Source organism: Pseudomonas sp. JDS28PS106 (assembly GCF_036706555.1).
Lineage (GTDB): Bacteria > Pseudomonadota > Gammaproteobacteria > Pseudomonadales > Pseudomonadaceae > Aquipseudomonas.
This window is the reverse complement of the sequence record NZ_JBAJGT010000016.1, coordinates 1-104,667: the sequence shown is the minus strand read 5'-3', so window position 1 is coordinate 104,667 and position 104,667 is coordinate 1. Positions and strand designations below refer to the sequence as shown.

Below are 104,667 nucleotides of genomic sequence, written 5' to 3'. Positions count from 1 at the left end.
ACATCGTGCGGTTTTATAACGAAGGTCGCCTGCACTCGACACTGGGCTATGTCTCACCAAACCAGTACGAACGCCAGCCGGCCTGAAATCACCTGCTGATGTGTCCGGAAAAAGTTGACCAGCACAGCCAGCTTGCTGGCGATGCAGGCGATGCGGTGTGTCAGGGGGGGGGAATGCGCTGCTGTCGATCTCCAGCAAAACGGATCGCCAGCAAGCTGGCTCCTACAGTCAGCGTTAGGTCAAGGTGCAGGTTGCGGCTGGTTGGACTGCGGTGACTGAGGCGGCTTGGTTTTGTCCACGGCCGGTACGTGCAGATTGCTGTCGGCGACCTGATCGCCTTCCAGTTGTGGCTGGGTCAGCCAGGTCAGGATGTCGTAGTAGCGGCGGATGTTCGCCACGAAATGCACGGGCTCACCGCCGCGGGCATAGCCGTAACGGGTCTTGCTGTACCACTTCTTCTGCGACAGACGCGGCAGCATCTTCTTCACGTCCAGCCATTTGTTGGGGTCCAGCCCTTCGTTGGCGGCAAGCTTGCGGGCGTCCTCCAGATGACCGCCGCCCACGTTGTAGGACGCCAGTGCGAGCCATGTACGATCAGGCTCCTTTATGTCCGGGTCCAGTTGATCCTTCACGTAAGCAAAGTACTTGGCTCCGCCCTGGATGCTCTGTTTAGCGTCGAGCCGATTGGATACACCCATGGCCTGTGCCGTGTTCTGGGTCAGCATCATCAGGCCTCGCACGCCAGTCTTGGAGGTCACCGCGGGCTGCCACATCGATTCCTGATAGCCGATGGCTGCCAGCAGCCGCCAATCCACTTGTTCTTTCTTGGCTGATACCTGGAAGTGCTTTTCGTACTTGGGCAGGCGTTCCTGAAGATGCTGGGCAAAGGTGTAGGCGCCCACGTAACCCAGTACATCGACGTGGCCGTAATAACGATCCTTGAGCCGCTGCAGGGTGCCGTTCTTTTCGACCTTGTCGAGGTAGGCGTTGATTTCGTTGAGCAGACTGTTGTCTTCGCCCGGCCCTACCGCCCAGCGCTGCTGGCGCGCGTCACCCAGGTCGAAGGCAACCCGTACGTTGGGGAAATACACCTGGTTCATCGCCAGCTCGTTGGAGTCGACCAGGGTCAGGTCGATCTGGCCTTCGTCCACCATGCGCAGCAGGTCGACCACCTCGACGGCGTCGGATTCTTCGTATTCCAGGGCCGGATTCTTCGCTTTCAATTCGGCAAGCTGCTCGGCGTGGCTGCTGCCCTTGAGTACCACGATGCGCTTGCCCACCAGATCGCCCGGGTCGGTCGGCCGGTTCTGCCCGTTGCGGTAGACGACCTGCGGCGTGACGGCAAGATAAGGATGGGAAAACCGTGCCTGTGACTTGCGTTTCGGGGTGTCGATCAGGCCTGCCGCGCCCAGCACCGGGCCATTGGGCGTATTCATCTGGTCGAACAGGTCGTCCAGGTTGTCGGCAGTCTCGATCTGCAGTTTTACGCCCATGTCTTCGGCGAAACGCTTGACCAGTTCGTATTCGAAGCCTGTTTCGCCGTTGCGATCCTGGAAGTAGGTCGCCGGGCTGTTGCGGGTGACCACGCGCAGAATGCCATCCTCCTTGACTCGCTCCAGTGTGTTGGGTTTGTCCACACAGGCGCCGAGCATCAGGAAGAGTCCGGTTGCGATGAGCCATCTGGCGCAACGAGGGCGGAAATCTGATCGGAAGAACATCGGTGCAGTATACGCAAAGCGCAACGACCGCCATATCTCGACAGTTGAGCTTGCGTCTGATAGGCGGCCGGTTTTTCTACGTTCAGAATGCCATCAGGGGACTACGCGACATTCGGCCCTGTTCATTGCTGCCTTCAAGAGTGCTCAAAGGCCCGGTTTAGGCTAGAATGCGTGGCCTCAAAGCACACCCCCTTCCGAGGCTGTCCCGAAGATGTTGATCCTGCGCGGTGCTCCTGCTCTCTCTGCCTTCCGCCACAGCAAGCTACTTGAACAACTGAAACAAAAGGTTTCGGCTGTCAGTGGTCTGTATGCTGAATTCACCCACTTCGCTGACGTCACTGGCGATTTGTCCAGCGAAGAGCAGCAGGTTCTCGACCGTTTGCTGAAATACGGCCCGAGCGTTCCGGTTCAGGAACCGCGCGGGCGCCTGTTTCTGGTCATTCCTCGCTTCGGCACGATTTCGCCCTGGTCGAGCAAGGCCAGCGACATTGCCCATAACTGCGGTCTGACCAAGATCCAGCGCATCGAGCGCGGCATCGCGTTCTATGTGGAAGGCGAGTTCAGCGAAACCGAGGCTCAGGCGATCGCCGACGGTCTGCATGATCGCATGACCCAGCTGGTGCTGACCGACACCGAACAGGCCAACAGCCTGTTCAGCCACGCCCAGCCCAAGCCGCTGACCGCGGTCGATATTCTGGGGGGCGGCCGCGCCGCGCTGGAGAAGGCCAACGTCGAGCTGGGTCTGGCCCTGGCCGAAGACGAGATCGATTACCTGGTCAATGCCTTCAATGGGCTGGGTCGCAACCCGCACGACATCGAACTGATGATGTTCGCCCAGGCCAACTCCGAGCACTGCCGCCACAAGATCTTCAACGCGAGTTGGGACATCGATGGCGAAAGCCAGGACAAGAGCCTGTTCGGCATGATCAAGAACACCTACGCGATGCACAGCGAAGGTGTCCTGTCCGCTTACAAGGACAACGCCTCGGTGATCGTCGGCAACGTGGCCGGCCGCTTCTTCCCCGATCCTGAGACCCGCCAGTACGGCGCGGTGCAGGAGCCGGTGCACATCCTGATGAAGGTCGAGACCCACAACCACCCGACCGCCATCGCTCCCTTCCCGGGCGCGTCCACAGGTTCGGGTGGCGAAATCCGTGACGAAGGCGCTACCGGTCGCGGCGCCAAGCCGAAGGCGGGTCTGACGGGCTTCACCGTTTCCAACCTGAACATCCCAGGTTTCGTACAGCCTTGGGAGAAGCCGTACGGCAAGCCCGAGCGCATCGTGACGCCGCTGGACATCATGATCGAAGGCCCGCTGGGCGGCGCGGCGTTCAACAACGAGTTCGGCCGTCCGGCGCTGACCGGTTATTTCCGGACCTTCGAGCAGTCCATCGCGACCCCGCATGGCGACGAAGTGCGTGGCTACCACAAGCCGATCATGCTTGCCGGCGGCATGGGCAACATCCGCGAAGAGCACGTCCAGAAGGGCGAAATCACCGTGGGCGCCAAGCTGATCGTGCTGGGTGGCCCGGCGATGCTCATCGGCCTGGGCGGCGGCGCCGCTTCGTCGATGGCCACCGGCACCAGCTCGGCGGACCTGGACTTTGCCTCCGTTCAGCGTGAAAACCCTGAAATGGAGCGTCGTTGCCAGGAAGTCATCGACCGTTGCTGGCAGCTGGGCGACAAGAACCCGATCGCCTTCATTCACGACGTTGGCGCGGGCGGTCTGTCCAACGCCTTCCCGGAACTGGTCAACGACGGCGGCCGTGGCGGCCGGTTCGAATTGCGCAACGTGCCCAACGACGAGCCGGGCATGGCGCCGCTGGAAATCTGGAGCAACGAGTCTCAGGAACGTTACGTGCTGGCCGTCAGCGCCGAAGACTTCGAGCGCTTCGAGGCGATCTGCGAGCGTGAGCGCTGCCCGTTCGCGGTAGTCGGCGAAGCGACCGAAGAGCCACAACTGACCGTCACCGACAGTCACTTCGGCAACAGCCCGGTGGACATGCCGCTGGAAGTGCTGCTGGGCAAGGCGCCGCGCATGCACCGTTCGGTCGAGCGCGAGGCCGAGCTGGGCGATGATTTCGACCCAAGTACGCTGGACCTCGAAGAGAGCGTTCAGCGCGTGCTGCGTCACCCGGCCGTCGCCAGCAAGAGCTTTCTGATCACCATCGGCGACCGCAGCATCACCGGTCTGGTCGCTCGCGATCAGATGGTTGGTCCGTGGCAGGTCCCGGTCGCCGACTGCGCCGTCACCGCCACCAGCTTCGACGTCCACACCGGCGAAGCCATGGCGATGGGCGAGCGTACTCCGCTCGCGCTGCTGGACGCTCCGGCGTCAGGCCGCATGGCGATCGGTGAGGTCCTGACCAACATCGCCGCCTCGCGCATCGAGAAGCTGTCCGACATCAAGCTGTCGGCCAACTGGATGTCCGCGGCCGGTCACCCCGGCGAAGACGCGCGTCTGTACGATACCGTCAAGGCGGTCGGCATGGAGCTGTGCCCGGAACTGGGCCTGACCATTCCGGTGGGCAAGGACTCCATGTCCATGAAAACCCGCTGGAGCGACGAGGGCGCCGAAAAGAGCGTGACCTCGCCGCTGTCGCTGATCGTGACCGGTTTCGCGCCGGTAACTGACATTCGCCAGACCCTGACCCCGCAGCTGCGCATGGACAAGGGCATTACCGACCTGATCCTGATCGACCTGGGTCGTGGCCAGAACCGCATGGGCGCCTCGATCCTGGCCCAGGTTCACGGCAAGCTGGGCAACAGCGCTCCGGACGTCGACGATGCCGAAGATCTGAAGGCGTTCTTCGCCGTGATCCAGGGTCTGAACGCCGACGGTCACATCCTGGCTTACCATGACCGGTCCGACGGTGGCTTGCTGGTCAGCGCCCTGGAGATGGCCTTCGCCGGTCATTGCGGCCTGAACCTGCACCTCGACGGCCTCGCCGAGAACGCCGCCGAACTGAGCGCGATCCTGTTCAACGAAGAACTGGGCGCGGTCATTCAGGTCCGTCAGGACGCCACCGCGCTGGTACTGGCTCAGTTCAGCGCCGCCGGTCTGGAAGACTGCGTGGCGGTCATCGGCCAGCCGGTCAACAACGACGACGTCTCTATCAGCTTCCAGGGCGAGCCTGTCTTCAGCGGCAAGCGCCGTCTGCTGCATCGCCAGTGGGCCGAAACCAGCTACCAGATCCAGCGCCTGCGCGATAACGCCGAGTGCGCGGATCAGGAATTCGACGCCTTGCTGGAGGAAGACAACCCGGGTCTCTGCGCCAAACTGGGATTCGACGTCAACGACGATATCGCCGCGCCTTACATCAAGAAAGGTGTCCGCCCGCAAGTCGCGGTCCTGCGCGAGCAGGGCGTGAACGGTCAGGTGGAAATGGCGGCAGCCTTCGATCGCGCCGGTTTCAATGCGATCGACGTGCACATGAGCGATATTCTTGCTGGACGTGTCGACCTGAACGAGTTCAAGGGCATGGTCGCCTGTGGTGGCTTCTCCTACGGTGACGTGCTGGGTGCCGGCGAAGGCTGGGCCAAGTCGGCGCTGTTCAACAGCCGCGCCCGCGATGCGTTCCAGGGTTTCTTCGAACGTACCGACAGCTTCACCCTGGGTGTATGCAACGGTTGCCAGATGCTGTCCAACCTGCACGAACTGATCCCCGGCAGCGAGTTCTGGCCGCACTTCGTGCGCAACCGCTCCGAGCAGTTCGAGGCGCGGGTGGCAATGGTCCAGATTCAGGAGTCGGCCTCGATCTTCCTGCAGGGCATGGCCGGTTCGCGCATGCCGATCGCCATTGCTCACGGTGAAGGCCATGCCGAGTTCAAGAACAGCGATGCACTGCTGGAAGCCGATATTTCGGGCACCGTGGCGCTGCGTTTCGTCGACAACCACGGCAAGGTCACCGAAACCTACCCGGCCAATCCGAACGGTTCGCCGCGCGGGATCGGCGGCATGACCACGCTGGACGGTCGCGTCACCATCATGATGCCGCACCCTGAGCGCGTGTTCCGCGCCGTTCAGAACTCATGGCGTCCGGATGAGTGGAGCGAAGACGGTGCCTGGATGCGCATGTTCCGCAACGCGCGCGTGTGGGTTAACTAAGGCTCGTGTACAAGCTTGCCTTCTTCGTGCCGACCAGCCACGTCGATGAGGTCAAGGACGCCGTATTCGCCGCGGGTGCCGGGCGAATCGGCGACTACGACCACTGCGCGTGGCAGGTGCTTGGCCAGGGCCAGTTCCGCCCGCTGGACGGCAGCCATCCGTTCATCGGGCAGAGCGGTCAAGTCGAGCAGGTGCAGGAATGGAAGGTCGAGCTGGTGGTGGCCGATAACCTGATTCGTCAGGTCGTCGCCGCGCTCAAGCAAAGCCACCCGTATGAAACGCCTGCTTATGAGGTATGGCGCCTGGAAGATTTCTAGGCAGATAGCTTTACTGTAGGAGCCAGCTTGCTGGCGATGCAGGCAACGCGGTTTACCTGACGCGACGCATCGCCAGCAAGCTGGCTCCTACAGCAGAGGCCGTGGCGTGTTACGGTCTGATCTCGATCATCGTCCCGTCTTTCACCAGATCCCAGACTTCCCGCATGTCGTTGTTCTTCAGCGCGATGCAGCCGTTGGTCCAGTCCAGCGTGTGGAAGTACCACTCCGGGTATTCCTCGTCCACCGGCGTGCCGTGGAGCATGATCATGCTGCCCGGCTTCACGCCTTCACGACGCGCGCGTGCGGCATCGGAGACGTTGGGGTAGGAAATGTGCATCGACAGGTTGTAGTTGTTGCTCGGCTTGCGCCAGTCCAGCCAGTAAAAACCTTCCGGGGTGCGCTGATCGCCTTCCTGCAGCTTGGTGCCGTTCGGGTTCCGGCCCAGAGAAATGCGGTAAGTCTTGAGCGCTTCTCCCTCACTGATCAACTGCAGCTGCCGCGCCGACTTGAGCACCAGCACCTTGTCGATCTTGCGCTCGGACAGGCGCTGGGTGTTGATCACCTTGTCATTGATGATCTTCTGCTCGCTGCCCTTGGGCACGATGGTCTGGGTGAACGCAGCCTGGGAAGCCGGGGCGACGGTGAAACACAGAAAAACCAACAGCCAGCGCATTGACGAAATCCCTGATGGCTCATGCCGAGCCGATCTCTTGTTATGACGATGTAGTAGGGTCGAGCATGGGGCGTGACGGGGGCAGGGCACTGGTATGGACCGGAAAGACCTGCCGTTGCCGATCGGCGAAGTAGCATTCTAGGGTACGTCTGACCGTCATGAAAGCCAGCTCTGACCACGGAATGTCGGCCTCGTCGAACAGCGCCACCTCCAGGCTCTCGATGCCAGCGCCAAACTGCGATCCGCTCAACTCGCCACGATAGAACACGTGGACCTGATTAATGTGCGGAACGTCGATCAGCGAATACAGGTGCAGCGTCTCCAGTGCGGCGCAGGCTTCTTCGACCGTTTCTCGACGCGCGGCCTGTTCCACCGTTTCGCCGTTCTCCATGAAGCCGGCCGGCAGCGTCCAGAAACCAAGGCGCGGCTCGATGGCTCTGCGGCACAGCAGAACCTTGTCGCCCACCGTCACCAGGCAGCCCGCCACGATATTGGGATTCTGGTAATGGATCGTGTGACAGTGCTCGCAGACGTAGCGCGGGCGGCTGTCGCCGTCGGGCACACGCAGGATGACCGGGTTACCGCAGTGGCTGCAGAAATTCATAGTGTCGTTCGAATAAGTGAAGGCAGGCGCTATCTTGGCCCGTCGCGGGATGGATCGGCAAGCTTCCGGATCGTCTGACTGTCCGGCAAGGGCTTGGGCAGTTCGCTGCTTTGGTGCATCATGCCAGACAGCCAACCTATCGAGATTTCCCATGCTGGATGAGCTACTTCGCCGTGTAGGCAGTCACACGCCGGATACCCTCGAAACGGACCGGCCATTTCCCGAGGCCGCCGTGCTGGTGCCGATCACTCGCAGTGACGAACCCGAGCTGATTCTGACCCTGCGTGCCAGCGGACTGTCGACCCACGGCGGAGAGGTCGCGTTTCCCGGTGGGCGGCGCGACCCCGAGGACCCGGATCTGGTGTTCACGGCCCTGCGCGAGGCTGAAGAGGAAATCGGCCTGCCGCCCGGCCTTGTGGAAGTCATCGGCCCGCTCAGCCCGCTGATTTCCAAGCACGGCATCAAGGTCACGCCTTATGTGGGCGTGATACCGGACTTCGTCGAGTACCGGCCCAACGATGGCGAGATAGCCGCAGTGTTCAGCGTGCCGCTGGAGTTCTTTCGCCAGGATGCCCGTGAACATACCCATCGCATCGACTATGCCGGTCGCAGCTGGTACGTTCCCAGCTATCGTTATGGCGAGTACAAGATCTGGGGGCTGACCGCAATCGTCATCGTCGAGCTGATCAACGTGCTGTACGACAGCAATATCAGCCTGCACCATCCCCCGGAGCGCTCCACCCTCTGAGAGGGTGTTTACCCAATGGCTGCACTCGGCAATACGGCGTTGAAATCACTTCCAAAATGCTCATTTACTCTAGGTAAACTGCGCTTTTTCGAGCGATTTCGCCTTGTCTTGCCTTCGTTCGCCTATTGTGTAAACACCCTCTGAAGTGTCATCCATAACGAGCCGCGCGCATCAGCGCCGCCGAACGCCTGAGGAAATCATATGAAATATCGCCTGGGGGACACCCGCGTCGAGACCGATCCTGCCAGTTGGGTCGCGCCCAATGCCACGCTGATCGGCAAGGTCAGGCTGGAGGCCGGCGCGAGCGTCTGGTTCAACGCTGTGCTGCGCGGCGACAACGAGCTGATTCACATCGGCGAAAACAGCAACGTACAGGACGGCACGGTCATTCATACCGACATGGGCTCGCCGCTTGAAGTGGGCAAGGGCGTGACCATCGGCCATAACGCGATGCTGCACGGCTGTACCGTGGGCGATTACAGTCTGATCGGCATCAATGCAGTAATCCTCAACGGCGCGCGAATCGGCAAATATTGCATCATTGGCGCGAATTCGCTGATCGGCGAGGGCAAGGTCATTCCTGATGGCTCGCTGGTGATGGGTTCGCCGGGCAAGGTGGTGCGGGAGCTGACCGACATCCAGAAGAAAATGCTCGAAGCCAGCGCCGCCCATTACGTCCAGAATGCCCGCCGTTATGCCCGTGATCTGGTGGAGCAGGAAGAGTGAGCGAGGTGATCGCGGTCAGCGAAAAGCCGGTACGTTCTCCATGCGTCAGCATCTGCGCCCTGGATGAGGACGACATCTGCACCGGCTGTCAGCGCAGCGGCCGTGAAATCAGTCAGTGGGGCCGGATGGACAACGACCAGCGCCGGGCGGTGCTGGTGTTGTGTCACGAGCGCGCAAAGGCGAGCGGGCAGATTCTGTAATCAGCGACAATCCGTCCAGCGGGCGATGGAATGTTCGGCCGGACCATCTGCTGCTACCATTGGCGCCCGTTTTCCAGAGGGTGTTTACAAAATGGCTGCACTCGGCAATACAGCGTTGAAGCCGGTCTCAAAATGCTCATTTACTCATGTAAACTCCGCTTTTTTGACCGATTTCGCCTTGTCTTGCCTTCGTTCGCCTATTTTGTAAACACCCTCTCAGGCCTGTTTCCATGCTTTTCCTGATCGCCTACATCGGCAGCGTCGTGCTGATCAACTTCGCCTTTTCCGCCGCGCCGCACCTGGACATCATCTGGTCGGCCTGGGGCGGTCTGGTGTTCGTGCTGCGCGACATGGTGCAGACCCGCTTCGGCCATGGCGCGCTGTTGGCCATGGTCGCCGCGCTGGTGTTGTCCTACCTGACCAGCGATCCAACCATTGCGCTGGCCAGCGCTACCGCCTTCGCGGTGTCCGAATGCATCGACTGGCTGGTGTTCACTGTCACCAGACGCCCGCTCAGAGACCGGCTCTGGATCAGCTCGGCGCTGAGCATTCCGGTCGACACCTTCATCTTCTTCGGCATGATCGATGCCTTGACGCCGCCCGTGCTGTTGACCGCGCTAGGCTCCAAGTTCGCGGGCGTGACGGCGGTCTGGCTGATCATGAGCTGGCGCGAGCGCAAACGCGCGTTTGCCGGCTGAGGCCCCGCGCGGCGGGCCTTCGTGCTAAATTGCGCGCCTTTCTTCACGGCGGTCGCTCGCATCCGGCGGGCCGGCCAGATATCTGCTTCACGAGGACCTGAGATGACTCAAATCGGAACTCCACTGTCGCCCACCGCGACGCGCGTACTGTTCTGCGGCAGCGGCGAACTGGGCAAGGAAGTCGTGATCGAGCTGCAACGTCTGGGCGTCGAAGTGATCGCCGTTGACCGTTACGCCAACGCGCCGGCCATGCAGGTGGCGCATCGCAGCCATGTCATCAACATGCTGGACGGCGCGGCACTGCGCGCGGTCATCGAAGCCGAGAAGCCGCACTACATCGTTCCGGAAATCGAAGCCATCGCTACCTCGACCCTGGTCGAACTGGAAGCCGAAGGTTTCACCGTGGTGCCGACCGCACGTGCCGCGCAGTTGACCATGAACCGTGAAGGTATCCGTCGTCTGGCCGCCGAAGAGCTGGGCCTGCCCACTTCGCCGTATTTCTTCGCCGACACCTTCGAGGCCTACAGCAAGGCCGTCGACGAGCTGGGTTTCCCGTGCGTCGTCAAGCCGGTGATGAGCTCGTCGGGTAAGGGCCAGAGCCTGCTGAAAAGCGCCGCCGACGTGCAGAAGGCGTGGGACTACGCGCAGGAAGGCGGCCGGGCTGGCAAGGGCCGCGTGATCGTCGAAGGATTCATCGATTTCGATTATGAAATCACCCTGCTGACCGTGCGCCATGCAGGCGGCACCACCTTCTGCGCCCCGGTCGGCCATCGTCAGGAGAAGGGCGACTACCAGGAGTCCTGGCAGCCGCAGGCAATGAGTCCGGTCGCGCTGGCCGAGTCCGAACGTGTCGCCAAGGCCGTGACCGAAGCGCTGGGTGGCCGGGGCATGTTCGGCGTCGAGTTGTTCATCAAGGGCGATCAGGTGTGGTTCAGCGAAGTGTCGCCACGTCCGCACGACACCGGCCTGGTGACCCTGATTTCCCAGGACCTTTCGCAGTTCGCGCTGCACGCACGCGCCATTCTCGGCCTGCCTGTTCCGTTGATCCGTCAGTTCGGGCCATCGGCTTCGGCGGTGATTCTGGTGGAGGGGCAATCGACCCAGACGGCGTTCTCCAATCTGGGCGCCGCGCTCGAGGAGCCTGATACCGCCTTGCGCCTGTTCGGCAAGCCGGAAGTGAACGGCCAGCGTCGCATGGGCGTAGCCCTGGCACGCGACGAGTCCATCGAAGCCGCCCGCGCCAAGGCGACCCGCGCTTCGCAGGCGGTGAAGGTTACGCTGTAATCCAGCGGCCGTATCGCCGCTATCGCCAGCAAGCTGGCTCCTACAACACGGCACCTCGTAGGAGCCAGCTTGCTGGCGATATGGCCGTCCTTCTATCGAACCCGATTCAGGTCCTCATCCCGCGTTTCCTTCAGGCACACCACGGCCAGTACGCTGAGCAGCGCCGCCGCCGAGACATAGCCTCCCACCCAGCTCAAACCGCCCATCGCCACCAGCTTCTGGGCAAAGAACGGTGCTACCGACGCGCCGACGATGCCGCCCAGGTTGTAAGCAGCCGAAGCGCCCGTATACCGCACGTGAGTCGGAAACAGTTCCGGCAGCAGCGCGCCCATCGGAGCGAAGGTCACGCCCATCAGGAACAGTTCGATGCACAGGAATAGCGCCACGCCCCAGGTGCTGCCCTGGGTGAGCAGCGGTTCCATGAGGAATCCCGACAGAATCGCCAGCACACCGCCGGTCACCAGCACCGGTTTGCGTCCCCATCGGTCGCTGGCCCAGGCGGCCAGTGGCGTCGCGGCGGCCATGAACAGTACGGCGAAGCACAACAGACCCAGAAAGGTTTCACGGCTGTAGCCGAGCGTGGATACGCCGTAGCTAAGGGAAAAGACTGTCGAGATGTAGAACAGCGCGTAACACACCACCATCGATGCCGCGCCTAGGAGCATGGGGCGCCAATGCTGGGCGATGGTCTCGATGATCGGCATCCGCACGCGTTCCTGGCGGGCGACTGCCTTGGCGAACACCGGCGTTTCTTCGAGCTTGAGTCGCACGTACAGGCCGACCATCACCAGCGCGGCACTCAGCAGGAACGGGATACGCCAGCCCCAGGAACGAAACTGTTCGTCGTCCAGCGTCATCGCCAGGGTGAGAAACAGCCCGTTCGCCGCCAGGAAACCGATCGACGGACCCAGCTGAGGAAACATGCCGAACCAGGCGCGCTTGCCTTTGGGGGCGTTCTCGGTCGCCAGCAGCGCGGCGCCTCCCCATTCTCCACCCAGCCCGAGTCCCTGGCCGAAGCGCAGCACACATAACAGAATCGGTGCCCAGGCGCCGATACTGGCGTAACCCGGCAGTACGCCGATCAAGGTTGTACAAATGCCCATCAGCAGCAACGAGGCGACCAGCGTGGATTTGCGGCCGATGCGATCACCGAAATGGCCGAACAGCGCGGAACCCAGAGGGCGAGCCAGAAAGGCGATACCGAAGGTCAGAAACGACGACAGCATCTGTGCGGTGCCGGAGGTCTGGGGAAAGAAGACCGGCCCGATCACCAGCGCCGCGGCGGTGGCGTAGACGTAGAAGTCATAAAACTCGATGGCGGTGCCGATGAAGCTGGCCGTGGCAACCCGGCTGGCGGAGTTGGCGGGCGGAGCCTCGGTAGGCTCGTCGCGAAGCGCGGAGGTGGTGGTCATGCGGATGTTCCCTGTCTGCTGGCCCGAGAACGCATAGCGCGGGCTTCATTATTGTGGTTGTGGGAATACAGCACTGAGCAGAATAGCCCGGTAGGGCAGAAGGGAAGCGGCAGCTACCAAGGGTGAAGGCGCTGCCGGAAAGATGTTCAGGCTGACGGGCCATTTGCGCGGTGTGCGGGTAGCACGCGAAGTGGCCGGGCTGGATAAGCCTGACGATTATAGGAAGCTCGGCGCGGTCCGGACAAGGGCCGCGCCGTGCGGGTTACTGGAAAACCAGGTTGGGCGCGTTCTGCCACATCAGGACGCGCTTGACGCGGTTGTCGTCGGTTTCCAGAATTTCCAGTCGATAAGGCCCGATCTTGAGGCAGACCGGTGCCTGCGGAATGGTCTCCAGCGCTTCGGTAACCAGTCCGTTCAGCGTCTTGGGGCCGTCCGCGGGCAGTCGCCAGCCCAGGCATTTGTTCAAGTCCCGAATAGACGCGGCACCTTCGACTTCCAGGCGTCCGTCTTCCTGTCGGGTGATGTGCGGGTTATCCAGCGTCTGTTCACTTTCGAACTCCCCGACGATCTCTTCGAGGATGTCTTCCAGCGTCACGATGCCCAGCACCTCTCCATACTCGTCCACCACCACCCCGAGACGTCGCTGCTGCTTGTGGAAGTTGAGCAGCTGCAGTTGCAGCGGCGTGCTTTCCGGGACGAAATAAGGTTCGTAACAGACCGCCAGCAATTGCTCCCGGGTCAATTCGCCGCGAGACAGCAGGTGGCTGATGTCGCGCGTATTGAGGATGCCTTCAACCTGATTGATATCGTTATGGTAGACCGGCAGCCGAGTGTGTCGGGATACGATCAGTCGCTCGATGGTCTGTTCGATGGGGTCGTCCAGATTGATGCCGTCCACCTCGCTGCGCGGGATCAGAATGTCATTGACCGTAAAAGTGTCCAGCGCCTGTATGCCGGACAGCACATTGGCGCGCGGATGGTGCTCGTTCACGCCATCGGCATGCGGTTGCGCGGTTTCGCCGGGCTCGTCGTCCTGTCTGCGCGAATCACGTGAGCGGAAAGGGCGCAGCAACCCCTTGGCGATCGAGTCCAGCAGGCAAGCCAGTGGCGAAATCAGTTTCATCGGCAGGCGACACAAGGCGTTGCCCACCGCAACGGTGGCCTCGGGATAGCGCAGCGCAAGCCGACGCGGCAGGTACTCGACGAAGACCAGCAGCGCCGCCGCAGTGCCGAGCCAGGCCAGGGTAGGGCCGTTATAAAGCCAGCAATCGATGGCGATCAGCGTTGCGATCACCGTGATGAGAACCGTGATCAGCGTGGTTGCCAGCACCAGGCAGCGTGGATCGAAGCGCAGCTCCGGCAGGGCCGTTGCCTCTTGGGGGCGGCAGGCGGCACGCATTACTTTGAGCTGGCCGTGGGCGACTTCCACCGCCCGGAACAGGCCGGACCACAGTATCAACAGAATCAGCACACCGAGCAGCGTGCCGATGGGCAGGTTATCCATGAGTTGTGTAAACACCCTTCAGATGTGCAGGATGAATTCGCGCACCAGCTTGCTGCCGAAGTAGGCGAGCATCAGCAGGCAGAAGCCGCCCAGCGTCCAGCGAATGGCCTTGTGACCACGCCAGCCCAGGCGATTGCGGCCCCACAGCAGCACGCTGAACACCACCCATGCCAGACATGCCAGCAATGTCTTGTGGACCAGATGCTGGGCGAAGAGGTTCTCCACGAACAGCCAGCCGGAGAGCAGCGACAGCGACAGCAGGATCCAGCCGGCCCAAAGAAAACCGAACAGCAGGCTTTCCATGGTCTGCAGGGGTGGGAAGTTGCGGATCAGACCTGACGGGTGCTTGTGCTTGAGCTGGTGATCCTGCACCAGTACCAGCAACGCCTGGAAGACCGCGATGGTGAACATCCCGTAGGCCAGCAACGAGAGCAGGATGTGGCTCAGGATGCCGGGCTCTTCCATGATCGGTTGCACGGTGCCGCTGGGTACGAACTGCGCGAGCAGCGCGGTGATCATGCCGAGCGGGAAGAGCAGCACCAGCAGGTTTTCGACCGGGATGCGAGCAGTGGCGATCAGTGTCACCACGATCACCGACACGGCAATGAGGCTGGCCGAGTTGAAGAAATCCAGGCCCAGCCCGGCGGGGCGCGCCAGTTGCGAGAACAGTCCCATCGCGTGGGCGATGACCGCCAGCGTGCCGAGCAGGCACAGCAGCCGCTTGTCGGGTCTGGCGGGCTTGCTCAGGCGAATGCCCTGATAGAGAGTCGCGGCGGCGTACAGGCCGGCGGCGGCGAGACTGGGAAGCAGGCTGGGTGGCAAAGGGAACATAGATCCTGAGGAGAGGGTCCGAAAGACGCTGAGTTTGGCATAGAACCGACATTTCACGAAAGACCGCGGATGCAGTCTGCGTGGTGTCCGTACCGCGGAGTCTTCGCTATAATCCGCGCCTGCTCAAGCCGCAGGCTCGTCGAGCGTCATTTCATTGCGGGCCGGGCCGCACCAACCGGGGCTCTATCAGAGCCTGAAAGGATCGCGCATGTTTGAAAACCTGACAGACCGCCTCTCGCAGACGCTGCGCCATGTGACCGGCAAGGCCAAGCTCAATGAGGACAACATCAAAGACACCCTGCGCGAAGTGCGCATGGCGTTGCTCGAAGCCGACGTCGCGTTGCCGGTGGTCAAGGACTTCGTCAACAGCGTCAAGGAACGCGCGGTCGGCACCGAGGTGTCGCGCAGCCTGACCCCGGGCCAGGCGTTCGTGAAGATCGTTCAGGCCGAGCTCGAAAGCCTGATGGGCGCCGCCAACGAAGATCTGGTGCTCAATGTCACGCCGCCGGCGGTCGTGCTCATGGCCGGTCTGCAGGGCGCGGGCAAGACCACCACCGCCGGCAAGCTGGCGCGCTTCCTCAAGGAACGCAAGAAGAAGACGGTGATGGTGGTATCGGTCGACGTCTACCGTCCGGCGGCGATCAAGCAGCTCGAAACCCTCGCCAACGATATCGGCGTGACCTTCTTTGCCTCCGACATCAACCAGAAGCCGGTCGACATCGCCCAGGCGGCTATAAAGGAAGCGAAACTCAAGTTCATCGATGTGGTGATCGTCGACACCGCCGGTCGTCTGCACGTGGACGCCGAGATGATGACCGAGATCCAGGCGCTGCACGCCACGGTCAAGCCGGCCGAGACCCTGTTCGTGGTCGACGCGATGACCGGCCAGGATGCTGCCAACACCGCCAAGGCATTCGGCGATGCGCTGCCGCTGACCGGTGTGATCCTCACCAAGGTGGACGGCGACGCCCGCGGCGGTGCGGCCCTGTCGGTACGCTCCATTACCGGCAAGCCGATCAAGTTCATCGGTATGGGCGAGAAGAGCGAAGCGCTCGAACCTTTCCACCCTGATCGTATCGCCTCGCGAATCCTGGGCATGGGCGACGTGCTCAGCCTGATCGAGCAGGCCGAGCAGACGCTGGACAAGGAAAAGGCCGACAAGCTCGCCAAGAAGCTCAAGAAAGGCAAGGGCTTCGACCTCGAAGATTTCCGTGACCAGCTGCAACAGATGAAGAACATGGGCGGCCTTGGCGGGCTCATGGACAAGCTGCCGAGCATCGGTGGTGTGAACCTGTCGCAGATGGGCAATGCCCAGGGTGCTGCCGAGAAGCAGTTCAAGCAGATGGAAGCCATCATCAACTCGATGACCCCGGCCGAGCGCCGTGACCCGGAAATGATCAGCGGTTCGCGCAAGCGCCGCATCGCGATCGGTTCGGGCACCCAGGTCCAGGACATCGGGCGTCTGATCAAACAGCACAAGCAGATGCAGAAGATGATGAAGAAATTCTCCACCAAGGGTGGAATGGCGAAAATGATGCGCGGCATGGGCGGAATGTTCCCGGGCGGCGGCATGCCGAAGATGTGATTGCGTTGCGCGCGGGTTCGCCCGCGCGTGATTCATGCGGAGGGTGACCTCCCTCGGCCCGCGCCGTGCGGGCTTCCTCGCGCTGTCCAGTGACAGCTTCCTTGCAAATCCGATGGCGACCCGGCAGAGGCTGGAAAAAGTCATTTGCAAAAGGCGGGATATTCCTTAGAATATGCGGCCTTTCGGGCACCCATGCCCGCTGTGCATCATAGATTTGCAGCACCGACTACAGGAACGATGTTCAATGCTAACTATTCGTCTTGCCCTGGGCGGCTCCAAGAAGCGCCCGTTTTACCACCTGACCGTTACCGACAGCCGCAACGCTCGTGACGGTTCCCACAAGGAGCAGGTTGGTTTCTTCAACCCTGTTGCCCGTGGTCAGGAAATCCGTCTGTCCGTGAACGAAGAGCGCGTCAACTACTGGTTGAGCGTTGGTGCACAGACTTCGGATCGCGTTGCCCAGCTGCTCAAAGAGCACAACAAGGCCAAGGCCGCGGCCTGAGTCTTATGAGCGCGACGCCAGCATCTGCCGACGATCTGATCGTCATTGGCAAGCTTTATTCGGTTCATGGCGTTCGCGGCGAAGTAAAGGTGTATTCCTTTACCGATCCGATTGGAAACCTGTTGGACTACAAAACCTGGACGCTTCGGCGCGAAGGCAGCGCGGACAAACAGGTGGAGCTGGTCAGCGGACGCTTGCAAGGCAAGTTCCTGGTCGTGAAGCTCAAGGGTCTCGATGATCGCGAAGAAGCCCGTCTTCTGTCCGGTTACGAAATCTGCGTGCCGAGCAACCTGTTCCCTGATCTGGACGACGGCGAGTACTACTGGTACCAGCTCGAAGGCCTCAAGGTCATTGACCAACTCGGGCAATTGCTCGGGAAGATCGATCACCTGCTCGAAACCGGTTCGAACGATGTAATGGTTGTAAAGCCCTGCGCGGGGAGCCTGGATGATCGCGAGCGCCTGTTGCCCTATACGGAGCAATGCGTGTTGGCCGTCGACCTGGAAGCCGGCGAAATGAAGGTGGATTGGGACGCGGACTTCTGAATGCCATGGCAAGCCTACGCATAGAAGTCATCAGTCTGTTCCCGGAGATGTTTTCCGCCATCAGTGAATACGGCATAACCAGCCGTGCGGTGAAACAGGGGCTCATGCAGCTTACCTGCTGGAATCCGCGGGATTACACCACTGATCGGCACCACACCGTGGATGATCGCCCGTTTGGCGGTGGCCCCGGCATGGTGATGAAGATCAAGCCCCTGGAAGATGCGCTGGTTCAGGCCAGGCAGGCAGCGGGGGAGGCGGCGAAGGTGATTTACCTGTCGCCACAAGGCCGCAGACTGGATCAGTCGGCGGTACGCGAACTGGCGCAAGAGGAAGCGATTATCCTCATCGCCGGTCGTTATGAAGGCATTGACGAGCGTTTTATTGATGCTCATGTCGATGAAGAGTGGTCGATTGGTGACTATGTCCTGTCCGGCGGCGAGCTGCCGGCGATGGTGCTGATCGACGCGGTTACGCGACTGCTGCCTGGAGCTTTAGGGCATGTGGACTCCGCGGAGGAAGATTCCTTCACGGACGGTCTGCTGGATTGCCCGCATTACACCCGACCCGAGGTGTATGCGGATCAGCGTGTTCCCGACGTGTTGCTGAGTGGCAATCACGCGCACATCCGGCGTTGGCGTTTGCAGCAGTCCCTAGGAAGGACCTACGAACGACGAGCCGATCTTCTGGAAAGCCGCTCGCTTTCTGGAGAAGAGAAGAAGCTGCTGGCGGAATACATCCGCGAGCGGGACGATAGTTAACGTATCGATGGTAGATCCAGACCGGATTACCTTAGGAGCACCAGCATGACCAACAAAATCATTCTTGCCCTCGAAGCAGAGCAGATGACCAAAGAGATCCCTACCTTTGCCCCGGGCGACACCGTTGTCGTTCAGGTGAAAGTAAAGGAAGGCGACCGCGCTCGTCTGCAGGCCTTTGAAGGCGTTGTAATCGCCAAGCGCAACCGTGGCGTCAACAGTGCTTTCACTGTTCGCAAGATCTCCAACGGCGTTGGCGTTGAGCGTACTTTCCAGACCTACAGCCCGCAAATCGACAGCCTGGCTGTGAAGCGTCGCGGCGACGTTCGCAAGGCCAAGCTGTACTACCTGCGCGACCTGTCCGGTAAAGCAGCTCGCATCAAGGAAAAACTGTCCTGATACAGTTTTTCGATGCAAAAAAAGCAGCCTGAGGGCTGCTTTTTTATTGTCTGCTGTTTGATGATTGCACCTTGTTTTTTCCTCCTGCCGAGTCCTCATGCCTGCCATCGACCATCCTCTGATCGACCGTTTTCTGGATGCCCTGTGGCTTGAAAAAGGTCTCTCCGACAATACCCGAGACGCCTATCGCAGCGATCTGGCGCTGTTCAACGGCTGGTTGCGCGAGCGTGATGTCGAGTTGGCCGACGCGAGCCGCGATGCGATCCTCGATCATCTGGCCTGGCGCGTCGATCAAGCCTACAAGCCTCGCTCGACCGCGAGGTTTCTCTCGGGCGCGCGTGGCTTCTACCGCTACCTGCTGCGCGAGAAGCTGATCGGTGTGGATCCGACCTTGCAGGTCGACATGCCACAGCTGGGTAAACCTCTGCCCAAGTCGCTGTCTGAGGCCGACGTCGAAGCCTTGCTGGCCGCGCCCGATCTGAGCGAGCCTATCGGCCAGCGCGACCGAGCCATGCTGGAGGTCCTGTACGCTTGCGGGTTGCGCGTGACCGAGCTGGTGAGTCTGACGCTTGAGCAGGTCAACCTGCGTCAAGGCGTATTGCGGGTGATGGGCAAAGGCAGCAAGGAGCGGCTGGTGCCCATGGGCGAAGAGGCGATTGTCTGGGTCGAGCGTTACCTGCGCGGCGCGCGGGACGAATTGCTGGGCGGACGTCCGAGTGATGTACTGTTTCCGAGCCTGCGGGGCGAGCAGATGACCCGACAGACGTTCTGGCACCGGATCAAGCATCAGGCCACTGTGGCCGGCATCGGCAAGGCGCTCTCGCCACACACCTTGCGGCACGCGTTCGCCACCCATTTGCTCAATCATGGCGCCGATTTGCGCGTGGTGCAGATGTTGCTGGGACACAGCGATCTGTCCACGACCCAGATCTACACCCACGTGGCGCGCGCCCGCTTGCAGGAACTGCATGCCAGGCATCATCCTCGCGGATAAATCCCCACGTATTTTACGGCCCGTCGTACGTCATGTCGGGTCGGTCTGGCAGGCCTTATGTGATAGGCTTTGCCGGTTTCGCAGATCAAGACCCGCATGGCTCGTCCCGACCCGTGCGGGGCTGTCCGCCGCTATAGGAGTTTTCATGCGTTTGCCCCAGATATTCGCCGCCGCTGTCGTCGCGCTGGCCGGCACCTTCAGCACTTTCGCCATGGCCGCTGCGGCACCTGAACAAGCCATCCGCAAGACCCTTGAATCACTCCAGCTCGAAGTGCCGGTGGAGAGCATTGCCGCCAGCCCCTTGAACGACCTGTACGAGGTCAAGCTCAAGGGCGGCCGTGTGCTGTACGCAAGCGCCGACGGCCAGTTCGTCATGCAGGGCTATCTGTTCCAGATTCAGAACGGCAAGCCGGTCAACCTGACCGAGAAGACCGAACGCCAGGCGATCTCCAAGACCATCAACGGCATTCCGGCAGGCGAGATGGTCGTCTATCCGGCGGTGGGCGAAACCAAGTCGCACATCACTGTATTCACCGACACGACCTGCCCTTATTGCCACAAGCTGCACGAGGAAGTCGGGCAACTGAACAAGCTGGGCATTGAAGTGCGTTACCTCGCGTTCCCGCGTCAGGGCCTGGGTTCGCCGGGCGACCAGCAATTGCAGGCAGTCTGGTGTTCCAAGGACCGCAAGGCGGCCATGGATCGCATGGTCGATGGCAAGGACATCAAGGCCGACAAATGTGAAAACCCGGTCGGCAAGCAGTTCGAAATGGGTCAGTCGATCGGCGTCAACGGCACCCCGGCGATCATCCTCGCCGACGGTCAGCTGATCCCCGGCTACCAGCCGGCGGCCCAGATCGCGAAACTGGCGCTCGGCGCCAAGTAACACGTCATATTGGAGCCGCACGCGAGTGCGGCTGATTTCACGGTCGGCCGAGGGGCTGGCCGTTTCAGGGGAGTTCATCAGTGAAACCGGTCAAAGTAGGCATTTGTGGGCTGGGTACTGTCGGTGGCGGTACCTTCAACGTGCTTCAGCGCAACGCCGAGGAGATTGCCCGTCGTGCCGGGCGTGGCATCGAAGTGGCGCAGATTGCCGTTCGTACGCCGAACCCCAATTGCCAGATTGCCGGTACCCCAACCACCGCGGATGTCTTCGCGGTCGCGACCAACCCGGACATCGACATCGTCGTCGAGCTGATCGGCGGCTACACCGTGGCCCGCGAACTGGTCCTCAAGGCCATCGACAACGGCAAGCACGTGGTCACCGCCAACAAGGCGCTGATCGCGGTGCACGGTAACGAGATCTTCGCCAGGGCCCGCGAGAAGGGCGTCATCGTGGCGTTCGAAGCTGCGGTAGCCGGCGGCATTCCGGTGATCAAGGCCATTCGCGAGGGTCTGTCGGCCAACCGTATCAACTGGCTGGCGGGCATCATCAACGGCACCGGCAACTTCATCCTGACCGAAATGCGCGAGAAAGGCCGGGCGTTCCCGGACGTGCTGGCCGAAGCCCAGGCCCTGGGCTATGCCGAAGCCGATCCTACGTTCGACGTCGAAGGTATCGACGCCGCGCATAAGCTGACCATCCTCGCTTCCATCGCATTCGGCATTCCGCTGCAATTCGACAAGGCCTATACCGAAGGCATCGCCCGGCTTACCACCGCCGACGTGAACTATGCCGAGGCGCTGGGCTATCGCATCAAGCATCTGGGCGTCGCCCGCAGCACGGCGCAGGGCATCGAGCTGCGCGTTCATCCGACGCTGATCCCCGCCGACCGCCTGATCGCCAACGTCAACGGCGTGATGAACGCCGTCATGGTCAATGGTGATGCTTCCGGTTCGACGCTGTTCTACGGCGCGGGCGCTGGCATGGAGCCGACCGCGTCGTCGGTGGTCGCCGATCTGGTGGACGTGGTTCGTGCGATGACCTCGGACCCGGAAAACCGCGTGCCGCACCTGGCTTTCCAGCCCGACTCGCTGTCAGCTCATCCGATCCTGCCGATCGAGGCGTGCGAAAGTGCCTACTACCTGCGTATCCAGGCCAAGGATCATCCGGGCGTGCTGGCTCAGGTCGCCAGCATCCTGTCCGAGCGCGGGATCAACATCGAGTCGATCATGCAGAAGGAAGTCGAGGAGCAGGACGGTCTGGTGCCGATGATTCTTCTGACCCACCGTGTGGTCGAGCAGCGTATCAACGACGCCATTACCGCGTTGGAAGCCCTGCAGGATGTCGTTGGCCCGGTGGTTCGCATCCGAGTGGAACATCTCAATTAATTGATTAGCTGCAAGCCACGAGCGACAAGCCGCAAGAAAGGAAACTCTACTCAACTTGCAGCTTGTAGCTTGTAGCTTGAAGCTCAAACCGAAGGTTTGAAGAACATGCGCTATATCAGTACTCGCGGCCAAGCGCCTGCATTGAATTTCGAAGACGTCCTGCTGACCGGCCTCGCCAGCGACGGCGGCCTCTACGTGCCTGAAAACCTGCCGCGCTTCACTCAGGAAGAGATCGCTTCCTGGGCCGGCTTGCCGTACCACGAACTGGCCTTCCGCGTGATGCGCCCCTTCGTGGCCGGCAGCATTCCGGATGCCGACTTCAAGAAGATCCTCGAAGAAACCTACGCCGTATTCGCCCACAGCTCGGTGGCGCCCCTGCGTCAACTGAACGGTAACGAATGGATCATGGAGCTGTTTCACGGCCCGACCCTGGCGTTCAAGGACTTCGCCCTGCAACTGCTCGGTCGTCTGCTGGACTACGTCCTCGCCAAGCGCGGAGAGCGGGTCGTGATCATCGGCGCCACCTCGGGCGACACCGGCTCGGCGGCCATCGAAGGTTGCCGTCACTGCGAAAACGTCGACATTTTCATCCTGCATCCGAACAATCGGGTGTCCGACGTGCAGCGCCGACAGATGACCACCATCTTCGGTGACAACATCCACAACATCGCGGTCGACGGCAACTTCGACGACTGCCAGGAAATGGTCAAGGCCAGCTTCGCCGACCAGGGCTTCCTGAAGGGTACGCCTCTGGTGGCGGTCAACTCGATCAACTGGGCGCGGATCATGGCCCAGATCGTCTATTACTTCCACGCGGCCCTGCAGTTGGGCGGCCCGGCGCGTTCGGTCGCTTTCTCGGTGCCGACCGGCAACTTCGGCGACATCTACGCCGGCTACCTGGCGCGCAACATGGGCCTGCCGATCAGTCAGCTGGTGGTCGCCACCAACCGCAACGACATCCTGCACCGCTTCATGAGCGGCAATCAGTACGTCAAGGAAACCCTGCACGCGACCCTGTCGCCGTCCATGGACATCATGGTGTCGTCGAACTTCGAGCGTCTGTTGTTCGACATGCATGGCCGCAACGGCGCGGCCATCGCCGAGCTGATGGCGAACTTCCGTCAGGGCGGCGGCTTCAGCGTCGAGGAAGACCGCTGGACCGAGACCCGCAAGCTGTTCGATTCGCTGGCTGTCAGCGACGAGCAGACCTGCGAAACCATCGCTGACGTCTTCGCCAAAACCGGCGAAGTGCTCGATCCGCACACCGCCATCGGCGTGCGGGCCGCCCGCGAATGCCGCCGCAGCCTGGACACGCCAATGGTGGTGCTGGGCACCGCGCATCCGGTCAAGTTTCCTGACGCGGTACTCAAGGCAGGCGTCGGCAAGGCGCTCGAACTGCCCGCGCATATGGCCGACCTGTTCCAGCGCGATGAGCGCTGCACCGTATTGCCGAACGATCTGAAAGCCATACAGGCGTTTGTCAGCCAGCACGGAAATCGCGGCAAACCACTCTGACGGAATCGTCGTGTAACAACTTAGGGCCCGCCATTTGGCGGGCCTTCTCGTTCTGGCGTGCCAAACTTCGGCGTAGCATTTCAGATGAGTGAGTCAGTGGTAGTGAAGCAGGAAAGCAGCCAAAACGGAGTCGGGAAGGCAGGTGCAGGAACGGTATGGTATGCATGGAGCGCTGCCTTTTTGCTGCTTTTGCTGATGATGGGGCAGGGCGCTCAAGGGGCGCAGAGCCTGCCCTTCAAATTGGGCCCTCCGTTCATATCGCTCCCGGACCTGCCCGTCGATGACAGCGACCGCGCCTGGCTCGATCAGCGCAAGGCGCTGCGCGTGGGTATTGCGATTGCTGACTACGAGCCTATCGACATCACCAGCGACCAGAACCGCTATCAGGGCATCAGCGCCGATTATCTGAGTCTGGTCGGCGACGCCCTGAACGTTCCAATCCAGGTCGTAGGCTTCACCAAGCGCGAGCAGGCCATCGAGGCCTTGCAGCGTGGCGCCATCGATATCCTGTCCAGCGCCAATGGCTTCGAGCGTGGTGTCGAGGGTCTGGCGTTTTCCACCGATTACATGCCAGATCGCGCGGTGGTGGTCGGGCGCGGCGACGATCAGGGTTCGTGGTCGGCGCTGACCGGCAAGAAAGTGGTGCTGCTGGACGGATATGCCGACACTGAGGTGGTCCACAGGGCTTATCCCGGGACCGACATCATCATTGCACCGAATCTCAACAGCGCGCTGGAGGCATTGAGTCAGGGCGAAGTGGACGCCTTCATCGGCAACGAGGTGATAGTCCGTGCGTATAACGCCCTGCGACCTTATCTCGGCCTGCAGATCAAGACCGAGAGCGCACTGCCGCCCACGGGTTTTTCCTTCGCTGTCCGAAGCGACGAAAGCCGTCTGCTGGAGCTGATCGATCAAGCGCTGGCCCGGCTCGATGCGTCGGTTCGCCGGGAGGTCATGGCGCGCTGGACGATCGGCCTGAACGCAGACATCGTCGGCCAGCGTCTCATGCTGACCAAGGCGGAACGGGCCTGGATCCGTCGTCATCCCAGCGTCACCATCGCTGCCACGCAGCAACCGCCCTATCTCTACAACGACATGAACGGCAACTGGGTGGGACTCAATGCCGATATCCTCGCCCGCATCTCGCGCATGACCGGCCTGCGCTTCAGCTTCAAGGAGGCGCCTTCCACTGAAGCAGTGATCAATCTGCTGCAGGCAGGGCACGCCGAGATGAACACCACGCTGGCGGAAAACGCCGAGCGGCGCCGCTTTCTCGATTTCACTTACTCGTTCGGGGGCAACAGCTGGGTGTTCGTGGTCCGGGCCGACAGGTCGTCCAAAGTTTCGCTGGCGAATCTGACCGACAAGGTGCTGGCGTTGCCGGCGAAACACGCGCTGGAAGAGTCCATCAGGCAGGAGTACCCGCGGATACGTCTGCAATTGGTCGCCACCTATGACGAAGCCCGGCGGCTGGTGGAGGACGGCAAGGCCGACGCCACCATCCAGAACGAAGCGGGCGCGTATCTCTATCCGCCGGGAGAACTCAAGGTTGGCCGCAGCGTAGACGGGAAGTGGTCGCCGGACCGCTTTTCGGTCGTCAAGTTGCAGCCTGAACTGCTGAGCATCCTGAACAAGGCGCTGGAAGAGTTTCCGGTCGCCGAGATGCGCTCCATTCGCATGAAATGGCTGGGTGCGGTACTTCCGCAACCTTCGGTGTGGAATCGCGTGCCTTCCTGGGTTATCTGGGTGGTGGCCCTCGCGGTGCTGGTCGGCCTGGTGTCGCTGGTTTGGAGCAGTCGGCTCAAGGCGCAGATCGGACAGCGCTTGCGAGCCGAACAGCAGCTCAACGACCAGCTTGCCTTCAAACAGGCGTTGTTCGACGGGATCCCGACACCTATCTATGTGCGAGACCTGCAAGGACGTCTGGTTTCGTGCAACCGCAGTTACGAAGACAGTTTCGGCGTCAGCTTCGAGCAAATGAATGGTCGTCGCCTGATCGATGTCGACCTGATCCCCCGCCCGGTCGCGGAGCAGATGCATGCCGATTATCTGAAACTGCTCGAAGACCGGCAGCCGTCGTTCGTCGACCGGACCCTGGAACTCAACGGCAAGCGAGTCGATGCCTGGCAATGGACCGTGCCTTTCTACGCCGCCGATGGGCAGATCCAGGGGCTTCTGGGAGGGTGGGTCGACATTACCGAGCGCAAGCGCCTGGAGATGCAGCTCGCCGAAGCGCTGCGCAGCGCAGATCAGGCCAGCGAGGCCAAGAGCGCGTTTCTGGCCAGTATGAGCCATGAGATCCGCACCCCCATGACGGCGATCATCGGCTTGCTGGAACTTGAATGCGCCGAAGCACAGCGTCGCGGTGCCGTCCCGTCACAGGGATTGCAAGTTGCTCATCGCTCGGCGCAGGAACTGGTCGCGCTGATTGGCGACAGTCTGGACCTGGCGAAGATCGAGGCGGGAGGCATGCGCCTGTCTCTGGCAGTCACCGATCTCGAAGAAATGCTCCAGGGCATGGTTGCCTTGTTCTCGGCTCAGGCGCAGGGCAAGGGGTTGGCGCTGGTGCTGGATTTCGACCCGCACGCCACGGGCCATTACTGGCTGGACCCGATGCGTTTGCGCCAGGTGCTCCACAACCTGCTGGGCAATGCGATGAAGTTTACCGAGCAGGGCTCGATCACCTTGAGCGTGAAGGTCATCGAGGTCTGCGCGGACGGATCACGACTGCGTTTCAGCGTTCGTGATACCGGGCCTGGCATAGCGCCGGAAAGACTGCTCGAAGTCTTCGAGCCTTTTACCCAGGCCAGTGACGAGATCGCCGCGCGCTATGGCGGCAGCGGGCTGGGGCTGAGTATCGCGCGCCAGCTCGTTGCGCTGATGCACGGCGAGCTTCGCTTGCACAGTCAGCCGGGGCAGGGCACCGAAGCGGTGTTCGAACTGACCCTTGGCCGACTGGTGAACAGCGTCAAACGCCAGGAACCGGGCTGGCATGCACCCGGCGATGAGCGAAGCCTGCGCGTGCTGGTCGTCGATGACCTGTCGGCCAACCGGCTGGTGCTGACCCGGCAACTGGAGCATCTGGGGCATGATGCCACGGCGGTCGACAGCGGCGAGGCCGCGTTGCAGATCTGGCGCGAGCGACCCTTCGACGCAGTGCTGACCGACTGCAATATGCCGGGTGTTTCCGGTTATTCGCTGACTCAGGCCATCCGCGACATCGAAACGCAGGAGCAACGCGAGCGCTGCTTCGTGGTCGGGTGCACCGCCAACGCCATGAGCGACGAGAAGGATCGCTGCCTGCAAGCCGATATGGACACCCTGCTGGTCAAGCCGTTGTCGCTTGAGCGACTGGCCCAGGCGCTGGCGCCCGCCGCACATGGGCAGGCCTTCGACATTCGCATGTTGCAACGCATGACCCAGGCCAGCGCCGAGCAGATGCAGCGGCTGCTGCGGGAACTGCGGAAAAACCTGTGCGAAGAGCGGGAGACCCTGAACCAGGCGGTTGCCAGTCGCGACTGGGAAACCTTGACTAACGCCTTGCATCGGCTCAAGGGCGCGGCCAGTCTGGTCGATGCAGCCAGCCTGGCCCAGGCTTGCGCGGCGCTGGATGTCTGTGCCAGAGAGCAGGACGAGGAAACGCTGATGCCGCGCTGGACTGCGCTGGATAACGCCATCACCCGCTTGCGGGCCGACGTCGAAGCGCATCTGGCGAACGTCCCGGCCGCCGACTTGCGCGAAGGTGGATGAGCGCTGCGTGTTCTGTCTGTCACATAACGCAGGCATGCTCGATGCTGGACGATGAAGTGAATCGAGCCTGTGGGAGAACTTTCTGCTGGCCGCCACGGTCAGTGATAAGCACCTTTGCATTCAAACTGTTGAGTGGTGATCTAGATGGAAAATATCAGCTTACTGCTAAGCGAAGCGCTGGCTCCCTATCAGGCCAGCCTTGGTCCGGAAGGTACTCGGGGCGAACGTCTGGTGACCCTGAAAGATGCAGCCGGTGCCATTGTGATCGAGCGCAGCTTTACTGCCGATCAATTGCGCGACAAGCGCCAGCTCACAGATGTGGTTGACGGTCTGCACCGGGATCTGATGGTTGCCGAAGGCCGTCTCGAACCCTGCGTCATCGCTGCCATGCGCCACGCGGCGCCAGCCCAGGCTTTCGTTGCCGCTCCCGCTTTTTCCTGAGAGCCGGAACCTTTCTGGTCACCGGACGCTCCTAGAATTACGACAGCACGATCATTGCGCTCCGATGATCCCGATCCTCGACCCCGGATCTCTCGCTGTCGCACGGACCCATCTGGTCCCGTTGACCCCGGACAGGCTCCCCACTGTCCGGGGTTTCTTTTGAGCGGCTCCCGCAGAGCGACTCTGGCGACGGCTCAGTGGCCCTCGAAGAATGCCTTGGCGTCGCGCAGGTAAGCCGTGCGCTGGGCCGGCTCCAGCCACTGCGCGTAGAACTCCATCAGGCTGGTTTCACGCAGCGTGCGCATTTCCCGATTGATGATTTCAATGGCCTTGCGCCCTTGCGGCGTGTCGGAGCAGCCGATGTGAGCGTACTGGTAAGGCGGGTTGCCCTTGATTGGCAGAAACGTCAGTTGCTCGAAGTCCAGTCCCTGCTGCAGCGCCTGATAGCGCGCCTCCGTCCGGAAACCGAGCAGGGCTTGCAAGCGCCCCAGGCGTTCCATCTGCAACAGACTGCCGACCGCTTCATCGGCATAGTGGCGACTCAACGCGGAAGCGGGGCTGTCGGCCAGAATCTGATCGGTCACCGTGCCATAGCTGCGGCGCGCCACGACGCCGACCTTGAGGCCGGAGGTGTTCAGCAGGGCGCGCAGGTCGACCTGGCCCTCATCCAGGTAGGGCGCGAAGCGGGGCAGCTCGGATTTGCGCACGATCAGGCCGCTGCTCACCAGCATGTAGACTGGAATGGAGAACGCGATATAGCTGGCGCGCTCGGCAGTCCAGAGCAGGGTCGGATCGCAGCTGGATGGATGCTCGATGAGCATCTGCATGCTGCGGGCGCGGTTGACGTGGATCAGCACATGATCGTAATCGGGCATGCGGGCCATCAGCAGCGGCATCAGCCGGTCGATCACCCCCTGACCCTGAAGCGGGCCGGCGACAATCGTCGAGGGCGGAAGGTCGCGCAGCAGCCAGGTGAGCGTTTCCCTTGCCTGGGCGGCGAAGGGTGCAAGCATGCACACCAGCAGGACCGGCAACCACCGGATCGGTCTGAAGCAGCTCGATTGCGGGATTCGGACGGGCATTCGCGGGCTTCAGTCCTTGAAAACATTGGATGATGGCTACAAATAGCCCTGTGTCCTGGTGCCGGTCAAGATCTTTACCCCTTCACAACGACCGGCGAGGTCGTTCGTTGCGCGCGCATCGGGTAGACTTGCCGCCTTTTCCGTATTCCAGAGCCCATCATGGCCCAGCCGTCGACGACCTACAAATTCGAACTGAACCTCACCGACCTGGATCGCGGGGTGTATGAAAGCGTCAAGCAGACCATCGCCCGTCATCCTTCGGAGACCGAAGAACGCATGACCGTGCGTCTGCTGGCCTATGCCCTCTGGTACAACGAACAGTTATCGTTCGGTCGGGGCCTTTCGGAAGTGGACGAACCGGCGCTGTGGGAAAAAAGCCTGGATGATCGCGTCCTCCACTGGATCGAGGTCGGCCAGCCCGATGCCGAGCGCCTGACCTGGTGTTCCCGTCGCACCGAGCGCACCAGCCTGCTGGCGTACGGCAGCCTTCGGGTCTGGGAAGGCAAGGTGGTCCCGGCGGTCAAAACCCTGAAGAACGTCAACATCGCTGCTGTGCCTCAGGAAGTGCTGGAGGTGCTGGCCAAGGACATGCCCCGGGTCATCAAATGGGATGTGATGATCAGCGAGGGCACGGTGTTCGTGACCGACGACCGCGGCCAGCATGAAGTCCAGCTGCAATGGCTCGCCGGCGAGCGAGGCTGATCCGCCCGTCTGCCGCACTGTTCAACGTGACGACAAGAGAATTTGCAAAACCGAATGCGCATCGAATCCCGCCTGCTGCCCGACACCCTGCCTTTCCTCGGCGACCTGCCGCCGCTGCTCACGCGCCTCTACGCGGCGCGTGGCGTTGCATGCGCGACCGAACTGGATAAAAGCCTGGCGCGATTGGTCCCGTATCAGCAGCTCAAGGGCATTGACGCCGCGGTGGATCTGCTGGTCAAGGCGCTCGAACAGCGCCAGCGGCTGCTGATCGTCGGCGACTTCGACGCCGACGGCGCGACGGCCAGCACGGTAGGCGTTCTCGGTCTGCGGCTGCTGGGCGCGGAGCATGTCGACTATCTGGTGCCGAATCGTTTCGAATACGGCTACGGCCTGACGCCGGAAATTGTCCAGGTGGCGCTGGAGCGTGGGCCACAACTGTTGATTACCGTCGACAACGGCATTTCCAGCGTCGAAGGTGTGGCTGCCGCCAAGGCCGCCGGCCTCGAGGTGCTGGTGACCGACCACCACTTGCCGGGCCACGAATTGCCTGCGGCAGACGCCATCGTCAATCCGAATCAGCCGGGTTGTACATTCCCCAGCAAATCACTGGCGGGCGTGGGCGTCATTTTCTACGTGTTGCTGGCGCTGCGTGCCCGGTTGCGCGCCGATGGCTGGTTCGAGCGCACCGGGCGCGCCGAGCCGAACCTCGGAGAACTGCTGGATCTGGTCGCGCTGGGCAGCGTGGCTGACGTGGTGCCGCTGGATGCCAATAACCGAATTCTGGTTCATCAGGGGCTGATGCGCATCCGCGCCGGACGCGCACGCCCAGGGCTGAAAGCCATTCTGGAGGTGGCGCGCCGCGAGCCGTCGCGCATTACCTCGACGGATCTGGGCTTCATCCTCGGACCCCGGCTCAATGCGGCGGGACGGCTGGACGACATGAGCCTGGGGATCGAATGCCTGTTGTGCGACGATCCTGTGCTGGCGCGGGAAATGGCCACGCAACTGGATGAGCTTAACCAGGACCGCAAATCCATCGAGCAGGGCATGCAGCGTGAAGCGCTGGCCCAGCTCAAGGACCTGCCGGTGGAGTCCATGCCGTTCGGTCTGTGCCTGTTCGACGCCGAGTGGCATCAGGGCGTGATCGGCATCCTGGCCTCGCGTCTGAAGGAACGCTACCACCGCCCGACCATTGCCTTCGCCAGTGCCGGCGAAGGAGTGCTCAAGGGTTCGGCGCGTTCGGTGCCCGGCTTTCATATTCGCGACGCGCTGGACGCCGTGGCGGCGCGTCATCCCGATCTGATCAGCAAATTCGGTGGTCACGCGATGGCCGCCGGGCTGTCGCTGCCGGAAGAAAACTTTCCTGCTTTCGCCCAGGCGTTCGATGAGGAAGTGCGGCGCCAGTTGTGTGAAGAAGACCTGACCGGTCGTCTGCTGTCGGACGGCTCGCTGGCGGTCGAGGAATTCCATCTGGAACTGGCCCGTGCGCTGCGCAACGCGGGGCCGTGGGGCCAGCATTTCCCCGAGCCGATGTTTCATGGTGTATTCGAGCTGGTGGAACAGCGCGTGGTCGGGGAGCGGCACCTCAAGATGGTGCTCAGGACCGAATGCGGTACGGTGAAGCTGGACGGCATCGCCTTCGGCGTGGACCGCGACATCTGGCCCAACCCGACCATCCGCTGGGTGGAGCTGGCCTACAAGCTGGACCTCAACGAGTTCCGGGGCAACGAAACCGTGCAATTGCTGGTGGCGCACATCGCCCCGCGATGAGCCGGAACCCCTCCGACCCTCGAGTTGTCGACTAGGCTCTGTCTACGAAGAATCAATCTGGACGCCTGATTTTCAATTCGAGAGGTCGCCATGAGCCTGCTGCTTGAACCCTACACCCTGCGCCAACTGACCCTGCCCAATCGCATCGCCGTTTCACCGATGTGCCAGTACTCCAGCGCCGACGGACTCGCCAATGACTGGCACCTGGTGCACCTCGGCAGCCGTGCGGTAGGCGGAGCGGGTCTGGTGATCACCGAGGCGACGGCGGTGACCGAAGACGGGCGGATCACGCCGCAAGACCTGGGCCTGTGGAACGACGAGCAGATCGAAGGCTTGCAGCGCATCACCCGCTTCATTACTGCCCAGGGTTCAGTGGCCGGAATCCAGCTGGCCCACGCCGGTCGCAAGGCCAGTACCTGGCGGCCATGGTTGGGCAAACACGGCAGCGTGCCGCACAGCGAAGGCGGCTGGACGCCGGTCGGTCCCTCGGCCATCGCTTTCGATCCCCAGCACACCGTGCCGACCCAGCTGAGCGAAGGTCAGATCCAGGGTATCGTCCAGGCGTTCGTGGATGCCGCGCGTCGCTCCCTGATCGCGGGCTTCAAGGTGGTTGAAGTGCATGCCGCCCACGGTTATCTGCTGCACCAGTTCCTGTCGCCACTGAGCAACCAGCGCACCGATCAATACGGCGGCTCCTTCGAGAACCGTATCCGCCTGACCTTGCAGGTCACCGAGGCGATCCGTGATATCTGGCCAGACGAACTGCCAGTGTTCGTACGCGTGTCGGCGACCGACTGGGTCGAAGACGGCTGGAACCCGGACGAGACCGTGGAGCTAGCCCGTCGCCTCAGGGCCTTGGGCGCGGACCTGGTCGATGTGTCCTCGGGCGGTACCGCGGCCAATGCGGAAATCCCGGTTGGCCCCGGTTACCAGACTCGTTTCGCCGAACGCGTTCGCAAGGAGTCAGGCATTGCGACCGGCACAGTCGGGATGATCACCGAACCGGCACAAGCCGAGCATATCCTGCGCACCGGCCAGGCCGACATCATCCTGCTGGCCCGCGAACTGTTGCGCGATCCTTACTGGGCACTGCACGCCGACGACGACCTGGGCGGTCGCAAGGCGACCTGGCCTGCGCAGTACCAGCGCGCCACACACCGCGACCAACCGATCCACGAGTCCGATCTTCGGGATTGATGCTGTAGGAGCCAGCTTGCTGGCGATAGGTTTATCGCCAGCAAGCTGGCTCCTACGGTTACGTGGCCGGGCCATCCAGCAGTCCGGTCACCCTGGCGTTCAGCGCCGCGATGGAAAAGGGTTTGGGCAATATGTGCATGCCCGGTTCCAGCACGCCGTCACCCAATGCTGCGTTCTCGGCGTAACCGGTCACGAACAATACTTTCAGATCTGCGCGCAGCAGCCGTGCGGCATCCGCCAGTTGCCGGCCATTCATGCCGCCGGGCAGGCCGACGTCGGAAATCAACAGATCGATGGTCGCGTCCGATTGCAGGATGACGAGGGCCGCGGCCCCATGCTCGGCTTCCAGTACCCGACAGCCCAGCTCTGACAACACCTCGGAAATCAGCGAGCGCACGGCCGGCTCATCGTCCACCACCAGAACCGTCTCGCCGCCGGCCGCCTTGGCGATCAAAGGCTCATCGGCAGCGTCGGCATCGCTGCACAGAACCCTCTCGTCCAGCATGGGCAGAAAGATCCGGACTTCGCTGCCGCGCCCGAGGCTCGAAATGATGCTCACACCGCCGCCTGACTGCCGGGCAAAACCATAAATCATCGACAGGCCCAGGCCCGTCCCCATGCCGATGGGCTTGGTGGTGAAAAATGGATCGAAGGCACGGCTGACCACGTCCGGCGACATTCCGGTGCCGGTATCGGCCACCGACAGGGCCACGTAGCGGCCGGGCGTCAGTTGCAGTTTCTGGGCAGCGCTTGCGTCCAGCCGCAGGTTGCTGGTTTCGATCCGCAGACGGCCGCCGTCCGGCATGGCGTCCCGGGCGTTGATGCACAGATTGAGCAGGGCATTTTCCAACTGGTGAGGATCGACCATGGTGGCCCACAGGCCGGGGGTGCCGTTGACACGCATGTCGATGGCCGGGCCGACCGTACCGCGAATCAGCTCTTCCATGCCTTGCACCAGCTCATCGACGTCGGTCGGCTTGGGCGCCAGCGTCTGACGACGCGAGAACGCCAGCAGACGATGGGTCAGCGAAGCGGCACGCCGCGAGCCTTCCAGTGCCGCACCGATGTAGCGGCCCAACTCGGTGAAACGACCCTGATTGACCCGGCTCTGCAGCAATTCGATATTGCCGGAGACGCCCATCAGCAGGTTGTTGAAGTCATGAGCAAGTCCGCCGGTGAGCTGGCCGACGGCTTCCATCTTCTGCGATTGGCGCAGAGCTTCCTCGGTAGCCCGCAGCGCTTCGGAGCGTTGCTTTTCATGGGTCATGTGCTTGCCCAGACCGAAAATCATTCCGTTGCCCGGCGCGGCGGTCCAGCCGATCCAGCGCCAGGTGCCGTCGGCGTGCAGGTAGCGGTTTTCGAACAGCGGCAGTACCTGCCCGGTCGCGTGCTCCAGCGCCCCCTGAGTGCTGGCGCGGTCGTCGGGATGCACCAGATCAAGGATCGAGGTCCCGATCAGCTCGCGGGGATCACGTCCCAGTACCGTACTCCAGGCCGGGTTGACCCGCAGAAAGATACCGTTGAAATCGATCATCGCCAGAAGATCCGGTGATATCTGCCAGAAGGTATCCAGTTCGACGGTGCGCTGGGCCAGCATGGCGGCCTGACGACGCTCAAGATTCATGAGGTCGTCGATCAGTCGCAGCCGCTTGTGCTCGCTGGCGTCCAGCGCCTGGCGATTGAGCACATGCTGGGTCGTTTCGTTGGTGCTGCAGAACATGCCGACGATGCAGTCCTGTTCGTCGTACAACGGGGAAAACGAAAACGACCACCAGGTCTGCTCAATTTCGCCATAGCGGGCCATGGTCAGGGGCAGGTCGACACACTGGAAGGGCTTGCCGGCCAGCGCGTCGTCGACCATGGGGGCCACTTGATCCCAGACGTCCGACCACAGTTCGGGAAGCCGGGCGCCGATGGCCCGCGACAGGCGGGGGCCTAATATCGGGGCGTAGGCATCGTTATAGAAAAAGAGCAGCTCCGGACCCCACACCAGATACATGGAGTCCGGCGAATTGAGGATCAGGTTGAGCGCGACTTTCAGGGATGACGGCCAGAGCTCTCGAGGCCCCAGCGATGTCCGGCTCCAGTCCCTGGCCCTGATGATCCTGGCCGCCTCGCTGTCGCCGGCCGGAAACCCGTTCTGCGGACTCACTTCAGATCAGCTCCCGTAGAAATACGCTGCGAACGTAAGACATTCATACGAATAGGTCGCAAAAGGATACGGTACATATAAGTGGTCGACAGGCATTGTCCGATGTTTAGTGCCGTTGGGGAATGGGTAGCGACGTACGATTGTCGGTCGCAGCCCGCAACATTCCGAATCACACCCTTTGTCGTACGCTGGAAAATATTCCTTACGCTGCCGGTCAATGAATCATCTGACAAACTTTGTGGAGGTTTCTTATGAATACGCGCGGCTTACTGGATCAACTGCTCAAGTCCGGACAGTCCATGCTGCAAGACAAGGTCAGCGCAAAGCCGGGCAAGCGGTCGTCCGGCAACGATTCGCTGGTCGGTGGGCTGAGCAGCCTGCTGGCCGGCGGCAAGACCTCGAGTGGCGGGCTGGGCGGTCTGCTGTCGGGAGCGGGCGGCGGCGCACTGGCGGCCGGCGCGATGAGTCTGCTCAGGGGCAAGGGCGCGCGCGGCATGGGCGGCAAGGCGTTGACCTATGGCGGGCTGGCGGCCCTGGGCGTACTGGCCTACAAAGCCTTCGAGAACTGGCAGGCGAGTCAGGGGCAGGCCGGTCGCACCGAACCCCAGACCATCGACCGGTTGCCGGAAACCGAAGCTGAAGTCCACAGCGAGGCGATTCTGCGGGCACTGGTCGCGGCGGCCAAGGCTGACGGTCATGTCGACGAGCGCGAGCGTGAATTAATCGAAGGCGAGTTTTCCAGGATGGGCACCGACCAGGATTTGCAGCAGTGGCTGCATGCCGAACTGAACAAGCCGCTGGACCCAGCGGAAGTGGCTCGCGCCGCGCGCACCCCGGAAATCGCCGCCGAAATGTACATCGCCAGTGTCATGCTGGTGGATCAAGAGCATTTCATGGAACGCGCCTATCTGGACGAACTGGCCCGCCAGCTCAAACTGGAACCGGGACTCAAGGCCGAACTGGAAAACCAGGTGCGCAACGCCTGAGGCATGTATCCCGTGTAGGAGCCAGCTTGCTGGCGATCTGCCGCGCAGCGGCAGCAAGAGCGGACGGTTGGCAGGTATCAAGAATCGCCAGCAAGCTGGCTCCTACGAGAGGGAACACTCCTGCCGGGCAGTGATGTTTCTGCGATCGCTGCCGATATCCCCTCTACACGCCATCGCGCGCCGACTCGCTTTTCCATGACGGGTGAGACGCAACGCTTTTGCTTGGGCGGCTGGGCTATACTCCCGCCGCCGGGACCGCTCGTCGGTCCGCTTCTTGAACACGGCTCTGGCCGTCGTTGAACTCTTGAGGGCTGACTGTGAAGAACTGGACCCTGCGCCAACGGATTCTGGCGAGCTTTGCCGTCATCATCGCAATCATGCTGCTGATGGTGGTCGTTTCCTACTCGCGCTTGTTGTCCATCGAATCCAGCGGAGAACAGGTCCGCCAGGACGCATTGCCCGGCGTCTACTACAGCACGCTGGTGCGCAGCGCCTGGGGCGAAAGTTACATTCGCACCTTGGAGCTGATCGGCGAAGGCAAAGCGCGTCCCCTTACCGCGCAGGAAAAGGAACAGTTCGCCGGTTTCGAAGAGAATCTGCAAACGCAGATCGACGGCTACAAACAGTCGATTTTCGACGAATCCGACCGGGCCAATTTCGCCGCCTTCGAGAAGCGCCGCGAGGCCTACTCCAGATTGCTGGCCGAGGTTCATGCCGCCTATGAACGGGGCGATTACCCGGTCGCGCGCGCCGAATTCTACGAGCAGGTCAACCCGGTCTGGTCCGAGGGGCGTCGCCAGCTCAACGACATCATCGTCGCCAACAAGCAACTGGCCGACAGTGCCAGCCAGAACATCGTCAACGCTGTGCTCGGCGCCAAGATCAGCATGGTGATTTCCCTGCTCTTGGCGGTGCTGGCCGCCGGGACGTGCGGCCTGCTGCTGATGCGTTCGATCATCGCGCCCATGGAGCTGATCGTGCGAATCCTGGGTGTGATGCGAACCGGCGACCTCAGCTCGCGCCTGAAGCTGGACCGCAATGACGAATTCAATGCGGTGGAGACTGGCTTCAACGACATGATGACCGATCTCAATGCGCTGGTGGCCCAGGCGCAGCGCTCCTCCGTGCAGGTCACCACCTCGGTGACGGAAATCGCTGCAACGTCGCGTCAGCAGCAGGCGACGGCGACCGAGACGGCCGCGACCACCACTGAAATCGGCGCGACATCCCGCGAGATCGCCGCGACCTCGCGGGATCTGGTACGCACCATGACCGAAGTCACCAACGCGGCTGACCAGGCCTCGATCCTCGCCGGCTCCGGCCAGCAAGGCCTGGCGCGCATGGAAGACACCATGCATCAGGTCATGGGCGCCGCCGATCTGGTCAACGCCAAGCTGGCGATCCTCAACGAGAAGGCCGGCAACATCAATCAGGTGGTGGTGACCATCGTCAAGGTCGCCGACCAGACCAACCTGCTGTCGCTCAACGCCGCCATCGAAGCAGAGAAGGCCGGCGAGTACGGTCGTGGGTTTGCGGTAGTGGCCACCGAAGTGCGCCGTCTGGCCGATCAGACCGCGGTCGCCACTTACGATATCGAGCAGATGGTGCGCGAGATTCAGTCGGCGGTATCGGCCGGGGTCATGGGCATGGACAAGTTCTCCGAAGAAGTACGGCGCGGAATGTTCGAGGTCACTCAGGTGGGCGAGCAGTTGTCGCAGATCATTCATCAGGTCCAGGCGCTGGCACCGCGGGTGTTGATGGTCAACGAAGGTATGCAGGCCCAGGCCACCGGTGCCGAACAGATCAATCAGGCGCTGGTGCAACTGGCCGACGCCAGCAGCCAGACAGTGGACTCGCTGCGTCAGGCCAGCTCCGCCATCGATGAGCTGAGCCAGGTCGCGGCCGGACTGCGCGGCGGCGTCTCGCGCTTCAAAGTCTGAGCCAGCGGATGATCGATCATCTGGCGAAAAGCGCCGGGCCCGTGCGGGTCCGCGACAAGCTGTTTCTGCTGTTTCGCATTGGCGAGGAGCGCTACGCGCTGGAGGCGACCGAGATCGTGGAAATCCTGCCGCGTCGCCGACTCAAGGCCATCGCGCAGGCGCCGGACTGGGTCGCGGGTATCTTTGCGCATCGTGGCGAAATCGTTCCGGTGATCGACATCAGTGCCTTGAACTCCGGTGTGCCTGCGCAACCGCGCACCAGCACGCGTATGGTGCTGGTCAACTATCGCCACGATGACCGGCATCCGGCGCAGTTGCTGGGCCTGATTCTGGAGCAAGTGACCGAAACCCTGCGTTGCCCGGCCAGCGATTTCAAGGAATACGGACTCGACAACCGGCTGGCTCCCTACCTTGGGCCGGTTCGCGAAGACGCCCTGGGCCTGTTGCAATGGATCGACGTGCAGGAGTTGCTCAGCGAGCCGGTTCGCGAGCTTCTGTATCCGGTCACGCCCATCGATCTTGAGCGACTGGAGGATGCGCGGTGAGCGACGACGCGCGCTTCTTCGGATTCCTCAAGGAACGCATCGGCCTGGATGTCGCATCGGTCGGCGAAGCCATCGTCGAACGAGCACTGCGCCAGCGGGCGGCCGCATCCGGCGCAGCGGACAGTGACGCCTACTGGCAGCTGCTGATCAGCTCGGCGCAGGAACAGCAGGCCCTGATCGAAGCGGTGATCGTGCCGGAAACCTGGTTTTTCCGTTACGCCGAATCCTTCGTCACCCTCGGCAGACTGGCGAATGCGCGCCTGGCCTCGCTCGCCGGCGCGCGGCCGCTGCGAATCCTCAGCCTGCCGTGCTCGACCGGCGAAGAGCCGTACTCGATTGCAATGGCCTTGTTCGACGCCGGACTCGCAGCCGGCCAGTTCAAGATCGACGCCATGGACATCAGCCCTTTGTCCATCGAACGCGCCAGACGCGGCCTGTATGGAAAAAACTCGTTCCGGGGAGCCGATATCGGCTATCGCGATCGCTATTTCACACAAGGTGAGCAGGGCTATCAGATTGCCGAGCGGGTTCGCGAGCGCGTGGATTTCCAGCCGAGCAACCTGCTCGATCCGAACCTGCTGGCTCGCGCCAGCTACGACTTCGTGTTCTGCCGAAATCTGGTCATCTATTTCGATCAGCCGACCCAGAAGCATGTGTTCGAAGTGCTCAAGCGCCTGACTTTGAACGACGGAGTGCTGTTCATCGGTCCCGCAGAAGGCAGTCTGCTGGCAGGCATCGGTATGCGCTCCATTGGCGTGTCTCAATCCTTCGCCTTCCGCCATGCGCCCGTGGAAAGCGCGCAGGTGGCGGCCGCGCCAAGTGCCGCCACGGCCCAGCGACGACTGAAAGCCCCCATCGAGGTGCCGCGCCCGGTGTCGCGCCCGGCGTCGCATCCTGTCCCGCGCCTTGGCACGCCGACCCCGCGTATCCCGAACAGGCCGGCGTCCAGCGACGGGGGCGAGGCGGCCGAGCTGCTGGCGAGTATCGCGCGGTTCGCCAATGAAGGTCGCAGCGCCGAAGCGCGCTCGGCGTGCGAGCGCTATCTGCACACACATGAGCCAGTCGCCCAGGTGTTCTACTGGCTGGGTCTGCTCGCCGAAGTGGACGGACAGGCCGCGCAGGCGCAAGGTTTCTACCGCAAAGCGCTGTACTTGCAGCCGCAGCATGTCGAGTCGCTCGCACAGCTGGCCGCGTTGCTGGCGGCACAGGGAGACGTGGCAGGCGCGCGGCGCTTGCAGGAACGGGCCGCGCGTGGCGCAGATCGGCAAGGAACCGAGCGATGAATGAGTCCTCCAGCCTCTACAGCCTGAACCGCGACGCCGACGACGTCATCGACGATTGCTGGAACCGCATCGGCGTCCACGGTGATCGTTCGTGCCCGCTGCTGCCGGAGCATATTCATTGCCGCAACTGCGCGGTGTACTCGGCCGCTGCTACGCGCTTGCTGGATCGCTATGCGCTGGTCCAGGACCTGCGCGACCAGATACAGGTCACCGAGCTTGCGCGCGATCTCAAGACCCGCTCGATCCTGGTGTTTCGCCTCGGCGAAGAATGGCTGGGCCTTGCGACCCGCTGCCTGTCGGAGGTCGCGCCACTACAAGCCATTCATTCGCTTCCGCACCAGCGTTCCCGCGCCTTGCTTGGCGTGGCCAATGTGCGCGGAGCGCTGGTCGCCTGTATTTCCCTGGTCGAACTGCTCGGGCTGGACAGCCAGCCGGTGGCGTCGACTTCGACACGGATCGTGGCGCGCATGCTGATCCTGGCGGCGGAGGGCGGGCCGGTGGTCGTTCCTGTGGACGAAGTCGAAGGCATTCACCGCATGGAAGAGCGGGTGCTGGACAATGCTTCGACGTCCGGCACCCACGCCAACGCCCGGTTCACCCGCGGCGTGCTGCAGTGGAAAGATCGCAGTCTGCGTCTGCTGGATGAGCAGGAACTGCTGTCGGCCGTTTACCGGAGCCTCACATGACACCGGATCAGATGCGCGACGCCTCGCTGTTCGAGCTGTTCAAGCTGGAAGCCGAAGCCCAGACCCAGGTCTTGAGCGCCGGCCTGCTGGCACTCGAACGCAGCCCGACTCTGGCCGACCAGCTCGAAGCCTGCATGCGCGCGGCCCACTCGCTCAAGGGCGCGGCGCGGATCGTGGGCGTGGATGCCGGCGTGAGCGTCGCCCATGTCATGGAAGACTGTCTGGTCAGCGCCCAGGACGGCCGCCTGTTGTTGCAGCCTGAGCATATCGACGCGCTGCTGTTCGGCACCGACCTGTTGATGCGCATCGCCACACCCGGTGACAACCCGGTCAGCCAGAGCGATGTCGAGGCTTACGTACAGCGGCTGGAAACCTTGCTCGCTTCGGGCGCCGGTGCCGCGCGTTCGGTGACGATGCCATTCGCCGAGCCGGCCTCACCTGCGGCTTTCGACGTTCCGTCAGCGACGGCGCCGCTCCCTGAGCAAGCGCCGGAGGTAACCCTGCCGCTGGCACAGCCTGACAAGAGCGAGCCGGCGCTGGCTCCCGCTGGCGAGGCCCCCCAGCCGCGGCTGCCCGAACGGCGCGCCGGCGACACCACCGAGCGCGTGCTGCGGGTGACAGCGGAAAGGCTCAATGGCCTGCTGGACCTGTCCAGCAAGGCGCTGGTCGAAACCCAGCGCATCAAGCCCTTGCTGGCGGGCATGCAGCGTCTCAAGCGCTTGCAGATCGGCAGTGATCGCGCTCTTGAGGCGCTCGGCGCCACCCTGGATGAAGCCGGCCTGGACGGCGACGCCCGCAAGGCACTGGATGACGCACGCAGTCTGTTGTCCCAGGCGCAGCAGATGCTGGTCCAGCAGGCCGCCGAACTGGACGAGTTCGGTTGGCAGTCCGGGCAACGCGCCCAGCTTCTTTACGATACCGCGCTGGCCTGCCGCATGCGGCCGTTCGCCGATGTACTGGGCGGGCAGGCACGCATGGTGCGTGACCTGGGTCGCGAGCTGGACAAGCAGGTGCGCTTGCAGATTGAGGGCGAGAAGACCCAGGTCGATCGTGACGTCCTGGAAAAGCTCGAAGCGCCGCTGACGCACCTGCTGCGCAATGCCGTGGATCACGGCATCGAACTGCCGCAGCAGAGGATCGAGCGGGGCAAGGCTCCGGAAGGGCTGATTCATCTGCACGCCTCGCATCAGGCCGGGCTGCTGGTGGTCGAGCTGAGCGACGACGGCAATGGCGTTGACCTGGAGCGCTTGCGACGCGGCATCATCGAACGAGGCCTTTCGCCCGCCGAAACCGCCGCGCAGTTGAGCGAGGAGGAGCTGTTGAGCTTCCTGTTCCTGCCCGGCTTCAGCCTGCGTGACAAGGTCACTCAAATATCCGGGCGAGGCGTGGGGCTCGATGCGGTGCAGCACATGGTCCGGCAGATGCACGGCAGCGTCACGCTCCAGCACCGGCCGGGCGCGGGCAGCCGTTTCCGGATCGAGCTGCCGCTGACGCTGTCGGTGGTGCGCAGTCTGGTCGTGGAGGTCGGCGGCGAAGCCTATGCGTTCCCGCTGGCTCATATCGATCACATGCTGGACCTGCAACCCGAGGACATCGTGCAACTGGAAGGGCGCCAGCACTTCTGGCATGACCAGCGTCATGTCGGGCTGGTCTCGGCCAGTCAGCTGTTGAACCGTCCACCCGGCCAGAACCCGGACGCGGCGCTCAAGGTCGTGGTCATCCGCGAGCGGGATGCGGTGTATGGCGTGGCGGTGGAGCGGTTCATTGGCGAGCGCACCCTGGTGGTCATGCCGCTGGATGCGCGGCTGGGCAAGATCCAGGACGTTTCGGCAGGGGCCTTGCTCGACGACGGCTCGGTGGTGCTGATCATCGACGTCGAGGACATGTTGCGCTCGGTGGAGAAGCTGCTGAACACCGGGCGCCTGGAGCGCATCGACCGGCGCGACCGGCAAGGCGCCGGTTCGATGGCGCGCAAGCGGGTGCTGGTGGTCGATGACTCATTGACGGTCCGCGAATTGGAGCGCAAGTTGCTGGTGAGTCGCGGCTACGAGGTTGCGGTGGCGGTCGACGGAATGGATGGCTGGAATGCGCTGCGAGCCGAAGACTTCGACCTGCTGATCACCGATATCGACATGCCGCGCATGGACGGCATCGAACTGGTGACCCTGCTACGCCGCGATACCCGCTTGCAGTCGCTGCCGGTCATGGTCGTCTCCTACAAAGATCGTGAGGAGGACCGGCGTCGGGGACTGGACGCCGGGGCGGACTATTACCTCGCCAAGGCGAGTTTCCATGACGACGCCTTGCTCGATGCGGTCGTTGAATTGATCGGAGACGCTCACGGATGAAAATAGCCATCGTCAACGACATGCCCATGGCGGTCGAAGCGCTGCGCCGGGCGCTGGCGTTCGAACCGGCGCATCAGATCGTGTGGGTGGCGCGCAACGGGGCCGAGGCGGTGGCCCAGTGCGCGCAGCAGACACCCGACCTGATCCTGATGGATCTGATCATGCCGATCATGGACGGGGTCGAAGCGACCCGCCAGATCATGGCCGCCACACCCTGCGCGATCGTGCTGGTAACGGTCGACCGCGAGCAGAACGTACACCGGGTTTTCGAAGCCATGGGCCATGGTGCGCTCGACGTCGTCGACACGCCTGCGATCGGCGCTGGCGATCCGCGGGAAGCCGCGGCGCCCTTGCTGCGCAAGATCCTCAATATCCACTGGCTGATCGGCCAGCGCACCGGCCCCGGCACCAGCATCTCGCCGACCACCCGCGCCGCGCCCAGGCGCAGCAAGCTGGTTGCCATCGGTTCCTCCGCCGGCGGGCCGGCGGCGCTGGAGATCCTGCTGCGCGACCTGCCCGTCAGTTTTGCGCCAGCGATCGTTCTGGTGCAGCATGTCGACCAGATTTTCGCCGCGGGCATGGCCGAATGGCTGGCAACGGTATCCGGTCTGCCGGTGCGCCTGGCGCGTGAAGGCGAGCAGCCGCAGCCCGGCACCGTCCTGCTGGCCGGTACCAATCATCACATCCGGTTGCTGAAAAACGGTACTCTCGCGTACACGGCCGAGCCGGTGGAGGAAATCTACCGGCCTTCCATCGATGTATTTTTCGAAAGCGTGGCGCGTTATTGGACCGGTGACGCGGTCGGCGTGCTGCTGACCGGCATGGGGCGCGACGGCGCGCGGGGGCTCAAGGCCATGCGCGGCCAAGGCTTTCTGACCATCGCCCAGGATGAGGCGAGTTCCGCCGTCTACGGCATGCCGAAGGCGGCCGCTGCTATTGATGCGGCTGTCGAGATCAAACCGCTGACCACTATTGCACCTCGTCTGATCGAGGTATTCGCTCAATGAATTTCCAGGTGAATTCACCTGCCGTCGGTGACCAGGAGACGCTTCATGCAAGATTTGCAGTTCGATGAACTCAAGGCCCCGGACACCGAGTCGGCCATGGTATTGCTGGTCGACGACCAGGCCATGATCGGTGAGGCAGTCCGTCGTGGACTGGCCAGCGAGTTGAACATCGACTTCCACTTCTGCGCCGACCCGCACCAGGCCATCGAACAGGCGGTGCGGATCAAACCGACGGTGATTCTTCAGGACCTGGTGATGCCGGGCCTGGACGGTCTGACCCTGGTGCGCGAATACCGCAACAACCCGCTAACCCGCGACATTCCGATCATCGTGCTTTCCACCAAGGAAGACCCGCTGATCAAGAGCGCGGCGTTCGCCGCCGGCGCCAACGATTATCTGGTCAAGCTGCCCGACACCATCGAGCTGGTGGCGCGCATCCGCTACCACTCGCGTTCGTACATGACCCTGCTACAACGCGACGAAGCCTATCGCGCGCTGCGGGTCAGCCAGCAGCAGCTGCTCGACACCAATCTGGTACTGCAACGCCTGATGAATTCCGATGGCCTGACCGGCTTGTCGAACCGCCGGCATTTCGACGAATACCTGGAGCTGGAATGGCGGCGAGCCAGTCGTGAGCAGACCCAGCTGTCGCTGATGATGATCGATGTCGACTACTTCAAGGCGTACAACGACGGTTTCGGTCACCTGGAGGGTGACGAAGCGCTGCGCCAGGTCGCCCAGGCGATACGCGCCAATTGCAGCCGTCCTTCCGACCTGCCGGCACGCTACGGCGGCGAGGAATTCGCCATGGTCCTGCCCAGCACTTCGCCGGGCGGTGTGCGTCTGCTGGCGGAGAAGCTGCGCCAGAGCATCATTGCCCTCAACATTGCCCATACCTCGCCGGAGCCGGGCTCGACGCTGACCGTCAGCATCGGCGTGGCAACCATGACGCCCCAGCCGGGTACTCCCTGCCGCCAGCTGATCCTCGCCGCCGACAAGGGCCTGTACCAGGCCAAGCACAATGGGCGCAATCAGGTGCAGATCGGCGGGTAAGGGCTGTCAAGAAGGATTTACAACGAGGCTGCCCAACGGGCTGCTTTCGTGCTCGTCCCTGGGGTATACTCGTCGGCTTTGAAATTTTCGCCTGCGAGTGCTGCCCACCATGGAAATCAACCCGATCCTAAACAGCATCAAGGACCTGTCCGAGCGCTCCGAAACCATTCGGGGGTATCTTTGACTACGATCACAAGAGTGATCGTCTGACCGAAGTGAACCGCGAGCTCGAAGATCCGGCTGTCTGGAACAATCCCGAGTACGCCCAGAACCTTGGCCGTGAACGCGCCTTGCTGGCGCAGATCGTCGATACCCTCGACGACATGAAGTCCGGCCTGGCCGACGCCAGGGATCTTCTGCTGATGTCCGCCGAGGAAGAAGACCAGGCCGCCGTCGATGACGTCGCCGCCGAAGTCGAGCGCCTGCGCGAGCTGCTGGAGAAGCTGGAATTCCGCCGCATGTTCAGCGGTGATATGGACCCCAATAACGCCTACCTGGACATCCAGGCCGGTTCCGGCGGTACCGAAGCGCAGGACTGGGCCAACATCCTGCTGCGCATGTACCTGCGCTGGGCCGACAAGCGCGGTTTCGACGCGACCATCATGGAGCTGTCGGCCGGCGAAGTTGCCGGGATCAAGGGCGCGACCGTGCACATCAAGGGCGAATACGCCTTTGGCTGGCTGCGTACCGAAATCGGCGTACACCGTCTGGTGCGCAAGAGCCCGTTCGACTCTGGCGCGCGCCGCCACACCTCGTTCTCGGCGGTGTTCGTGTCGCCTGAAATCGACGATAACATCGAGATTGATATCAACCCGTCCGATCTGCGCATCGACACCTACCGCTCTTCGGGTGCCGGTGGTCAGCACGTCAACACCACCGACTCGGCGGTGCGTATCACCCACGTTCCGACCAACACCGTGGTGAGCTGCCAGAACGAGCGCTCCCAGCACGCGAACAAGGACACCGCCATGAAAATGCTGCGGGCCAAGTTGTACGAGCAGGAGATGCAGAAGCGCAACGCCGCGTCCCAGGCGCTGGAAGATTCCAAGTCCGATATCGGCTGGGGGCACCAGATCCGCTCCTACGTGCTGGATGCCTCGCGCATCAAGGACCTGCGGACCAATATCGAGCGCAGCGATTGCGACAAGGTGCTCGACGGCGACATCGACGAATACCTGGTGGCAAGCCTCAAGCAAGGGCTGTAAGGCATGCGTTGCGGGATCGATCACGATCCCGCAACGGCGTCCGGGGCGGTGATTCCGCCTTGCCCGCGAACCCCGGCCATGACCGGGGGCAACGAACCTGTGATGGAATTTCTAAAGACATGAGCGACCAACAACTCGACCCGCAAGCCCTGCAACAGGAAGAAAACACCCTGATCGCCCTGCGCAAGGAAAAGCTTGCTGACGAGCGCGCCAAGGGGCAGGCCTTCCCGAACGACTTCCGCCGTGACAGCTACTGCAACGACCTGCAGAAGCAGTACGCCGACAAGACCAAGGAAGAACTGGCCGAAGCGGCGATTCCGGTCAAGGTTGCCGGTCGCATCATGCTCAACCGTGGCTCGTTCATGGTCATTCAGGACATGACCGGTCGCATCCAGGTCTACGTCAACCGCAAGACGCTGCCGGAAGAAACCCTGGCGGCCGTCAAGACCTGGGACCTGGGCGACATCATCGCCGCCGAGGGCACCCTGGCCCGCTCCGGCAAGGGTGACCTGTACGTCGAGATGACCAGCGTGCGCCTGCTGACCAAGTCGCTGCGTCCGCTGCCCGACAAGCACCACGGTCTGACCGACACCGAGCAGCGCTACCGCCAGCGTTATGTCGACCTGATCGTCAACGAGGACGTGCGCCACACTTTCCGCGTGCGTTCGCAGGTCATCGCGCACATCCGCAGCTTCCTGATGAAGCGCGATTTCCTGGAAGTCGAGACCCCGATGCTGCAGACCATTCCCGGCGGCGCGGCGGCCAAGCCTTTCGAAACGCACCACAACGCGCTGGACATGGAAATGTTCCTGCGCATCGCGCCGGAGCTGTACCTCAAGCGTCTGGTGGTGGGCGGCTTCGAGAAAGTCTTCGAGATCAACCGCAACTTCCGCAACGAGGGCGTCTCGACCCGTCACAACCCCGAGTTCACGATGCTTGAGTTCTACCAGGCCTACGCGGACTACGAAGACAACATGGACCTCACCGAAGAGCTGTTCCGCGAACTGGCTCAACTGGTGCTGGGTACCACCGACGTGCCGTACCAGGGCAAGGTCTTCCACTTCGGCGAGCCGTTTGTGCGCCTGTCGGTGTTCGACTCGATCCTCAAGTACAACCCGGACATCAGCGCTGCGGACCTGGAAGACCTCGACACTGCACGCGCCATCGCCAAGAAGGCCGGCGCCAAGGTGCTGGGCCACGAAGGTCTGGGCAAGCTGCAGGTGATGATTTTCGAAGAACTGGTCGAGCACAAGCTGGAGCAGCCGCACTTCATCACCCAGTACCCGTTCGAAGTGTCGCCGCTGGCCCGTCGCAACGACGAGAACCCCAACGTCACCGATCGTTTCGAGCTGTTCATCGGCGGCCGCGAAATCGCCAACGCCTACTCCGAGCTCAACGATGCCGAAGATCAGGCCGAGCGCTTCCAGGCCCAGGTGGCCGAGAAGGACGCCGGTGATGACGAAGCCATGCACTACGACGCCGACTTCGTTCGCGCCCTGGAATACGGCATGCCGCCGACGGCGGGCGAAGGCATCGGTATTGACCGTCTGGTAATGCTGCTGACCGACGCGCCTTCGATTCGCGACGTGATTCTGTTCCCGCACATGCGTCCGCAGGCGTAACAGGCTGTACGAAAGCCGCCCTTCGAGGGCGGCTTTTTTGTGCCACCGATCCGACGATTCAAGGGATTTTGAACGTGAAAATCGCGCAAGAAGGCGCCGCCGGTGTTGCTACGGCAGTTGCCAAAAGTGTCAGGTTTCAAGGCCGCAAGGCCATACGCGAGAGAAGCGAGCAGCGACGCCAGCAGATTCTCGACGCCGCCATGCGAATCGTGATCCGCGATGGGGTCCGGGCCGTGCGGCATCGAGCCGTCGCCGCCGAGGCCAGTGTGCCCTTGTCCGCGACCACTTACTACTTCAAGGACATCGATGACCTGCTCACCGATGCCTTCGCCCAATACGTCCAGCGCAGTGCCGTCTACATGGCCAGGCTCTGGCAGAACACCGAAGTCATTCTCCTCGATCTGATGCGGCGCAGCTCCGGCAGTCCGGCGGATCGCGTCCGGCTGGCCGACGACATTGCCCGCATGACGATGGAGTACATCCGCCATCAGCTACAGACCCGTCGCGATTATCTGGTCGCCGAGCACGCCTTTCATCAGGAAGCGCTGGTCAATCCGCGTCTGGCGCCGCTGGTCATGGCCCATCAGGAAATTCTCCTGCAGGGCAGTTGTCAGTTTTTCCAGGTCATCGGCTCGGACCAGTCCTGGCAGGATGCGCAGGTGTTGACGGGGCTCATCCGTCGGATGGAATATCAGGGCCTGCTTCACGGCCCCCATCATCAGGCCGACGACGAAAATCTGAATATCCTCACGCGCCAGTTGCGGCTGGTGCTGGGGGCGCCCCCGCGGGATCAGGGCGACAGCCTGCCAGCCAAGGAGTAACGGGTGGACGAGTACCAGCAGACAATTCGTGCTTTATCGGACCGGATCGTCGCGGCGCAGACGCCGATCCGGGTACTGGATGCCGTCAAATGGGACGAAAACGTCCGCAACGAGTTCCTGGCCGCCAAGGGCAAGGCCTTGCCGGTCGTGGACCGCGCCTATTACGAAAGCCGCCCGCTGGGGTTCGACTCCAGCAACCTCAAGCAGGAATTCCAGAACATCGAGCGTGATATCACCCGGCAGCTGGGTCAGTTCAACCCGGTCGGACAGATCATGCGTCGCATGTGCAAGGAGTACCGCATGGTGGTGCGGATGCTCGAAGCGCGTGGCACGGCGGATTTCGGGCTGATTTCCCAGGAGCTGTACGGCGCCGCATCCGACGCCTTCCACGCCGGTGATCCGACGCTGGCTGACCTGGGCCTCATGCTTTCGGACTATCTGAACAACATTGCCGGTCGCGGCGATCTCAAGGATGAGCCCAAGGAACTGACCGCCAAGGATGCGGTGGCCCTGCTGCAGAGTCGCTTGAACCGAGTGTTCGGCGAGGCCGAGGAAACCATTCGGGTGTTCGAGTCCGACGGTATCGTCGCCGACGCGGCAGCGGGTGCCGACTACATCAAGATCCGCAGCGACGCGATGTTCAACGAGCGGGACGTCCGCGCCCTGGAGGTCCACGAGGGGCTGGTTCACGTGGGCACCACGCTCAACGGCCAGAACCAGCCGATCTGCACCTTTCTGTCCAAAGGGCCGCCCTCGTCGACGGTCACTCAGGAAGGACTGGCGATTCTCATGGAAGTCATTGCCTTTGCGTCCTATCCCAGCCGGCTGCGCAAGCTGACCAACCGGACCCGGGCCATCCACATGGCCGAGGAGGGCGCCGATTTTCTCCAGGTGTTCGAGTTCTACCGCGAGCAAGGTTTCGGCATGCCGGAAAGCTATGGCAACGCCAGTCGCGTGTTCCGCGGCTCGGTGCCCAATGGGCTGCCTTTTACCAAGGACTTGTCCTACCTCAAAGGCTTCATCATGGTTTACAACTACATTCAGCTCGCCGTGCGCAAAGGCAAGCTGGAGCAGGTGCCACTGCTGTTCTGCGGCAAGACCACGCTGGAAGACATGCGCACACTGCGCCAGCTGGTGGACGAAGGACTGGTGGACCCGCCCAAATACCTGCCGGACCAATTCCGCGACATGAACGCGCTGTCGGCGTGGATGTGCTTCTCCAACTTCCTCAACCATCTGAGCCTGGACCGGATCGAGGCGGATTATTCGAATATCCTTTGAGCCGCGGTTGCACACCGCACCTCTGGTGGGAGGGGTAGGAGCGGCTTCAGCCGCGAAGCGTCGGTACAGCTGCTACGGCTGTGTCTGCCTTGGCACTGCATTCGCGGATAAATCCGCTCCTACTAGGGCTTGCACTCCGCGACAACTAGGAACATGAATTGAAGCTGATCAGTATCCTGACCCTGTTCCTCAGCCTCACAGGCTGCAGCTCCATGCTGTTCTATCCCGAACCCGGTCTGCCGTTCACGCCGGACAAGGCGAAGTTGCAATACCGCGGTGTGCAGCTTGCCGCAGCCGACGGCACCCGCCTGCATGGGTGGTGGCTGCCGGCCAAGGCAGGTGTTCCGGTCAAGGGCACAGTCCTGCATCTGCACGGCAACGGCGGCAATCTCTCCTGGCACCTCGGCGGTAGCTGGTGGCTGCCTGAGCAGGGGTATCAGGTGCTGATGCTCGATTATCGCGGCTATGGGCGGTCCGAGGGCAAACCGAGCCTGCCGGCGATCTATCAGGACATCCAGGCAGCGTTCGACTGGCTCGACAATGCCCCTGAAGTTCAGGGTAAACCGCTGGTGGTGCTGGGACAAAGCATCGGCGGCGCACTGGCGGTGCATTACCTGGCCGAGCATCCCGAGCGTAGAAAGGGCATCGAAGCATTGATTCTCGATGGCGCGCCTGCCAGCTATCGCGATGTTGCCCGCCATACGCTGGGCACTTCCTGGCTGACCTGGCCGTTGAAAACGCCGCTGTCATGGCTGATTCCGGACGGCGACAGCGCGGTGCAAGGACTGTCGCAGTTGCAGGGAACACCGATGCTGATCTTCCAGAGCATGGACGACACCCTGGTGCCGTTGGGCAACGGCATCCGTCTCTACCAGGCAGCGCCGCCGCCCCGTGTATTGCAACTGACCCGAGGCGGTCACGTGCAGACTTTTTCCGACCCGACCTGGCGGCAAGTCATGCTTCGCTATCTGGACGACCCGCAGCACTTCAACGGCCTGCGCCGGCTGGCTGAAGTGCCGAATTATCCGGCGCCGCCTCCTCAGGCCCCGAGCACGCCATGAACGGGCAACGCAACCTCATTCCAATGATCCTCACCGGCATCGGCACCATCATCGCCACGGTGGGCTGCCTCTGGTACTACGGCTACCTGCATTTCGCCAGACCGGAAGATGCGCTGCTGCTCAAGCAATTCACCATGCTCAAGACCATTCCAGGCGAAGACTATCGGGCAAGCCTGACGCCCGCCAGCGAAACGGCCCATTGCATCGACGGCGTACTGGTGCTGTTTGATACCCGGCAGAAGGGACTTTCAGGCGTGCTCGTGAACGAGCGCAGGCAAGTGGTCAGGTGCGCCGAATAGTCCTTCGGAAAACCATCTACCGCCACTAGGCCTGCGCTAAGGTCGCGTATGTAGGAGCCAGCTTGCTGGCGATGCGGGTACCGTGGGTACGTCTGATATATCGCAGGCCGTCTGTAAATGGCGCTTCGCCAGCAAGCTGGCTCCTACGGGAGCGTGCGCGGTCAGAATTGCGGCGCTGAACGCGGCCCATTAAAAAGCCCCGCCTGCAAAACAGGCGGGGCTTTCAGGTGTTGCGGTCAGCCGATCAACGCATCGAAGAACGCGGTGCTACAGGCTGGTTGTCGTTGGAGATGGTGACTTCCACGCGACGGTTCATGGCGCGGCCGGAGTTGCTGCTGTTGTCGGCAACCGGATATTCCTTGCCATAACCCTGAGCGACGATGCGGGTCGGATCTACGCCCATGCGCACCAGAGCGGCGCGAACGGAGTTGGCGCGGCGCTCGGACAGGGTCTGGTTATAGGCAGCGGAACCTGTGCTGTCGGTATAGCCTTCGACGATGGCTTTGCGGTCAGGGTTCTGCTGCAGGAAGGCAGCCAGCTTGCCGATATCGCCCTGGGCGGCTGGCTTGAGCTCGGATTTGTTGTAGTCGAACAGTACGTCACCGAAGGTCACCAGCGTGCCGCGTTCGGTCTGCTTGGCGTTCAGGCTGTTCTTGAGCTGCGCGATCTGAGCATCGCGGGCATCCAGACGGGCCTTGGCACGTTCAGCGGACGCATTCTGCAGCTCGGCTTCGGAGTTGCGCAGGTTGATGGTCTGTTTCGCCAGTTCAACGCGCTGGGTGGTCAGGTAGGCGAGCTGGTCGACGCGAGCTTCGTCTTCCTTGTCACGGAAGGCCTTGTCGGCCTTGTCCAGCCATTCGCCGGCGTCCTTGGTTTCAAGGGCCGCGAGTTTGACGGAATCCGGGTTGGTCTGCAGCGCGGTGTAGTTGGTACGTGCCTGTTCCAGGTTCGGGTTAGGCTTGGTGGCACAGGCAGCCAGGGCAACGCTCATGGCCAGCAGGGCAGGGATCATCACTTGTTTGCGCATAATAGGGTCGTCCTTTCAATCGAATACGAATGCATGAATAACGTGGGCCGGGGGGCTTACTGCACCTGACGCAGGCCTTCTTCACGTAGTTCGTTGACGCCCTGGCGAGCGTCCTGCACGGCTTTCTGGGCTTTGGCGGCCTGCGCCTTGCGCTCTGCTACGCGAGCGTCCCATTCAGCCTGTTCGGCCAGTTTGCGCGCCTGGTCGTACTTCTTGTCCTGCATGGCGAGTTCGGCTTCCTTCAGTTTGTCCTGAGCCGACTTCATCTCTACCGCTGCGAATTCGGTACCACCGGCGCTGACTGCGCTGTTCACGGCCGATTCGGTGACCGCGTACTGTTCGGTCGGTGGATTGCCTGCGCAGCCGGCCAGTACGAAAGTGGCGCCCAGCGCCAGCGCAGTCAGTTTCAGACCGCGCAAGCCTTGGAACTTGGTTTTGGCAGTAGGGGTGTTCATCGTGATCAACTCCATTGTCTGACTCCAAACTTGGTTATCCATGACAGTCGCTTGTCTTGGTTCGCCGGCTCAGGGTAGTGGCCACTGTCGTCGTGCGGACCTTGCTGTAATGGTTAAAAGCTCCGACCAGAGCGGTTTTTGAATAGTTCACTCGAATGTAAACACGGTGTTTTGCGCTTTTCGCGAGGCGCCACGATTTCGACGTCGGGGGATTGGCATGCAGACGGGCAGGGCTGCGCCGCCTGTGTCGAGGAAACCAGTTGTAGGATTTTGCTTACACGACGCAAAAATTACGTATCGGAAAAGCTTTCCGTTTCCGACAGTTCGTGCAGATAGCGTTTCGACAAGGCCAGGAAGCGCGGCGTCGCACCCGCATCCTCGTAAAGCGGATCGCCTTCCTCGTCGGTCGCGATCACGCGCTGACCTTTCACGTAGGGAAAGCTGGCTTCAAGCTCTTCCAGCGCAGCGCCGATCAGTTCGCCCAGCAGCTCCTCCGGATGATGCTTGGGATACATTTCGCACAGCGCGGACAGACGCGCGGCCGACTCCAGATCGAGATGAATGGCGTAGCGGGTCTTGGTCAGGCGCCCGCTTGAATGGCGTTCCCAGTGCTGGGCAAGTTCGCGGATTTTCATGAGGACCTCGTCATGTGCTCGCTCGTGGCGGATCTGTTCAGGTCTTGCGCGGGTATTCGTCGCCGCACTGCTTTTTTGTTGTACTCCTGAGTAGAACGGATTTGCATTCACTCGTTCAGTCATGGTGATGTGGCAGGTACAAGCCCCAAAAAAAACCGGGAGAAGGATCTATGGCCGATATCGATGCGCGACTGCGCGAGGACGTTCATCTACTGGGTGAACTGTTGGGCAACACCATTCGCGATCAGCGAGGCGGTGAGTTTCTCGACAAGATCGAGCGCATCCGCAAAGGCGCCAAGGCGGGACGCCAGGGCTTCGCGGAAGGCGCTGAACAGCTCAATTCAAGCCTGGACAGTCTGGCGGACGACGAACTGCTGCCGGTGGCGAGGGCGTTCAACCAGTTCCTCAACCTGGCGAACATCGCCGAGCAGTACCAGTTGATGCGCCGGGGGGACGATCAGCGGCCCATGCCGTTCGAATCCAGGGTGCTGCCCGAACTGCTCGACCGTCTCAAGGCGGCCAGTCATTCGCCCGACGCGCTGGCCCGGCAGCTGGGCCAGCTCGATATCGAACTGGTGCTGACGGCGCACCCCACCGAGGTCGCGCGGCGCACGCTGATCCAGAAATACGACGCCATCGCCGCCCAATTGGCCGCCCTCGACCACCGTGACCTCAATAGCCAGGAACGGCAGAGCATCACCGGCCGGCTGCAGCGGCTGATCGCCGAGGCCTGGCATACCGAGGAAATTCGTCGGACCCGGCCCACGCCGGTGGACGAAGCCAAATGGGGCTTCGCGGTCATCGAACATTCGCTGTGGCACGCCATTCCCGGTTACCTACGCCAGGCGGACGAAACACTCCACGCGGCCACCGGGTTGCGGCTGCCGCTGGAAGCCGCGCCGATCCGCTTCGCTTCATGGATGGGCGGCGACCGCGACGGCAATCCCAATGTCACGGCGAAGGTCACTCGCGAAGTGCTGCTGCTGGCGCGCTGGATGGCGGCCGACCTTTATCTTCGCGACGTGGACAATCTGGCGGCCGAGCTTTCCATGCAACAGGCCAGCGCAGCGCTGCGGGCCAGCGTGGGCTACAGCGCCGAACCCTACCGCGCCGAACTCAAACGCCTGCGCGAGCGTCTGCGCGCCACTCGCAACTGGGCCAATGCTTCTCTGAGCGACGCGCAGCCGGCGCCGCCCGCAGTGCTGCAGGACAACCGAGAACTGCTCGATCCGCTGCTGCTTTGTTATCACTCGCTGCACGAATGCGGCATGGGCGTGATTGCCGACGGGCCGTTGCTGGACTGCATACGTCGCGCCGTGACCTTCGGGCTGTTTCTGGCCCGCCTTGACGTGCGTCAGGACTCCACCCGCCACGCGTCGGCCATGAGCGAAATCACCGATTACCTTGGGCTTGGCCGTTATGAAGACTGGGATGAAGCAGCCCGTGTCGAGTTCCTGTTGCGCGAACTGGACAACCGCCGGCCGCTCCTGCCGGCTCATTTCCAGCCTGACCCCGAGACCGCCGAAGTCCTGGCGACCTGCCGCGAAGTCGCCGCCGCTCCGGCAGCTTCCCTGGGTTCCTACGTGATTTCCATGGCTGGCGCCGCTTCGGACGTTCTCGCCGTGCAGCTGCTGCTCAAGGAAGCCGGACTGATGCGGCCGATGCGTGTAGTGCCGCTGTTCGAAACCCTGGCGGATCTGGACAATGCAGGTCCGGTCATCGAACGGCTGCTGGCGCTGCCGGGATATCGCGGCGGCCTGCAAGGGCCGCAGGAAGTGATGATCGGCTATTCCGACTCCGCCAAGGACGCCGGAACTACTGCGGCGGCCTGGGCGCAATATCGCGCGCAGGAGCGACTGGTCGAGATCTGCCGCGAACAGCAAGTCGAACTCTTGCTGTTCCATGGTCGTGGCGGCACGGTGGGGCGCGGCGGCGGTCCGGCCCACGCGGCCATCCTGTCTCAGCCGCCGGGCTCGGTGGCGGGACGCTTCCGGACGACCGAGCAGGGCGAGATGATTCGTTTCAAATTCGGGCTGCCGGAGATTGCCGAGCAGAACCTCAACCTGTATCTGGCCGCCGTGCTGGAAGCGACCCTGCTGCCGCCTCCGCCGCCCGAGCCGGAATGGCGCCGGATGATGGATCAGTTGGCCGCCGATGGCGTGGTGGCCTACCGAGCCGTCGTGCGCGAACATCCGGAGTTCGTCGAGTATTTTCGCCAGGCTACTCCAGAACAGGAGCTGGGCCGCTTGCCACTGGGCAGTCGACCCGCCAAGCGCCGCGAAGGCGGCGTGGAAAGTCTGCGTGCCATACCCTGGATCTTCGCCTGGACCCAGACCCGCCTGATGCTGCCCGCCTGGCTGGGCTGGGAAACCGCGCTGAGCAAGGCACTGGAGCGCGGCGACGCACAGCTGCTTGGGCAGATGCGCGAGCGCTGGCCGTTTTTCCGCACCCGCATCGACATGCTGGAAATGGTGCTGGCCAAGGCTGACGCCGATATTGCCCGCTTGTACGACCAGCGTCTGGTGGCGCCGCCGTTGCAACCTTTAGGTGATCAGCTGCGCGACCTATTGTCGCAGGCGTGCAGTGTCGTGCTGGGGCTGACCGGACAGGATCGATTGCTGGCCCACAGCCCGGCGACCCTGAAATTCATCAGCCTGCGCAACACCTATCTGGACCCGTTGCATTTGCTGCAAGCCGAGCTGCTCGCCCGCTCGCGAGACAGGGAGGCAGATCTGGACAGCCCTCTGGAGCGGGCGTTGCTGGTGTCCGTGGCGGGCATCGCGGCGGGGCTGCGCAACACGGGTTGAATACCCCCTGTCGCGCGCCGCGACAAATATTTGCGTCGCGGCGGCGGCGAGCCTGGCCGTTGCAGGCTAGCCTGCTGAAACCGACCGGGCAGTCGATGGTCGCCGACCCGCCGCGCAGCCGCCTCAAGTGCGACTTTCCGCGTCTTGTGCGGCTCCTGTCGGCTGTGTATCTTGGTCGGCCTTTTGGCCTATCGGCCGTATTCATTTTTTAGATTGGCCATGCGGCGAATCCGATGATGTCCATAAAAAAAGTTTGAGGAGCATGACGATGCGCGTGATTCTGCTGGGAGCTCCCGGGGCCGGTAAAGGTACTCAGGCAAAGTTCATCACTGAAAAATTTGGCATCCCGCAAGTATCGACAGGCGACATGCTGCGCGCGGCCGTCAAGGCTGGCACTGAACTGGGTCTGCAGGCCAAGAGCGTCATGGACGCCGGCGGTCTGGTCTCCGACGACCTGATCATTGGCCTGATCAAGGATCGCCTGTCGCAGCCTGATTGCGTCAACGGCGTGCTGTTCGACGGCTTCCCGCGCACCATCCCCCAGGCCGAGGCGCTGCTCAAGGCCGGTCTGGAAATCGATCACGTCCTGGAAATCGCCGTCGATGACGAAGAGATCGTCCAGCGTATGTCGGGCCGTCGCGTCCACGAAGGTTCGGGCCGTATTTATCACGTGCAGCACAACCCGCCAAAGCTCGAAGGCGTCGATGACGTGACCGGCGAGCCGCTGGTGCAGCGCAAGGACGACGTCGAAGACACCGTGCGTCATCGTCTGTCGGTCTACCATTCGCAGACCAAGCCGCTGGTGGCGTTCTACAGCGAATTGAGCCGCCAGAACGGCAAGCCTAAGTGCCATCACATCGAAGGCGTGGGCTCGGTCGAGGCGATTACCGCCAAGGTCCTGGCCGCACTGAGCTGAGGCTGCCGAGATTGTTCGACAATGGCCCGCTTGCGGGCCATTTGTCATTTATACTGCGTCACTTTTTTCAATCACGACGGATACCTAGATGACCACCTTGCTGGCCCTGGACACTGCCACCGAAGCCTGCTCTGTTGCGTTGCTGCATGATGGCAAGGTGCTGAGCCACTATGAGGTGATCCCGCGTCTGCATGCCCAGCGATTGCTGCCGATGATCAAGACCCTTATGGCCGAAGCGGGCATCGGCATGTCGGCGCTCGATGCCATCGCATTCGGTCGCGGCCCCGGCGCATTCACCGGCGTGCGTATCGCCATCGGCGTGGTGCAGGGCCTGGCTTTCGCGCTGGACCGTCCGGTGTTGCCGGTGTCCAACCTCGCCGCGCTGGCGCAGCGCGCATGGCGTGAACAAGGTGCGCGGCAGGTCGCCAGCGCCATTGATGCGCGCATGGACGAGGTCTATTGGGGTTGCTATCAGGAAGTGGCGGGCGAGATGCGTCTAATCGGCCAGGAAGCGGTCATGCCGCCCGAGCAGGCGAGCTTGCCGGTCGATGCTCAGGGTGAGTGGTTCGGCTCCGGCACGGGTTGGGGCTATGCCGAGCGCATTCCGGCGCGGGTGTCGGAAAGTGATGCCAGCCTGTTGCCTCATGCCCAGGACCTGCTGACCCTTGCCGGTTTTGCATGGCAACGAGGCGAAGCCGTGGCAGCTGACGACGCTCAGCCGGTGTATCTGCGCGACAAGGTAGCTACGCCAAAAGCGCGTTGAAGCCAGCGATGACAGTGAAAAGGCACGGGGTGTGTCAACATGCCATCTACCTTTCATCGACAAAATGTGACTAATACGCTCGGCAGCTAAAACAATTTGCAATATGTGTGGTCTAGTTAACGTTCGGGTGTTTGCGGAAGCCCGTGCAGTGACGTTAAATTGCCACTACAAGACGCCGAGTACAGATCGATGCGCATAGACGGACCTACTACACGCTCGTACCCCATCAATCGAAAGCCGCGAAAAGCTCCGACCATCGTCGAAGGCTCTTTCGAGGAAATCGACAACGACGCCGAGCCGGCTCCGGTCTCGCGCCGGGAAGCGGGCGGCAATCAGTCTGGCGGGACAGCCGGCGTGCCCGCGCGTCCGCAGGACATCATCTTTCCGCGTGCCATGAGCAAGCGTGTCGCCACAGCGCTGTCCAGCTATCTGACCACCGCCAGTTTCGTCGATTGGGACCTGGAAGTATCGGGGCTCGATCTGCACGTCTGATTGTGAACGCTCTCCCGTATTACCTGGGTTGCCCGTCATGGAAGGACGAAGCCTGGCGTAACTCCTTCTACCCCTTCGATGCCCGCTCATCCGAGATGCTGAGCCTGTATACACAGGTCTTCAATGCTGTCGAAGGCAATACCACGCACTATGCACGGCCCAAGCCTTCGACTGTGCAGAAGTGGGCGGATGCGATGCCCGAGAGCTTTCGCTTCACCGCCAAGTTTCCCAATGACATCACCCATGACGGTGACTTGCGCTTGCATGTGCCGGCGGCCGAAGACTTCCTTCGCCTGATGGCGCCATTGGGCGAGCGGGTCATGCCGTTCTGGCTGCAACTGCCTGCAAGCTTCTCGCCTGATCGACTTCCTGAGCTTGCCGGTTTCATCGATGCGGTGCAGCGACCGATGGCCGTCGAAGTGCGCCATATGGCGTTCTTTCAGAAAGGCGAGCATGAACGAACGCTCAATCGCCTGCTGCTGGATCGGGGTGTCGAGCGTATCTGCCTTGATTCGCGGCCCTTGTTCAGCTGTCTCTCCAACGATACCTGGGTGTTGCACGCGCAATCCCGCAAGCCCAAGGTGCCGGTGCGGCCTGCCGCATTGACGCAGTTTCCCCAGATCCGCTTCATCGGCCGCCCGGAGCTGGCGGCCAATGACCCTTTCCTTGAACAGTGGGTCGAGAAAGTCGCGGCGTGGATCGAAGAAGGCCGTACACCCTACGTGTTCCTGCACACGCCGGACAATCACCTGGCCCCGCATCTGGCGCAACGTTTCCATACGCAGCTGATGGCACGTCTGCCGGGGCTTGCGCCGCTGGCCGAACTGGATCGCGGGCCGCAAGCGGAGCAGTTGGGCTTGCTCTGAGGTCGATACCTGTGGACTGATAGGGGTTCACTCGGCTCTCGGAGAACGACACATGGATTCGCAACAGCTTCTCCGCGCTCAAGCGTTCAAGGATTTGCACGAACGTGAAGGCGCATTCGTCATACCCAACCCGTGGGACGCAGGCTCGGCCAAACTGCTGGCCTCGCTGGGTTTCGTCGCGCTGGCGACGACCAGCGCCGGCCTTGCTTTCAGCCTCGGTCGTCCGGACGCGCAAGGCGCGGTCACTCGGGAAGATACGCTGGACAATGTCGCCGCCATCGTTGCCGCGACCCCATTGCCCGTGGCGGCCGATCTGGAAAATTGCTTTGCCGACAGCCCTGACGGTTGCGCCGAGACATTGCTGCGGGCCGCGGCGACCGGAATAGTCGGTGCCTCGATCGAAGACGCCAGCGGTCGCGCGGATCAACCGATCTATGATTTCGAGCTGTCGGTCGAGCGGGTGAGGGCGGCGGCCCAGGCGGTGCGGTCGCTGCCATTTCCGTTCACGCTCACTGCGCGTGCCGAAAACCTGCTGAACGACCGTATGGACTTTACAGACACTCTGCGGCGCCTCGAAGCTTATGCCGACGCGGGCGCCGACGTGCTCTACGCACCGGGCTTGCGCACCCGGGAAGAGGTGATTGCGGTGGTGCGAGCCGTCGCGCCGAAGCCGGTGAATGTCCTGATGGGCCTGGGCGGGGTCACCCTGACCGTTGCCGAACTGGCCAACTGCGGCGTCAAGCGAATCAGCGTCGGCTCGTCCCTGGCGCGCGCCGCATTGGGCGGGTTGTATCTGGCAGCCGAGGAGATTCGCAATTACGGCACCTTCAACTACGCCGGGCACGCGCTGCCCTTCGACCAACTCAATGCACTCTTCAAAGGCTGAGGATGCGCGGCTTTCTTCTGTTCCTGTTGCTGTGCGCTATCGTCTGGGTTTCTATCTGGCGTGGCTGGATCGAGGTCCCGCCGCGTTGGAACCCTTGGGCGCCGCTGGATGTGCACGCGCAGCCCAATCTGCTGACGCCATTCAAACTGGCGCGACTGCGCAGCGATCCGGCATTGTGTGATCAGGTGCTGGCGGATTCAGGGCTGCGCTACAGTCGGCAGGCCGACAGCCCGGCGTCCGCCAAATGCCCTTTGCAGAATACGTTGAGAGTCCAAGGCGGAAACGTTGCCTTGAGCAGCAGCTTTCTGGCGAGCTGCCCGCTGGCGGTGGCCTATGTGCTGTTCGATATCCATACGCTGCAGCCAGCGGCGCAAACGGTATTTGGGCAGCGCGTGGCGCGGGTCGACCATCTGGGCAGTTTCGCCTGTCGTAATGTCTATGGGCGCGCTCAAGGCCGATTGAGCCAGCACGCCAGCGCCAACGCGCTGGATATCGCAGGATTTCGTCTGGCGGACGGGCGTAGAGTCACCGTGCTGGGCGACTGGAACGACGAAGGCGACAAGGGACGCTTTCTCAGGGAAGTGCGCGATGGCGCCTGCAAGCAATTCGATACGGTGCTGGGGCCTGAATACAACGCGGCCCATCGCAACCATTTTCATCTGGATATGGGACGCTGGCAGGTCTGCCGGTGACGGGGTATCGGCCTAGGCTAACGGCGCCCGGATAGCGTTTACGCGGCCATCCGCAGATTCTGCAGGATCAGTGGCCGCGCCCAGCCAGTGTCGAAATCGAACTGGCGCTGCTGTTCGGCAAGGGTCGCTTCGTCCAGCGGCAGGGCAGGTTTATCGGCCAGCTCCCATTCGAACTCGGCGATCGGCAGATGCAGCGGGTATGGCTGTGGCGCCGGGCCAGGATTGCCGTTGTAATGATACGGGTCCAGCACAGTCGGGCGTACCCAATGGCTTTCGAAATCCAGGGAACGTTGCTGCTCGATCAACTCGCTCATGCTGAACGGCTCGGCCGGTGGCGGCAGCAGGTCCAGCTCGAATTCGGCAATCGGCAGGAACAGCGGCTCTGGCGGTTTGACTTGAGTCTCGGTAACGGCGCAATTGCGCTGCTCGACGATCTGGCTGTGAGCCTTGGCGCCGGCGACGGGTTCGCCAGTTTCGGTATCGATCTCGTCGGCAATCGCCGGAAGCACCAGCGGCTGCTTGCCCTCGCCGACCTGTTCAGCCATCGCCCGGGCAAAAGCGTCCGACCACAGCTGCGTGACACCCCCGAGGGTGCGGCTGTTGGGGATGCTGAAGTCGCCTGAGTGCGACAAATAGCCGATGGATTGAACAATGTCTGACATGGCGATCAGTACGGACCTTGGGTCTGGCAGAATACCGGATACTTCTTTATCGGCCGATTTAGCCGATCATTAATACTTTTTTCGAGTGTGTGGATTCCATGAGTGAGCAGCAAGCCGGCAGTCGTATTCGTGTCGAAGCCCAGGCCAGTGGTGCACAAGAGCAGGCGGCGCAATGGGCCTCGCGCCTGGGGCTGCCGCTTGAGGACGCGCAAGCTGATTTCGCCTTGCAGGTGACCGAGGCTGGATTACAGTTGCAGCAGTTGGGTGATGAGGCGCCGGGGCCGGTGCGAGTGGATTTTGTCGAAGGCGCGGTTGCGCACAGACGCCTGTTCGGCGGCGGCAGCGGGCAGATGATCGCCAAGGCGGTCGGCATCCAGCCGGGTGTGCGGCCCCGGGTTCTGGATGCCACCGCTGGACTGGGCAAGGATGCGTTCGTTCTTGCAAGTCTGGGCTGCAAAGTGAGCCTGATCGAGCGCCAGCCAATCATCGCCGCGTTGCTGGAGGATGGGCTGGCGCGTGGGCAGCAGGACAGCGAGGTGGGGGCAATCGTCAGTCAGATGCATCTGCTGACCGGCAACTCCATCGAACTGATTCGAAACTGGCAAGGCGAGCCGCCGCAGGTGATCTACCTGGACCCGATGTTCCCGCATCGCGAGAAGACCGCACTGGTCAAAAAGGAAATGCGCCTGTTCCGCCCGTTGGTGGGCGACGATATGGATGCGCCAGCTCTGCTGGAAGCGGCCCTGGCGCTTGCAACCCACCGGGTGGTGGTCAAACGCCCGCGCAAGGCGCCCTGCATCGAAGGGCCCAAGCCAAGTCACGTGCTGGATGGCAAATCCAGCCGGTATGACATCTACCCCAAGAAAGCACTAAAACCAAAAGCGGTGTAATGGGATTTTGTAGGAGCCAGCTTGCTGGCGATAGGCTGCTGCGGTGAGGGACCGGTCTCGCAACCGCAGTGCAGCACATCGCCAGCAAGGCGGAACGCCGCCCCGGTGGCTCCTACGACGTCATCGGCATTACAGCGCGCCAAACACCTTCTTCGCCAGGCTGGTCGCGGCCGCTGCCGGGTTGGCGCGGATGCTTTCTTCCTGTTTGGCGATCATCTCGAACAGCCCGTTCAGCGCCTGTTCGGTCACGTAGTTCTCGACGTTGGCGTTCTTGGCGTCCAGCACGCCCAAGGTTGCGGCCTGGCCGGCGAAAGCGTTGTATTTCTGCGCCAGGCCGACCTTGTCGGTCGCCTGTTTGACGATGGGCAGGAACTTGGCCCGGATCTGCTCGCGGCTGCTGGTGTCCAGGTAATGCGTTGCCGAGTCCTTCCCGCCGTTGAGGATCGACTTGGCGTCGGCCACGCTCATCTTCTTCACGGCATCGACCAACAGCGCCTGCGCTTGCGGCACGGCAGCTTCCGCAGCCTGGTTCATGCTGGTTTCTAGTTGCTCGACCTGAGCGCCCATGCCGAACTGCTTCATCTTCTTGGCGACCTTGCCCAGATTGCCCGGCAACTCGATGCGCACGTCCTGATTATTAGTAAAACCGCCCGGCTTGCCCAATTGTTTGACGGCAACCTGGGCGCCCTGGGTAAGGGCGTCCTTCAGACCGCCAGTGGCGTCGGATTGCGACAGGTCAGCAAGTGACAGGGCAAGCGCATTGGCCGACAACAGAAGGCCTGTGCACAGGCCGGCGAGAGTGAACGATGAGCGGAACATGACAGCATCCTCATGACAATCTTGATGGCAGCGCGTCCGGCCATGCCCGACGCGGATGAACAGGGTATCAGGGACGCAGCCGCCCCTGAGGTGACTGGGGATTCAGCGCATTCAACTCGTCGGATCCGCTTCGGTGACCACTTCACTCTGATGCAGCGCGACCTGCCGGATGGACAGCCTGATTTCCGCTGGCAGCACACGCTTGGCGGCGCCTTCGGCCAGATCGCCCAGCAGAGGGTGATAGCTCAGCTTGCCTTCGGCGTCCTTGCGCAGCACGCCCAGATCCAGCAGGGTCTGAATGAAATGGCGGAACAGGCTCTTGTCAAAGAACTCGGGCGCGTTGAGCCCATGCAGAATCGACAGGCGCTGGGCCATGACCGTGCACAGGTCTTCCAGCTCTTCGGCGCTCAGGCTGTGCTGTCCGCTGTTGAGCAGCAGGGCGATCGCCATGTAGAAGCGCTGCAAGGTCTGTGCAATAGCGCGAGACAACAGGGTCAGCAGCACGAACTCCCGAGAGCTGGGCTCAGGGCGTACGAACACGCCGTCTTCCTTCTTGCGCAAAAGGCCTTGCTCGACGAAGGCTTCCAGCCATTGGTCGACCACCTCATCGAGTTCGTTGAGCGGCCAGCGAATGAACAGTTCCGATTGCAGGTACGGGTAGAGCGCGCGGGTATAACGCAGAATCTGTTCGCGGCTCATGCGCGACGAGCTCTGGAAGAAACTGGCCAGCAGCGACGGCAACGCAAAGATGTGCAGCACGTTGTTGCGGTAGTAGGTCATCAGTACCGCATTCTGCTCGTTCAGATACAGAATTCTGCCCAGCGCATCCTTCTGCTCGGCCAGCAGATCCATGCCTTTGACATGCTCGATCAGTTCCCGACCGTTGCCCTCGGGCAACGTAGTGTGCGGCGAATAGGGCACGCGACGCAGCAGCGTCAGGTACAGGTCCAGCACCCGCTCCATGGCCTGATCGTCCAGTGCCAATCGCTGGGTAGACAGCAATACGATCGCCACCAGGTTCATCGGGTTGACCGCCGCCGCTTCGTTGAGCCGCTGAGCGACCCGATCGCCGAGACGATTGGTGGTTTCGCTCAACCATTGCGGGCGGTATTGCGGACCAAGGTCCTGGGCGCGCCAGTCCGGCTGCTCGGCGTCGAGAAACTCGGCCAGTCTGATCGGCTCGCCGAAGTTCACGGACACCTGGCCGAAGCGCTGGCGCAGGGCGCCGATGACCTTGAAGATGTCGAAGATGGACTCTTTCTTCTTGGTCGCGCCGCGCAGCTCGCCCAGATAGGTCCGACCTTCCAGCACGCGCTCGTAACCGATGTAGACGGGGATGAACACGATCGGCATCCGCGAATTGCGCAGAAAGCTGCGCAGGGTGATCGCCAGCATCCCGGTCTTGGGCTGCAACATGCGCCCGGTCCGCGAGCGGCCGCCCTCGACGAAGTACTCGACCGGGAAGCCTTTGGTGAACAGCGTGTGCAGATATTCGTTGAACACCGCCGTGTACAGCGGGTTGCCCTTGAACGTACGGCGCATGAAGAACGCGCCGCCGCGGCGCAGCAGGCTGCCGATCACCGGCATGTTGAGGTTGATGCCGGCGGCGATGTGCGGTGGGGTCAGGCCGTTGCGGAACAGCAGGTACGACAGCAACAGGTAGTCGATGTGGCTGCGATGGCAGGGGACGTAGATGACTTCGTGTCCCGGTGCAATTTCCTGCACGCCCTCGATATGGCTGACCTTGATGCCGTCATAGATCTTGTTCCAGAACCAGCTGAGTATCACTTCCAGGAACCGAATCGCCGTGTAGGTGTAGTCCGAGGCGATTTCGTTGCCGTACCGCAGCGCCAGTTCCCGCGCCTTGTCTTCGGAAATGTTCTCGCGCTCGGCCTCTTCGTGAATCGCCTGTTTGACCAGCGGTTCGTCCAGCAGCCCGGCGACCAGATTGCGCCGGTGCGACAGGTCCGGGCCGATCACCGCGCTCTTGAGGTTGCGGAAATGGACCCGCAGCAGGCGCTGGGTCATGCGCAGGGTCAATTCGAAGCCTTTGTTCTCGTTCACCAGCTCGCGCAGGTGGATAGGCGCGGAAAACTGCACCCGTGTCTTGCGGCCCAGGATCAGGATAGTGACCAGCCGCCGTAGCCTGCCGGTGACTGCCCAGCTGTCGGCGAACAGCAGCTTCCAGGCACTGGACTCACGGTCCGGGGACTGCCCCCAGAACACGCTGACCGGGATGATCTGCGCGTCTTCCTGCGGGTTCTGGCTGACGGCCGCGACCAGACGTTCCAGCGTCGGTGGCGCGCCACGCTTGTCGTGGCGACCCAGCCAGTCAGGCTCAGGAGTGAGATAGAAGAAAGCGGCGGGCTCCATCAGGTTGCCGACCGCAACCGACAGCACCGGCCGCGGCAGGCCTGCCTTGCGACACTCGGTATCGAGCACCGCCAGATCGCTGACCGATGGCGATTGCAGGGCGTAGAACACCGGACGGCTACGGTCCAGGCTGAGCGTAAAGGACGATTGATTGATGGTTTCCGAGCGAACCCACAGGTAAAGCAAGCGACGCAGGGTGCCGAACACAAGACGACGGAACGGAGAACGAGTCATACGGATTCTGCTGGATGAAAAGGGCGAGCGCCCGAGAGAGCGTCAGTTTGACTGATCGCAGAGAGATCGGCAAAAGATGCGCGGCCCACCTCGACCGGTAGGAGCCAGCTTGCTGTGGGCGGCAATCCGACGATAAAACGATGTCGCGATCTGGCCGGACAAACGCACTGTCCGGGCAGATCGCCAGCGAGCTGGCTCCTACAGCTTTCCGTTTGTCAGCGTTTACGACGTACGCCAGGTAATCTCTTCTTCACCATCGGCGCTGATGCGGATCCAGCGGTCGGCAGCGTCGTCGCTTTCCTCTTCCACCCAGGTGCCCGGCGCGCAGCGTACTTCGACGTTCAGGGCAGCGAAGGCCGCGCGGGCGCAGGCGATGTCGTCGTCCCAGGGCGTCTGGTCGCTTTCCAGGAACAGGCTGTTCCATTTGCCGACGGCCTTGGGCAGCCAGGTCACCGGAATGCTGCCGGCCTCGCACTTCCAGGTCTGGCCTTTCTGTGTCCAGTCAGTGCACGGGCCCAGGACGGCGCCGAGCCATTGAGCGATGGCCTTGTGGTCGACGTCTTCGTCCTTGAGGTAAATCTCGATATCGGGTTGGCGCATGGATGCCTCTTCTGAATGCTTATTGCAGCACGAAATAATCGTAGCGCATGGATACAGTGACCTTGAACGGGCCCGGATGCTCGATCACCGCGGCGCGGCGTTCAGCGCTTGCGCGCCAGCCGTGGGGCGTCATCGCCAGCAGATCGGCGCGGGACCGACCGTCGATCAGCTCCAGGCTGTAGGTCAGGATTTCGCTGTGTTGCAGCTGCATGCCTTCGGGCACCAGCGCCAGATGCTTGTCATCGGCGTAGTCGCGGACTTCGTCGTACAGGCGCTCGCGCAATTCCATCAGGTGCCCGCGGGTCGGGCCGACCCGCATCAGTCCGCCACCGGGCGTCAGCAGGCGTTTGGCTTCCTGCCAGTCCAGCGGGCTGAACACGCTGGCCAGGAACTGGCAGCTGGCATCGGCCAAGGGCACGCGCGCCATGCTCGCGACCATCCAGGTCAGCGCGGGATTACGGCGGCAGGCACGCTTGACCGCTTCACGGGAAATGTCCAGCGCGTAGCCGTCGGCATCGGGCAGCGCCTCGGCGATTTGCGCGGTGTAATAGCCTTCGCCGCAGCCGATATCCAGCCAGCGTCCAGGCGCGCGCTCAGCCGCCAGCTCGGCCAGACGCCGTGCAACCGGCGCATAGTGACCCGCGTTGAGGAAATCGCGACGGGCTTCGACCATGGCCTGGTTGTCGCCGGGGTCGCGGCTGTTCTTGTGCTGCACAGGCAGCAGGTTCAGGTAACCCTGGCGGGCGCGATCGAAGCGATGGCCGGCCGGGCAGACCACGCCATTATCGACCGCGCTGAGCGGTGCGGAGCAGATAGGACAGGTCAGCATCAGGCGAGCAACTTGACCAGAGTCTGGTAGTAGATTTCAGTCAGCAGTTCGAGGTCGCTGGCCAGGACCCGCTCGTTGACCTGGTGAATGGTCGCGTTGACCGGACCCAGCTCGACAACCTGAGTGCCGAGGGTCGCGATGAAGCGGCCGTCGGAGGTCCCGCCGCTGGTCGAAGCCTGCGTCTCGCGGCCGGTCACCGCCTTGATGCTCGCCGACACCGCGTCGAGCAGCGCGCCCGGCTCGGTGAGGAACGGCAGACCCGACAGCGCCCAGTCGATGTCCCAGTCCAGCTCGTGCTTGTCGAGAATGACCGCGACCCGCTGCTTGAGCCCCTCAACGGTCGATTCGGTGGAGAAGCGGAAGTTGAACACCGCCACCAGATCGCCGGGAATCACGTTGGTGGCGCCGGTGCCGGAGTTGAGGTTAGAGATCTGGAAGCTGGTAGGCGGAAAGAACGCGTTGCCTTCGTCCCAGTGCTCGGCGGCCAGTTCGGCCAGCGCCGGAGCGGCCAGATGAATCGGGTTTTTCGCCAGATGCGGGTAGGCCACATGACCCTGCTTGCCGCGCACGGTCAGCGTGGCGCCAAGCGAACCGCGACGGCCGTTCTTGACCACATCGCCCACCAGCGTGGTGCTGGAAGGTTCGCCGACGATGCACCAGTCGAGCCGTTCGTTGCGCGCGGCCAGACGCTCGACAACAGCTTTGGTGCCATGATGCGCCGGGCCTTCTTCGTCACTGGTGATCAGAAACGCAACGGTGCCCTTGTGATCCGGGTAGTCGGCGATGAAACGTTCGCAGGCGACCACCATCGAGGCCAGACTGCCTTTCATGTCCGCGGCGCCCCGGCCGCACAGCATGCCTTGTTCGTCGATCAACGCGTCGAACGGGTCGTTCTGCCAGGCCTGCGCCGGCCCGGTCGGCACCACATCGGTGTGCCCGGCGAAGCACAGCACAGGACCCTCATGACGGCCGTGGGTCGCCCAGAAATTGTCCACGTCTTCGATACGCATCGGTTCGAGTTCGAACCCGACTTTGCCCAGCCGCTGCATCATCACGGTCTGGCAATCGGCGTCCAGCGGAGTGACCGAAGGGCGACGGATCAGATCGCAGGCGAGTTGAAGCGTGGGCGAAAGGTCGGCGTGGGCCGTCATGTACAGAACTCCGGTTACAGGGCTTTGAGCGTGAAAAGGCCGTTATCTTAAAGCAAAACGCAGAACCTAAGGCTTCGATATGACAACGAGGGTGCCGAGGACGCTGTTTCGGACCAGCCGCGATCCTGCCCAGGTGCCTGTTCAGGCGCGACGCTCTATAATGCGCGCCCGTTTTCGCCGGCAGTTCGAGGCAGCCACATGAGCACAGCAGATCCACGTTTCGCGGGCATCGCCCGTTTGTACGGCATCGAAGGGCTGGCTCGCCTGCGCGCCGCCCATGTGGCGGTGGTCGGGATCGGCGGGGTCGGGTCCTGGGCGGCGGAGGCGATGGCACGCTGCGGCGTGGGCGAGATTTCGCTGTTCGACATGGACGATGTGTGCGTCAGCAACAGCAATCGTCAGTTGCATGCGCTGGACACGACCGTGGGGCGTCCCAAGGTCGAGGTCATGGCCGAGCGAATTCGGGCGATCAATCCGGACTGCGTGGTGCATCCCGTCAGCGATTTCGTGACCCGCGAGACGATGACCGACTACATCACGCCAGACCTGGACTTCGTGCTCGATTGCATCGACAGCGTCAACGCCAAGGCGGCGCTGATTTCATGGTGCAAGCGGCGCAAGATCCCGATGGTCACCACTGGCGGCGCGGGCGGACAGATTGATCCAACCCTGATCCAGATCGCCGACCTCAATCGCACCTTCAACGATCCGCTGGCGTCTAAGGTTCGCTCGACCCTGCGCCGCGACTATGGATTTTCGCGTACGCCCAACCGGCACTACAGCGTGCCGTGCGTCTTTTCCAGCGAGCAGCTGCGCTACCCCAAGCCGGACGGCGGCATCTGTCTGCAAAAGAGCTTCGTGGGCGAAGGCGTCAAGCTTGACTGTTCGGGCGGTTTTGGCGCGGTGATGATGGTGACTGCCACCTTCGGCATGGTGGCTGCGACCCGCGCCATCGACAAGCTGGTCGCCGGTGCGCGCCGACCTTCAGAGCGGGTCAAGTCGAGTGCTACCCAGACTCAAGCGTGAGCCAGTTCGCGCATCTTCTGTAACACCGCATTCAGGCCGTTGCTGCGCGACGGTGACAATTGCCGGGAAAGCCCCAGCTGTTGAAACCAGTCCGGCAGGTCGACGTCGCGCAGATCCGAGGCGGCCAGGCCGTTGACCCGGGCCAGCAGCAAGGCCACTAGCCCGCGAATCAGGCGAGCATCGCTGGCAGCCCGGAACTGCCAGTGTTCGTCAGCCACTTCGCCCACCAGCCAGACTTTGCTCTCGCAGCCGCTGACCAGATGCTGGTCGGATCTTTCGTCGTCGCTCAGCGCCGGCATGCGTTCGCCCCATTGCATCAGCAGGCGCGCGCGCTGCTCCCAGCTCTGGGGGGCGCTGAAGGTGTCCAGTGCGACGCGGGCGTCGGCAGGCAGGCTCATCGCAATAGCTCCAGGCCCTGATCCAGGGCGTCGAAGAAACGCTGCAGATCGTCGCTGTCATTGTAGAGCGCCAGTGAAACGCGGATCGCGCCGGAAAGCCCGAGCTTCTTGAACAGCGGCATGGCGCAGTGTTGACCGGCGCGCACGGCGATGCCCTGTTCCGTCAGCATGTGGGCGAGGTCCGAATTGTGCACGCCGTCGACGACAAAGCTGGCCAGCGCCAGTTGTGGATTGCCGAGCACTCTGACACCGTCGCGCTGGCGCAGGCCTTTGAGCAGGTCGCGATGCAGATCGGCTTCATGCGCCGCCACCGCCGTGCCGTCCAGGCTGCCGAGATAATCGATAGTTGCGCCGAGGCCGACGGCGCCCGCGATGGGCGGGGTCCCGGCTTCGAACCCCAGCGGAGCGCTTCGGAATTTGGCCTGATGGTAGTCGGCGGTCAGCACCATTTCGCCGCCGAACTGCCAGTGCGCCAGCAGCGGCAGGGCTTCGTGACGGCCATAGAGCACCCCAAGCCCGTCAGGACCGTAGAGCTTATGGCTGGAGAAGACGTAAAAATCGCACCCCAGCGCCGCCAGATCCTGGCGGCCGTGGACCACGCCCTGTGCGCCGTCGACCACAGTAAGCGCGCCTTGCGCTTGCGCCATTGAGAGCAGGGCAGGCAATGGCTGCCAGGCGCCGAGAATGTTGGACAGCTGGCTAACGGCAAGCAGTCGGGTGCGGGGTCCGATCAGTTCCGCAGCCCGCTGCAGGTCGATCAGGCCGTCGTTGTCGAGCGGCAGCACGACCAGTTCGAGATCGCGGCGCTGCGCCAGTTGTTGCCAGGGCAGCAGGTTGGCGTGGTGTTCGAGCGCGCTGACGACGATCTGATCCCCTGCCTTGAAGAGGTGTTCCAGGCCGTAGGCCAGCAGGTTCAGTGCGGCGGTCGCGCCGTGGGTGAAGACGATCTGGCCGCTGTCGGCGGCATTGAGCCAGTGGGCGATCTTGCGGCGACTGTCTTCGAAGGCTTGAGTGGCATGAGCGCCGGGCAGGTGCTGCGCGCGGTGCACGTTCGCGGCGCCGCTGGCGTAATAATGAACCAGAGCGTCAATCAGTGCCCGGGGTTTTTGCGTGGTGGCGGCGTTGTCCAGGTAGGTCTGGCCTTGCCGCTGCAGGGCGTCGATGGCCGGGAAGTCAGCGCGCCATGGGGAAAAGAGGGACATGGTTGATCCGGATCGTTGAAGCGGGTTTCAGAGAGTGTTTACAAACTGGCTGCGCTCGGCAATACGGCGTTGAAATCGGTCTCAAAATGCTCATTTACTCCCTGTAAACTCCGCTTTTTCGACCGATTTCGCCTTGTCTTGCCTTCGCTCGCCTATTTTGTATGACACCCTCTCAGACCCGATGGCCTGAAACCCGCACACGGCATCAGTTATGAGCGTGCAGCGCTTCGTTCAGCTCGATGGCGGACTTGTGAGTCTTGCACTCCACCGCGCCGGTCTGCGAATTGCGACGGAACAGCAGGTCGGTCTGGCCGGCCAGATCACGGGCCTTGACCACTTTGACCAGCTCGTTTTTCTCGTCCAGCAGGGCGACCTTGGTGCCGGCGGTGATGTACAGGCCGGCCTCGACGGTGTTGCGGTCACCCAGCGGAATGCCGATGCCGGCGTTGGCGCCGATCAGGCAGCCTTCGCCGACCTTGATGACGATGTTGCCACCGCCCGACAGGGTGCCCATGGTCGAGCATCCGCCGCCCAGGTCAGAACCCTTGCCGACAAATACGCCCGCCGATACGCGGCCTTCGATCATGCCCGGACCTTCGGTGCCGCCGTTGAAGTTCACGAAACCTTCGTGCATCACAGTAGTGCCTTCGCCAATGTAGGCGCCCAGGCGAACGCGCGCGCTGTCGGCGATGCGCACGCCGCTCGGCACGACGTAGTCGGTCATTTTCGGGAACTTGTCTACCGAGAAGACTTCCAGCAGCTCGCCTTTCAGACGGGCTTCGAGCTGGCGCTCGGCCAGTTCGGCCAGGTCTACCGCACCCTGGCTGGTCCAGGCGACGTTAGGCAGTAGCGGGAAGATGCCGGCCAGGTTCAGGCCATGCGGTTTGACCAGACGATGGGAGAGCAGGTGCAGCTTGAGGTACGCCTCGGGGGTGGAAGTCAGCGGCGCATCTTCGGCCAGCAGCGTGGCGACCAGCGGGTTGTGGCTTTCAGCCAGGCGAGTCAGCAGCGCGGCCTGGGTCGCGTCGACCGATTTCAGCGCTTCAGCCAGCTTCGACGCCTGGTCGGTGGTGATGGCGATGGCCTGGTTGCCGCCGGTGTAACCCAGTGCAGGAGTGATGGCAGCAATCAGCTCGGCGGACGGATTGATCAGCGGCTGGGCGTAGAAAACCTCCAGCCAGGCGCCTTGACGATTCTGGGTACCGACGCCGAACGCCAGGCTGAACAGGGAAGTGGACATAACAATACCTCTTGCGAATTTTTTGAAGACCTTCGGTAGCGCGCTGGCTTATCGAATGGCTGCTGAATACAGGTCGGGTTTGAAACCGATCAGGGTCCGGTCGCCGAGATCGAGCACCGGGCGCTTGATCATCGAGGGTTGAGCCAGCATCAGTTCGATGGCTTTGCTCTGATCAAGATCGGCTTTCTGTGCGTCATCAAGCTTGCGGAACGTGGTTCCGGCGCGGTTCAACACCACTTGCCAGCCGTGCTCATCGCACCAGCGGGTCAAGTGCTCGCGGTCGATGCCGGCGGTCTTGTAATCGTGGAAATCGTAGCTCACGGCGTTTTCATCAAGCCAGGTGCGAGCCTTTTTCATCGTGTCGCAGGCCTTGATCCCGTAAAGGTGGAAGCTGTTCATATCATCAGGCACTGTCTGCCCCCTTTTTGAGACGGTTGTGAAAACGGCCACGGATTATGCCACGGGTAAGTGCTCTCGGCTGCCGTCGGCGAGGATTAGTTGCGCAAGGAATCAGCGAGCAGAGGGCAATGGGCGTGCATGTCCCGGTAAGAGGGAGGCGCCGCGCAATCGGGAAGGCGGGGGGATTGCGCGGCGAACTGTCAGGAGGCGTCGTACCTGGAATTCTGCCGATCGGGATAGACAGAGCGCATCAATTCGATGTCTTTGACGCTGAGGGTCTTGCCGGTATTGATGACCTGGAAATCACCGAGGGTCAGCGCGTTTGGGACGTCGAAGTGCATGATCGATTCCGGGTCGTAGGGCGAATAATGAAAGTCGGCGGCTTCATAGCGGTCGAGGAAATTTCGGTGAATCAGAGCGTCGTCGTAGCCGACCTGCTTGAGCAGGCTGGTGAGCAGTGGCTCGTTCCATGGAATCCGGGCGTCGGGGTGCTGATGCTCATGCACGGCCCCCAGTGCATGACCAAACTCGTGCAGCACAATGCGGGTGAGTTCGGGCATGGGCTGCAAGGTATCCGTGAAGAGTTCTCGAACGTTGAACTCCATGGTCGCCTGGTCCTGGGCGACCAGCAGGGCATCAGTGCCCAGCTCACTCCAGTTCAGGCGTGTATTGAGACCGATGCGAATATCGCTGGGACCTTCACTGACGAATTCGAACTTCAGGTTCACATGGGGCAGCCACTGACGTGCCGCTTCGATAATGGGCGCGGTGAGTACGTCCGGCGGGTTTTTGAGGAAATGGATCTTCAGGGTTCTGCCACGTGCCCAGTACTTGGTGAAGGCCACCAGGATTCTCGGCTGACGCTCGGTCGGATCGACATTGTAGGCGTGTTCCGAGTCGTAGGTGGGCGTGATGGCCGCATTCGCCGGATTTTCGGCGAGCGCGTTGTCATACGAGGCCTGGTAGTCGTCCGCTTCGCGCATGGAGCACAGGAACGATACGGGATGGGGATGATTGGACATGCGGATACCTTCGCTTCAAGGCTTCCGGTCAGGAAGCACGATTAAATGAAGGTCGAACGGTAAAGCGCAGGCGCAGGCGATCTGCGGTACATAATCATTTTTATTTTCGGTAGCCCCACCGCCTGGCGGGCGGTGGCGCAGTGCGTCACTTCCCGACGTAAGCGCGGATTCGCTCGGCCGCCTCGATGCATTCGGCCAGAGGGGCCACCAATGCGAGGCGCACGCGCCCGGCACCGGGGTTCAGGCCGTTCACCTCGCGGGACAGGTACGAGCCGGGTACGACGGTGACGTGCTGTTCGAGGTACAGGTCGCGGCAGAACGCTGCGTCGTCGCTACCGACAGCAGGCCAGAGATAGAAACCGCCGTCCGGGCGCTGCACATCCATCACCGGTGCCAGAATCTCCAGCACGGCGTCGAATTTTTCCCGGTACAGGTCACGGTTGGCGCGCACGTGCTGTTCGTCGTTCCAGGCAGCGACGCTCGCCAATTGAGTCTGCACAGGCATCGCACAGCCGTGATAGGTACGATACAGCAGGAATGCCTTGAGGATTTCCGCGTCGCCCGCGACGAAGCCCGAGCGCAGGCCCGGCAGGTTGGAGCGCTTGGACAGGCTGTGGAACACCACGCAGCGCTTGAAGTCCTCGCGACCCAGTTCGGCGCAGGCGGTCAGTAGGCCGGGCGGGGGCAGTTGCTCATCGAAATACAGCTCGCTGTAGCACTCGTCCGCCGCGATCACGAAGTCGTATTCGTCGGCCAGGGCGATGAGTTTTTTCAGCGTCTCGACCGGAATCAGCGCGCCGGTGGGATTGCCCGGCGAACACAGGAACAGGATCTGGCAACGCTTCCAGACATCCGCTGTGACCGCGTCGAAATCCGGGTTGAAGCCCTGCTCGGCCAGGCATGGCAGGTAGTGAGGCTGCGCGCCGGCCAGGAACGCCGCGCCTTCATAGATCTGATAGAACGGATTGGGGCTGACCACCAGGCCGTCCTCGCCACGGTTGACCACGGTCTGGGTAAAGGCAAACAGCGCTTCGCGGGTGCCGTTGACCGGCAGCACGTTGCGCGCCGGGTCGATCCAGCCCTGCGGTACGCCGAAACGGCGTTCGCACCAGCCGGCAATGGCTTCGCGCAGCGCGGGAATGCCCAGGGTTGTGGGATAGACCGCCAGTTTGTCCAGATTGTCGGCCAGGGCCTGGGCGACGAAATCGGGAGAGCGGTGTTTGGGCTCGCCGATGGACAGCGCGATAGGGCGCTTGTCCGGATTCGGCGTGACACCGCCCAGCAGGGCGCGCAGCTTCTCGAAAGGGTAGGGCTGAAGCTGTTGCATGGCGTTATTCATGGGGCTGGGATCTCAGTGAACAGGGCGTCCGCACAGGGACGCCGTTGAAACGATTTTCAGGATCAGATGCTGATTCGCAGTTCGATGGTCGACTCGCTTTCCACACTCAACTGCGACACGATTTCAGCTTGCAGGCGGCTGCACAGCTGCGGGTCGGACAACGGCTGGTTGTCGGCATCGGTGAGGAAGAACACGTCTTCCACGCGTTCGCCCAAGGTGGCGATCTTGGCGTTCTGCAGGGACAGATCGAACTCCAGGAATATCTTGCCGATCCTTGCCAGCAGGCCGGGCCGGTCCGGCGCCAGCAGTTCAAGAATGGTCACCGGGCGCTGCGCGTCATTGTGGATGGTCACTTGCGGCGGGAAGGCGAAATGCTTGAGCTGTCGCGGAACCCGGCGCTTGATGATCGTCGGGTAGTCGTCCGGATTGCGCAGCGCTTCGGTCAAACCGTTGCGGATCTGCTGGATGCGCTCCGGATTGTCGCCGATCGAGCCGCCATCGTTGTCCAGCACGATATAGGTGTCGAGGGTGAACTGGCTGCTGGAGGTAATAATCCGGGCGTCATGAATGTTGAGGTTCAACTGGTCCATGGCTGCCACGGTCACAGCGAAGAAGTCATGCTGGTCCGGCGCATAGATAAAGATCTGCGTGCCGCCTTCGAACTCGCGCTGGGTGGTTTCCTTGATAAGCACCAGCGGCCCGCCGTCGGCAGGCTGTTGCAGGATCGCATCGCTGTGCCAGGCGACGTCGCCCGCGGTGTGGCGCAGGAAATAATCGTCGCCCAGCGCTGACCAGAGCTGTTCCACGTCATCGGGATCGGTGCCGTTACGCACCAGGATGTCCAGCGCGGCGGCCTGGGTGCGGCGGATCTGTTCCTCCCGGTCAACCGGGTTCTCCAGGCCGCGTTTCAGCGCGCGCTTGGTCTCGGTGTAGAGCTGACGCAGCAAACTGGCCCGCCACGAGTTCCACAGGGTCGGGTTGGTGGCGTTGATGTCGGCGACGGTCAGCACGTACAGATAGTCGAGATGCACCTCGTCGCCCACGAACTGGGCGAAATCGTGGATCACCTGTGGGTCCGACAGATCCTTGCGCTGCGCGGTGGTCGACATGACCAGGTGGTTGCTGACCAGCCAGACGATCAGCCGGGTATCCCAGTCGGGCAGGTGGTGACGCACACCGAAGGCTTCGGCGTCCACCGCGCCGAGCTCCGAGTGGTCGCCACCGCGGCCCTTGCCGATGTCGTGATAGAGACCGGCCAGATAGATCAGTTCCGGTTTGGGCAGGCGCGCCATGATCTTGCTCGCCAGCGGGAATTTCTCGGACACCTCGGTGTACTGCAATTTGCGCAGGTGCTTGATCAGATTCAGCGTATGAGCATCGACGGTGTAGATGTGGAACAGGTCGTGCTGCATCTGTCCCACGATATGCCCGAATTCGGGCAGGTAGAGCCCGAGGATGCCGTAGCGGTTCATGCGCCGCAGGTTGCGGTGGATGCCGATTTCACATTTGAACAGCTCGATGAACAGGCTGGTGTTGCGGATATCGTTGCGGAAATCGTCGTTGATCAGGTGCCGGTGCTCGCGCAGCAAGCGGATCGTGTCGGCGCGCACACCCTTGATTTCCGGGCGCTGGGCCATGAGCACGAAGACTTCGAGCATGGCGAACGGCGTGCGCTTGAACACATTGGGATGCGTCGCCTCGATGTAGCCATCGTGCAACTGGAATCGGGAGTTGATCGGCTGGGTGCTGCCGCTGTCGTCTTCGGCGAGGATCACCTCTTCGAAGTGCTGGATGATCAGGTCGCTCAGCTCGGCGATGCGCATGACCACGCGGTAGTACTTCTGCATGAAGCGTTCGATGGCCAGCTTGGCGTCGTTGTCGCGGTATCCCAGCATCTCGGCGATGCGGCCCTGGTAGTCGAACAGCAGGCGGTCTTCGGAACGACCGGCCAGCATGTGCAGGGCGTAGCGCACCTTCCACAGGAATTCCTGGGACGACGCCAGCAGATTGTTCTCGCTCTCCAGCAGAAAGCCTTCGCCGGCCAGCGCGTAGAGATTCAGCGTGCCGTACTGGCGCCGGGCTACCCAGAGGATCGTCTGGATGTCCCGCAGCCCGCCCGGCGAGCCCTTGACGTTGGGCTCCAGGTTGTATTCGGTATCGTTGTACTTGTGATGGCGAGCCCGGAGCTCGGCACGCTTGGCAAGAAAGAAGTCCTTGCTTGGCCACATGTGCCGCGTGCTGGTCACTTCCAGCATGCGCTGGCGCAGCCGCTCGGGGCCGGCGATGGTGCGGCTCTCCATCAGGTTGGTGATGACGGTCAGGTCGGCACGACCTTCCTCGGCGCATTCGTCCACCGAGCGCACGCTCTGACCGACTTCAAGACCGATGTCCCACAGCAGGGTCAGAAAACGTTCGATGGATTCACGAAAGATTTCGTGATCCGCGTTGTCCAGCAGGATCAACAGGTCAATGTCCGAATAAGGATGCAGCTCACCGCGTCCATAGCCGCCGACCGCCAGCAGGGCGATATCGGCCTCGGTGCTCCACTGGAACTGGTCCCAGGCCTGCTGCAGGATATTGTCGACGAACCAGGCCCGGTCCTCGATCAGCCTGCGGATGTCGCGACCCGACTTGAAACGTTCGTCGAGCACGTCCCGTGCATTGCGGATGGCTTTCTTGAAGGCGGCGATTGGGCTGGCCTTCAATGCCAGTTCGGCCTGGAACTGGCCACGATCGAACAAATCTGGGTCCACCTGCGGCATGCAACAGCTTTCCTTCTATCGGACGCGAATCGGAGGTCAACGAATTCGCCGGCCCTCAGGAGGCCGACGTGCGCGCAATGGTGTCGTCACTGCGCAGGGTAAAGATTTCATAGCCGTCGGCGGTAACCAGCAGCGTGTGTTCCCACTGCGCCGAGAGCTTGCGGTCCTTGGTGATGGCGGTCCAGCCGTCGCCCAGGATCTTGGTGTCGGCGCGTCCCTGGTTGATCATCGGCTCGATGGTGAAGGTCATGCCTTCCTGCAGCTCGATGCCGGTACCGGCATCCCCATAATGCAGCACCTGCGGCTCCTCGTGGAAGACCTTGCCGATGCCGTGTCCGCAGAACTCGCGCACCACGGAAAAACCGTTCTTCTCGGCGTGTTTCTGGATGACCGCGCCGATATCGCCCAGACGCGCGCCGGGACGAACCACTTCGATACCTTTATAGAGGCATTCCTGAGTGACACGCGACAGGCGCTCGGCCCACTCGGGCACCTTGCCTACGTGAAACATCCGGCTGGTGTCGCCGTGGTAGCCATCCTTGATCACTGTGATATCGATGTTCAGGGTGTCGCCCTGCTTGAGCGGCTTGTCGCCCGGAATGCCATGGCAGACCACATGGTTGATCGAGGTGCAGATCGACTTGGGGAAGCCCTTGTAGTTGAGCGGGGCGGGGATGGCCTTCTGCTCGTTGACGATGTAATCGTGGCAAATGCGGTCCAGCTCGCCGGTGGTCACGCCGGGCTTGACGTGCGGCTCGATCATTTCCAGTACTTCGGCGGCCAGGCGGCCGGCAATGCGCATCTTTTCGATGTCTTCGGGAGTCTTCAGGGTAATCGTCATACGGAATCTCTTGGCGTGTCGGGCACGCGGTCTATGCATAAAGCGGCGATTCTACCAGACCGGCGCGAGGCCGGTTCATCGCTTCCTTATATAGGCGGGCGGCCGGAGACCAATGGATGACGAAACAGACACTCGATGCGGGTTTCGTTCTCTTTCCTTTTGTGATATAAAATGCGCCGCTTTCCAAGGTCCGCCCTGGAAGCTCAAACCCACACACGTGTCGACACGATGACCTGGGTGCCTTTGGCGACTCGCCTCTGGTTGGTCATTGGGATACGTGGAGGCCTAACCCGACTTATCAAGGAACTATCATGTCCCAAGTCAATATGCGCGATATGCTGAAGGCCGGTGTGCACTTCGGCCACCAGACCCGTTACTGGAACCCGAAAATGGGCAAGTACATTTTCGGCGCGCGCAACAAGATTCACATCATCAACCTCGAAAAAACCCTGCCGATGTTCAACGACGCTCTGACGTTCGTTGAGCGCCTGGCTTCCGGCAAGAACAAGATCCTGTTCGTCGGCACCAAGCGTTCCGCCGGCAAGATCGTGGCTGAAGAAGCAGCACGTTGCGGTTCGCCGTACGTCGACCACCGCTGGTTGGGCGGCATGCTGACCAACTTCAAGACCATCCGTCAGTCGATCAAGCGTCTGCGCGAGCTGGAAACCCAGGCCGAAGACGGCACTTTCGCCAAGCTGACCAAGAAAGAAGCCCTGATGCGCTCCCGTGATCTGGAAAAACTGGATCGCAGCCTGGGGGGTATCAAGGACATGGGCGGTCTGCCTGACGCACTGTTCGTAATCGACGTCGAGCACGAGCGCATCGCGATCACCGAAGCCAACAAGCTGGGCATCCCGGTCATCGGCGTTGTCGATACCAACAGCAGCCCTGAAGGCGTTGACTACATCATCCCGGGCAACGATGACGCCATTCGCGCCATCCAGCTGTACATGGGTTCGATGGCTGACGCAGTCATCCGCGGTCGCAACAACGTTGCTGGCGGCACCGACGTTTACGTTGAAGAAGCTCCAGCTGCAGCTGTAGAAGCTGAGTAACAAAACGCCTGGCGTTTACTCAGTACGCGAAAAGGGGGCTCTGCCCCCTTTTTGCCACCTCGAAAATGATTTGCTGGCGTAACCTGACCTGTTTGTCATGAGTTGCTGCCACCTTGAATTTTTCAAGAATTTGTACGCCCGTTCACCCGGGTGGAATGGTTGAAGACCTATCCAAGAGGATTTTGAAATGGCAGAGATTACTGCAGCGCTGGTCAAAGAACTGCGCGAGCGTACCGGCGAAGGCATGATGGACTGCAAGAAAGCCTTGACCAAGGCTGGCGGCGACATCGAAAAAGCGATCGACGACATGCGTGCTTCCGGCGCCATCAAGGCTGCCAAGAAGGCTGGCAACGTTGCCGCTGAAGGCGCCATCGCCATCAAGGACGACGGCAAGAGCGCTGTCCTGATCGAAGTCAACTCCCAGACCGACTTCCTGGCTCTGCAGGACGACTTCAAGGCATTCGTCGCTGCCAGCGTCGAGCAGGCTTTCGCTGACAAGCTGACCACCGTCGAGCCGCTGATCGAAGCGCGCGAAGCGGACCGTCTGGTTCTGGTCGGCAAGACCGGCGAGAACGTCAACATCCGTCGTCTGGCCCGCGTCGAAGGCGACGTGCTGGGTTCGTACCTGCACGGCAACAAGATCGGTGTGGTCGTGGTTCTGAAGGGCGGCGACTCCGAGCTGGCCAAAGACATCGCGATGCACGTAGCGGCTACCAACCCTGAGTTCCTGGTACCGTCGGACGTTTCGCCTGAAGCGATCGAGCGCGAGAAGAACGTCTTCCTGCAGCTGAACGAAGAGAAGCTGAAAGGCAAGCCGGCCGAAATCGCCGAGAAGATGGTCAGCGGCCGTATCACCAAGTTCCTGGCCGAAGCCAGCCTGGTCGAGCAGGCGTTCGTCAAGAACCCTGAAATCACCGTTGGCGCTCTGGCCAAGAAAGCTGGCGCTGAAATCGTTTCCTTCACCTACTTCAAAGTGGGCGAAGGCATCGAGAAGCCAGTCGACAACTTCGCTGAAGAAGTCGCTGCTCAAGTAGCCGCAAGCAAGAAGTAAGACGGTTTCGTACCGTCGCCCCAAAGAGGCTGCCCGCTCACGCGTGCGGCCTCTTTTTCGAAGGAGGGAAGCAATTTCCTCTGGAGAAACAGCTCACAAGGCTGCATTCTTCCGACGCTCCAGGAGTGTCGAGCTAGAGTAAGCGCAGGCTCAAGATGCCGCGCAAAGATTTTTTTCAGAAAACGCCGCAGGAGAGATTCGCAATGGCTCAGCAGGGCAGTGGTTATCAGGCTCGCTATAAACGCATTCTACTCAAGCTTAGCGGCGAGGCCCTGATGGGCTCCGAAGAGTTCGGTATCGACCCCAAGGTGCTGGACCGCATGGCGCTGGAAGTCGGCCAGCTGGTTGGCATCGGCGTGCAGGTCGGTCTGGTCATCGGTGGCGGCAACCTGTTCCGCGGTGCAGCGCTGAGCGCGGCCGGCATGGACCGGGTGACCGGCGACCACATGGGCATGCTGGCGACTGTGATGAACGCCCTGGCGATGCGGGACGCTCTGGAACGCGCTAATATCACCGCCATCGTGATGTCTGCCATCTCCATGATGGGTGTTACCGATCACTATGATCGCCGCAAGGCGATGCGTCACCTCAGCTCCAAGGAGGTCGTGATCTTCGCGGCGGGGACCGGCAATCCGTTCTTCACCACCGATTCGGCCGCCTGCCTGCGGGCGATCGAGATCGACGCCGACGTGGTGCTCAAGGCGACCAAGGTCGACGGCGTGTACACCGCAGATCCGTTCAAAGACCCTAATGCCGAGAAGTTCGATCATCTGTCTTACGATGAAGTGCTGGATCGCAAGTTGGGCGTGATGGATCTGACGGCTATCTGCCTGTGTCGCGATCACAAGATGCCGCTGCGCGTCTTCAACATGAACAAACCCGGCGCCTTGCTGAATATCGTCCATGGCGGTGCCGAAGGAACCCTGATCGAGGAAGTCCAACAATGATCAACGAAATCAAGAAAGACGCTCAGGTGCGCATGCAGAAGAGCCTGGAATCCCTGGCGCACGCATTCAGCCGTATCCGCACCGGCAAGGCCCACCCTGACATTCTCGAAAGCGTCATGGTCCCTTACTACGGCTCCGATACCCCGATCAAGCAGGTAGCGAACATCACCGTAAAGGACGCGCGCACCCTCCAGGTCGTGGCGTTCGAGCGCAACATGCTGGCAGCCGTGGACAAGGCCATCCAGAGCTCGGGTCTGGGTTTCAACCCGACCAACCTGGGCGAGCTGCTGCTGATTTCCATGCCTGCGCTCACCGAAGAAACCCGCAAGGGCTTCACCAAGCAGGCACGTGATGCCGCCGAAGACGCTCGCGTCGCGGTCCGCAATATCCGTCGCGATGCACTGAGCCAGTACAAGGATCTGGTCAAGGAAAAGGAAATCAGCGAAGACGAAGAGCGCCGCGCCGCGGACGATATCCAGAAGCTGACCGACAAGTTCGTGGCTGACATCGAAGTGGCGGTGAAGCAGAAAGAAGCCGACTTGATGGCGGTTTGAGGTCCGAGACGTTTTCATGGAAAAGACAAAATCGGCCGCGTCGGCTTCGGTGCCGCGCCATGTCGCGATCATCATGGACGGAAACAACCGCTGGGCCAAAAAGCGTCTGTTGCCGGGCGTGGCGGGGCACAAGGCGGGCGTTGACGCTGTACGTGCGGTGATCGAGGTATGTGCTGAAGCGAAGGTCGAGGTGCTGACCCTTTTTGCGTTTTCCAGTGAAAACTGGCAGCGCCCGGCTGATGAGGTCGGCGCACTGATGGAACTGTTCTTCACGGCGCTGCGCCGCGAAACCCGTCGCCTGAACGAAAACGGGATCAGTCTGCGCATCATTGGCGACCGCTCACGTTTTCATCCCGAGCTGCAGGCGGCCATGCGCGAAGCCGAGCTGGGCACGACCGGCGACGGCCGGTTCGTGTTGCAGATCGCCGCCAACTACGGTGGGCAGTGGGACATCGCTCAGGCCGCCCAGCGTCTTGCGCGGGAGGTCCAGGCCGGACATCTGCAACCCGAGGACATCACGCCTGGGTTGCTGCAGACCTGTCTTGCCACCGGAGATCTGCCGCTCCCCGATCTGTGTATCCGCACCGGCGGAGAGCACCGGATCAGCAACTTCCTGCTTTGGCAGCTCGCTTATGCCGAGCTGTATTTTTCCGACCTCTACTGGCCGGACTTCAAACACGATGCCATGCGCGCCGCGCTGGCAGATTTCGCTTCTCGCCAACGTCGTTTCGGTAAAACCAGCGAACAGGTGGAAGCTGGAGCCCGCGCCTGATGCTCAAACAACGGATACTCACAGCGCTCGTCCTGTTGCCGATCGCCCTGTGTGGCTTTTTTCTGCTCACCGGGGCGTACTTCGCCCTGTTCATCGGCGTCGTCGTGGTGCTGGGTGCCTGGGAGTGGGCGCGTCTGGCCGGGCTCATGGCCCAGTCGATGCGTGTGGCTTATGCCGCGGTGGTCGGCCTGCTGCTGTTCCTGATGTATCTCACTCCCGGCATCGGCCCCTGGATACTTGGCGCTGCCGTCATCTGGTGGGGTGTCGCGACATTCCTGGTGCTGACCTATCCCGATACCAGCGAGCACTGGGCCAGCGGTATCTGCAAGCTGGTTATCGGTCTGTTGATTCTGCTGCCTGCGTGGCAAGGGTTGATCCTGCTCAAGCAGTGGCCGATGGGCAACTGGCTGATCCTGTCCGTCATGGTGCTGGTCTGGGTGGCTGATATCGGCGCCTATTTTTCCGGCAAGGCATTCGGCAAGCGCAAACTGGCGCCAAGGGTCAGCCCCGGCAAAAGCTGGGAAGGCGTGTATGGCGGCCTGCTGGTGGCGCTGGCAATCACCGCTGCGGTAGGTGTGTCACGCGAGTGGTCGTTCGGTCAGTTCATCGCGGGCCTGTTGGGCGCTGCGGTGATCGTGTTCATCTCCATCGTCGGCGATCTGACCGAAAGCATGTTCAAGCGTCTGTCAGGCATCAAGGACAGCAGCAACCTGCTTCCAGGGCATGGCGGCGTCATGGACCGTATCGACAGCCTCACAGCAGCGATTCCGGTGTTTGCCGTCCTCTTGTGGGCCGCGAACTGGGGTGTCATGTGAGTACGCCCCAGCAGATTACCGTCCTGGGCGCGACTGGCTCGATCGGCCTGAGCACGCTGGATGTGATAGCACGGCACCCGGCCCGCTATCAGGTCTTTGCGTTGACCGGTTTCACACGGGTCGCTCAATTGCTGGCGCTGTGCGTGAAGCACACGCCGCGATTCGCGGTGGTGCCCGACCAGGACGTTGCCCGCAAATTGCAGGACGACCTCGCCGTGGCCGGTCTGGATACCCGCGTACTGGTCGGTGAGAAAGGCCTGTGCGAAGTGGCTTCCCATCCTCAGGTCGATGCGGTGATGGCGGCTATCGTCGGCGCGGCCGGGCTGCGTCCGACACTGGCGGCGGTCGAGGCCGGCAAGAAAGTGTTGCTGGCGAACAAGGAAGCACTGGTCATGTCCGGTGCCTTGTTCATGCAGGCGGTGCGCCACTCCGGTGCCGTGCTGCTGCCTATCGATAGCGAGCACAACGCGATTTTCCAATGCCTGCCACAGGATTATTCCCGTGGTCTGCAAGCGGTCGGCGTCAGGCGTATCATGCTCACGGCCTCGGGCGGACCCTTCCGTCAGACGCCGCTTGCGCAATTGCAGGATGTGACCCCTGAACAGGCGTGCGCGCATCCGGTGTGGTCCATGGGTCGAAAAATCTCGGTGGACTCCGCCAGCATGATGAACAAGGGTCTGGAGCTGATTGAGGCCTGCTGGCTGTTCGACGCCCGGCCGGCACAGGTCGAGGTGGTCATTCACCCGCAAAGCGTGATTCATTCGCTGGTCGACTACGTCGATGGCTCGGTGCTCGCGCAATTGGGCAACCCGGACATGCGCACCCCGATCGCCAACGCGCTGGCCTGGCCGGAGCGAGTGGACTCGGGCGTGTCGCCGCTGGACCTGTTCCGCATAGGGCGTCTGGATTTCGAAGAGCCCGACGAACAGCGCTTCCCGTGCCTGCGCCTCGCCCGGCAGGCGGCGGAGGCTGGCGGTAGTGCGCCGGCGATGCTCAACGCGGCGAATGAAGTCGCAGTGGCGGCCTTCCTCGACGGGCGCATTCGCTACCTCGATATCGCGCGTATGATCGAGGATGTGCTGGTTGAAGAAGCCGTAGTGGAGGTCGAGAATCTCGATGCGGTGTTTGCCGCGGATTCCCGGGCGCGCATCCTGTCGGAGCGCTGGCTCGCGCGGCAGGGGCAGTGACAGGATTGCAGGATGCGGGGCCAAAGGGACGATGTGAAGTGTGAGCGGCGATGATGAACACACGTGCCGATGAGTCGGTACCCGGAGAAGGTTGATGAGCGCGCTATACATGATCGTAGGCACCCTGATTGCGCTGGGTGTCCTGGTAACCTTTCACGAGTTTGGCCATTTCTGGGTGGCCCGGCGCTGCGGCGTGAAAGTCCTGCGTTTTTCCGTAGGCTTCGGCACGCCTCTGGTCCGCTGGCATGATCGCCAGGGCACCGAATACGTCGTGGCCGCCATTCCGCTGGGCGGTTACGTGAAGATGCTCGACGAACGCGAGGGTGATGTGCCGCCGGAGCTCGCCGACCAGTCGTTCAATCGCAAGTCCGTCTATCAGCGCATCGCGATCGTCATCGCCGGCCCGGCCGCCAACTTCCTGCTGGCCCTGGTGTTCTTCTGGGCGCTGGCAATGCTTGGCAGCCAGCAGGTCCGGCCGGTCATCGGCGCGGTCGAAGCAGACAGCATCGCCGCGCGCGCCGGGCTGCACGCCGGTCAGGAGATCGTCTCGGTGGACGGCGAAGCCACTTCCGGGTGGTCCGCGGTCAACCTGCAGCTGGTACGCCGTCTGGGCGAGAGCGGCAGCATAGCGCTCAAGGTTCGGGAGGACGGCGCCAGCGCCGACACATCCCATACTCTGGCGCTCAACGATTGGTTGAAAGGCGCTACCGAGCCAGATCCCATCAAGTCCCTGGGCATCCGGCCATGGCGTCCCGCGCTGCCGCCTGTCCTGGCTGAACTCGATCCCAAAGGTCCCGCCCAGGCGGCGGGCCTGAAAACCGGCGACCGGCTGCTGGCGCTGGACGGCCGTCCGGTAGGCGAATGGCAGGAAGTGGTCGACCGCGTGCGCGAGCGTCCGAATGCGAAGATAGCGCTACGCGTCGAGCGTGATGGTGCGGCGCTGGACGTTCCGGTGACGCTGACCACCCGAGGTGAGGGCGATGCGGCTGCCGGTTATCTGGGTGCCGGGGTCAAGGGCATCGACTGGCCGCCTGAAATGCTTCGCGAAGTCAGCTACGGGCCGTTCGAGGCCATTGCCGAAGGGGCCAGGCGCACCTGGACCATGAGCGTGCTGACGCTCGATTCCCTGCGCAAAATGCTGTTCGGCGAGCTCTCGGTAAAAAACTTGAGCGGACCGATAACCATTGCTAAAGTGGCGGGCGCTTCGGCCCAGTCGGGGCTGGGAGATTTTCTCAATTTCCTTGCCTACCTCAGTATCAGCCTGGGCGTGTTGAATCTGCTGCCCATCCCCGTACTGGATGGCGGCCACCTGCTGTTCTACCTGATCGAATGGGCGCGAGGTCGTCCGCTGTCGGAAAGGGTGCAGGGCTGGGGGGTTCAGATCGGTATCAGTCTGGTGGTGGGCGTCATGTTGCTCGCGCTGGTCAACGATCTGGGTCGACTGTAAAGCGTTGCTGTGTTGCGAATCTGCCGCATTTAGCGGCAGTTTGTTTATTGCCAGTTGGAATAAGAAAGGACTTCATGAAACGTCTGCTGCTAACTGCGGTTCTTGCCGTACTGATGATCGCTGAAGTTCACGCCGAGTCCTTCACCATCTCCGATATCCGTGTCAACGGCCTGCAGCGCGTGTCCGCGGGCAGTGTGTTCGGCGCATTGCCGCTGAACGTCGGCGAGCAGGCGGATGACGGTCGTCTGGTCGAAGCTACCCGTGCGTTGTTCAAAACCGGTTTCTTCCAGGATATCCAGCTGGGTCGTGACGGCAACGTGCTGGTCATCTCCGTGGTCGAGCGTCCATCGGTTGCCAGCATCGAGATCGAAGGCAACAAGGCCATCTCTACCGAAGACCTGATGAAAGGGCTCAAGCAGTCCGGTCTGGCCGAAGGCGAAATCTTCCAGCGCGCGACGCTCGAAGGCGTGCGCAACGAACTTCAGCGTCAGTATGTGGCCCAAGGCCGTTACTCGGCCGAGGTCAATGCCGAAGTCGTTCCTCAGCCGCGCAACCGCGTCGGCCTGAAGATCAACATCAATGAAGGCACGGTAGCGGCCATTCAGCACATCAACGTCGTGGGCAACACCGTGTTCCCGGACGAAGACCTGATCGGTCTGTTCGAGCTCAAGACCACCAACTGGCTGTCCTTCTTCAAGAACGACGACAAGTACGCCCGCGAGAAACTCTCCGGCGACCTTGAGCGTCTGCGCTCCTACTATCTGGACCGCGGCTACATCAACATGGACATCGCCTCGACCCAGGTGTCCATCAGCCCGGACAAGAAGCACGTCTTTATTACCGTCAACGTGAATGAAGGCGAGAAATACAGCGTCAAGTCGGTCAAGCTCAGTGGCGACCTGAAAGTGCCGGAAGACCAGGTCAAGTCCCTGTTGCTGGTACAGCCGGGCCAGGTCTTTTCCCGCAAGGTGATGACCACCACCTCCGAACTGATCACCCGTCGCCTGGGCAACGAAGGCTATACCTTCGCCAACGTGAACGGCGTACCGACTCCGAATGCCGAAGACCACACCGTCGATATCACTTTCGTCGTCGATCCCGGCAAGCGCGCCTATGTGAACCGCATCAACTTCCGCGGCAACACCAAGTCGGCGGACGAAGTCTTGCGCCGTGAAATGCGCCAGATGGAAGGTGGCTGGGCGTCGACTTACCTGATCGACCAGTCCAAGACCCGTCTCGACCGTCTGGGCTTCTTCAAGGAAGTGAACGTCGAAACGCCGGCCGTACCGGGCACCGACGATCAGGTTGACGTGAACTACGCCGTGGAAGAGCAGGCATCCGGTTCCATCACCGCCAGCGTCGGCTTCGCGCAGAGCGCCGGTCTGATCCTGGGTGGTTCGATCAGCCAGAACAACTTCCTGGGTACTGGTAACAAGGTCAGCATCGGTCTGACCCGCAGCGAATACCAGAGCCGCTACAACTTCAGCTACGTCGATCCGTACTACACCGCCGACGGCGTCAGCCTGGGCTACAACGCGTTCTATCGCACCACCGACTACGATGACCTCGATGTCGACGTGGCGAGCTACGCGGTCGACAGCATGGGCGCCGGGATCAGCCTGGGTTACCCGATCAGCGAAACCTCGCGTCTGACCTATGGCCTGAACGTTCAGCAGGATGAGATCAAGACCGGTACCTACACCGTTGACGAAATCTTCGATTTCATCGACAAGGAAGGCGACAGCTTCCTGAACTTCAAGGCATCCGTGGGCTGGTCCGAATCGACCCTGAACAAGGGCGTGCTGGCCACCCGTGGTCACTCGCAGAGCCTGGTTCTGGAATCGACCCTGCCGGGCAGCGACCTGTCGTTCTTCAAGCTCGACTACCGCGCCCAGTATTTCCACCCGATCACCGACAACTACACCTTGCGCCTGCACACCGAGCTGGGTTATGGCGACGGCTACGGTTCGACCTCCGGTCTGCCGTTCTATGAAAACTATTATGCCGGTGGCTTCAACTCGGTACGCGGTTTCAAGGACAGCACCCTGGGTCCGCGCAGCACGCCTAGCTCGGGCACACGTCCCGGCACTGAGGCAGACCCGGATCAGGATCCGCTGCCGTTCGGCGGCAACGCCCTGGTGCAGGGCGGCGTGGAAATCATGTTCCCGCTGCCGTTCATCAAGGATCAGCGCTCGCTCCGTACCTCGCTGTTCTGGGACGTGGGTAACGTATTCGACACCAACTGCGATTCCAACCGGACGCTGAATGGCAAGAAAGTCGAGTGCAACGACATCGACTTCTCCGGCATGGCCAGTTCGGTGGGTGTCGGCGTGACCTGGATCACCGCCCTGGGTCCTCTGAGCTTCGCGTTGGCCATGCCGATCAAGAAGCCGGATGATGATTCCGAAACCCAAGTCTTCCAATTCTCCCTGGGTCAGACGTTCTAATCGTCCGGTCTTTGAAAACGCAACGAATTCTGTAGGAGTTGTATTGTGCGTAAGTTGACTCAACTGGTAATGCTGGCGTCCGTTCTTGTCGCCGGTCCTGCGTTTGCTGACATGAAAATCGCCGTCCTGAACTATCAGATGGCGCTGCTGGAATCCGATGCGGCCAAGAAGTACGCGGTCGACGCGGAAAAGAAATTCGGTCCGCAACTGACCAAGCTCAAGAGCCTGGAAAGCAGCGCCAAGGGCATCCAGGATCGTCTGGTGAGCGGCGGCGACAAGATGGCACAGCCGGAGCGCGAGCGTCTGGAGCTGGAATTCAAGCAGAAAGCCCGTGACTTCCAGTTCCAGTCCAAGGAACTGAACGAAGCCAAGGCGGTGGCCGACCGTGAAATGCTCAAGCAGCTCAAGCCAAAGCTGGATCAGGCTGTGGAAGAAGTCATCAAGAAAGGTGGTTACGACCTGGTGTTCGAGCGCGGTGCGGTGATTGACGTCAAGCCTCAGTACGACGTTACTCGCCAGGTCATCGAGCGCATGAACCAGCTGAAGTAATATGAGCACAGTCATCAAGCTCGGCCAGTTGGCCGAGTTCCTCGGCGCCACGTTACGTGGCGACCAGGACAGGAACATCACCGGGCTGGCCACTTTACAAGAGGCCGGCCCTGATCAGCTTAGCTTCCTGGCAAATCCGCAATATCGAAAATACCTTGCTGATGCCAAGGCGGGCGCGGTGCTGTTGAAGGCGGCCGACGCCGACGCGTACAGCGGCGACGCGCTGCTGGTCCCGGACCCTTACCTGGCCTACGCCCGGATCTCCCATCTGTTCGATCCCAAGCCCAAGGCCAGCGTTGGCGTTCATCCCACCGCTGTGGTGGCGGATGACGCTCAGGTCGACCCTTCGGCAAGCATCGGCGCCTTTGCGGTAATCGAGAACGGTGCAGTGATCGGCGCGAACGTGACCATCGGCGCTCATTGCTTTATCGGAGCGCGTTCGGTGGTGGGCGATGGCGGATGGCTCGCGCCGCGCGTCACGCTGTATCACGACGTGCGCATCGGTCAGCGGGTGGTTATTCAGTCCGGTGCCGTACTGGGTGGCGAGGGCTTCGGCTTCGCCAACGAGAAAGGTGTCTGGCAGAAGATCGCGCAGATCGGTGGCGTGACCATCGGCGATGACGTGGAAATCGGCGTGAACACTGCGATTGACCGTGGCGCGCTGGCCGATACCCGGATCGGCAATGGTGTGAAGCTCGACAATCAGATTCAGATCGCCCACAACGTGCAGATCGGCGACCACACGGCCATGGCGGCCTGTGTAGGCATTTCCGGCAGCACCAAGATCGGCAAGCATTGCATGCTGGCCGGTGGCGTGGGGCTGGTGGGGCATATCGAGATCTGTGACGGGGTGTTCATTACCGGCATGACCATGGTCACGCATTCGATCACTGAGCCTGGCTCCTATTCTTCGGGCACCGCCATGCAGCCGGCCGCGGAGTGGCGCAAGAGCGCGGCGCGGATTCGCAAGCTCGATGACATGGCGCGACGGTTGCAGAGACTCGAAAAGACGGTCGAGACAGTGACCTGCGCCGACAATGCTTCATCTGATGGCTGATCCTTTTTTAATATCAAGCGTGCACAGTCGATAAACTGCCTCCTTGATGCAGAGGAGTGCTGCGCAATCGCGGCACTTCCTATCTTTACTACAGGCTTCCCCTCGAAATGATGGACATCACAGAAATACGCGAATACCTGCCTCATCGTTACCCGTTCCTTCTGGTGGACCGGGTAACCGAGCTGGATGTCGAAAATCAAACCATTCGCGCCTACAAGAATGTCAGCGTCAACGAGCCTTTCTTCGAGGGTCATTTCCCTCAGCACCCGATCATGCCGGGTGTACTGATCATTGAAGCGATGGCCCAGGCTGCGGGTATCCTGGCCTTCAAGATGCTCGATACCAAGCCTTCCGATGGCACTCTGTACTATTTCGTCGGCTCCGACAAACTGCGTTTCCGCCAGCCGGTACTGCCAGGCGACCAACTTGTGCTGGAAGCCAGGTTCCTGAGCAGCAAGCGTCAGATCTGGAAGTTCGAATGCCAGGCGACGGTAGACGGCAAGCCTGTATGCTCGGCAGAAATCATCTGTGCGGAACGTAAGCTATGAGTTTGATTGACTCTCGCGCAATCATCGATCCGACGGCCGTGCTGGCCGACAACGTGGAGGTCGGCCCCTGGTCGATCATCGGAGCCGGTGTGGAAATTGGCGAGGGTACAGTGATCGGTCCGCACGTGGTCCTCAAGGGCCCGACCCGGATCGGCAAGCACAACCGTATCTACCAGTTTTCCTCGGTTGGCGAAGACACCCCTGATCTCAAGTACAAGGGTGAAGCCACGCGTCTGGTGATCGGCGACCATAACGTCATTCGCGAGGGTGTGACCATCCATCGCGGGACGATCCAGGACCGTGCTGAAACCACACTGGGTGATCACAACCTGATCATGGCCTATGCCCACATTGGTCATGACAGTGTGATCGGCAACCACTGCATCCTGGTGAACAACACTGCACTGGCCGGCCACGTGCACGTCGGCGACTGGGCGATCCTGTCCGGTTTTACCCTGGTGCATCAGTTCTGCCATATCGGCGCCCACAGCTTTTCGGGCATGGGCACGGCCATCGGCAAGGACGTTCCGGCGTTCGTGACCGTATTCGGCAACCCTGCCGAGGCACGCAGCATGAACTTCGAAGGCATGCGCCGTCGCGGGTTCGACGATCAGGCCATCCATGCACTGCGTCGCGCGTACAAGACTGTCTATCGCCAGGGCCTGACCATCGATCAGGCCGTCGCCGAGCTGGCTGAACCGGCTGCCCGGCATCCCGAGGTCGCGTTGTTCCTGCAATCGATCCAGTCGTCGACCCGCGGTATCACCCGCTGATCATGAGCACTCCACTGCGTATCGCCCTGGTGGCGGGCGAGGCCTCCGGCGACATCCTCGGTTCCGGTCTGATGCGCGCCATCAAGGCTCGGCATCCGGACGCCCAGTTCATGGGTGTCGGTGGCCCGCTGATGGAGGCCGAGGGCATGAACTCGTACTTTCCCATGGAGCGCCTGTCGGTCATGGGACTGGTGGAGGTGCTCGGTCGGCTGCGCGAGCTGCTGGCCCGGCGCAAACTGCTGGTCCAGACGTTGATTGACGCTCGCCCTGACGTGTTCATCGGCATCGACGCTCCGGACTTCACCCTTAATATCGAGTTGCAACTGCGCCGCGCAGGAATCAAGACCGCGCATTACGTCAGCCCATCCGTCTGGGCCTGGCGTCAGAAACGGGTGCTGAAGATTCGCGAGGGCTGCGACCTGATGCTGACGCTGTTGCCGTTCGAAGCCCGGTTCTACGAAGAGCAGGGTGTTCCAGTGCGGTTCGTCGGCCATCCGCTGGCCGACACCATTCCACTGGATGCTGACCGGGGCGCCGCGCGCGTGGCGCTGGGTCTGGGCGAAGGTCCGGTCGTGGCGCTGATGCCCGGCAGTCGAGGTGGCGAAGTCGGGCGCCTCGGTGCGCTGTTTTTCGACACGGCTGAAAAGCTGCTGGCGCAAAAGCCCGGACTACGTTTCGTGTTGCCCTGCGCCAGCCCGCAGCGCCGCGCGCAGATCGAGCAGTTGCTGGAAGGGCGCAGCTTGCCCGTGACCCTGCTCGACGGGCAATCGCATCTGGCGCTGGCGGCCTGCGACGCGGTATTGATTGCCTCGGGCACGGCGACTCTGGAAGCCCTGCTGTACAAACGACCGATGGTGGTTGCCTACAAGCTGGCGCCGGTTACCTTCTGGATTCTCAAGCGGATGGTCAAAAGCCCTTACGTATCGCTGCCCAACCTGTTGGCCCAGCGCATGCTGGTGCCGGAACTGTTGCAGGACGCGGCGACCCCGGATGCGCTGGCACAAACGTTGCTGCCGCTGATCGAGGGCGGCCAGGGACAGACCACGGGATTCGACGAAATCCATCGAACCCTGCGCCGCGACGCTTCCAACCAGGCGGCCGAAGCCGTGCTGGACCTGATCGGACGGCCACTTTCACCATGAGTGTTTCATCGATGCAAATGGGCCTGGATTTCAATCTGGTCGAAGACCTGGTGGCCGGAGTCGACGAAGTGGGTCGCGGACCGCTGTGCGGCGCCGTGGTCACGGCCGCGGTCATTCTCGATCCGGCTCGCCCGATCCTGGGGCTCAACGATTCCAAGAAGCTCACCGAGGCCAGGCGGGAACGACTGTTCGACGAGATTCGCGAAAAGGCCCTGTGCTGGTTCATCGCGCGGGCCGAGGTTGAAGAGATCGACAGTCTCAACATCCTGCACGCCACCATGCTCGCCATGAAGCGCGCCGTCGAAGGCCTGAGCATTACCCCAAAGCTGGCGTTGATCGACGGTAATCGCTGCCCGCAACTGTCGGTGCCGTCCGCGCCGGTCATTCAGGGTGACGCCAAGGTGCCGGCCATCGCCGCAGCCTCGATTCTCGCCAAGGTCAGCCGTGACCGGGAAATGTCCGCTCACGAACTGGTCTATCCCGGTTATGGCATGGGCGGCCACAAGGGCTACCCCACGCCGGTGCACCTCGAAGCGCTGGCCCGCCTGGGGCCGACGCCGATTCATCGCCGCTCGTTCGCTCCGGTCAGAGCCGCCTACGAGGCGCGGGAAGCGATGCTGGCGACTGCGCCGGGCATGTCCTTCGGTCTGCTTCAGAACTGACGTTTGCCGCAGGGATCGCTACAATCCCGACCTCCGTTTTTCGTGTCTACCCGCTATAGGATCACCATGCCGGCTTCTTTCGTTCATCTGCGCCTGCACACCGAATATTCGCTGGTCGATGGCCTGGTGCGGGTCAAGCCACTGGTCAAGGCGCTGACCGCCATGAATATGCCGGCGGTAGCGGTGACCGACCAGAACAACATGTGCTCGCTGGTCAAGTTCTACAAAGCGGCGCAGGGCGCGGGTATCAAGCCGATCTGCGGCGCCGACCTGTGGCTCGCCGGGCGCGACGCCGATGCTCCCCTGAGCCGGATCAGCCTGCTGGTGATGAACCCGCTGGGCTACCGCAATCTCACCGAGCTCATTTCCCGCGGCTTCATGGACGGGCAGCGCAACGGGCTGGTCATCGTTCAGCCGGAGTGGGTCGCCGAAGCCAGCGAAGGTCTGATCGCACTGTCTGCGGCAAAGGAAGGCGAAATCGGCATGGCGCTGCTGGGCGGCAACCCTGGCGAGGCCGACGAGTTGCTGCGCAAATGGATGGCAGTGTTTCCTGATCGCTTTTACATCGAAGTGCAGCGCACCAATCGCGCCAACGACGAGGAACATCTGCATGCTGCGGTAGCGCTGGCCGAGCGCCACGGCGCGCCACTGGTCGCCACCAACGACGTGCGCTTCATCAAGCAATCCGATTTCGAGGCCCACGAAACCCGCGTGTGCATCGGCGAAGGTCGCGCCCTCGACGACCCGCGCCGTTCGCACAACTACAGCGACCAGCAATACCTGAAAAGCGCGGAAGAAATGGCCGAGTTGTTCAGTGATCTGCCCGAAGCGCTGGAAAACACGGTCGAAATCGCCAAGCGCTGCAATATCGACGTCAAGCTGGGCACCCACTTCCTGCCCAACTTCCCGATTCCTGATGGTATGACCATCGATGAGTATTTCCGCAAGGTGTCGTTCGAAGGACTCGAAGAGCGTCTGGCGGTACTGCTGCCCAAGGACACCACCGAAGACTACGAAGCCAGGCGTCAGGTCTATGTCGACCGGCTGAATTTCGAGCTGGATATCATCATCCAGATGGGCTTCCCCGGATACTTCCTGATCGTCATGGACTTCATCCAGTGGGCCAAGAACAATGGCGTGCCGGTCGGCCCTGGCCGTGGTTCGGGCGCGGGATCGCTGGTGGCTTACGTACAGAAGATCACCGACCTCGATCCTCTGGAATACGACCTGCTGTTCGAACGCTTCCTCAACCCCGAGCGGGTTTCCATGCCCGACTTCGACGTCGACTTCTGCATGGATGGCCGCGACCGGGTGATCGAGTACGTGGCCGAGAAGTACGGCCGCAACGCGGTGAGCCAGATCATTACCTTCGGTTCGATGGCGGCCAAGGCAGTGGTGCGCGACGTGGCGCGCGTGCAGGGCAAGTCCTATGGACTGGCGGATCGTCTGTCGAAGATGATTCCGTTCGAAGTGGGCATGACTCTCGAAAAGGCCTATGAGCAGGAAGAAATCCTGCGCGATTTCCTCAAGGTGGATGAGGAAGCGGCTGAAATCTGGGAAATGGCCCTCAAGCTTGAAGGCGTGGTGCGTAACGTCGGCAAGCATGCGGGGGGCGTGGTCATCGCGCCCACCAAGCTGACCGACTTCTCGCCGATCTACTGCGACGAGGAAGGCGACGGCCTGGTGACCCAGTTCGACAAGGACGACGTCGAGGCGGCCGGTCTGGTGAAGTTCGACTTCCTTGGCCTGCGGACGCTGACGATCATCGACTGGGCACTCAAGACCATCAACCGCGACCGCGCCAAGACCAACGAAGAACCGTTGGACATCGCGTTCATTCCGCTGGACGACCTGCCGACCTACCAGCTGCTCCAGCGTGCGGAAACCACGGCGGTGTTCCAGCTTGAATCCCGAGGCATGAAAGAGCTGATCAAAAAGCTCAAGCCCGACTGCCTGGAAGACCTGATCGCACTGGTGGCGCTGTTCCGTCCCGGCCCGCTGCAATCGGGCATGGTGGACGACTTCATCAACCGTAAACACGGCAGGGCGGAACTGTCCTACCCGCACGTCGATTACCAGTACGAAGGCCTCAAGCCGGTGCTGGCACCGACCTACGGCATCATCCTGTATCAGGAACAGGTGATGCAGATCGCCCAGGTAATGGCCGGCTACACCCTTGGCGGCGCGGACATGCTCCGCCGCGCGATGGGCAAGAAAAAGCCCGAGGAGATGGCCAAGCAACGTGGCGGCTTCATCGAAGGCTGCAAGTCCAACAACATCGATCCGGACCTGGCCGGTAATATTTTCGACCTGGTGGAGAAATTCGCCGGTTACGGCTTCAACAAGTCTCACTCCGCGGCCTACGGACTGGTGTCCTACCAGACCGCGTGGCTCAAGACGCACTACCCGGCGCCGTTCATGGCCGCGGTGCTGTCGGCGGACATGCACAACACCGACAAGGTCGTGACCTTGATCGAAGAAGTGCGCACCATGAAGCTGCGCCTCGACGCGCCGGACGTGAACATCTCCGAGTTCAAGTTCACGGTGAGCGACGATGGCCGGATTCTCTATGGTCTGGGTGCGATCAAGGGTGTGGGCGAAGGACCAGTGGAAGCCATCACCGAGGCGCGGCAGAACGGTCCGTTCAAGGACCTGTTCGACTTCTGCGCCCGTGTCGATCTCAAGCGGGTCAACAAGCGTACGCTGGACGGCCTGATCCGCAGCGGCGCGCTCGACCGGCTGGGTCCGTACTTCGAACTGGAGCCCAAGGCTTATCAGGCCAATATCGACCGTAACCGTTCGGTGCTGCTGGCTGCGCTTGAAGAAGCGATACAGGCCGCGGAACAGACCGCGCGCAGCCATGACAGCGGTCACTCGGACCTGTTCGGCGGCCTGTTCGTCGAGGCCGATGCCGATGTCTACGCCAATCATCGCCGGACCCGCGAGCTGAGCCTCAAGGATCGTCTGCGCGGCGAGAAGGAAACTCTGGGTCTGTATCTGACCGGTCACCCCATAGACGAATATGAAGGCGAGATCCGGCGTTTCGCCCGCCAGCGCATCATTGACCTCAAACCGGCGCGGGACACGCAGACGGTGGCGGGGCTGATCATTGCCCTGCGGGTCATGAAGAACAAGAAGGGCGACAAGATGGGGTTCATCACCCTGGACGACCGCTCGGGACGAATCGAGGCCTCGCTGTTCGCCGAAGCTTTCCACACGGCGCAGTCGCTGCTGCAGACCGATGCTATGGTGGTAGTGGAAGGCGAGGTGAGCAATGACGATTTCTCCGGCGGCCTGCGTCTTCGCGCCAAGCGGGTGATGAGCATCGAGGATGCACGCACCAATCTCGCCGAAAGCCTGCGGGTGACGGTGCATGCCGATGCGCTCAAGGGCGACCGGTTGCGCTGGCTCGGGGACCTGTGCAAGAAACATCGCGGCGCGTGCCCGATCACTGTCGACTACACCGGCCAGGACGCCAGGGCATTGCTGCAGTTCGGCGAAGCCTGGCGGATTGATCCGGCCGACAGCTTGATTCAAGCTCTGCGTGACCAGTTCGGACGTGAGAACGTCTTCCTGCAGTATCGCTGAAGCTGTAGGCTCAGCCCTGAATTTAAAATATCGACCTGACCGCGCCCGTTTCCCATTGGAAGGGCGCAGACGGATCAACCGGCCGGCCTCTTGGCCGTCGACCCAAGACGGATGCCTATGAACCCGAATTTTCTTGATTTCGAACAGCCTATCGCTGACTTGCAGGCCAAGATCGAAGAACTGCGCCTGGTGGGTAACGACAACTCGCTGAACATCAGCGATGAAATCTCCCGCCTGCAAGACAAGAGCAATACGCTCACCGAAAGTATCTTCGGCAACCTGACCAGCTGGCAGATCGCGCGCATGGCGCGTCACCCGCGTCGTCCCTACACCCTGGATTACATCGAGAACATTTTCACCGAGTTCGAAGAGCTGCACGGCGACCGTCATTTCTCCGATGATGCCGCGATCGTAGGCGGCACCGCTCGTCTCGATGGTCAGCCGGTCATGGTGATCGGTCATCAGAAAGGCCGGGAAGTTCGTGAGAAGGTGCGCCGCAACTTCGGCATGCCGCGTCCCGAGGGCTACCGCAAGGCTTGCCGTCTGATGGAGATGGCCGAGCGCTTCAAGATGCCGATCCTGACCTTCATCGACACGCCGGGCGCCTACCCGGGCATCGACGCCGAAGAACGCAACCAGAGCGAGGCCATCGCCTGGAACCTGCGCGTCATGGCGCGCCTGAAAACGCCGATCATCGCGACCGTGATCGGTGAAGGCGGTTCGGGCGGCGCGCTGGCGATCGGCGTGTGCGACCAGCTGAACATGCTGCAATATTCGACCTATTCGGTGATCTCGCCGGAAGGCTGCGCCTCGATCCTCTGGAAAACTGCGGAAAAGGCGCCGGACGCAGCCGAAGCCATGGGCATCACGGCCGAGCGCCTCAAAGGCCTGGGTATCGTCGACAAGGTGATCAACGAGCCGCTGGGCGGCGCGCATCGTGACCCGGTAGCCGCCTCGGCCACCATTCGCGAAGAGCTGGGCAGCCAGTTGGCCATGCTGCGTGAACTGGACAACGACGCGCTGCTCAAGCGTCGTTACGACCGTCTGATGAGCTACGGCCTCTGATGGCATCGCCAGCAAGCTGGCTCCTGTAGGAGCCAGCTTGCTGGCGATAACCGGTTCAGGATGATGCATTCACATGACCCGCCCCGCACCCACCGGTCATGACCTCCCCGCCAGGGTCCTGCAGTCCCTGACCCCCTGGCGTAAAGCGCCTGTCTGGCACGTGGGATTCTCCGGCGGCCTGGATTCCACTGTTCTGCTCCACGTGCTCGCCACTCTGTCCCGGCAGCAACCTCTTCCTCCCCTCAACGCCATCCACATCCACCACGGACTGCAAGCGGCGGCCGATGCCTGGCCTGCGCACTGCCGCGTGGTGTGCGAAGCGCTGGGCGTTCCCCTGCAGGTGATTCATGTCGAGGTCGCGAAGGGCGCCAGTCTCGAACGCGCGGCTCGGGAGGCGCGTTACGCCGCGTTCACAGACGCGCTGGGCGAGGGCGAGCTGTTGCTCACCGGCCAGCACCGGGACGATCAGGCTGAAACCGTGTTGTTTCGCCTGTTGCGCGGCGCGGGAGTACGGGGTCTGGCGGCCATGGCATCACAGCGCGCACTGGGCAGGGGTACGCTGGTCCGCCCGCTTCTGGGCGTGTCACGGGCCGAGCTGAAGCGTTATGCGCATCTTCATGACCTGAGCTGGATCGAGGACCCGAGCAACGGGGATGAGCAGCATGCGCGCAATTTCCTGCGCAACCAGGTCATGCCTCTGTTGAGTGAGCGCTGGCCTCAGGCGGGACAGAGCATGGCACGGACCGCCGCGCACTTGCGCGAGGCACAGGAACTGTTGGAAGCGCTGGCGGAAGAAGATCTGCGCGCTGCTCGTCCCCGCACACCCTGGGCGATGCTCGGCTTGCCGGTATTGGCGCTTGCTCCGCTGGCGGCACTTTCGCCGGCGCGTCAGCGCAATGCGCTGCGCCACTGGCTGGCCGGTTTCACCCGCCTCCCGGACACCGATCACTGGGCAGGGTGGGAATCCTTGCGAGACGCAGGCGAAGCAGCACGTCCGGTCTGGGCGCTGGCCGATGGCGGGTTGCACCGCGCCGACACTCATCTATGGTGGTTGCCCGACAGCTGGCCCATGCCGGCGCAGACCCCGGCGCCATGGCCTGCGCCGGACCGCGCCCTGGCTCTTGCGGGTAACGGTCATGTAACGCTCACGGGAAATATCCCGGGCGGCGCGCTGGAAGTGCGTTACCGGGTGGGCGGTGAGATCCTGTCGATGCCCGGTCGTGGACGGCGTGATCTCAAGCGCCTGCTCAACGAGCGCGGGGTGCCTGCGTTCGTCCGCGGCCGATTGCCGCTGCTGCATGCCGACGGACAGTTGGTCGCGGTCGCCGGCATCCCCGGCCTGGACGGCCACAGTGCTGGAAACTGGCGTTTACAGTGGGTCGCACCGACGAGCGACCAATGTTTGAGCTGAAAGGGGCTTTCAGGTAGACTACGCTCCCTTCTTGATACAGCTTCTGTCGACTCTTTTCGAGCGACATGAGTTGCCGGTTACCAACCAGTGTTTGCTGGGCGATTCTTAAAATGTGGCGCGCAATGGACAGGCTTATGGCCGGTCGGTTTCAACGCAGCAGTTTCGGGAGTGCACCGTGAATTTCGTCGGTAATCGGGGGCTTCGGCCTTCCTTCGCTTTCCCCGGCGGCTCTGACCGCTTTAACGCAGACTTCTAGGGTTTTTCATGACGCGCTACATCTTCGTCACGGGCGGTGTTGTTTCTTCATTGGGGAAAGGCATTGCCTCGGCTTCATTGGCGGCCATCCTGGAGGCGAGGGGGCTTAAGGTCACCATGCTCAAGCTGGACCCCTACATCAACGTGGACCCGGGCACCATGAGCCCGTTCCAGCATGGTGAAGTCTTCGTCACCCATGACGGCGCCGAGACCGACCTCGATCTGGGTCACTACGAGCGGTTCATCCGCACCACCATGACCCAGAACAACAACTTCACCACCGGCCGTGTCTACGAACACGTCCTGCGCAAAGAGCGCCGTGGTGATTACCTGGGCGCGACCATTCAGGTCATCCCGCACATCACCGACGAAATCAAACGCCGCATCATCAAGGGCGCCGGCGATGCCGACGTTGCGCTGGTCGAGATCGGCGGCACCGTGGGCGACATCGAGTCGCAACCTTTCCTCGAAGCCATTCGCCAGTTGCGCGTGGAAGTCGGTTCCAAGCGCGCGATGCTGATGCACCTGACGCTGGTTCCGTACATCGCCACCGCAGGCGAAACCAAGACCAAGCCTACCCAGCACTCGGTCAAGGAGCTGCGCTCCATCGGCCTGCAGCCTGATGTGCTGATCTGCCGTTCCGATCATCCGGTCGACGTGTCCTCGCGTCGCAAGATCGCGTTGTTCACCAACGTTGAAGAGCGCGCGGTCATTTCTCTGGAAGACGTCGACACCATCTACAAGATCCCGGCTGTTCTGCACGCCCAGGGCCTGGACGATTTCGTCGTCGAGCGCTTCGGTCTGCAATGCAATGGCGCGGACCTGTCCGAATGGGAAAAGGTCGTCGATGCCAAGCTCAATCCCGAGCATGAAGTCACCATCGCGATGGTCGGCAAGTACATGGAGCTGCTCGATGCGTACAAGTCGCTGATCGAAGCGATGAGCCACGCCGGCATCACCAACCGTACCAAGGTCAACCTGCGTTACATCGATTCCGAAGACATCGAGAATCAGGGCACCGGCCTGCTCGAAGGCGTGGATGCGATCCTGGTTCCAGGCGGCTTCGGTCTGCGCGGTGTCGAAGGCAAAATCACGGCGGTGCAGTTCGCTCGCGAGAACAAGGTGCCTTACCTGGGTATCTGCCTGGGCATGCAGGTGGCGGTCATCGAGTTCGCGCGTAATGTGCTGGGCTGGAAAGATGCCAACTCCACTGAGTTCGATCGCAATGGCGCGCATCCGGTCGTGGGTCTGATCACCGAATGGGCCGACGCCACCGGCGCGGTCGAAACCCGCACCGAAGCATCCGACCTGGGCGGCACCATGCGTTTGGGCGCGCAGGAATGCCAGCTGGAAGCCGGCTCGCTGGTGCATGCGTGCTACGCGAGCGATGTCATCGTCGAGCGTCACCGTCACCGCTATGAAGTGAACAACAACCTGCTGCCGCAGCTGATCGAAGCGGGCCTGAAAATCTCGGGTCGATCCGGCGATGGCGCGCTGGTTGAAGTGGTCGAGGCTCCGGATCATCCATGGTTCGTCGCTTGCCAGTTCCACCCAGAGTTCACCTCGACTCCCCGTGACGGGCACCCGCTGTTCAGCGGCTTCGTCAAGGCAGCGCTGGCTCAGCATCAGAAGAACACCTGACAGAGATTCCAGGAAATGGCTCAGAAAATCATTCGCGTAGGTTCCATCGAGATTGCCAACGACAAGCCCATGGTCTTGTTCGGTGGCATGAACGTGCTCGAATCCCGCGACATGGCGATGCAGGTCTGCGAAGAATACGTACGGGTCACCGAGAAGCTCGGCATCCCCTACGTGTTCAAGGCCAGTTTCGACAAGGCAAACCGTTCCTCGGTCAACTCCTACCGGGGGCCGGGCATGGAAGAGGGCCTGCGGATCTTCGAAGAGATCAAACGCACCTTCAACGTGCCGCTGATCACCGACGTCCACGAGCCGCATCAGGCGGCTCCGGTGGCCGAAGTCTGTGACATCATCCAGCTGCCGGCCTTCCTGTCGCGCCAGACCGATCTGGTCGTGGCGATGGCCAAGACCGGCGCGGTGATCAACATCAAGAAAGCCCAGTTCCTCGCGCCTCAGGAAATGAAGCACATCCTGACCAAGTGCGAAGAGGCAGGTAATGATCAGTTGATCCTCTGCGAGCGGGGCTCCAGCTTCGGTTACAACAATCTGGTCGTGGACATGCTCGGCTTCGGCATCATGAAGCAGTTCGACTATCCGGTGTTCTTCGACGTGACCCACGCCCTGCAGATGCCGGGCGGGCGCTCCGATTCCGCCGGCGGCCGCCGCGCCCAGGTGCTGGATCTGGCCAAGGCCGGCCTGAGCCAGAATCTGGCGGGGTTGTTCCTTGAAGCCCACCCGGATCCGGACAATGCCAAATGCGACGGTCCATGCGCCTTGCGCCTGGACAAGCTGGAGCCCTTCCTGGCCCAGCTCAAGTCACTGGATGAACTTGTGAAAAGTTTTCCGATCGTAGAGACCGCTTGATCAGGTTCTCCGGTAAAGTGCCGTTCCCCGTCATTCGTGACGGGGTCGTCGTATTCGGGCTCTGCCTTTTTAGTGCCTGATCATCGTTTACGTTTCCCAGCTGTGTCGTTTACGTCAATCTTGGAGTGTTTACAACAATGGCAAAAATCGTCGACATCAAAGGTCGTGAAGTTCTCGACTCCCGTGGCAACCCCACCGTGGAAGCAGATGTACTGCTCGACAACGGCATCATCGGCACAGCCTGTGCGCCGTCCGGTGCTTCAACCGGCTCGCGCGAAGCGCTCGAGCTGCGCGATGGCGACAAGAGCCGTTATCTGGGCAAGGGTGTCCTCAAGGCTGTGGCGAACATCAACGGTCCGATCCGCGACCTGCTGCTGGGCAAGGACCCGGTGGACCAGAAGGCACTGGACCAGGCGATGATCACGCTGGACGGTACCGAAAACAAGGCAAGCCTGGGCGCCAACGCGATTCTCGCCGTGTCTCTGGCCGCGGCCAAGGCGGCCGCTCAAGACCAGGATCTGCCGCTGTACGCGCACATCGCCAACCTCAATGGCACTCCGGGCGTATATTCGATGCCGGTCCCGATGATGAACATCATCAACGGCGGCGAGCATGCCGATAACAACATCGATATCCAGGAATTCATGGTTCAGCCGGTCGGCGCGAAGACTTTCGCCGACGCACTGCGCATGGGCACCGAGATTTTCCATCACCTCAAGGCCGTGCTGAAAGCCCGTGGCCTGAACACTGCGGTCGGTGACGAAGGTGGATTCGCGCCTAACCTGGCTTCCAACGAAGACGCCCTGGGCGCGATCGCCGAAGCCGTTGCCAATGCCGGCTACAAGCTGGGCACTGACGTGACCCTGGCTCTGGACTGCGCTGCCAGCGAATTCTACGAAGGCGGCAAGTACAACCTGTCGGGCGAAGGTCAGTCTTTCGACGCCGCCGGTTTCGCCGACTACCTGGCGGGCCTGACCAGCCGCTACCCGATCATTTCTATCGAAGACGGTCTGGACGAATCCGACTGGGCTGGCTGGAAAGTCCTGACCGACAAAATCGGCGAAAAAGTGCAACTGGTCGGTGACGACCTGTTCGTGACCAATACCAAGATCCTCAAGGAAGGCATCGACAAAAAGATCGCCAACTCGATCCTGATCAAGTTCAACCAGATCGGTACCCTGACCGAAACGCTGGAAGCCATCCAGATGGCCAAGGCCGCCGGTTATACCGCCGTGATCTCGCACCGCTCGGGCGAAACCGAAGACTCCACCATTGCCGATCTGGCCGTGGGTACCGCCGCCGGCCAGATCAAGACCGGTTCGCTGTGCCGCTCCGACCGCGTTTCCAAGTACAACCAGCTGCTGCGTATCGAAGAGCAGCTGGGCGCCAAGGCCGTCTATCGTGGTCGCGGTGAGTTTCGCGGTTGAGCTGTAAATGTTAAAAGACATCCCGTGTTGCAGTGAAAGCGCGAAACTGCGCTGAGCTGCAACATGGCGCGGACGCTTCCCGTGTTTTCGGGAGTGATTGAGCCTGACCTATGTCAGGCTCAATGCCCTTGGTCGTTTGCTCATCGTGTCGGCTCTGCAGTCTTTTTTACCGGGTACCTGATATTTCAATGCGCAGTCCTAACTGGTTGTTCCTCGTGCTGATCCTGCTGCTGGCCGGTTTGCAGTATCGCCTGTGGGTGGGCAATGGCAGTCTGGCCCAGGTCGCCAGCCTGACTCAGCAGATCGCCGACCAGCATGCCGAGAATGAAAGTCTGCTGGAGCGTAACCGCGTGCTGGACGCCGAGGTCATGGAGTTGAAAAAAGGTCTGGAAACCGTCGAAGAGCGGGCCCGGCACGAGCTGGGCATGGTCAAGGACGGCGAAACCCTCTACCAGCTGGCGCAATGACCCGATGAAAGCCTTTCTTCCTGCCTTCTGGGCAGTCATTCCTGCGGCGGGCGTGGGCGCTCGCATGGCAGCCGATCGTCCCAAGCAGTACCTGCAACTGGGCGCTCTCACTATTCTCGAACACAGCCTGCTGTGTTTTCTCGATCATCCGCGCCTCAAGGGGCTGGTCATCAGTCTGGCCGCGGATGACCCGTACTGGCCCGCGCTGCCTTGCGCTCTGGATTCCCGCATTCAACGGGTAGACGGTGGCAAGGAACGCTCGGACTCAGTGCTCAATGCGTTGCTGCATCTGCATGCCCAGGGCGCCAGCGATGACGACTGGGTGCTGGTGCACGATGCTGCGCGTCCGAACCTGGCGCGCAGCGATCTGGACAATCTGCTGAGCGAGCTGGCGGACGATCCGGTCGGCGGCTTGCTTGCCGTGCCGGCGCGGGACACGCTCAAGCGCGTCGGCCTCGACGGTCGGGTCGCCGAAACCGTGGATCGCAGTCTGATCTGGCAAGCGTACACGCCGCAGATGTTCCGGCTTGGCGCACTGCATCGCGCGTTGGCCGATGGCAAGGTCTCCAACGTCAGCATTACCGACGAAGCATCCGCCATCGAGTGGGCCGGGCAGTCGCCGCGTCTGGTGGAAGGCCGGTCCGACAACATCAAGGTCACCCGCCCGGAGGATCTTGAATGGTTGCGGCAGCGGCGGGGCGATTTCGGGCGGCGGTAGGCCTTCCCACTCGTAGACCGCCCGCCGCCATAGCGCCGCGCTGTCCGGCAGCAGACAAGGGGATCGCATTGCCTGCGACGGAGGCAACACCGATATCGTTGAGGTGGCGCGAACCCGGCTTGCGAGCATATCCATTATCGCGTGTGCTGGACCTCCTGGTTCCGGCCCTTACGGCCGGGTCACTTTCCTTTCGGGGAAAGTAACCAAAGCCTGGACTGACCCCCAAAAGTTGGACGAGAAACGTTAAAAATTCATCGCCTGTGTTCGAAATTGTACCGGACT

At 62.0% G+C, this 104,667-nt stretch carries 92 protein-coding genes and 2 pseudogenes; 69 read left to right on the top strand and 25 right to left on the bottom strand.

Translation table 11 applies throughout. The features are described 5' to 3' along the window. On the top strand, window positions 1–86 hold an 86-nt coding region (locus TRP66_RS20915; protein ID WP_333406725.1), incomplete at its 5' end, for an IS3 family transposase. 153 nt (window positions 87–239) lie between these two features. Here the strand turns inward: TRP66_RS20915 and mltF are convergent. Next, window positions 240–1,718: a membrane-bound lytic murein transglycosylase MltF gene (mltF, locus tag TRP66_RS20910; RefSeq protein ID WP_333406711.1), complete on the bottom strand. Its 1,479-nt coding sequence runs from the start codon at window positions 1,716–1,718 to the stop codon at window positions 240–242. Between the two features lie 211 nt (window positions 1,719–1,929). Here mltF and purL point away from each other — a divergent pair, with 211 nt between their 5' ends. Continuing rightward, a complete protein-coding gene (gene purL / locus TRP66_RS20905; RefSeq protein ID WP_333406709.1) occupies window positions 1,930–5,826 on the top strand; it encodes a phosphoribosylformylglycinamidine synthase in 3,897 nt (1,298 codons plus the stop codon). Window positions 5,827–5,831: 5 nt separating this feature from the next. After that, entirely contained in the window at window positions 5,832–6,143 is a 312-nt protein-coding gene (gene cutA, locus TRP66_RS20900) for a YqfO family protein (protein WP_333406707.1), read from the top strand. A gap of 109 nt (window positions 6,144–6,252) precedes the next feature. Here the strand turns inward: cutA and TRP66_RS20895 are convergent, their stop codons facing one another. Beyond that, window positions 6,253–6,816 carry a L,D-transpeptidase family protein gene (locus TRP66_RS20895; protein ID WP_333406705.1) on the bottom strand — a complete coding sequence of 188 codons (564 nt, stop codon included), beginning with the start codon at window positions 6,814–6,816 and terminating at the stop codon, window positions 6,253–6,255. A 40-nt stretch (window positions 6,817–6,856) separates the two neighbouring features. Beyond that, window positions 6,857–7,420, bottom strand: coding sequence for an NUDIX hydrolase (locus TRP66_RS20890; protein WP_333406703.1), 564 nt, complete (start codon window positions 7,418–7,420; stop codon window positions 6,857–6,859). Window positions 7,421–7,571: 151 nt separating this feature from the next. Here TRP66_RS20890 and TRP66_RS20885 point away from each other — a divergent pair, with 151 nt between their 5' ends. From TRP66_RS20885 to purT, 5 genes are all read left to right on the top strand, one after another. Next, window positions 7,572–8,168 (top strand): CoA pyrophosphatase, encoded by a 597-nt coding sequence (locus tag TRP66_RS20885; protein ID WP_333406700.1) that lies wholly within the window; start codon window positions 7,572–7,574, stop codon window positions 8,166–8,168. 201 nt (window positions 8,169–8,369) lie between these two features. Then, window positions 8,370–8,894 (top strand): gamma carbonic anhydrase family protein, encoded by a 525-nt coding sequence (locus tag TRP66_RS20880; RefSeq protein ID WP_333406698.1) that lies wholly within the window; start codon window positions 8,370–8,372, stop codon window positions 8,892–8,894. Next, entirely contained in the window at window positions 8,891–9,094 is a 204-nt protein-coding gene (locus tag TRP66_RS20875; protein WP_442965239.1) for a DUF1289 domain-containing protein, read from the top strand. The genes TRP66_RS20880 and TRP66_RS20875 overlap by 4 nt, the downstream gene beginning before the upstream one ends. Window positions 9,095–9,324: 230 nt before the next feature. Continuing rightward, window positions 9,325–9,792: a preQ0 transporter gene (locus TRP66_RS20870; RefSeq protein WP_333406696.1), complete on the top strand. Its 468-nt coding sequence runs from the start codon at window positions 9,325–9,327 to the stop codon at window positions 9,790–9,792. Window positions 9,793–9,894: 102 nt separating this feature from the next. Next, entirely contained in the window at window positions 9,895–11,076 is a 1,182-nt protein-coding gene (gene purT / locus TRP66_RS20865) for a formate-dependent phosphoribosylglycinamide formyltransferase (protein WP_333406694.1), read from the top strand. A gap of 92 nt (window positions 11,077–11,168) precedes the next feature. Here the strand turns inward: purT and TRP66_RS20860 are convergent, their stop codons facing one another. From TRP66_RS20860 to TRP66_RS20850, 3 genes are all read right to left on the bottom strand, one after another. Beyond that, window positions 11,169–12,488, bottom strand: a complete 1,320-nt coding sequence (locus TRP66_RS20860; RefSeq protein WP_333406691.1) for an MFS transporter — start codon at window positions 12,486–12,488, stop codon at window positions 11,169–11,171. A gap of 262 nt (window positions 12,489–12,750) precedes the next feature. Then, the gene (locus TRP66_RS20855; RefSeq protein WP_333406689.1) at window positions 12,751–13,992 is read right to left on the bottom strand and encodes a transporter associated domain-containing protein; all 1,242 of its coding nucleotides are present in this window, start codon (window positions 13,990–13,992) and stop codon (window positions 12,751–12,753) included. An 18-nt stretch (window positions 13,993–14,010) separates the two neighbouring features. After that, window positions 14,011–14,823 carry a cytochrome C assembly family protein gene (locus TRP66_RS20850; protein ID WP_333406687.1) on the bottom strand — a complete coding sequence of 271 codons (813 nt, stop codon included), beginning with the start codon at window positions 14,821–14,823 and terminating at the stop codon, window positions 14,011–14,013. Between the two features lie 208 nt (window positions 14,824–15,031). On the opposite strand from TRP66_RS20850, the gene ffh reads away from it, so the two are divergent. From ffh to TRP66_RS20795, 11 genes are all read left to right on the top strand, one after another. After that, a complete protein-coding gene (gene ffh, locus TRP66_RS20845; RefSeq protein WP_333406685.1) occupies window positions 15,032–16,408 on the top strand; it encodes a signal recognition particle protein in 1,377 nt (458 codons plus the stop codon). A 244-nt stretch (window positions 16,409–16,652) separates the two neighbouring features. Then, window positions 16,653–16,910 (top strand): 30S ribosomal protein S16, encoded by a 258-nt coding sequence (gene rpsP / locus TRP66_RS20840; RefSeq protein WP_333406684.1) that lies wholly within the window; start codon window positions 16,653–16,655, stop codon window positions 16,908–16,910. Window positions 16,911–16,915: 5 nt separating this feature from the next. Then, window positions 16,916–17,455: a ribosome maturation factor RimM gene (gene rimM, locus TRP66_RS20835; protein WP_333406682.1), complete on the top strand. Its 540-nt coding sequence runs from the start codon at window positions 16,916–16,918 to the stop codon at window positions 17,453–17,455. A gap of 5 nt (window positions 17,456–17,460) precedes the next feature. After that, entirely contained in the window at window positions 17,461–18,213 is a 753-nt protein-coding gene (gene trmD, locus TRP66_RS20830) for a tRNA (guanosine(37)-N1)-methyltransferase TrmD (protein ID WP_333406680.1), read from the top strand. A gap of 45 nt (window positions 18,214–18,258) precedes the next feature. After that, window positions 18,259–18,609 carry a 50S ribosomal protein L19 gene (rplS, locus tag TRP66_RS20825; protein WP_027902605.1) on the top strand — a complete coding sequence of 117 codons (351 nt, stop codon included), beginning with the start codon at window positions 18,259–18,261 and terminating at the stop codon, window positions 18,607–18,609. Between the two features lie 97 nt (window positions 18,610–18,706). Then, on the top strand, window positions 18,707–19,603 hold the full coding sequence (gene xerD, locus TRP66_RS20820; RefSeq protein WP_333406675.1) for a site-specific tyrosine recombinase XerD: 897 nt from the start codon (window positions 18,707–18,709) through the stop codon (window positions 19,601–19,603). 145 nt (window positions 19,604–19,748) lie between these two features. After that, window positions 19,749–20,489 carry a bifunctional protein-disulfide isomerase/oxidoreductase DsbC gene (gene dsbC, locus TRP66_RS20815; RefSeq protein WP_333406673.1) on the top strand — a complete coding sequence of 247 codons (741 nt, stop codon included), beginning with the start codon at window positions 19,749–19,751 and terminating at the stop codon, window positions 20,487–20,489. Between the two features lie 80 nt (window positions 20,490–20,569). Next, window positions 20,570–21,874, top strand: coding sequence for a homoserine dehydrogenase (locus TRP66_RS20810; RefSeq protein ID WP_333406671.1), 1,305 nt, complete (start codon window positions 20,570–20,572; stop codon window positions 21,872–21,874). Window positions 21,875–21,979: 105 nt separating this feature from the next. Continuing rightward, window positions 21,980–23,389, top strand: a complete 1,410-nt coding sequence (gene thrC, locus TRP66_RS20805) for a threonine synthase (protein WP_333406669.1) — start codon at window positions 21,980–21,982, stop codon at window positions 23,387–23,389. Window positions 23,390–23,584: 195 nt separating this feature from the next. After that, window positions 23,585–27,139 (top strand): ATP-binding protein, encoded by a 3,555-nt coding sequence (locus TRP66_RS20800; RefSeq protein WP_333406721.1) that lies wholly within the window; start codon window positions 23,585–23,587, stop codon window positions 27,137–27,139. Window positions 27,140–27,283: 144 nt separating this feature from the next. Beyond that, complete coding sequence (locus tag TRP66_RS20795) at window positions 27,284–27,580, top strand: DUF3509 domain-containing protein (RefSeq protein WP_333406667.1); 297 nt, start codon at window positions 27,284–27,286, stop codon at window positions 27,578–27,580. 194 nt (window positions 27,581–27,774) lie between these two features. Here the strand turns inward: TRP66_RS20795 and TRP66_RS20790 are convergent, their stop codons facing one another. Further along, the gene (locus TRP66_RS20790) at window positions 27,775–28,593 is read right to left on the bottom strand and encodes a TIGR02285 family protein (RefSeq protein WP_333406719.1); all 819 of its coding nucleotides are present in this window, start codon (window positions 28,591–28,593) and stop codon (window positions 27,775–27,777) included. Between the two features lie 228 nt (window positions 28,594–28,821). Between TRP66_RS20790 and TRP66_RS20785 the strand changes: the two genes are divergently transcribed. From TRP66_RS20785 to TRP66_RS20775, 3 genes are all read left to right on the top strand, one after another. After that, window positions 28,822–29,364, top strand: a complete 543-nt coding sequence (locus TRP66_RS20785; protein WP_333406665.1) for a YaeQ family protein — start codon at window positions 28,822–28,824, stop codon at window positions 29,362–29,364. A 54-nt stretch (window positions 29,365–29,418) separates the two neighbouring features. After that, complete coding sequence (gene recJ / locus TRP66_RS20780) at window positions 29,419–31,134, top strand: single-stranded-DNA-specific exonuclease RecJ (protein ID WP_333406662.1); 1,716 nt, start codon at window positions 29,419–29,421, stop codon at window positions 31,132–31,134. A gap of 90 nt (window positions 31,135–31,224) precedes the next feature. Further along, a complete protein-coding gene (locus tag TRP66_RS20775) occupies window positions 31,225–32,331 on the top strand; it encodes an NADH:flavin oxidoreductase/NADH oxidase (RefSeq protein WP_333406660.1) in 1,107 nt (368 codons plus the stop codon). A 58-nt stretch (window positions 32,332–32,389) separates the two neighbouring features. Here TRP66_RS20775 and TRP66_RS20770 read toward each other — a convergent pair whose 3' ends face one another. Continuing rightward, window positions 32,390–34,483 carry a PAS domain-containing protein gene (locus TRP66_RS20770; protein ID WP_333406658.1) on the bottom strand — a complete coding sequence of 698 codons (2,094 nt, stop codon included), beginning with the start codon at window positions 34,481–34,483 and terminating at the stop codon, window positions 32,390–32,392. 251 nt (window positions 34,484–34,734) lie between these two features. Between TRP66_RS20770 and TRP66_RS20765 the strand changes: the two genes are divergently transcribed. From TRP66_RS20765 to TRP66_RS20700, 15 genes and pseudogenes are all read left to right on the top strand, one after another. Beyond that, window positions 34,735–35,469, top strand: coding sequence for a tellurite resistance TerB family protein (locus TRP66_RS20765; protein ID WP_333406656.1), 735 nt, complete (start codon window positions 34,735–34,737; stop codon window positions 35,467–35,469). Between the two features lie 317 nt (window positions 35,470–35,786). Further along, complete coding sequence (locus TRP66_RS20760) at window positions 35,787–37,409, top strand: methyl-accepting chemotaxis protein (RefSeq protein ID WP_333406654.1); 1,623 nt, start codon at window positions 35,787–35,789, stop codon at window positions 37,407–37,409. 8 nt (window positions 37,410–37,417) lie between these two features. Beyond that, the gene (locus TRP66_RS20755) at window positions 37,418–37,954 is read left to right on the top strand and encodes a chemotaxis protein CheW (protein WP_333406652.1); all 537 of its coding nucleotides are present in this window, start codon (window positions 37,418–37,420) and stop codon (window positions 37,952–37,954) included. Beyond that, window positions 37,951–39,237: a protein-glutamate O-methyltransferase CheR gene (locus tag TRP66_RS20750; protein ID WP_333406651.1), complete on the top strand. Its 1,287-nt coding sequence runs from the start codon at window positions 37,951–37,953 to the stop codon at window positions 39,235–39,237. The genes TRP66_RS20755 and TRP66_RS20750 overlap by 4 nt, the downstream gene beginning before the upstream one ends. After that, window positions 39,234–39,923: a chemotaxis protein CheW gene (locus TRP66_RS20745; protein WP_333406650.1), complete on the top strand. Its 690-nt coding sequence runs from the start codon at window positions 39,234–39,236 to the stop codon at window positions 39,921–39,923. The genes TRP66_RS20750 and TRP66_RS20745 overlap by 4 nt, the downstream gene beginning before the upstream one ends. Continuing rightward, a pseudogene (locus TRP66_RS23705) lies at window positions 39,920–40,337 on the top strand (Hpt domain-containing protein); the annotation flags it as partial. The gene TRP66_RS20745 and the pseudogene TRP66_RS23705, both read left to right, overlap by 4 nt. A 116-nt stretch (window positions 40,338–40,453) precedes the next feature. Further along, window positions 40,454–42,271: pseudogene (locus TRP66_RS20740) on the top strand (hybrid sensor histidine kinase/response regulator); the annotation flags it as partial. After that, window positions 42,268–43,278: a chemotaxis response regulator protein-glutamate methylesterase gene (locus TRP66_RS20735; protein WP_333406646.1), complete on the top strand. Its 1,011-nt coding sequence runs from the start codon at window positions 42,268–42,270 to the stop codon at window positions 43,276–43,278. The pseudogene TRP66_RS20740 and the gene TRP66_RS20735, both read left to right, overlap by 4 nt. A 45-nt stretch (window positions 43,279–43,323) precedes the next feature. Then, window positions 43,324–44,331 carry a PleD family two-component system response regulator gene (locus TRP66_RS20730; RefSeq protein ID WP_333406644.1) on the top strand — a complete coding sequence of 336 codons (1,008 nt, stop codon included), beginning with the start codon at window positions 43,324–43,326 and terminating at the stop codon, window positions 44,329–44,331. Between the two features lie 109 nt (window positions 44,332–44,440). Beyond that, a protein-coding gene (gene prfB, locus TRP66_RS20725) for a peptide chain release factor 2 (RefSeq protein ID WP_333406642.1) occupies window positions 44,441–45,536 on the top strand; the annotation gives its coding sequence in 2 pieces (ribosomal slippage) (window positions 44,441–44,512 and window positions 44,514–45,536; 1,095 coding nt in all). Between the two features lie 119 nt (window positions 45,537–45,655). Continuing rightward, the gene (lysS, locus tag TRP66_RS20720; RefSeq protein ID WP_333406640.1) at window positions 45,656–47,158 is read left to right on the top strand and encodes a lysine--tRNA ligase; all 1,503 of its coding nucleotides are present in this window, start codon (window positions 45,656–45,658) and stop codon (window positions 47,156–47,158) included. 74 nt (window positions 47,159–47,232) lie between these two features. Further along, the gene (locus TRP66_RS20715) at window positions 47,233–47,979 is read left to right on the top strand and encodes a TetR/AcrR family transcriptional regulator (RefSeq protein ID WP_333406638.1); all 747 of its coding nucleotides are present in this window, start codon (window positions 47,233–47,235) and stop codon (window positions 47,977–47,979) included. Between the two features lie 3 nt (window positions 47,980–47,982). Beyond that, a complete protein-coding gene (locus tag TRP66_RS20710) occupies window positions 47,983–49,260 on the top strand; it encodes a flavohemoglobin expression-modulating QEGLA motif protein (protein ID WP_333406636.1) in 1,278 nt (425 codons plus the stop codon). Between the two features lie 158 nt (window positions 49,261–49,418). Continuing rightward, window positions 49,419–50,321, top strand: coding sequence for an alpha/beta hydrolase (locus TRP66_RS20705; RefSeq protein ID WP_333406634.1), 903 nt, complete (start codon window positions 49,419–49,421; stop codon window positions 50,319–50,321). Further along, complete coding sequence (locus TRP66_RS20700; RefSeq protein ID WP_333406632.1) at window positions 50,318–50,620, top strand: hypothetical protein; 303 nt, start codon at window positions 50,318–50,320, stop codon at window positions 50,618–50,620. Before TRP66_RS20705 ends, TRP66_RS20700 begins: the two co-directional genes overlap by 4 nt. Window positions 50,621–50,864: 244 nt before the next feature. Here the strand turns inward: TRP66_RS20700 and TRP66_RS20695 are convergent, their stop codons facing one another. From TRP66_RS20695 to TRP66_RS20685, 3 genes are all read right to left on the bottom strand, one after another. Then, window positions 50,865–51,647: an OmpA family protein gene (locus TRP66_RS20695; protein ID WP_333406630.1), complete on the bottom strand. Its 783-nt coding sequence runs from the start codon at window positions 51,645–51,647 to the stop codon at window positions 50,865–50,867. 56 nt (window positions 51,648–51,703) lie between these two features. Beyond that, complete coding sequence (locus TRP66_RS20690) at window positions 51,704–52,117, bottom strand: DUF4398 domain-containing protein (RefSeq protein WP_333406628.1); 414 nt, start codon at window positions 52,115–52,117, stop codon at window positions 51,704–51,706. Between the two features lie 275 nt (window positions 52,118–52,392). After that, on the bottom strand, window positions 52,393–52,737 hold the full coding sequence (locus tag TRP66_RS20685; RefSeq protein WP_333406626.1) for a pilin assembly protein: 345 nt from the start codon (window positions 52,735–52,737) through the stop codon (window positions 52,393–52,395). A gap of 170 nt (window positions 52,738–52,907) precedes the next feature. Between TRP66_RS20685 and ppc the strand changes: the two genes are divergently transcribed. From ppc to TRP66_RS20650, 7 genes are all read left to right on the top strand, one after another. After that, window positions 52,908–55,544, top strand: coding sequence for a phosphoenolpyruvate carboxylase (gene ppc, locus TRP66_RS20680; protein WP_333406624.1), 2,637 nt, complete (start codon window positions 52,908–52,910; stop codon window positions 55,542–55,544). A 268-nt stretch (window positions 55,545–55,812) separates the two neighbouring features. Then, on the top strand, window positions 55,813–56,460 hold the full coding sequence (gene adk, locus TRP66_RS20675) for an adenylate kinase (protein ID WP_333406622.1): 648 nt from the start codon (window positions 55,813–55,815) through the stop codon (window positions 56,458–56,460). Between the two features lie 88 nt (window positions 56,461–56,548). Beyond that, window positions 56,549–57,223 (top strand): tRNA (adenosine(37)-N6)-threonylcarbamoyltransferase complex dimerization subunit type 1 TsaB, encoded by a 675-nt coding sequence (tsaB, locus tag TRP66_RS20670; protein ID WP_333406620.1) that lies wholly within the window; start codon window positions 56,549–56,551, stop codon window positions 57,221–57,223. A 189-nt stretch (window positions 57,224–57,412) separates the two neighbouring features. Further along, a complete protein-coding gene (locus tag TRP66_RS20665) occupies window positions 57,413–57,715 on the top strand; it encodes a hypothetical protein (RefSeq protein WP_333406618.1) in 303 nt (100 codons plus the stop codon). A 2-nt stretch (window positions 57,716–57,717) separates the two neighbouring features. Then, window positions 57,718–58,581, top strand: a complete 864-nt coding sequence (locus tag TRP66_RS20660; protein ID WP_333406616.1) for a DUF72 domain-containing protein — start codon at window positions 57,718–57,720, stop codon at window positions 58,579–58,581. A gap of 52 nt (window positions 58,582–58,633) precedes the next feature. Beyond that, the gene (locus TRP66_RS20655) at window positions 58,634–59,467 is read left to right on the top strand and encodes an isocitrate lyase/PEP mutase family protein (protein WP_333406614.1); all 834 of its coding nucleotides are present in this window, start codon (window positions 58,634–58,636) and stop codon (window positions 59,465–59,467) included. A gap of 2 nt (window positions 59,468–59,469) precedes the next feature. Continuing rightward, on the top strand, window positions 59,470–60,159 hold the full coding sequence (locus TRP66_RS20650) for an extensin-like domain-containing protein (RefSeq protein WP_333406612.1): 690 nt from the start codon (window positions 59,470–59,472) through the stop codon (window positions 60,157–60,159). Window positions 60,160–60,197: 38 nt separating this feature from the next. Here the strand turns inward: TRP66_RS20650 and TRP66_RS20645 are convergent, their stop codons facing one another. Then, the gene (locus TRP66_RS20645; protein ID WP_333406610.1) at window positions 60,198–60,821 is read right to left on the bottom strand and encodes an energy transducer TonB; all 624 of its coding nucleotides are present in this window, start codon (window positions 60,819–60,821) and stop codon (window positions 60,198–60,200) included. Between the two features lie 98 nt (window positions 60,822–60,919). On the opposite strand from TRP66_RS20645, the gene TRP66_RS20640 reads away from it, so the two are divergent. Next, window positions 60,920–61,711, top strand: a complete 792-nt coding sequence (locus tag TRP66_RS20640) for a class I SAM-dependent methyltransferase (RefSeq protein WP_333406608.1) — start codon at window positions 60,920–60,922, stop codon at window positions 61,709–61,711. Between the two features lie 129 nt (window positions 61,712–61,840). Here TRP66_RS20640 and TRP66_RS20635 read toward each other — a convergent pair whose 3' ends face one another. The 5 genes from TRP66_RS20635 to dapE all read right to left on the bottom strand — a co-directional run bounded on the left by TRP66_RS20635 (window position 61,841) and on the right by dapE (window position 67,717). Continuing rightward, entirely contained in the window at window positions 61,841–62,530 is a 690-nt protein-coding gene (locus TRP66_RS20635; RefSeq protein ID WP_333406606.1) for a DUF4197 domain-containing protein, read from the bottom strand. 111 nt (window positions 62,531–62,641) lie between these two features. Beyond that, window positions 62,642–65,137, bottom strand: coding sequence for a glycerol-3-phosphate 1-O-acyltransferase PlsB (gene plsB / locus TRP66_RS20630; protein ID WP_333406604.1), 2,496 nt, complete (start codon window positions 65,135–65,137; stop codon window positions 62,642–62,644). A gap of 222 nt (window positions 65,138–65,359) precedes the next feature. Then, window positions 65,360–65,737 carry a hypothetical protein gene (locus TRP66_RS20625; protein ID WP_333406602.1) on the bottom strand — a complete coding sequence of 126 codons (378 nt, stop codon included), beginning with the start codon at window positions 65,735–65,737 and terminating at the stop codon, window positions 65,360–65,362. Window positions 65,738–65,756: 19 nt separating this feature from the next. Then, window positions 65,757–66,566, bottom strand: a complete 810-nt coding sequence (locus TRP66_RS20620; RefSeq protein ID WP_333406600.1) for a putative RNA methyltransferase — start codon at window positions 66,564–66,566, stop codon at window positions 65,757–65,759. Further along, window positions 66,566–67,717: a succinyl-diaminopimelate desuccinylase gene (gene dapE / locus TRP66_RS20615; RefSeq protein WP_333406599.1), complete on the bottom strand. Its 1,152-nt coding sequence runs from the start codon at window positions 67,715–67,717 to the stop codon at window positions 66,566–66,568. Before dapE ends, TRP66_RS20620 begins: the two co-directional genes overlap by 1 nt. 198 nt (window positions 67,718–67,915) lie before the next feature. Here dapE and tcdA point away from each other — a divergent pair, with 198 nt between their 5' ends. Further along, window positions 67,916–68,743, top strand: a complete 828-nt coding sequence (gene tcdA, locus TRP66_RS20610) for a tRNA cyclic N6-threonylcarbamoyladenosine(37) synthase TcdA (protein ID WP_333406597.1) — start codon at window positions 67,916–67,918, stop codon at window positions 68,741–68,743. Here the strand turns inward: tcdA and TRP66_RS20605 are convergent. From TRP66_RS20605 to map, 8 genes are all read right to left on the bottom strand, one after another. After that, complete coding sequence (locus TRP66_RS20605; protein ID WP_333406595.1) at window positions 68,734–69,141, bottom strand: SufE family protein; 408 nt, start codon at window positions 69,139–69,141, stop codon at window positions 68,734–68,736. The genes tcdA and TRP66_RS20605 overlap by 10 nt on opposite strands. Further along, entirely contained in the window at window positions 69,138–70,343 is a 1,206-nt protein-coding gene (locus tag TRP66_RS20600; protein ID WP_333406594.1) for an aminotransferase class V-fold PLP-dependent enzyme, read from the bottom strand. The genes TRP66_RS20605 and TRP66_RS20600 overlap by 4 nt, the downstream gene beginning before the upstream one ends. A 205-nt stretch (window positions 70,344–70,548) precedes the next feature. After that, on the bottom strand, window positions 70,549–71,583 hold the full coding sequence (dapD, locus tag TRP66_RS20595; protein ID WP_333406592.1) for a 2,3,4,5-tetrahydropyridine-2,6-dicarboxylate N-succinyltransferase: 1,035 nt from the start codon (window positions 71,581–71,583) through the stop codon (window positions 70,549–70,551). Window positions 71,584–71,631: 48 nt separating this feature from the next. Then, on the bottom strand, window positions 71,632–71,982 hold the full coding sequence (locus tag TRP66_RS20590; protein WP_333406717.1) for an ArsC family reductase: 351 nt from the start codon (window positions 71,980–71,982) through the stop codon (window positions 71,632–71,634). 200 nt (window positions 71,983–72,182) lie between these two features. Beyond that, window positions 72,183–73,004: a matrixin family metalloprotease gene (locus TRP66_RS20585; RefSeq protein ID WP_333406590.1), complete on the bottom strand. Its 822-nt coding sequence runs from the start codon at window positions 73,002–73,004 to the stop codon at window positions 72,183–72,185. Window positions 73,005–73,149: 145 nt separating this feature from the next. Next, entirely contained in the window at window positions 73,150–74,343 is a 1,194-nt protein-coding gene (gene dapC, locus TRP66_RS20580; protein WP_333406588.1) for a succinyldiaminopimelate transaminase, read from the bottom strand. A gap of 62 nt (window positions 74,344–74,405) precedes the next feature. Further along, window positions 74,406–77,105, bottom strand: coding sequence for a [protein-PII] uridylyltransferase (locus TRP66_RS20575; protein WP_333406586.1), 2,700 nt, complete (start codon window positions 77,103–77,105; stop codon window positions 74,406–74,408). Window positions 77,106–77,160: 55 nt separating this feature from the next. Beyond that, window positions 77,161–77,946 carry a type I methionyl aminopeptidase gene (gene map / locus TRP66_RS20570; protein ID WP_333406584.1) on the bottom strand — a complete coding sequence of 262 codons (786 nt, stop codon included), beginning with the start codon at window positions 77,944–77,946 and terminating at the stop codon, window positions 77,161–77,163. Window positions 77,947–78,257: 311 nt separating this feature from the next. Here map and rpsB point away from each other — a divergent pair, with 311 nt between their 5' ends. From rpsB to ispD, 23 genes are all read left to right on the top strand, one after another. Beyond that, on the top strand, window positions 78,258–79,001 hold the full coding sequence (gene rpsB / locus TRP66_RS20565; protein ID WP_333406582.1) for a 30S ribosomal protein S2: 744 nt from the start codon (window positions 78,258–78,260) through the stop codon (window positions 78,999–79,001). Window positions 79,002–79,188: 187 nt separating this feature from the next. Beyond that, window positions 79,189–80,052: a translation elongation factor Ts gene (tsf, locus tag TRP66_RS20560; protein ID WP_333406580.1), complete on the top strand. Its 864-nt coding sequence runs from the start codon at window positions 79,189–79,191 to the stop codon at window positions 80,050–80,052. Between the two features lie 203 nt (window positions 80,053–80,255). After that, the gene (pyrH, locus tag TRP66_RS20555) at window positions 80,256–80,999 is read left to right on the top strand and encodes a UMP kinase (protein WP_333406579.1); all 744 of its coding nucleotides are present in this window, start codon (window positions 80,256–80,258) and stop codon (window positions 80,997–80,999) included. Further along, window positions 80,996–81,553 (top strand): ribosome recycling factor, encoded by a 558-nt coding sequence (gene frr, locus TRP66_RS20550; protein ID WP_333406577.1) that lies wholly within the window; start codon window positions 80,996–80,998, stop codon window positions 81,551–81,553. Before pyrH ends, frr begins: the two co-directional genes overlap by 4 nt. 16 nt (window positions 81,554–81,569) lie before the next feature. Next, window positions 81,570–82,325 (top strand): polyprenyl diphosphate synthase, encoded by a 756-nt coding sequence (uppS, locus tag TRP66_RS20545; protein WP_333406575.1) that lies wholly within the window; start codon window positions 81,570–81,572, stop codon window positions 82,323–82,325. Beyond that, the gene (locus TRP66_RS20540) at window positions 82,325–83,140 is read left to right on the top strand and encodes a phosphatidate cytidylyltransferase (protein WP_333406573.1); all 816 of its coding nucleotides are present in this window, start codon (window positions 82,325–82,327) and stop codon (window positions 83,138–83,140) included. The genes uppS and TRP66_RS20540 overlap by 1 nt, the downstream gene beginning before the upstream one ends. Continuing rightward, window positions 83,137–84,327 carry a 1-deoxy-D-xylulose-5-phosphate reductoisomerase gene (gene ispC / locus TRP66_RS20535; RefSeq protein ID WP_333406571.1) on the top strand — a complete coding sequence of 397 codons (1,191 nt, stop codon included), beginning with the start codon at window positions 83,137–83,139 and terminating at the stop codon, window positions 84,325–84,327. The genes TRP66_RS20540 and ispC overlap by 4 nt, the downstream gene beginning before the upstream one ends. A 94-nt stretch (window positions 84,328–84,421) precedes the next feature. Next, window positions 84,422–85,774, top strand: a complete 1,353-nt coding sequence (gene rseP / locus TRP66_RS20530; protein WP_333406569.1) for a sigma E protease regulator RseP — start codon at window positions 84,422–84,424, stop codon at window positions 85,772–85,774. 74 nt (window positions 85,775–85,848) lie between these two features. Continuing rightward, window positions 85,849–88,221 carry an outer membrane protein assembly factor BamA gene (gene bamA, locus TRP66_RS20525; protein ID WP_333406567.1) on the top strand — a complete coding sequence of 791 codons (2,373 nt, stop codon included), beginning with the start codon at window positions 85,849–85,851 and terminating at the stop codon, window positions 88,219–88,221. Between the two features lie 45 nt (window positions 88,222–88,266). Next, window positions 88,267–88,770, top strand: a complete 504-nt coding sequence (locus tag TRP66_RS20520; protein ID WP_333406565.1) for an OmpH family outer membrane protein — start codon at window positions 88,267–88,269, stop codon at window positions 88,768–88,770. A gap of 1 nt (window position 88,771) precedes the next feature. Next, window positions 88,772–89,827: a UDP-3-O-(3-hydroxymyristoyl)glucosamine N-acyltransferase gene (lpxD, locus tag TRP66_RS20515; RefSeq protein WP_333406563.1), complete on the top strand. Its 1,056-nt coding sequence runs from the start codon at window positions 88,772–88,774 to the stop codon at window positions 89,825–89,827. Between the two features lie 107 nt (window positions 89,828–89,934). Next, entirely contained in the window at window positions 89,935–90,375 is a 441-nt protein-coding gene (fabZ, locus tag TRP66_RS20510; protein WP_333406561.1) for a 3-hydroxyacyl-ACP dehydratase FabZ, read from the top strand. Further along, the gene (lpxA, locus tag TRP66_RS20505) at window positions 90,372–91,148 is read left to right on the top strand and encodes an acyl-ACP--UDP-N-acetylglucosamine O-acyltransferase (RefSeq protein ID WP_333406559.1); all 777 of its coding nucleotides are present in this window, start codon (window positions 90,372–90,374) and stop codon (window positions 91,146–91,148) included. Before fabZ ends, lpxA begins: the two co-directional genes overlap by 4 nt. Window positions 91,149–91,150: 2 nt before the next feature. Continuing rightward, window positions 91,151–92,290 (top strand): lipid-A-disaccharide synthase, encoded by a 1,140-nt coding sequence (gene lpxB / locus TRP66_RS20500; RefSeq protein ID WP_333406557.1) that lies wholly within the window; start codon window positions 91,151–91,153, stop codon window positions 92,288–92,290. 11 nt (window positions 92,291–92,301) lie between these two features. Beyond that, complete coding sequence (gene rnhB, locus TRP66_RS20495) at window positions 92,302–92,952, top strand: ribonuclease HII (RefSeq protein ID WP_333406715.1); 651 nt, start codon at window positions 92,302–92,304, stop codon at window positions 92,950–92,952. 66 nt (window positions 92,953–93,018) lie between these two features. Beyond that, window positions 93,019–96,540: a DNA polymerase III subunit alpha gene (dnaE, locus tag TRP66_RS20490; RefSeq protein WP_333406555.1), complete on the top strand. Its 3,522-nt coding sequence runs from the start codon at window positions 93,019–93,021 to the stop codon at window positions 96,538–96,540. A 117-nt stretch (window positions 96,541–96,657) separates the two neighbouring features. Further along, window positions 96,658–97,605 carry an acetyl-CoA carboxylase carboxyltransferase subunit alpha gene (locus tag TRP66_RS20485; protein WP_333406553.1) on the top strand — a complete coding sequence of 316 codons (948 nt, stop codon included), beginning with the start codon at window positions 96,658–96,660 and terminating at the stop codon, window positions 97,603–97,605. Between the two features lie 73 nt (window positions 97,606–97,678). Next, on the top strand, window positions 97,679–99,016 hold the full coding sequence (gene tilS, locus TRP66_RS20480) for a tRNA lysidine(34) synthetase TilS (RefSeq protein ID WP_333406551.1): 1,338 nt from the start codon (window positions 97,679–97,681) through the stop codon (window positions 99,014–99,016). A gap of 264 nt (window positions 99,017–99,280) precedes the next feature. Then, window positions 99,281–100,912 carry a CTP synthase gene (locus TRP66_RS20475; RefSeq protein WP_333406548.1) on the top strand — a complete coding sequence of 544 codons (1,632 nt, stop codon included), beginning with the start codon at window positions 99,281–99,283 and terminating at the stop codon, window positions 100,910–100,912. Window positions 100,913–100,927: 15 nt separating this feature from the next. After that, window positions 100,928–101,773, top strand: a complete 846-nt coding sequence (gene kdsA / locus TRP66_RS20470) for a 3-deoxy-8-phosphooctulonate synthase (RefSeq protein WP_333406546.1) — start codon at window positions 100,928–100,930, stop codon at window positions 101,771–101,773. Window positions 101,774–101,910: 137 nt separating this feature from the next. Continuing rightward, window positions 101,911–103,200, top strand: a complete 1,290-nt coding sequence (eno, locus tag TRP66_RS20465; RefSeq protein WP_333406544.1) for a phosphopyruvate hydratase — start codon at window positions 101,911–101,913, stop codon at window positions 103,198–103,200. A gap of 182 nt (window positions 103,201–103,382) precedes the next feature. After that, entirely contained in the window at window positions 103,383–103,667 is a 285-nt protein-coding gene (gene ftsB, locus TRP66_RS20460) for a cell division protein FtsB (RefSeq protein WP_333406713.1), read from the top strand. Between the two features lie 4 nt (window positions 103,668–103,671). Further along, window positions 103,672–104,385: a 2-C-methyl-D-erythritol 4-phosphate cytidylyltransferase gene (gene ispD, locus TRP66_RS20455; RefSeq protein WP_333406543.1), complete on the top strand. Its 714-nt coding sequence runs from the start codon at window positions 103,672–103,674 to the stop codon at window positions 104,383–104,385. Window positions 104,386–104,667: the final 282 nt, after the last annotated feature.

Excerpts from the sequence above, each read along its gene's own strand:
- mltF (WP_333406711.1), bottom strand. The coding sequence starts at position 1,718 with ATGTTCTTCCGATCAGATTTCCGCCCTCGTTGCGCCAGATGGCTCATC.
- purL (WP_333406709.1), top strand. The coding sequence starts at position 1,930 with ATGTTGATCCTGCGCGGTGCTCCTGCTCTCTCTGCCTTCCGCCACAGC.
- TRP66_RS20895 (WP_333406705.1), bottom strand. The coding sequence starts at position 6,816 with ATGCGCTGGCTGTTGGTTTTTCTGTGTTTCACCGTCGCCCCGGCTTCC.
- TRP66_RS20890 (WP_333406703.1), bottom strand. The coding sequence starts at position 7,420 with ATGAATTTCTGCAGCCACTGCGGTAACCCGGTCATCCTGCGTGTGCCC.
- TRP66_RS20885 (WP_333406700.1), top strand. The coding sequence starts at position 7,572 with ATGCTGGATGAGCTACTTCGCCGTGTAGGCAGTCACACGCCGGATACC.
- TRP66_RS20880 (WP_333406698.1), top strand. The coding sequence starts at position 8,370 with ATGAAATATCGCCTGGGGGACACCCGCGTCGAGACCGATCCTGCCAGT.
- TRP66_RS20870 (WP_333406696.1), top strand. The coding sequence starts at position 9,325 with ATGCTTTTCCTGATCGCCTACATCGGCAGCGTCGTGCTGATCAACTTC.
- purT (WP_333406694.1), top strand. The coding sequence starts at position 9,895 with ATGACTCAAATCGGAACTCCACTGTCGCCCACCGCGACGCGCGTACTG.
- TRP66_RS20860 (WP_333406691.1), bottom strand. The coding sequence starts at position 12,488 with ATGACCACCACCTCCGCGCTTCGCGACGAGCCTACCGAGGCTCCGCCC.
- TRP66_RS20855 (WP_333406689.1), bottom strand. The coding sequence starts at position 13,992 with ATGGATAACCTGCCCATCGGCACGCTGCTCGGTGTGCTGATTCTGTTG.
- TRP66_RS20850 (WP_333406687.1), bottom strand. The coding sequence starts at position 14,823 with ATGTTCCCTTTGCCACCCAGCCTGCTTCCCAGTCTCGCCGCCGCCGGC.
- ffh (WP_333406685.1), top strand. The coding sequence starts at position 15,032 with ATGTTTGAAAACCTGACAGACCGCCTCTCGCAGACGCTGCGCCATGTG.
- rpsP (WP_333406684.1), top strand. The coding sequence starts at position 16,653 with ATGCTAACTATTCGTCTTGCCCTGGGCGGCTCCAAGAAGCGCCCGTTT.
- rimM (WP_333406682.1), top strand. The coding sequence starts at position 16,916 with ATGAGCGCGACGCCAGCATCTGCCGACGATCTGATCGTCATTGGCAAG.
- trmD (WP_333406680.1), top strand. The coding sequence starts at position 17,461 with ATGGCAAGCCTACGCATAGAAGTCATCAGTCTGTTCCCGGAGATGTTT.
- rplS (WP_027902605.1), top strand. The coding sequence starts at position 18,259 with ATGACCAACAAAATCATTCTTGCCCTCGAAGCAGAGCAGATGACCAAA.
- xerD (WP_333406675.1), top strand. The coding sequence starts at position 18,707 with ATGCCTGCCATCGACCATCCTCTGATCGACCGTTTTCTGGATGCCCTG.
- dsbC (WP_333406673.1), top strand. The coding sequence starts at position 19,749 with ATGCGTTTGCCCCAGATATTCGCCGCCGCTGTCGTCGCGCTGGCCGGC.
- thrC (WP_333406669.1), top strand. The coding sequence starts at position 21,980 with ATGCGCTATATCAGTACTCGCGGCCAAGCGCCTGCATTGAATTTCGAA.
- TRP66_RS20800 (WP_333406721.1), top strand. The coding sequence starts at position 23,585 with ATGATGGGGCAGGGCGCTCAAGGGGCGCAGAGCCTGCCCTTCAAATTG.
- TRP66_RS20795 (WP_333406667.1), top strand. The coding sequence starts at position 27,284 with ATGGAAAATATCAGCTTACTGCTAAGCGAAGCGCTGGCTCCCTATCAG.
- TRP66_RS20790 (WP_333406719.1), bottom strand. The coding sequence starts at position 28,593 with ATGCTTGCACCCTTCGCCGCCCAGGCAAGGGAAACGCTCACCTGGCTG.
- TRP66_RS20785 (WP_333406665.1), top strand. The coding sequence starts at position 28,822 with ATGGCCCAGCCGTCGACGACCTACAAATTCGAACTGAACCTCACCGAC.
- recJ (WP_333406662.1), top strand. The coding sequence starts at position 29,419 with ATGCGCATCGAATCCCGCCTGCTGCCCGACACCCTGCCTTTCCTCGGC.
- TRP66_RS20775 (WP_333406660.1), top strand. The coding sequence starts at position 31,225 with ATGAGCCTGCTGCTTGAACCCTACACCCTGCGCCAACTGACCCTGCCC.
- TRP66_RS20765 (WP_333406656.1), top strand. The coding sequence starts at position 34,735 with ATGAATACGCGCGGCTTACTGGATCAACTGCTCAAGTCCGGACAGTCC.
- TRP66_RS20755 (WP_333406652.1), top strand. The coding sequence starts at position 37,418 with ATGATCGATCATCTGGCGAAAAGCGCCGGGCCCGTGCGGGTCCGCGAC.
- TRP66_RS20745 (WP_333406650.1), top strand. The coding sequence starts at position 39,234 with ATGAATGAGTCCTCCAGCCTCTACAGCCTGAACCGCGACGCCGACGAC.
- TRP66_RS20735 (WP_333406646.1), top strand. The coding sequence starts at position 42,268 with ATGAAAATAGCCATCGTCAACGACATGCCCATGGCGGTCGAAGCGCTG.
- TRP66_RS20730 (WP_333406644.1), top strand. The coding sequence starts at position 43,324 with ATGCAAGATTTGCAGTTCGATGAACTCAAGGCCCCGGACACCGAGTCG.
- lysS (WP_333406640.1), top strand. The coding sequence starts at position 45,656 with ATGAGCGACCAACAACTCGACCCGCAAGCCCTGCAACAGGAAGAAAAC.
- TRP66_RS20700 (WP_333406632.1), top strand. The coding sequence starts at position 50,318 with ATGAACGGGCAACGCAACCTCATTCCAATGATCCTCACCGGCATCGGC.
- TRP66_RS20695 (WP_333406630.1), bottom strand. The coding sequence starts at position 51,647 with ATGCGCAAACAAGTGATGATCCCTGCCCTGCTGGCCATGAGCGTTGCC.
- TRP66_RS20690 (WP_333406628.1), bottom strand. The coding sequence starts at position 52,117 with ATGGAGTTGATCACGATGAACACCCCTACTGCCAAAACCAAGTTCCAA.
- TRP66_RS20685 (WP_333406626.1), bottom strand. The coding sequence starts at position 52,737 with ATGAAAATCCGCGAACTTGCCCAGCACTGGGAACGCCATTCAAGCGGG.
- ppc (WP_333406624.1), top strand. The coding sequence starts at position 52,908 with ATGGCCGATATCGATGCGCGACTGCGCGAGGACGTTCATCTACTGGGT.
- adk (WP_333406622.1), top strand. The coding sequence starts at position 55,813 with ATGCGCGTGATTCTGCTGGGAGCTCCCGGGGCCGGTAAAGGTACTCAG.
- tsaB (WP_333406620.1), top strand. The coding sequence starts at position 56,549 with ATGACCACCTTGCTGGCCCTGGACACTGCCACCGAAGCCTGCTCTGTT.
- TRP66_RS20665 (WP_333406618.1), top strand. The coding sequence starts at position 57,413 with ATGCGCATAGACGGACCTACTACACGCTCGTACCCCATCAATCGAAAG.
- TRP66_RS20655 (WP_333406614.1), top strand. The coding sequence starts at position 58,634 with ATGGATTCGCAACAGCTTCTCCGCGCTCAAGCGTTCAAGGATTTGCAC.
- TRP66_RS20650 (WP_333406612.1), top strand. The coding sequence starts at position 59,470 with ATGCGCGGCTTTCTTCTGTTCCTGTTGCTGTGCGCTATCGTCTGGGTT.
- TRP66_RS20645 (WP_333406610.1), bottom strand. The coding sequence starts at position 60,821 with ATGTCAGACATTGTTCAATCCATCGGCTATTTGTCGCACTCAGGCGAC.
- TRP66_RS20640 (WP_333406608.1), top strand. The coding sequence starts at position 60,920 with ATGAGTGAGCAGCAAGCCGGCAGTCGTATTCGTGTCGAAGCCCAGGCC.
- TRP66_RS20635 (WP_333406606.1), bottom strand. The coding sequence starts at position 62,530 with ATGTTCCGCTCATCGTTCACTCTCGCCGGCCTGTGCACAGGCCTTCTG.
- plsB (WP_333406604.1), bottom strand. The coding sequence starts at position 65,137 with ATGACTCGTTCTCCGTTCCGTCGTCTTGTGTTCGGCACCCTGCGTCGC.
- TRP66_RS20625 (WP_333406602.1), bottom strand. The coding sequence starts at position 65,737 with ATGCGCCAACCCGATATCGAGATTTACCTCAAGGACGAAGACGTCGAC.
- TRP66_RS20620 (WP_333406600.1), bottom strand. The coding sequence starts at position 66,566 with ATGCTGACCTGTCCTATCTGCTCCGCACCGCTCAGCGCGGTCGATAAT.
- dapE (WP_333406599.1), bottom strand. The coding sequence starts at position 67,717 with ATGACGGCCCACGCCGACCTTTCGCCCACGCTTCAACTCGCCTGCGAT.
- tcdA (WP_333406597.1), top strand. The coding sequence starts at position 67,916 with ATGAGCACAGCAGATCCACGTTTCGCGGGCATCGCCCGTTTGTACGGC.
- TRP66_RS20605 (WP_333406595.1), bottom strand. The coding sequence starts at position 69,141 with ATGAGCCTGCCTGCCGACGCCCGCGTCGCACTGGACACCTTCAGCGCC.
- TRP66_RS20600 (WP_333406594.1), bottom strand. The coding sequence starts at position 70,343 with ATGTCCCTCTTTTCCCCATGGCGCGCTGACTTCCCGGCCATCGACGCC.
- dapD (WP_333406592.1), bottom strand. The coding sequence starts at position 71,583 with ATGTCCACTTCCCTGTTCAGCCTGGCGTTCGGCGTCGGTACCCAGAAT.
- TRP66_RS20590 (WP_333406717.1), bottom strand. The coding sequence starts at position 71,982 with ATGAACAGCTTCCACCTTTACGGGATCAAGGCCTGCGACACGATGAAA.
- TRP66_RS20585 (WP_333406590.1), bottom strand. The coding sequence starts at position 73,004 with ATGTCCAATCATCCCCATCCCGTATCGTTCCTGTGCTCCATGCGCGAA.
- dapC (WP_333406588.1), bottom strand. The coding sequence starts at position 74,343 with ATGAATAACGCCATGCAACAGCTTCAGCCCTACCCTTTCGAGAAGCTG.
- TRP66_RS20575 (WP_333406586.1), bottom strand. The coding sequence starts at position 77,105 with ATGCCGCAGGTGGACCCAGATTTGTTCGATCGTGGCCAGTTCCAGGCC.
- map (WP_333406584.1), bottom strand. The coding sequence starts at position 77,946 with ATGACGATTACCCTGAAGACTCCCGAAGACATCGAAAAGATGCGCATT.
- rpsB (WP_333406582.1), top strand. The coding sequence starts at position 78,258 with ATGTCCCAAGTCAATATGCGCGATATGCTGAAGGCCGGTGTGCACTTC.
- tsf (WP_333406580.1), top strand. The coding sequence starts at position 79,189 with ATGGCAGAGATTACTGCAGCGCTGGTCAAAGAACTGCGCGAGCGTACC.
- pyrH (WP_333406579.1), top strand. The coding sequence starts at position 80,256 with ATGGCTCAGCAGGGCAGTGGTTATCAGGCTCGCTATAAACGCATTCTA.
- frr (WP_333406577.1), top strand. The coding sequence starts at position 80,996 with ATGATCAACGAAATCAAGAAAGACGCTCAGGTGCGCATGCAGAAGAGC.
- uppS (WP_333406575.1), top strand. The coding sequence starts at position 81,570 with ATGGAAAAGACAAAATCGGCCGCGTCGGCTTCGGTGCCGCGCCATGTC.
- TRP66_RS20540 (WP_333406573.1), top strand. The coding sequence starts at position 82,325 with ATGCTCAAACAACGGATACTCACAGCGCTCGTCCTGTTGCCGATCGCC.
- rseP (WP_333406569.1), top strand. The coding sequence starts at position 84,422 with ATGAGCGCGCTATACATGATCGTAGGCACCCTGATTGCGCTGGGTGTC.
- bamA (WP_333406567.1), top strand. The coding sequence starts at position 85,849 with ATGAAACGTCTGCTGCTAACTGCGGTTCTTGCCGTACTGATGATCGCT.
- lpxD (WP_333406563.1), top strand. The coding sequence starts at position 88,772 with ATGAGCACAGTCATCAAGCTCGGCCAGTTGGCCGAGTTCCTCGGCGCC.
- fabZ (WP_333406561.1), top strand. The coding sequence starts at position 89,935 with ATGATGGACATCACAGAAATACGCGAATACCTGCCTCATCGTTACCCG.
- lpxA (WP_333406559.1), top strand. The coding sequence starts at position 90,372 with ATGAGTTTGATTGACTCTCGCGCAATCATCGATCCGACGGCCGTGCTG.
- lpxB (WP_333406557.1), top strand. The coding sequence starts at position 91,151 with ATGAGCACTCCACTGCGTATCGCCCTGGTGGCGGGCGAGGCCTCCGGC.
- rnhB (WP_333406715.1), top strand. The coding sequence starts at position 92,302 with ATGCAAATGGGCCTGGATTTCAATCTGGTCGAAGACCTGGTGGCCGGA.
- dnaE (WP_333406555.1), top strand. The coding sequence starts at position 93,019 with ATGCCGGCTTCTTTCGTTCATCTGCGCCTGCACACCGAATATTCGCTG.
- TRP66_RS20485 (WP_333406553.1), top strand. The coding sequence starts at position 96,658 with ATGAACCCGAATTTTCTTGATTTCGAACAGCCTATCGCTGACTTGCAG.
- tilS (WP_333406551.1), top strand. The coding sequence starts at position 97,679 with ATGACCCGCCCCGCACCCACCGGTCATGACCTCCCCGCCAGGGTCCTG.
- TRP66_RS20475 (WP_333406548.1), top strand. The coding sequence starts at position 99,281 with ATGACGCGCTACATCTTCGTCACGGGCGGTGTTGTTTCTTCATTGGGG.
- kdsA (WP_333406546.1), top strand. The coding sequence starts at position 100,928 with ATGGCTCAGAAAATCATTCGCGTAGGTTCCATCGAGATTGCCAACGAC.
- eno (WP_333406544.1), top strand. The coding sequence starts at position 101,911 with ATGGCAAAAATCGTCGACATCAAAGGTCGTGAAGTTCTCGACTCCCGT.
- ispD (WP_333406543.1), top strand. The coding sequence starts at position 103,672 with ATGAAAGCCTTTCTTCCTGCCTTCTGGGCAGTCATTCCTGCGGCGGGC.